General features: G+C 63.1%; 107 protein-coding genes, 7 tRNA genes, 1 other RNA gene and 8 pseudogenes (1 of these 123 cut by a window edge). 70 read left to right on the top strand and 53 right to left on the bottom strand.

The features are described 5' to 3' along the window. On the bottom strand, nt 1–127 hold the beginning of the coding sequence (locus ACM0PK_RS02790; RefSeq protein WP_019659509.1) for a YbaB/EbfC family nucleoid-associated protein. It extends 194 nt beyond the left edge of the window; 127 of the gene's 321 nt are visible here — the first part of the coding sequence; the start codon lies at nt 125–127; its stop codon lies beyond the left edge, outside the window. Nucleotides 128–133: 6 nt separating this feature from the next. Further along, on the bottom strand, nt 134–2,164 hold the full coding sequence (gene dnaX / locus ACM0PK_RS02785) for a DNA polymerase III subunit gamma/tau (protein ID WP_414607211.1): 2,031 nt from the start codon (nt 2,162–2,164) through the stop codon (nt 134–136). Between the two features lie 161 nt (nt 2,165–2,325). Here dnaX and ACM0PK_RS02780 point away from each other — a divergent pair. Continuing rightward, nucleotides 2,326–2,418: transfer RNA gene (locus tag ACM0PK_RS02780), tRNA-Ser, on the top strand. A 332-nt stretch (nt 2,419–2,750) separates the two neighbouring features. Here the strand turns inward: ACM0PK_RS02780 and ACM0PK_RS02775 are convergent. Continuing rightward, nucleotides 2,751–3,161, bottom strand: a complete 411-nt coding sequence (locus ACM0PK_RS02775; protein WP_414607212.1) for a DUF3592 domain-containing protein — start codon at nt 3,159–3,161, stop codon at nt 2,751–2,753. A gap of 127 nt (nt 3,162–3,288) precedes the next feature. Between ACM0PK_RS02775 and ACM0PK_RS02770 the strand changes: the two are divergent. Then, nucleotides 3,289–3,755: pseudogene (locus ACM0PK_RS02770) on the top strand (GNAT family N-acetyltransferase). Nucleotides 3,756–3,809: 54 nt separating this feature from the next. Here the strand turns inward: ACM0PK_RS02770 and ACM0PK_RS02765 are convergent. Continuing rightward, nucleotides 3,810–14,700, bottom strand: a pseudogene (locus ACM0PK_RS02765) (autotransporter-associated beta strand repeat-containing protein). A 358-nt stretch (nt 14,701–15,058) separates the two neighbouring features. Further along, entirely contained in the window at nt 15,059–15,376 is a 318-nt protein-coding gene (locus ACM0PK_RS02760) for a DMT family transporter (protein ID WP_414607213.1), read from the bottom strand. 300 nt (nt 15,377–15,676) lie between these two features. Here ACM0PK_RS02760 and ffs point away from each other — a divergent pair. Then, an RNA gene (gene ffs, locus ACM0PK_RS02755) (signal recognition particle sRNA small type) lies at nt 15,677–15,767 on the top strand. A 156-nt stretch (nt 15,768–15,923) separates the two neighbouring features. On the opposite strand, the gene ACM0PK_RS02750 is transcribed toward ffs, so the two are convergent. Beyond that, nucleotides 15,924–16,691: an MBL fold metallo-hydrolase gene (locus ACM0PK_RS02750; RefSeq protein ID WP_154350292.1), complete on the bottom strand. Its 768-nt coding sequence runs from the start codon at nt 16,689–16,691 to the stop codon at nt 15,924–15,926. Then, the gene (locus ACM0PK_RS02745; protein WP_134972602.1) at nt 16,691–17,440 is read right to left on the bottom strand and encodes a 3-deoxy-D-manno-octulosonic acid kinase; all 750 of its coding nucleotides are present in this window, start codon (nt 17,438–17,440) and stop codon (nt 16,691–16,693) included. Before ACM0PK_RS02745 ends, ACM0PK_RS02750 begins: the two co-directional genes overlap by 1 nt. Before the next feature lie 20 nt (nt 17,441–17,460). On the opposite strand from ACM0PK_RS02745, the gene ACM0PK_RS02740 reads away from it, so the two are divergent. Continuing rightward, nucleotides 17,461–18,507 carry a glycosyltransferase family 9 protein gene (locus ACM0PK_RS02740; RefSeq protein ID WP_061479958.1) on the top strand — a complete coding sequence of 349 codons (1,047 nt, stop codon included), beginning with the start codon at nt 17,461–17,463 and terminating at the stop codon, nt 18,505–18,507. An 18-nt stretch (nt 18,508–18,525) separates the two neighbouring features. Here ACM0PK_RS02740 and ACM0PK_RS02735 read toward each other — a convergent pair whose 3' ends face one another. Then, nucleotides 18,526–18,930, bottom strand: a complete 405-nt coding sequence (locus tag ACM0PK_RS02735) for a DUF6165 family protein (protein ID WP_414607214.1) — start codon at nt 18,928–18,930, stop codon at nt 18,526–18,528. 695 nt (nt 18,931–19,625) lie between these two features. Between ACM0PK_RS02735 and ACM0PK_RS02730 the strand changes: the two genes are divergently transcribed. After that, a complete protein-coding gene (locus ACM0PK_RS02730; RefSeq protein ID WP_049440220.1) occupies nt 19,626–20,828 on the top strand; it encodes a tyrosine-type recombinase/integrase in 1,203 nt (400 codons plus the stop codon). Between the two features lie 308 nt (nt 20,829–21,136). Beyond that, nucleotides 21,137–21,394, top strand: a pseudogene (locus tag ACM0PK_RS02725) (transposase); the annotation flags it as partial. A 9-nt stretch (nt 21,395–21,403) separates the two neighbouring features. Here ACM0PK_RS02725 and ACM0PK_RS02720 read toward each other — a convergent pair. Together ACM0PK_RS02720 and ACM0PK_RS02715 are read right to left on the bottom strand one after the other, a co-directional pair. Then, nucleotides 21,404–22,558, bottom strand: coding sequence for an IS30 family transposase (locus ACM0PK_RS02720; protein ID WP_414608120.1), 1,155 nt, complete (start codon nt 22,556–22,558; stop codon nt 21,404–21,406). A gap of 64 nt (nt 22,559–22,622) precedes the next feature. After that, nucleotides 22,623–22,835, bottom strand: a pseudogene (locus tag ACM0PK_RS02715) (transposase); the annotation flags it as partial. 24 nt (nt 22,836–22,859) lie between these two features. On the opposite strand from ACM0PK_RS02715, the gene ACM0PK_RS02710 reads away from it, so the two are divergent. Further along, on the top strand, nt 22,860–23,894 hold the full coding sequence (locus tag ACM0PK_RS02710; protein ID WP_049439379.1) for a site-specific integrase: 1,035 nt from the start codon (nt 22,860–22,862) through the stop codon (nt 23,892–23,894). A gap of 23 nt (nt 23,895–23,917) precedes the next feature. On the opposite strand, the gene ACM0PK_RS02705 is transcribed toward ACM0PK_RS02710, so the two are convergent. The 7 genes and pseudogenes from ACM0PK_RS02705 to ACM0PK_RS02675 all read right to left on the bottom strand — a co-directional run bounded on the left by ACM0PK_RS02705 (nt 23,918) and on the right by ACM0PK_RS02675 (nt 32,414). Then, nucleotides 23,918–24,478: a GTP-binding protein gene (locus ACM0PK_RS02705; RefSeq protein WP_049439368.1), complete on the bottom strand. Its 561-nt coding sequence runs from the start codon at nt 24,476–24,478 to the stop codon at nt 23,918–23,920. Further along, nucleotides 24,471–25,049, bottom strand: coding sequence for a hypothetical protein (locus ACM0PK_RS02700; RefSeq protein WP_153643736.1), 579 nt, complete (start codon nt 25,047–25,049; stop codon nt 24,471–24,473). Before ACM0PK_RS02700 ends, ACM0PK_RS02705 begins: the two co-directional genes overlap by 8 nt. Nucleotides 25,050–25,523: 474 nt before the next feature. Further along, on the bottom strand, nt 25,524–25,883 hold the full coding sequence (locus tag ACM0PK_RS02695) for a roadblock/LC7 domain-containing protein (protein ID WP_049439369.1): 360 nt from the start codon (nt 25,881–25,883) through the stop codon (nt 25,524–25,526). Between the two features lie 69 nt (nt 25,884–25,952). Continuing rightward, a complete protein-coding gene (locus ACM0PK_RS02690; RefSeq protein WP_080355721.1) occupies nt 25,953–26,393 on the bottom strand; it encodes a roadblock/LC7 domain-containing protein in 441 nt (146 codons plus the stop codon). A gap of 419 nt (nt 26,394–26,812) precedes the next feature. Then, nucleotides 26,813–28,888, bottom strand: a complete 2,076-nt coding sequence (locus ACM0PK_RS02685) for a putative bifunctional diguanylate cyclase/phosphodiesterase (protein WP_049439371.1) — start codon at nt 28,886–28,888, stop codon at nt 26,813–26,815. A 70-nt stretch (nt 28,889–28,958) separates the two neighbouring features. Then, nucleotides 28,959–30,848 (bottom strand): annotated as a pseudogene (locus ACM0PK_RS02680) (methyl-accepting chemotaxis protein); the annotation flags it as partial. 411 nt (nt 30,849–31,259) lie between these two features. After that, nucleotides 31,260–32,414 (bottom strand): IS30 family transposase, encoded by a 1,155-nt coding sequence (locus ACM0PK_RS02675; RefSeq protein WP_049439365.1) that lies wholly within the window; start codon nt 32,412–32,414, stop codon nt 31,260–31,262. Nucleotides 32,415–32,475: 61 nt separating this feature from the next. Between ACM0PK_RS02675 and ACM0PK_RS02670 the strand changes: the two are divergent. Next, a pseudogene (locus ACM0PK_RS02670) lies at nt 32,476–33,366 on the top strand (IS3 family transposase); the annotation flags it as partial. 61 nt (nt 33,367–33,427) lie between these two features. Beyond that, nucleotides 33,428–33,607 (top strand): hypothetical protein, encoded by a 180-nt coding sequence (locus ACM0PK_RS02665; RefSeq protein WP_152906951.1) that lies wholly within the window; start codon nt 33,428–33,430, stop codon nt 33,605–33,607. Nucleotides 33,608–33,750: 143 nt separating this feature from the next. Here ACM0PK_RS02665 and ACM0PK_RS02660 read toward each other — a convergent pair whose 3' ends face one another. Together ACM0PK_RS02660 and ACM0PK_RS02655 are read right to left on the bottom strand one after the other, a co-directional pair. Continuing rightward, nucleotides 33,751–34,338 carry a DUF488 domain-containing protein gene (locus ACM0PK_RS02660; protein ID WP_080355748.1) on the bottom strand — a complete coding sequence of 196 codons (588 nt, stop codon included), beginning with the start codon at nt 34,336–34,338 and terminating at the stop codon, nt 33,751–33,753. Next, nucleotides 34,335–34,574 carry a lipocalin family protein gene (locus ACM0PK_RS02655; protein WP_141650940.1) on the bottom strand — a complete coding sequence of 80 codons (240 nt, stop codon included), beginning with the start codon at nt 34,572–34,574 and terminating at the stop codon, nt 34,335–34,337. The genes ACM0PK_RS02660 and ACM0PK_RS02655 overlap by 4 nt, the downstream gene beginning before the upstream one ends. Between ACM0PK_RS02655 and ACM0PK_RS02650 the strand changes: the two genes are divergently transcribed. Together ACM0PK_RS02650 and ACM0PK_RS02645 are read left to right on the top strand one after the other, a co-directional pair. Then, nucleotides 34,525–34,998, top strand: coding sequence for a transposase (locus ACM0PK_RS02650; RefSeq protein ID WP_080355749.1), 474 nt, complete (start codon nt 34,525–34,527; stop codon nt 34,996–34,998). The genes ACM0PK_RS02655 and ACM0PK_RS02650 overlap by 50 nt on opposite strands. Beyond that, a complete protein-coding gene (locus ACM0PK_RS02645; RefSeq protein ID WP_141650939.1) occupies nt 34,995–35,192 on the top strand; it encodes a hypothetical protein in 198 nt (65 codons plus the stop codon). The genes ACM0PK_RS02650 and ACM0PK_RS02645 overlap by 4 nt, the downstream gene beginning before the upstream one ends. Nucleotides 35,193–35,255: 63 nt before the next feature. Here ACM0PK_RS02645 and ACM0PK_RS02640 read toward each other — a convergent pair whose 3' ends face one another. After that, nucleotides 35,256–37,031: an oleate hydratase gene (locus tag ACM0PK_RS02640; protein ID WP_004146476.1), complete on the bottom strand. Its 1,776-nt coding sequence runs from the start codon at nt 37,029–37,031 to the stop codon at nt 35,256–35,258. A gap of 489 nt (nt 37,032–37,520) precedes the next feature. Here ACM0PK_RS02640 and ACM0PK_RS02635 point away from each other — a divergent pair, with 489 nt between their 5' ends. The 3 genes from ACM0PK_RS02635 (at nt 37,521) to ACM0PK_RS02625 (ending at nt 40,107) form a co-directional block, all read left to right on the top strand. Further along, nucleotides 37,521–37,604, top strand: a complete 84-nt coding sequence (locus tag ACM0PK_RS02635) for a DUF4113 domain-containing protein (protein ID WP_111144187.1) — start codon at nt 37,521–37,523, stop codon at nt 37,602–37,604. A 62-nt stretch (nt 37,605–37,666) separates the two neighbouring features. Next, a complete protein-coding gene (locus tag ACM0PK_RS02630; RefSeq protein WP_152906952.1) occupies nt 37,667–39,127 on the top strand; it encodes a hypothetical protein in 1,461 nt (486 codons plus the stop codon). 254 nt (nt 39,128–39,381) lie between these two features. Beyond that, complete coding sequence (locus ACM0PK_RS02625; RefSeq protein WP_049440227.1) at nt 39,382–40,107, top strand: MobA/MobL family protein; 726 nt, start codon at nt 39,382–39,384, stop codon at nt 40,105–40,107. A gap of 126 nt (nt 40,108–40,233) precedes the next feature. On the opposite strand, the gene ACM0PK_RS02620 is transcribed toward ACM0PK_RS02625, so the two are convergent. From ACM0PK_RS02620 to ACM0PK_RS02550, 15 genes and pseudogenes are all read right to left on the bottom strand, one after another. Then, a complete protein-coding gene (locus ACM0PK_RS02620) occupies nt 40,234–41,688 on the bottom strand; it encodes a YfjI family protein (RefSeq protein WP_308304172.1) in 1,455 nt (484 codons plus the stop codon). Beyond that, nucleotides 41,688–42,032, bottom strand: coding sequence for a hypothetical protein (locus ACM0PK_RS02615; protein ID WP_049440231.1), 345 nt, complete (start codon nt 42,030–42,032; stop codon nt 41,688–41,690). The genes ACM0PK_RS02620 and ACM0PK_RS02615 overlap by 1 nt, the downstream gene beginning before the upstream one ends. Beyond that, entirely contained in the window at nt 42,032–42,337 is a 306-nt protein-coding gene (locus ACM0PK_RS02610) for a helix-turn-helix transcriptional regulator (protein WP_049440233.1), read from the bottom strand. Before ACM0PK_RS02610 ends, ACM0PK_RS02615 begins: the two co-directional genes overlap by 1 nt. Nucleotides 42,338–42,656: 319 nt before the next feature. After that, nucleotides 42,657–43,542, bottom strand: a pseudogene (locus ACM0PK_RS02605) (recombination directionality factor). Continuing rightward, the gene (locus ACM0PK_RS02600; RefSeq protein ID WP_049440237.1) at nt 43,536–44,525 is read right to left on the bottom strand and encodes a YqaJ viral recombinase family nuclease; all 990 of its coding nucleotides are present in this window, start codon (nt 44,523–44,525) and stop codon (nt 43,536–43,538) included. Before ACM0PK_RS02600 ends, ACM0PK_RS02605 begins: the two are co-directional and overlap by 7 nt. A gap of 122 nt (nt 44,526–44,647) precedes the next feature. Beyond that, complete coding sequence (locus ACM0PK_RS02595) at nt 44,648–45,157, bottom strand: JAB domain-containing protein (RefSeq protein WP_053092053.1); 510 nt, start codon at nt 45,155–45,157, stop codon at nt 44,648–44,650. Then, on the bottom strand, nt 45,157–46,113 hold the full coding sequence (locus ACM0PK_RS02590; RefSeq protein ID WP_242884160.1) for a DUF932 domain-containing protein: 957 nt from the start codon (nt 46,111–46,113) through the stop codon (nt 45,157–45,159). The genes ACM0PK_RS02595 and ACM0PK_RS02590 overlap by 1 nt, the downstream gene beginning before the upstream one ends. A 322-nt stretch (nt 46,114–46,435) precedes the next feature. Then, the gene (locus ACM0PK_RS02585; RefSeq protein ID WP_242884161.1) at nt 46,436–47,185 is read right to left on the bottom strand and encodes a M48 family metallopeptidase; all 750 of its coding nucleotides are present in this window, start codon (nt 47,183–47,185) and stop codon (nt 46,436–46,438) included. Between the two features lie 2 nt (nt 47,186–47,187). After that, a complete protein-coding gene (locus ACM0PK_RS02580) occupies nt 47,188–50,499 on the bottom strand; it encodes a type I restriction endonuclease subunit R (RefSeq protein ID WP_414607962.1) in 3,312 nt (1,103 codons plus the stop codon). Further along, the gene (locus ACM0PK_RS02575) at nt 50,496–51,731 is read right to left on the bottom strand and encodes a restriction endonuclease subunit S (RefSeq protein ID WP_049440243.1); all 1,236 of its coding nucleotides are present in this window, start codon (nt 51,729–51,731) and stop codon (nt 50,496–50,498) included. The genes ACM0PK_RS02580 and ACM0PK_RS02575 overlap by 4 nt, the downstream gene beginning before the upstream one ends. Next, nucleotides 51,721–52,878 (bottom strand): virulence RhuM family protein, encoded by a 1,158-nt coding sequence (locus ACM0PK_RS02570; protein WP_065428098.1) that lies wholly within the window; start codon nt 52,876–52,878, stop codon nt 51,721–51,723. Before ACM0PK_RS02570 ends, ACM0PK_RS02575 begins: the two co-directional genes overlap by 11 nt. Continuing rightward, nucleotides 52,871–54,397: a type I restriction-modification system subunit M gene (locus ACM0PK_RS02565; protein WP_049440247.1), complete on the bottom strand. Its 1,527-nt coding sequence runs from the start codon at nt 54,395–54,397 to the stop codon at nt 52,871–52,873. Before ACM0PK_RS02565 ends, ACM0PK_RS02570 begins: the two co-directional genes overlap by 8 nt. A 22-nt stretch (nt 54,398–54,419) precedes the next feature. Further along, nucleotides 54,420–55,025 (bottom strand): restriction endonuclease subunit S, encoded by a 606-nt coding sequence (locus ACM0PK_RS02560; RefSeq protein ID WP_065868136.1) that lies wholly within the window; start codon nt 55,023–55,025, stop codon nt 54,420–54,422. A gap of 116 nt (nt 55,026–55,141) precedes the next feature. Further along, a pseudogene (locus ACM0PK_RS02555) lies at nt 55,142–55,480 on the bottom strand (tyrosine-type recombinase/integrase); the annotation flags it as partial. Nucleotides 55,481–55,641: 161 nt separating this feature from the next. Beyond that, nucleotides 55,642–55,732: transfer RNA gene (locus ACM0PK_RS02550), tRNA-Ser, on the bottom strand. Between the two features lie 166 nt (nt 55,733–55,898). On the opposite strand from ACM0PK_RS02550, the gene ACM0PK_RS02545 reads away from it, so the two are divergent. Beyond that, nucleotides 55,899–56,603 carry a PP2C family protein-serine/threonine phosphatase gene (locus ACM0PK_RS02545; RefSeq protein ID WP_061479956.1) on the top strand — a complete coding sequence of 235 codons (705 nt, stop codon included), beginning with the start codon at nt 55,899–55,901 and terminating at the stop codon, nt 56,601–56,603. Nucleotides 56,604–56,672: 69 nt separating this feature from the next. Here the strand turns inward: ACM0PK_RS02545 and dnaQ are convergent, their stop codons facing one another. Genes dnaQ through ACM0PK_RS02530 form a run of 3 tightly spaced genes read right to left on the bottom strand, consistent with a single transcriptional unit; the run spans nt 56,673 to nt 58,518 of the window. Then, nucleotides 56,673–57,404 carry a DNA polymerase III subunit epsilon gene (dnaQ, locus tag ACM0PK_RS02540; RefSeq protein WP_049415209.1) on the bottom strand — a complete coding sequence of 244 codons (732 nt, stop codon included), beginning with the start codon at nt 57,402–57,404 and terminating at the stop codon, nt 56,673–56,675. Between the two features lie 4 nt (nt 57,405–57,408). After that, nucleotides 57,409–57,861: a ribonuclease HI gene (rnhA, locus tag ACM0PK_RS02535; protein ID WP_088496270.1), complete on the bottom strand. Its 453-nt coding sequence runs from the start codon at nt 57,859–57,861 to the stop codon at nt 57,409–57,411. 12 nt (nt 57,862–57,873) lie between these two features. Next, entirely contained in the window at nt 57,874–58,518 is a 645-nt protein-coding gene (locus ACM0PK_RS02530; protein WP_061479955.1) for a methyltransferase domain-containing protein, read from the bottom strand. Nucleotides 58,519–58,529: 11 nt separating this feature from the next. Between ACM0PK_RS02530 and gloB the strand changes: the two genes are divergently transcribed. Further along, nucleotides 58,530–59,294, top strand: coding sequence for a hydroxyacylglutathione hydrolase (gloB, locus tag ACM0PK_RS02525; protein ID WP_180869541.1), 765 nt, complete (start codon nt 58,530–58,532; stop codon nt 59,292–59,294). Then, entirely contained in the window at nt 59,291–60,493 is a 1,203-nt protein-coding gene (locus tag ACM0PK_RS02520; RefSeq protein ID WP_414607961.1) for a lytic transglycosylase domain-containing protein, read from the top strand. Before gloB ends, ACM0PK_RS02520 begins: the two co-directional genes overlap by 4 nt. A gap of 181 nt (nt 60,494–60,674) precedes the next feature. Here the strand turns inward: ACM0PK_RS02520 and ACM0PK_RS02515 are convergent, their stop codons facing one another. The 11 genes from ACM0PK_RS02515 to tig all read right to left on the bottom strand — a co-directional run bounded on the left by ACM0PK_RS02515 (nt 60,675) and on the right by tig (nt 70,008). Further along, complete coding sequence (locus ACM0PK_RS02515) at nt 60,675–62,630, bottom strand: peptidyl-prolyl cis-trans isomerase (RefSeq protein WP_111202296.1); 1,956 nt, start codon at nt 62,628–62,630, stop codon at nt 60,675–60,677. Between the two features lie 183 nt (nt 62,631–62,813). Beyond that, nucleotides 62,814–62,890, bottom strand: a tRNA-Asp gene (locus ACM0PK_RS02510). A 106-nt stretch (nt 62,891–62,996) separates the two neighbouring features. After that, nucleotides 62,997–63,073, bottom strand: a tRNA-Asp gene (locus ACM0PK_RS02505). Between the two features lie 86 nt (nt 63,074–63,159). After that, a tRNA-Asp gene (locus tag ACM0PK_RS02500) sits at nt 63,160–63,236 on the bottom strand. A gap of 82 nt (nt 63,237–63,318) precedes the next feature. Continuing rightward, nucleotides 63,319–63,395 (bottom strand) — tRNA-Asp (locus ACM0PK_RS02495). Nucleotides 63,396–63,421: 26 nt separating this feature from the next. After that, nucleotides 63,422–63,496: transfer RNA gene (locus ACM0PK_RS02490), tRNA-Val, on the bottom strand. Between the two features lie 11 nt (nt 63,497–63,507). Further along, nucleotides 63,508–63,780 carry a non-specific DNA-binding protein Hbs gene (gene hbs, locus ACM0PK_RS02485; protein WP_005408270.1) on the bottom strand — a complete coding sequence of 91 codons (273 nt, stop codon included), beginning with the start codon at nt 63,778–63,780 and terminating at the stop codon, nt 63,508–63,510. Between the two features lie 219 nt (nt 63,781–63,999). Then, nucleotides 64,000–66,450, bottom strand: coding sequence for an endopeptidase La (gene lon, locus ACM0PK_RS02480; RefSeq protein ID WP_414607771.1), 2,451 nt, complete (start codon nt 66,448–66,450; stop codon nt 64,000–64,002). A 143-nt stretch (nt 66,451–66,593) separates the two neighbouring features. Then, on the bottom strand, nt 66,594–67,883 hold the full coding sequence (clpX, locus tag ACM0PK_RS02475; RefSeq protein ID WP_004154600.1) for an ATP-dependent Clp protease ATP-binding subunit ClpX: 1,290 nt from the start codon (nt 67,881–67,883) through the stop codon (nt 66,594–66,596). A gap of 126 nt (nt 67,884–68,009) precedes the next feature. After that, the gene (gene clpP / locus ACM0PK_RS02470) at nt 68,010–68,636 is read right to left on the bottom strand and encodes an ATP-dependent Clp endopeptidase proteolytic subunit ClpP (protein ID WP_004146318.1); all 627 of its coding nucleotides are present in this window, start codon (nt 68,634–68,636) and stop codon (nt 68,010–68,012) included. A 76-nt stretch (nt 68,637–68,712) separates the two neighbouring features. Then, nucleotides 68,713–70,008: a trigger factor gene (gene tig, locus ACM0PK_RS02465; protein ID WP_005415468.1), complete on the bottom strand. Its 1,296-nt coding sequence runs from the start codon at nt 70,006–70,008 to the stop codon at nt 68,713–68,715. Nucleotides 70,009–70,570: 562 nt separating this feature from the next. Between tig and ACM0PK_RS02460 the strand changes: the two genes are divergently transcribed. The 21 genes from ACM0PK_RS02460 (at nt 70,571) to ACM0PK_RS02360 (ending at nt 82,791) form a co-directional block, all read left to right on the top strand. After that, nucleotides 70,571–73,006, top strand: coding sequence for a DNA-directed RNA polymerase (locus tag ACM0PK_RS02460; protein ID WP_005412423.1), 2,436 nt, complete (start codon nt 70,571–70,573; stop codon nt 73,004–73,006). A 44-nt stretch (nt 73,007–73,050) separates the two neighbouring features. Further along, entirely contained in the window at nt 73,051–73,194 is a 144-nt protein-coding gene (locus tag ACM0PK_RS02455) for a hypothetical protein (RefSeq protein ID WP_005412422.1), read from the top strand. After that, a complete protein-coding gene (locus ACM0PK_RS02450; protein WP_005412421.1) occupies nt 73,187–73,471 on the top strand; it encodes a hypothetical protein in 285 nt (94 codons plus the stop codon). The genes ACM0PK_RS02455 and ACM0PK_RS02450 overlap by 8 nt, the downstream gene beginning before the upstream one ends. Further along, nucleotides 73,471–73,629: a hypothetical protein gene (locus tag ACM0PK_RS02445; RefSeq protein WP_154267700.1), complete on the top strand. Its 159-nt coding sequence runs from the start codon at nt 73,471–73,473 to the stop codon at nt 73,627–73,629. Before ACM0PK_RS02450 ends, ACM0PK_RS02445 begins: the two co-directional genes overlap by 1 nt. Next, nucleotides 73,629–74,294: a hypothetical protein gene (locus ACM0PK_RS02440; protein WP_004154595.1), complete on the top strand. Its 666-nt coding sequence runs from the start codon at nt 73,629–73,631 to the stop codon at nt 74,292–74,294. The genes ACM0PK_RS02445 and ACM0PK_RS02440 overlap by 1 nt, the downstream gene beginning before the upstream one ends. Beyond that, nucleotides 74,278–74,715 carry a RusA family crossover junction endodeoxyribonuclease gene (locus ACM0PK_RS02435; protein ID WP_157178715.1) on the top strand — a complete coding sequence of 146 codons (438 nt, stop codon included), beginning with the start codon at nt 74,278–74,280 and terminating at the stop codon, nt 74,713–74,715. Before ACM0PK_RS02440 ends, ACM0PK_RS02435 begins: the two co-directional genes overlap by 17 nt. Then, nucleotides 74,716–75,078 (top strand): N-acetylmuramoyl-L-alanine amidase, encoded by a 363-nt coding sequence (locus ACM0PK_RS02430; protein WP_004154593.1) that lies wholly within the window; start codon nt 74,716–74,718, stop codon nt 75,076–75,078. It begins immediately after the preceding gene. An 11-nt stretch (nt 75,079–75,089) separates the two neighbouring features. Beyond that, nucleotides 75,090–75,476: a helix-turn-helix domain-containing protein gene (locus ACM0PK_RS02425; RefSeq protein ID WP_004154592.1), complete on the top strand. Its 387-nt coding sequence runs from the start codon at nt 75,090–75,092 to the stop codon at nt 75,474–75,476. Then, a complete protein-coding gene (locus ACM0PK_RS02420; protein ID WP_004154591.1) occupies nt 75,473–75,652 on the top strand; it encodes a hypothetical protein in 180 nt (59 codons plus the stop codon). The genes ACM0PK_RS02425 and ACM0PK_RS02420 overlap by 4 nt, the downstream gene beginning before the upstream one ends. Beyond that, the gene (locus ACM0PK_RS02415; RefSeq protein ID WP_004154589.1) at nt 75,639–77,270 is read left to right on the top strand and encodes a toprim domain-containing protein; all 1,632 of its coding nucleotides are present in this window, start codon (nt 75,639–75,641) and stop codon (nt 77,268–77,270) included. Before ACM0PK_RS02420 ends, ACM0PK_RS02415 begins: the two co-directional genes overlap by 14 nt. 165 nt (nt 77,271–77,435) lie before the next feature. Then, entirely contained in the window at nt 77,436–77,684 is a 249-nt protein-coding gene (locus tag ACM0PK_RS02410) for a hypothetical protein (protein WP_005412417.1), read from the top strand. A gap of 10 nt (nt 77,685–77,694) precedes the next feature. Continuing rightward, entirely contained in the window at nt 77,695–78,345 is a 651-nt protein-coding gene (locus tag ACM0PK_RS02405) for a Gabija anti-defense Gad2 family protein (RefSeq protein WP_005412416.1), read from the top strand. Between the two features lie 12 nt (nt 78,346–78,357). Beyond that, nucleotides 78,358–80,232 (top strand): DNA polymerase, encoded by a 1,875-nt coding sequence (locus tag ACM0PK_RS02400; RefSeq protein WP_414607770.1) that lies wholly within the window; start codon nt 78,358–78,360, stop codon nt 80,230–80,232. Continuing rightward, a complete protein-coding gene (locus tag ACM0PK_RS02395) occupies nt 80,214–80,552 on the top strand; it encodes a hypothetical protein (protein WP_050483582.1) in 339 nt (112 codons plus the stop codon). The genes ACM0PK_RS02400 and ACM0PK_RS02395 overlap by 19 nt, the downstream gene beginning before the upstream one ends. Further along, on the top strand, nt 80,549–80,914 hold the full coding sequence (locus ACM0PK_RS02390) for a hypothetical protein (RefSeq protein WP_005412414.1): 366 nt from the start codon (nt 80,549–80,551) through the stop codon (nt 80,912–80,914). Before ACM0PK_RS02395 ends, ACM0PK_RS02390 begins: the two co-directional genes overlap by 4 nt. 28 nt (nt 80,915–80,942) lie before the next feature. Then, nucleotides 80,943–81,068: a hypothetical protein gene (locus ACM0PK_RS02385; RefSeq protein ID WP_005412413.1), complete on the top strand. Its 126-nt coding sequence runs from the start codon at nt 80,943–80,945 to the stop codon at nt 81,066–81,068. Continuing rightward, nucleotides 81,065–81,313 (top strand): hypothetical protein, encoded by a 249-nt coding sequence (locus tag ACM0PK_RS02380; RefSeq protein ID WP_005412412.1) that lies wholly within the window; start codon nt 81,065–81,067, stop codon nt 81,311–81,313. The genes ACM0PK_RS02385 and ACM0PK_RS02380 overlap by 4 nt, the downstream gene beginning before the upstream one ends. Beyond that, nucleotides 81,310–81,621: a hypothetical protein gene (locus ACM0PK_RS02375; RefSeq protein WP_043033722.1), complete on the top strand. Its 312-nt coding sequence runs from the start codon at nt 81,310–81,312 to the stop codon at nt 81,619–81,621. The genes ACM0PK_RS02380 and ACM0PK_RS02375 overlap by 4 nt, the downstream gene beginning before the upstream one ends. Then, nucleotides 81,618–81,767 (top strand): hypothetical protein, encoded by a 150-nt coding sequence (locus ACM0PK_RS02370; protein ID WP_005412410.1) that lies wholly within the window; start codon nt 81,618–81,620, stop codon nt 81,765–81,767. The genes ACM0PK_RS02375 and ACM0PK_RS02370 overlap by 4 nt, the downstream gene beginning before the upstream one ends. Next, nucleotides 81,764–82,597 carry a hypothetical protein gene (locus ACM0PK_RS02365; RefSeq protein WP_004154583.1) on the top strand — a complete coding sequence of 278 codons (834 nt, stop codon included), beginning with the start codon at nt 81,764–81,766 and terminating at the stop codon, nt 82,595–82,597. The genes ACM0PK_RS02370 and ACM0PK_RS02365 overlap by 4 nt, the downstream gene beginning before the upstream one ends. Then, nucleotides 82,585–82,791 (top strand): hypothetical protein, encoded by a 207-nt coding sequence (locus ACM0PK_RS02360; protein ID WP_005412408.1) that lies wholly within the window; start codon nt 82,585–82,587, stop codon nt 82,789–82,791. Before ACM0PK_RS02365 ends, ACM0PK_RS02360 begins: the two co-directional genes overlap by 13 nt. 25 nt (nt 82,792–82,816) lie before the next feature. Here ACM0PK_RS02360 and ACM0PK_RS02355 read toward each other — a convergent pair whose 3' ends face one another. Next, nucleotides 82,817–83,125, bottom strand: a complete 309-nt coding sequence (locus tag ACM0PK_RS02355) for a hypothetical protein (RefSeq protein WP_032961816.1) — start codon at nt 83,123–83,125, stop codon at nt 82,817–82,819. Between the two features lie 68 nt (nt 83,126–83,193). Between ACM0PK_RS02355 and ACM0PK_RS02350 the strand changes: the two genes are divergently transcribed. The 23 genes from ACM0PK_RS02350 (at nt 83,194) to ACM0PK_RS02240 (ending at nt 106,257) form a co-directional block, all read left to right on the top strand. Continuing rightward, nucleotides 83,194–83,730, top strand: a complete 537-nt coding sequence (locus tag ACM0PK_RS02350) for a deoxynucleotide monophosphate kinase family protein (RefSeq protein ID WP_004154581.1) — start codon at nt 83,194–83,196, stop codon at nt 83,728–83,730. A 64-nt stretch (nt 83,731–83,794) separates the two neighbouring features. Beyond that, complete coding sequence (locus ACM0PK_RS02345; protein WP_005412407.1) at nt 83,795–83,974, top strand: hypothetical protein; 180 nt, start codon at nt 83,795–83,797, stop codon at nt 83,972–83,974. Between the two features lie 20 nt (nt 83,975–83,994). Further along, nucleotides 83,995–84,147: a hypothetical protein gene (locus tag ACM0PK_RS02340; protein WP_005412406.1), complete on the top strand. Its 153-nt coding sequence runs from the start codon at nt 83,995–83,997 to the stop codon at nt 84,145–84,147. Continuing rightward, on the top strand, nt 84,140–85,696 hold the full coding sequence (locus tag ACM0PK_RS02335) for a portal protein (protein WP_005412405.1): 1,557 nt from the start codon (nt 84,140–84,142) through the stop codon (nt 85,694–85,696). The genes ACM0PK_RS02340 and ACM0PK_RS02335 overlap by 8 nt, the downstream gene beginning before the upstream one ends. Nucleotides 85,697–85,712: 16 nt before the next feature. After that, nucleotides 85,713–85,856 carry a hypothetical protein gene (locus ACM0PK_RS02330; RefSeq protein WP_004154577.1) on the top strand — a complete coding sequence of 48 codons (144 nt, stop codon included), beginning with the start codon at nt 85,713–85,715 and terminating at the stop codon, nt 85,854–85,856. Continuing rightward, nucleotides 85,856–86,641 (top strand): capsid assembly protein, encoded by a 786-nt coding sequence (locus ACM0PK_RS02325; protein WP_005412404.1) that lies wholly within the window; start codon nt 85,856–85,858, stop codon nt 86,639–86,641. The genes ACM0PK_RS02330 and ACM0PK_RS02325 overlap by 1 nt, the downstream gene beginning before the upstream one ends. Nucleotides 86,642–86,667: 26 nt before the next feature. Next, nucleotides 86,668–87,621 carry a major capsid protein gene (locus ACM0PK_RS02320; RefSeq protein ID WP_005412403.1) on the top strand — a complete coding sequence of 318 codons (954 nt, stop codon included), beginning with the start codon at nt 86,668–86,670 and terminating at the stop codon, nt 87,619–87,621. A gap of 99 nt (nt 87,622–87,720) precedes the next feature. Further along, nucleotides 87,721–88,311, top strand: a complete 591-nt coding sequence (locus tag ACM0PK_RS02315) for a phage tail tubular protein A (protein WP_005412402.1) — start codon at nt 87,721–87,723, stop codon at nt 88,309–88,311. Next, nucleotides 88,311–90,443 (top strand): phage nozzle protein, encoded by a 2,133-nt coding sequence (locus ACM0PK_RS02310; RefSeq protein ID WP_414607769.1) that lies wholly within the window; start codon nt 88,311–88,313, stop codon nt 90,441–90,443. Before ACM0PK_RS02315 ends, ACM0PK_RS02310 begins: the two co-directional genes overlap by 1 nt. Beyond that, entirely contained in the window at nt 90,440–90,913 is a 474-nt protein-coding gene (locus ACM0PK_RS02305; protein ID WP_005412400.1) for a hypothetical protein, read from the top strand. Before ACM0PK_RS02310 ends, ACM0PK_RS02305 begins: the two co-directional genes overlap by 4 nt. A 32-nt stretch (nt 90,914–90,945) precedes the next feature. Next, a complete protein-coding gene (locus ACM0PK_RS02300; RefSeq protein WP_322540681.1) occupies nt 90,946–91,344 on the top strand; it encodes a virion core protein, T7 gp14 family in 399 nt (132 codons plus the stop codon). 3 nt (nt 91,345–91,347) lie between these two features. Further along, entirely contained in the window at nt 91,348–93,522 is a 2,175-nt protein-coding gene (locus ACM0PK_RS02295; protein ID WP_032961810.1) for a hypothetical protein, read from the top strand. A 69-nt stretch (nt 93,523–93,591) separates the two neighbouring features. Beyond that, a complete protein-coding gene (locus ACM0PK_RS02290; RefSeq protein WP_234500153.1) occupies nt 93,592–96,693 on the top strand; it encodes a hypothetical protein in 3,102 nt (1,033 codons plus the stop codon). Nucleotides 96,694–96,732: 39 nt separating this feature from the next. Beyond that, nucleotides 96,733–99,270 (top strand): phage tail fiber domain-containing protein, encoded by a 2,538-nt coding sequence (locus ACM0PK_RS02285; protein ID WP_005412396.1) that lies wholly within the window; start codon nt 96,733–96,735, stop codon nt 99,268–99,270. A gap of 25 nt (nt 99,271–99,295) precedes the next feature. After that, complete coding sequence (locus ACM0PK_RS02280) at nt 99,296–102,100, top strand: tail fiber domain-containing protein (RefSeq protein WP_049427184.1); 2,805 nt, start codon at nt 99,296–99,298, stop codon at nt 102,098–102,100. After that, a complete protein-coding gene (locus tag ACM0PK_RS02275; RefSeq protein ID WP_126411773.1) occupies nt 102,100–102,585 on the top strand; it encodes a hypothetical protein in 486 nt (161 codons plus the stop codon). Before ACM0PK_RS02280 ends, ACM0PK_RS02275 begins: the two co-directional genes overlap by 1 nt. A gap of 26 nt (nt 102,586–102,611) precedes the next feature. After that, nucleotides 102,612–102,881 (top strand): phage holin family protein, encoded by a 270-nt coding sequence (locus ACM0PK_RS02270; protein WP_005412393.1) that lies wholly within the window; start codon nt 102,612–102,614, stop codon nt 102,879–102,881. Beyond that, nucleotides 102,878–103,123, top strand: a complete 246-nt coding sequence (locus ACM0PK_RS02265) for a DNA packaging protein (protein WP_032961803.1) — start codon at nt 102,878–102,880, stop codon at nt 103,121–103,123. Before ACM0PK_RS02270 ends, ACM0PK_RS02265 begins: the two co-directional genes overlap by 4 nt. An 8-nt stretch (nt 103,124–103,131) precedes the next feature. After that, the gene (terL, locus tag ACM0PK_RS02260) at nt 103,132–104,796 is read left to right on the top strand and encodes a phage terminase large subunit (RefSeq protein WP_032961836.1); all 1,665 of its coding nucleotides are present in this window, start codon (nt 103,132–103,134) and stop codon (nt 104,794–104,796) included. Between the two features lie 8 nt (nt 104,797–104,804). Continuing rightward, nucleotides 104,805–104,996, top strand: a complete 192-nt coding sequence (locus tag ACM0PK_RS02255; RefSeq protein ID WP_005412390.1) for an LPXTG cell wall anchor domain-containing protein — start codon at nt 104,805–104,807, stop codon at nt 104,994–104,996. Continuing rightward, nucleotides 104,993–105,490, top strand: a complete 498-nt coding sequence (locus ACM0PK_RS02250; RefSeq protein WP_322540680.1) for a hypothetical protein — start codon at nt 104,993–104,995, stop codon at nt 105,488–105,490. Before ACM0PK_RS02255 ends, ACM0PK_RS02250 begins: the two co-directional genes overlap by 4 nt. A gap of 9 nt (nt 105,491–105,499) precedes the next feature. Then, nucleotides 105,500–105,808 (top strand): hypothetical protein, encoded by a 309-nt coding sequence (locus tag ACM0PK_RS02245; protein WP_005412388.1) that lies wholly within the window; start codon nt 105,500–105,502, stop codon nt 105,806–105,808. Next, a complete protein-coding gene (locus tag ACM0PK_RS02240) occupies nt 105,805–106,257 on the top strand; it encodes a hypothetical protein (RefSeq protein ID WP_005412387.1) in 453 nt (150 codons plus the stop codon). The genes ACM0PK_RS02245 and ACM0PK_RS02240 overlap by 4 nt, the downstream gene beginning before the upstream one ends. Nucleotides 106,258–106,278: 21 nt before the next feature. On the opposite strand, the gene ACM0PK_RS02235 is transcribed toward ACM0PK_RS02240, so the two are convergent. The 3 genes from ACM0PK_RS02235 to ACM0PK_RS02225 form a co-directional block, all read right to left on the bottom strand. Further along, nucleotides 106,279–106,665 (bottom strand): response regulator, encoded by a 387-nt coding sequence (locus tag ACM0PK_RS02235; protein ID WP_005409127.1) that lies wholly within the window; start codon nt 106,663–106,665, stop codon nt 106,279–106,281. Between the two features lie 103 nt (nt 106,666–106,768). Beyond that, complete coding sequence (locus ACM0PK_RS02230) at nt 106,769–107,101, bottom strand: hypothetical protein (protein WP_043033726.1); 333 nt, start codon at nt 107,099–107,101, stop codon at nt 106,769–106,771. A 215-nt stretch (nt 107,102–107,316) separates the two neighbouring features. After that, the gene (locus tag ACM0PK_RS02225) at nt 107,317–107,646 is read right to left on the bottom strand and encodes a hypothetical protein (RefSeq protein ID WP_032961796.1); all 330 of its coding nucleotides are present in this window, start codon (nt 107,644–107,646) and stop codon (nt 107,317–107,319) included. A 1,075-nt stretch (nt 107,647–108,721) separates the two neighbouring features. Between ACM0PK_RS02225 and ACM0PK_RS02220 the strand changes: the two genes are divergently transcribed. The 9 genes from ACM0PK_RS02220 to ACM0PK_RS02180 all read left to right on the top strand — a co-directional run bounded on the left by ACM0PK_RS02220 (nt 108,722) and on the right by ACM0PK_RS02180 (nt 112,104). Then, complete coding sequence (locus ACM0PK_RS02220; RefSeq protein WP_154267699.1) at nt 108,722–108,883, top strand: hypothetical protein; 162 nt, start codon at nt 108,722–108,724, stop codon at nt 108,881–108,883. 68 nt (nt 108,884–108,951) lie between these two features. Continuing rightward, entirely contained in the window at nt 108,952–109,122 is a 171-nt protein-coding gene (locus ACM0PK_RS02215; protein ID WP_004154558.1) for a hypothetical protein, read from the top strand. Nucleotides 109,123–109,186: 64 nt separating this feature from the next. Next, nucleotides 109,187–109,786, top strand: a complete 600-nt coding sequence (locus ACM0PK_RS02210; RefSeq protein ID WP_005412385.1) for a DNA polymerase III subunit beta family protein — start codon at nt 109,187–109,189, stop codon at nt 109,784–109,786. Nucleotides 109,787–109,838: 52 nt separating this feature from the next. Further along, a complete protein-coding gene (locus ACM0PK_RS02205; protein WP_005412384.1) occupies nt 109,839–110,162 on the top strand; it encodes a hypothetical protein in 324 nt (107 codons plus the stop codon). Continuing rightward, nucleotides 110,162–110,602, top strand: coding sequence for a hypothetical protein (locus ACM0PK_RS02200; protein ID WP_005412383.1), 441 nt, complete (start codon nt 110,162–110,164; stop codon nt 110,600–110,602). The genes ACM0PK_RS02205 and ACM0PK_RS02200 overlap by 1 nt, the downstream gene beginning before the upstream one ends. After that, entirely contained in the window at nt 110,599–110,781 is a 183-nt protein-coding gene (locus ACM0PK_RS02195; protein WP_032961794.1) for a hypothetical protein, read from the top strand. The genes ACM0PK_RS02200 and ACM0PK_RS02195 overlap by 4 nt, the downstream gene beginning before the upstream one ends. Next, the gene (locus ACM0PK_RS02190) at nt 110,778–111,038 is read left to right on the top strand and encodes a hypothetical protein (protein WP_032961791.1); all 261 of its coding nucleotides are present in this window, start codon (nt 110,778–110,780) and stop codon (nt 111,036–111,038) included. Before ACM0PK_RS02195 ends, ACM0PK_RS02190 begins: the two co-directional genes overlap by 4 nt. A 63-nt stretch (nt 111,039–111,101) precedes the next feature. Further along, nucleotides 111,102–111,722 carry an antirestriction protein ArdA gene (locus tag ACM0PK_RS02185; RefSeq protein ID WP_032961789.1) on the top strand — a complete coding sequence of 207 codons (621 nt, stop codon included), beginning with the start codon at nt 111,102–111,104 and terminating at the stop codon, nt 111,720–111,722. Nucleotides 111,723–111,963: 241 nt separating this feature from the next. Further along, nucleotides 111,964–112,104: a hypothetical protein gene (locus tag ACM0PK_RS02180; RefSeq protein ID WP_005412379.1), complete on the top strand. Its 141-nt coding sequence runs from the start codon at nt 111,964–111,966 to the stop codon at nt 112,102–112,104. The last annotated feature ends 379 nt before the right edge of the window (nt 112,105–112,483 follow it).

Below are 112,483 nucleotides of genomic sequence, written 5' to 3'. Positions count from 1 at the left end.
TCACGCTGACCATGCCGCCGCCGGCACTGCCGGTCACTTCGATCCTGGCGATTTCTTCCTGGGCCTTCTGCAGGTTTTCCTGCATCTTCTGGGCCTGCTGCATCAGTTGGGCGATATTGCCGCGCATAGTGTCTTACTCGTCAAAAGAACGGATGGAATCGGAAACAACCCGGGCACCGTGCTGTTGGATCAGCACCTGCACTTCCGGGTCGTCCATGAAAACGGCCTCTGCCACCCGCTGCCGCTCGCCACGCTGGCGGTCGGCACGCTGATGCAGGGTCTCGGCCGGAACGTGTTCGGTTTCCACGGTCTCGACCACGATCTTCGGCGCCTGGCCAAGGGCCTTCTCCAGCATCTCGCCCAGGGCAGCCAGCGCGCGCTCCGAGCGCAGGTACTCAAATCCGGGCGAAAGGCCCAGTTTCAAGGTCCCGTGCTGGCAGCTGATGAAGGCGGCGTTGGCAGCCAGCTGCCGCGAGGGGCCGCTGAGACCGCTGTTGGCGACCAGGTCCAGCCAGTCTTCGGCAGTGGCCAGCTCGCTGACACCTTCCTGCGGTGCGGCCTCACGCGCCGGAGCCGATTCGGCCGGCGCAATGGCAATACCTTCGGCGCGGAACGAACGCTCCGGCGGCGCAGGCTCGCCTGGATCCGCGGCGGGAGCCGGCGGTTCATGCCAGGGCGCGACCATGGCGGCATCCGGGCCGGCCATCTCGGCCGCCAGAGCCCCATCCCGCGCCTCGGCTTCGTCGGTGGCCCACGGCGGCAGGTCATCGCTTGCCTCTGCAGCGATGGCAGGCGCCAGCGCCTCGGCCTTCACCGGCGGCGGTGACACGGGCTCTTCCACCGGAACCGGCTCGGGTTCAGGCGTCGGATCCGGCTCCGGTTGCGGGGCCGGCTCGGGTTCGGGTTCAGGTTCGCGCGGTGCAGCCGCCGGAGCGGCCACCTGCGCCGCCACGGCCGGGCTGGCCGAAGCGACGGCAGCAGCCGGCGTCGCTTCATGGCTTCCGGCATGGGCGCCACCACCGGCAGCGTTGCCACCCGGCGTGCCTCCCACCGCACCGTCGACGGCCTTCGGCACCGGCGGTACCGCTGCGGCCGGGCGGAACGCCAGCATGCGCAGCACCGCCATTTCAAAGCCGGCGCGCGGGCTCGGCGCCAACGGCAGGTCGCGTCGACCATTCAGGGCCATCTGGTACCAGAGCTGCACCACTTCCGGGCGCAGGCGCTCGGCGAATGATGCGACATCCAGGCCTTCCGCGACGGCGGCACCCGGCACCAGCTGCTGCACCTGGATGCGGTGCAGGCCTTCGGCGAGCGCTTCCAGCACGCCACTCCAGTCCGGCGAGAATTCGGCCAACGCGGCCACCACCTGCAGCAGGCGCGAGCCATCGCCCTCGGCCAGCGCATCGAGCATCGCCGCCACCTGGGTGCGATCCACAGTGCCCAGCATGGTGCGCACCACATCCTCGCGCAGCGCGCCGCCGGCATAGGCGATCGCCTGGTCCAGCAGTGACAGGCCGTCACGCAGGCTGCCGTCAGCGGCCTTGGCCAACTGCACCATGGCGCTGCCGTCGGCCTCGATCTCTTCCGCCGCCAGGATGCGGGTCATCTGGCCCTGGATCTGGTCTTCGTCCAGGCGCTTGAGATTGAACTGCAGGCAGCGGCTGAGCACGGTGACCGGCAGCTTCTGCGGGTCGGTGGTGGCCAGCAGGAACTTCACGTGCTCCGGCGGCTCTTCCAGCGTCTTCAGCAGTGCGTTGAACGCCGCCTTGGACAGCATGTGCACTTCGTCGATCAGGTAGACCTTGTACTTGCCGCGCGAGGGCATGTACTGCGCGTTCTCGATCACCTCGCGCACGTCGTCCACGCCGGTGTTGGACGCAGCGTCGATTTCCAGCAGGTCGATGTAGCGACCGGCGTCGATGTCCAGGCAGGCGGCGCACTGGCCGCACGGGTCGGCGCTGGTGCCCTGCTCGCAGTTGAGCGACTTGGCGAAGATGCGCGCGATGGTGGTCTTGCCCACGCCACGGGTACCGGTGAACAGGAACGCGTGGTGGACCCGGCCGCTGTCCAGCGCATTGCTGAGCGCACGGACCACATGCTCCTGGCCCACCAGCTCGGCAAAACGCTTCGGACGCCACTTGCGGGCAAGGACGAGATAGGACATCAGGCCACCGTTTTCCATCGGAAGTTCCATTGTGCCATGCCTGTCCAGCCCCTTCGCCAACATCGACCCCGTATGTGTTGCCTGGCCGGGGTGCTTGTGTCCGGCCGCGCCGCCCGCTAGAATCTGCGCCCCTGCTGAGGCGTTTGCCGATGGCAGGATCCGGAGAGGTGTCCGAGTGGTTGAAGGAGCACGCCTGGAAAGTGTGTAAGCGTCTAAACCGCGCTTCGGGGGTTCGAATCCCCCTCTCTCCGCCAGACAAACGCAAAGGGCCGCCCACAGGGTGGCCCTTTGCGTTTGTCTGGCGGATGGGATGGGTGGTGAGAAGCCCCGCCGGGGTTCGACGGTTCTGCAGGAGCAGAACCGGACAGCCGCAGGCTGGTCCCGGGGCGCAACGCGCATCGGGATCGGGTGCAGGGATGCACCCGACAATCCCCCTCTCTCCGCCAGATAAATGAAGAAGCCGCCCAGTGGGCGGCTTTTTTATTTGGCTGGCGGGAATCGCCGCAGCTACTACCGGACTGAACAGGTCTTGCCGTCGTGGCCGGTCCAACGGCCCGCCCGCCGACGGCGCGCAATCCGCCGCAGGTCATCTGCGCCGGAGCGGTCTCCGCACGCAGGCGCCGACGAACGCCAGCCCCAGCAGCACCCACACGACCGTCATTCCCCACAGCGCACCGAACGTATCCAGGACCGGCTCCAGCCGCGGTTGCGCCGGGTCGTAAAGCACGCGTACCGGCTGCCCAGGCTCATAGCCGAAGATCATGCCGCCCTGCGGGTACGAGACGCGTTGGCCGGTCGCGGTGGTGAACGCGACCTGCGGATGCGATCCGCCGGCGTTCAGGCGCTCAACCTGGCCATCAACGGCCTGCGCGACCTCCAGGAACTCAAGACGATGTGTCACCTCGAAGGCGGCCACGGCAAGGATCAACAGACCCACCACGCCAAACAGCAGACCGCGCATCAACTGGGCAGTCCGGAAAAAAGAAGGGTCGGGCATCGCTGGGCAGCTCCGTTGCAGGCGGGAAGACGAATGGGGCCGGCGGATCCTGCCGCGCGGTCACTCCCGTTGCCCGACAGCATAACCCAGAGGCCACCCAGCCCCCTCCGCACGCTATGGTGGCTGCATGAGCCTTCGTGTCTACCAACCCGCCGACGCACGCGCCTGCCTGTCGATCTTCGACAGCAACGTACCCACCTACTTCGCGCCCGAAGAGCGCAGCGACTTCGAACGCTTCCTGCGCGAGCAGGCCACGGGCTGTGCATTCCAGGTGATCGAGCGCGATGGAAACGTCGTCGCCTGTGGTGGCCTCTCGCGCCGTGGCGACGGCAGCGCCGGCTTCTGCTGGGGCATGGGGGGGGGCGCGCGGGCCCCCCCCCCCCCCCCCCCCCCCCCCGCCAAGGGCTGGGCCGCACACTGGCACTCGCGCGCCTGCGCCAGGCCGAAGCGGATCCCTCGATCAAGCGCATCGCGCTCAGCACCAGCCAGCACACCCAGGGCTTCTATGCCGGCCTGGGTTTCCAGGTGGCGCGCATCGTGCCCGATGGGCATGGCGCCGGGATCGACGCCGTTGAAATGGAGCGGGAGCTCTAGCGCTCCCGCCCCTGCCATCCGCGCAGGGCGTGGTTCTACCGCCCGCCTGCTCCCTCAGAACCCGACGCGCAGGTTGATCTGCCCGCCGACATCGCGGCGGCCATCGCCATGCTGGCCCTGCACGAACATCGACAGCTGGCTGTTGCGGCCGAGGCCGACCGCCACACCCACCTGGCTGACCAGGGCATTGCGTGCCATCACCGCGCTGTAGACATCGAAGGCGTCGCCGCCCACCGCGAAGCGGTTGCGGCTGGCCACATCGGTGTCACCCGAGGCATGCTGCCAGCCCAGGCCGACCGTGAGCTGCGCCGGGAAGCGCTCGCCGCTGCCCACGTCCCAGCGCCCACGCACGCCCACGGTGCTGACATTGAGCGTGTCCTTGCCGCCTTCCAGCACCAGTGCCGCGCTGCCGCCCTGCTCCACCGCACGATCGCTGTCGACCCAGTGCTTGGTGAACTGCACATAGGGCTGCAGCTGGGTCCTGCCGTGGGTCCATGTCCAGCTGCCTTCCACCTGGGCGATGGTCACATCGGAATCCTGGCGGCTGTACAGGGTCTGGCCCAACAACGGCACTTCACGCGTGGTGCGCGTCCGGTAGTCACCGCGCGACACGCTGCCGCCAACCGCGAAGCCGTTGTTCCACTGTCCCTGTGCATACAGGCCGAACGTGTGGCCACGCAGGCGGGCCCGCGAGCTGCGATCATACAGCCGCGTATCCAGCCGTTCGTTGCCGGCCGCTGCACCCAGCACCACATGCTCGCCCAGCTGCCAGTCGACACCGGCCATCAGCGCATTGCGATTGGCGCGGATCTCGTCGCCATTGCCGTCGCCATCCTGCCTGAACACCTTGCCGCTGCCGGCCAACCAGGCCGAAGCGCGCTCGCCACGCACGGTCGGCAACTCGCTGCCGAGTCGCTGGCGGATGCCTTCTTCCAGGTAGTTGTCGTACAGCAGCACCGCGCGGCTGGCCGCGTGCACTTCACCAGAGAGCTGGTCGAACGCGCTGCGCGCAGTGCCGGCGTCATAGATCAGCACCGTGTTGTACAGGCCCAGCGCCGCGCCACTCTGCGGCAGGCTGTCCAGCGCCGCGGCGGTGTTGTACTGGTTGCGCGTGTTGGCCACGGTGGTGAACGCTGCGGTCTGCGCCACGTCGATCTGCAGGTTGGCCGTGTTGGCGGTGTAGACCGGGGTGATGGTCAGGAAGGCCGACGGCGAGGTTGCCGAGGCGACCTGCCCACTCACGCCACCGCCCGCATTGACCACCGTGTACTGCTGGCCCTGCTGGTAGCTGGTGCTCGGCGAAATGGCATTCACCCGCACGGTGCTGCCGCCCACATTCGCGCTGCCGCCGACCTGCACCGTGTCGCTGCCGGTGGCGCCCAGGTCGATGCCCAGCGTGCTGCCCGGTGACAGGTTCAGATTGCCGCCCACCGTGATCGTGCCGGTGCCGTTGCCTGCACCACCGCCATTGCCCGGCCCATTGCCCGGCGACAGCACGCCGCCGCTGGACACCGTCACGCCACCGCCGGTACCCCCGATGGTGCCGGTGCCGGACAGGTTCGTGCCGCTGCCGATGGTCCACTGTCCGCCGATGTTGCCGGTGACATTCAGGCCGCCGCCGGTGACCTGGCCGGTGCCGCTGAAGCCACCACTGTTGCCGCCCAGATTCAGCGTGCCCGGGCCGGCCTGCACGATGCTGCCACCGCCGGTGATGCTGCCGCCAAGCGTGGTGGTGCCACCGGTATTGATGACCAGGCCACCGTTGTTGGTGATGTTGCCGGTGATCGCGCCGCTGGCTCCACCATTGCCGACCTGCACGGTGCCGCCGGCATTGATGGTGGTACCCCCGGTGTAGGTGTTGTTGCCGGTCAGCGTGAGGGTGCCGGTGCCGGCCTGGGTCAGGCCGCCACTGCCGCTGATGGTGCCGCCCACCGTGGTGTTGCCGCCGACGTTGAACACGAGGCTGCCGTCGTTGGCAACGTTGCCGGTGATCGCACCGCTGGCGCCACCATCGCCGACCTGCAGCGTGCCGCCGGTGTTGATGGTGGTGCCGCCGGTATAGGTGTTGTTGCCGGCCAGGATCACGGTACCGGTGCCCGCCTGGGTCAGGCCACCGCTGCCGCTGATGGCGCCGCCGACGGTGGTGTTGCCGCCCACGTTGAACACCAGGCTGCCGTTGTTGGTGACGCTGCCGCCGATCGCACCGGTGGCGCCGCCATTACCCACCTGCAGCGTGCCACCCGTGTTGATGGTGGTCGGGCCGGTATAGGTGTTGTTGCCGGTCAGGGTCAGCGTACCGCTGCCGGCCTGGGTCAGGCCGCCACTGCCGCTGATGGTGCCGCCCAGCGTGGTGTTGCCGGCCACGTTGGACAGCAGCGTGCCGTTGTTGGTGACATCACCGACGATTGAGCCCGTTGCCCCGCCATTGCCCAGCTGCAGCGTACTGCCGGCGTTGATGGTCGTGCCGCCGGTATAGGTGTTGGTCCCGGTCAGCAGCAGCGTACCGCTGCCCGCCTGGGTCAGGCCGCCGCTGCCACTGATGGTGCCGCCCAGCGCGGTGTTGCCGGCCACGTTGGAAATCAACGCGCCATTGTTGGTGATGTCGCCAGCGATGGCGCCGGTCGCGCCGCCGTTGCCCACCTGCAGCGTGCCGCCGGTATTGATGGTGGTCCCGCCGGTGTAGGTATTGTTGCCCACCAGGGTCAGCACACCGCTGCCGGCCTGGGTCAGGCCACCACTGCCGCTGATCGCACCGCCGACCGTGGTGTTGCCCGCAACGTCGAACACCAGGCTGCCGTTGTTGGCAACGTTGCCGGTGATCGCGCCGGTCGCACCGCCATTGCCCACCTGCAACGTGCCACCGGCATTGATGGTGGTGCCGCCGGTATAGGTGTTGTTGCCGGTCAGGGTCAGCGTGCCGCTGCCGGCCTGGGTCAGGCCGCCACTGCCGCTGATGGTGCCACCGAGCGTGGTGTTGCCGGCCACGTTGGATACCAGCGCGCCGTTGTTGGTGATGTCGCCGACGATCGCGCCGGTCGCACCGCCGTTGCCGATCTGCAATGTGCCACCGGCATTGATGGTGGTACCGCCGGTGTAGGTGTTGTTGCCGGTCAGCACCAGCGTGCCGCTGCCGGCCTGGGTCAGGCTGCCACTGCCGCCGACTACACCGCCCACGGTTGCCGTGGTGCCGAGGTTGTAGACCAGGCTGCCGTTGTTGGTGATGTCGCCCAGCACCGAACCGGTGCTGCCGCCGTTGCCGATCTGCAGCGTACTGCCACCGTTGATGCTGGTGCCTCCGGTATAGGTGTTGTCGCCGCTCAGGGTCAGCGTGCCGGTACCGCTCTGCACCAGGCCGCCGGTACCACTGAGCACGCCGGCGAAGGTCGTGCTGCCGTTGTTGCCGCCGGTAGTCAGGGTTGCACCGCCCAGCACCACGCTGGAACCGGTCACGCCAGCGAGGCCTCCGATGCTCTGGCTGCCACCGGCACTGATATCCAGCGTACCGGCACCGGCCAGGTTGACCGTGCTGGCACCGGACAGGCTGCCACCGGCCGCCACCGCCAGCGTGCCACTGTTGATGGTGGTGGCACCGGTATAGGTACTCGCACCGCCGAGGGTGACCGTCGCCGCGCCATCCTTCAGCAGGCCGCCAGCGCCGCTGATCGGGCCGTTCAAGGTCAGTGCGTTGCTGCCGCCCAGAGTCAGCGTGCCGCTGGCCAGCTGCACGGTGTTGGCCAGCGTCAGCGCGCTGGTGCCATCCAGGCTGGCGTTGCCGCCTACGGTCAGCGCACCGGTTCCCAGCGAACCGTCGTTGCCCAGTAGCAGGCCACCGGCATTGAGGGTCACGCCGCCCGTGAAGACGTTGACGCCAGTCAAGCCCTGGATGCCTGCGCCGTTATTTACCAGCCCCCCTGCACCTCCGATGGTGCCGGCGAACGTGGTATTGCCCACGCCATTGAGGGTCAGCATGCTGCCACCCAACGCCACTGAAGAGCCTGCCACGCCTGCCAGCGAACCGATCGCCTGCGCGCCCCCCGCACTGATGTCGAAGGTGGTACCGGCGTTGGCCAGGTTCACCGCACCCGTCGCAGCGAGGCTGCCACCGGCGCCGATCGCCAGCGTGCCGGCGTTGATGGTGGTGCCACCGGTGAAGGTGTTGGTGCCGGTCAACGTCTGGGTACCGGAGCCTTCCTTGATCAGCCCACCGGAGCCGGCCACCGAGCCACTGAACGTGCCATTGGTGGCGTCTCCGATCGTCAGCGTGTTGGCGCCCAGATTCACCGTGCCGTTGCCGATCAGGGTACCGAACTGCTGCGTGCCGCTGCCTGCCGACAGATCGAAGGTCGCCCCCGAGGCCAGGTTGACGATGCCACTGGCGTACAGGCTCGCGCCCGCACCCAGTGCCAGCGTACCAGCGTTGATGTTGGTGCCGCCGGTATAGGTGTTGGTGCCATTCAAGGTCAGCGTCGCGGCACCCTCCTTGGTCAGGCTGCCGGTACCACTCAGGTTGCCGTTGAGGGTGAGGTTGTTGCTGCCCAGGACGGTCAACGCATTGCTGAGGATGAAGTTGTTGCCGAGGATGACCGCAGTGTTCGAATCGAGCGTCGCAGCGCCTCCGACCGTCACCGTACCGGTGCCCAGCGCAGCATTGTTGCCGACCACCAGGCCACCGGCGTTGAGCGCCACGCCACCGCTGAAAGTGTTGGCGCCATTGAGCGTCTGCACGCCCGCACCGTTCTTGATCAGGCCGCCACTGCCGCCGATCACACCGCTGAAGGTGCTGTCCACGGTGCCGCCCAGGGTCAGTGTGCTGCCGCCCAGCGCCACCGTGCTGCCTGCAACGCCGGCCAGCGAACCGATGGCCTGGTTACCCGCGGAGATGTCGAGCGTGCCCGCACCGGCCAGGTTCACCGCACCGGTTGCGGCGAGGCTGCCACCGGCACCGATTGCCAGTGTGCCGCTGTTGATGGTGGTCCCCCCGGTGTAGGTGTTGGCACCGCTCAGGGTTACGGTGGCCGCACCGTCCTTGATCAGTCCGCCCGTGCCGGAAATCACGCCCCCCAGCGTCAGCGCCTGGCTACCGAGCAGATCGAGGCTGGCACCCGCTGCCAGCCCGATGTTGTTGGCAAGGCTGACGCCGGTCGTTGCATCCAGCGTTGCGTTGCTTCCGACCGTCAACGCGCCGCTGCCGAGCGCAGCGCTGTTGCCGACCACCAGGCCACCGCCATTCAGTGCAACGCCACCACTGAACAGATTGGCGCCACCCAGCGTGAGGATGCCGGCGCCATTCTTGACCAGGCCACCGGTGCCGGAAATCGCGCCATCGAAGAGGCTGTTGCCCACACCACCGAGTATCAGCGTCTGTGCCCCCAGGCTCACCGTCGAGCCGGCCACGCCGTTCAACGATCCGATGGTCTGGTTGGCACCTGCGGTGGAGATGTCGAAGCCGGTGCCCGCAGCGCTCAGCGTCACCGCGCCGGTCGCGGCCAGGCTGCCGCCCGGACCAATCGCCAGCGTGCCAGCGTTGATGAAGGTGCCGCCGGTGTAGGTGTTGGCACCGGTCAGCGTTTCGATGCCCGCGCCCACCTTGGTCAGGCCACCGGTGCCTGCGATCGAGCCACTGAAGGTGCCATTGGTGGCGCCGCCGACCTCGATCGAGTTGGCACCGAGGTTCACCGTACCATTGCCGACCAGGGTGCCGAACTGCTGCGTGCCGCTGCCGGCAGACAGATCCAGCGTGGCACCCGTGGCGAGGTTCACGGTACCGCTCGCCGCCAGGCTGGCACCGGCCCCCAGCGCCAGCGTGCCGGCGTTGATGTTGGTGCCACCGCTATAGGTGTTGGCGCCGTTCAAGGTCAGCGTCGCGCTGCCATTCTTGGTGAGGCTGCCGGCCCCGGACAGGACGCCGTTGAGCGTCAGTGCATTGGTCCCGAGCACGGTCAGCCCGGCGTTGAGCGCGATGTTGTTGGCCAGCGTTGCCAGGCCGGTGGTATCCAGCGTGGCGGCACCACCAACAGTCAATGCGCCAGTGCCCAACGCTGCATCATTGCCAAGCACCAGTCCGCCCGCGTTGAGCGTTACGCCGCCGCCAAACGTGTTGGCACCGGACAGCGTCTGTACGCCCGCGCCTGCCTTGATCAGACCGCCGCCGCCACTGATCACGCCATCGAACGCGGCGTTGCCGGCCGTACCGAAGGTGAGCGAATTGCCGCCCAGCGCCAGGGTGCTGCCACCCGCACCGTTGAGCGCGCCGATGGTCTGGCTGCTGCCGGCACCGGAAATATCAAAGCCAGCGCCTGCACCCAACGTGACATCACCCGCTGCAGCAAGGCTGCCGCCCGCGCCCAGCGCCAGCGTGCCGGCATTGATGGTGGTACCGCCGCTGTAGGTGTTGGCACCGGACAGCGTCAGCGTGGTGGCACCATTCTTGACCAGGCTGCCATTGCCGCCGACCACGCCCGACAGCGTCAGCGCATTGCTGCCCGGCAACGTCAGTACGACGCCCGAGCCCAGCGTGACCGCATTGCCGAGTGTCACTGCCGCGCCCGTGTCCAGCGTGGTGCTGGCATTCACCGCCAGCGCGCCGGTACCGAGCGCATCATTCGCACCGACCACCAGGCCACCGCCGTTCAAGGTCAGGCCGCCACTGAAGGTATTGGTGTTGTTGAGGGTCAGCAGGCCCGCACCGTTCTTGATCAGGCTGCCATCGCCGGCCACCACACCACCGAGGGTGAGATCGTTGCTGCCACCCAGCGTCAGCTGCGTACCGGCACCGAAGTTCACTGCGTTGGCCAGGTTCAGCGCCACGGTGCTGTCCAGCGTGGTCGTGCCACCAATGCCCAGTGCACCGGTACCGAGTGCGCTGGCGTTGTCGAGAATCAGGCCACCGTCGTTGAGTGCAAGGCCACCACTGAAAGTATTGGCACCGGACAGCGTCTGTACGCCCGCGCCTGCCTTGATCAGACCGCCGGTACCATCGATCACGCCGGCAAAGCTGCCACTGCTGGCGCCGCCAAAGGTCAACGACTGCGCGCCCAGCACCAGCTGGCTGCCTGCCACGCCGTTCAGCGCGCCGATGGTCTGCGCCGCACCGGCTGCGAAGATGTCCAGCGTCGCACCGGCACCCGCAAGATCCACCGCGCCGGCCGCGGCAAGACTGCCGCCCGCCCCCCAGCGCCAGCGTGCCGGCGTTGATGGTGGTGCCACCGGTGTAGAGGTTGGCGCCGGACAGAGTGAGACGGGCCGCGCCGTCCTTGATCAGCCCACCGGCACCGAATACCGGACCGGTGAGCGTCAGGTCATTGCCGCCCAGCACGGAGAGATTCGCACCGGCGGCCAGGCCGATGAGGTTGCCTACGGTGAGTGCAGACGTTGCATCCAGCGAAGCGTTACCGCCCACGTCCAGCTGGCCGGTACCCAGTGCCTGCGCATTGCCCAGCTGCAGCAGGCCCGCGTTGAGGCCGACACCCCCGCTGAAGGTGTTGGTTCCATTCAACGCCAGCGTGGCCGTACCATTCTTGACCAGGCTGCCAGTGCCACTGATGAGACCGCCCAGTGACACGTCCTGGCTGCCCAGCAGATCCAGCGCCGCGCCTGCCCCGAGGTTGACGTTGTTGGCGAGGTTCAGCGCTGCTGAACTGTCCAGCGTGGCAGTGGCGCCCACCGACAGTGCACCGGTGCCCAGTGCGCCGGCGTTCCCCAGGAACACGCCGCCGCCGTTGACGGTGAGCCCACCACCGAAGCTGTTGGCGCCGTTGAGGGTCAACGTGCTGGCACCGTTCTTCACCAGCCTGCCGGTACCGGACACCACGCCACCCAGCGTGATCGCCTGCGAGCCCGGCAACGACAGCGCCGCACCCGCGCCCAGGTCAACATTGTTGGTCAGGCTCAACGGGGCGCTGCCATCGAGCGTGACGTTGCCGCCGATGCCCAGTACTCCAGTACCGAGCGCGCCGCTGTTGCCCAGCAGCAGGCTGCCGGCGTTTGCGTTCAGTCCACCGCTGAAAGTGTTGGTGCCGTTCAAGGTCAGTGTCGACGCGCCATTCTTGACCAGGCTGCCGGTGCCAGTGATGTTGCCGCCCAGGGTCAGGTCCTGGCTGCCCGGCAGGGTCAGGGCCGCGCCGAGGTTGATCGCATTGCCCAGGTTCAGCGCCGCAGTGGCGTCCAGCGAGCCGTTGCCACTGACCGTCAGCGCACCGCTTCCCAGCGCACCGGCGTTGCCCAGCACCAGGCCACCGGCCGCAAGATTCACCCCACCGCTGAAGGTATTGGCACCGGTCAGCGTCTGCACGCCGGTACCCTGCTTGATCAGCCCACCGGTGCCGCCGATCACGCCGGCGAAGGTCTGGTTGGTGGCATCACCGAAGGTGAGCGTGCTGCTGCCCAGCGCCAGGGTGCTGCCCGCCACACCGGACAATGCACCGATGGTCTGGTTGCCACCCAGCGCGATATCCAGTGCGCTGCCAGCGCCGGCCAGGCTGACCGCGCCGGTCGCCGCCAAGCGCCCACCACTGCCCAATGCCACCGTTCCGGCATTCACCGCCAGCCCACCGGTGAACGTGTTCGCGCCGCCCAACGTCAGCGTGGCAGCGCCGGTCTTGACCAGGCTGCCGCTGCCGCCAATGACCCCCCCCAGCGTCAACGCGTTCGAGCCCAGCACATTGAGCGAACCACCGGCGCCCAGTGTGATGCCATTCCCCACGGTGAGCCCGGTGCTGGCGTCGAGCGATACCGCGCCGCCGACGTTCAGTGCGCCGGTTCCCAGTGCACCGCCGTTGCCCAGCACCAGGCTGCCGGCGTTGAGCGCCAGACCGCCGCCGAATGTATTGGCGCCGTTGAGGGTCAGTGACGATGCACCATCCTTGATCAGGCCACCCGCGCCGCTGATCACCCCGTTGAACGTCAGCGCCTGCCCGCCAAGCAGATTCAGGCTGGCACCCGATGCGAGGCTGACCGCATTGGTCAGCGCAAGCGCCGTGGTGCCGTCGAAGGTGGTGTTGCCGCCGACAGAGAGCGTACCGCTGCCCAGCGCGGCGGCATTGCCCAGCAACAAGCCACCGGCGTTGAGCGCAACACCGCCCGTGAGGCTGTTGACGCCCGACAGGGTCTGCACACCGGTGCCGACCTTGATCAGGCCGCCGGTGCCTGCGGCGAACGTGCCGCTGTAGCTGGTATTGCCCAGCCCGCCCAGGGTCAGGGTGTGGCTGCCGAGGTTGACCGAACCGCCGAGGCCGGCCAGCGAGCCGATGGTCTGGTCGGCCGCCGCCGAAAGATCCAGGCTGGTGCCAACGTCCAGCGAGATCGCACCGGTGGGCGACAGGCTGCCGCCTGCGCCCAGCGCCAACGCGCCCCCGGCCAGGTTGAAGCTGCCGCTCAGCGAATTGGCACCGTTCAAGGTCAGCATGCCCGCACCGTTCTTGGTCACGTTGCCGGCACCGGATATCGAGCCACTCAATGTCAGCGCATTGCTGCCCAGCAGGTTCAGCGAGCCCCCGCCATTGACCACCAGGTTGTTGCCCAGGGTGAAGCCTGCCGTCGTATCCAGCGAGGCGCTGCCACCGACGGTCAGGTTGCCGCTGCCGAGTGCACCGGCATTGCCCAGCAGCAGGCCGCCGGCATTGAGGTTGACGCCCCCGGAGAACAGGTTTGCGCCGCCGAGAGTAACAATGCCGGTGTTGTTGACCGTCAGCCCACCAGCGCCTGAAAGCACGCCATTCAAGCCGAACGCATTGGTCCCGGCCAGGGATAGATTGCCGCCGAGGTTGAACGCATTGGCCAGATTCAGACCGGCCGTGGAGGATGCGATGGCACCGCCGTTGGCCGTGAACAGCCCGGTGCCGAATGAACCGGCATTGTTGAAATTGACCAGGCCATCATTGAGCGTCGTCGGGCCGGATGCGCCCCATGCGCCCTGCAGGTTCCAGGTACCGCTGTTGACGGTGAGCTTCTGGAAGTTGAGGTACTGGTTCCAGCCGAGTGTGGTCACCGCTCCGCCGGTGCCTGACCCGGGACCGGCGGAACTGTTCTGCAGCACCAGCGCGTTGTTGCCCGCACCGCTGCCGGTACCCGCGTCGACCGTTCCCGCTGCCGCAACCTTCACCCCGGTAACACCCGTAATCACGCCGGCAAGGGCGGTGCCACCGCCGGCCACAACGCTGGAACCCGACACTGCGGTGAAGGTATTGCCGCCGGTTGAATCACCCAGATGAACGCTACCGTTGACCGCCCCCGCATTGAGGAACGTATTACCGCCAGAAGCGCCCAGGCCGACACGCCCGTCGATGGTGCCGGTGTTGGTCACATTGGCTGCCGCACCACCGTAGGTCACCACCGTGGTCGCGTCGGAAACGCTGCCCACACCGATCAAGGACGTGCTGATCAGGCCGGCATTGTTGATGGTGGTGGTGCCGTTGACGTTCTGTGCCACCAGCGCCTGTCCACCGAAGCCCAGCAGCGTTGCGATGTTGACGACGCCCTTGATCTGTCCACTGGCGTTGTTGTTGACGACGATCGCGCTGTTGTTGGCAGAACCATTGCCGATGACCAGGCCGGGCGAGGCAAGGACGATCGAGCTCGGATCAATCGTGCCATTGTTGTTGACCGTCACGTTGTCGCCGGTCAGCGTTGCTGCGTTGCCTCCGCCTACGAACGGCGGCGTACGCAGCAACGCACCCGCGGCGATGTTCAGCGTGAGGCCGCTGGTCGCGTTGGAGTAGTTGTTGATGTTGGTGGTGCTGTCGCAGTTTACGGTCGTGGTGCCCGTACACGCCGCGAATGCCGATCCGCTGGCCAGTGTGGCGGCCAATGCCGCCGCCAGCTGGTGCGCCCGCAATCGCGGCACCCGCCCTGCGCCGACCGCGCTTCCGCCGGGATTCCGGCTGACCTCCGAAGCAACCTGCATTACCCCAAGGGCGCGATTGAAAACCAGACGGTAAATGCGGTTCATCGGCAAATCTCCATGAAAAGACCGGATGGCACAGCTGGCAGGTTTTTCGAGACAATGCGGTCCACCCCTGCTCCCGATACGGGAACAAGGCCTGAAGGCATTAACTCCTGAAAATCTTCACATCTTCACGTGATCGCACCCCGGGACAGGTACGTCAGCGTGTCCCTCAAGGCGAAAACTCCCCGATTTCGCCCGACGAATGGCGGCACTGTGCGACCGGCGGTGCCTGCGGCATGTGAATCACGCGCGCCATTTTCATGACGCACGTCAAATAAAAGGGGCCGGCAGAATGGTTTTGCCGAAAATGCGTATCGCTGCATGTGGCGGAGAATCCATTCCCCGCCATGAGTAAATAAATTCAGCTGCTGGAGAGTTTCATCAGCACCAGGCCGGAAACAATCAGCACCGCTGCACCGATCCGCATCGGGCTGACCTGCTCACCCAGGAACACGATGCCGACCACGAACGCGCCGACCGCGCCGATGCCGGTCCAGATCGTATAGGCGGTGCCCAGCGGCAGGCGGCGCATGGCCACCGCCAGCAGCCAGAAGCTGGCGATCATGCCGATGATGGTGACCACGGTGGGGGTGAGACGGGTGAAGCCTTCGGACTGCTTCATGGACACGGCCCAGACGATTTCCAGCAGTCCGGCAAACAATAGATAGATCCAGGCCATGACGGCCCCTCCTCTTGGTAGGGCCAGGCCGTCCTGGTCTTTGATTCCCGATGTGGGGAGGTCGTTCCTCCTGGCCGGCATTCTAGCAACGGGGGCCACGCCCGGCCGCCGTGGCCAGGAACGGGTTACAGCCAGTTCAGTGCGTGACGCTGGCGTCGATGGCCCGGCCTGCGCTAGAATGAGGGTCTGCCATCGGTCAGCCGATGTGCGGTCCGGCTGTGGTCTCCGGCGCATCGCGCGCTGCTTCCCCTGATCCGTGAACTGGCCGCCCACCGGGCGGCCAACGTCTCTATGGTGGCCCCGTCGGCCCCTCGCGACGCTAGGTCGAAAACCCCGCCAGGGCCGGAAGGCAGCAACGGTATCGATCGACGCGGGCGCCGAGGCCAGCCGGCGGGGCCACCGCCTTTTCCGGCGACGCCCTCGCCTCTGGTAGATGCCAACCCTGGTTGGCGCCCTTTGCCGGGCATGGCCCCGCGCTACTACAGCGCGCGCTCCAGCGCCTCCAGTTCGGCGGCCCGCGCCGCATCGGCGGGCTGGCCGGTCCTGCTCACGGCGGATCCTGCACCAGTACGTGCGGCGCGGTCGGGTCGGCCAGAGGCACGCACTGCCCCGGCTGCGCCACGCGGTGCCCGCGCGCGGCCAGCGCCTGGCCATCGGCCACGCTGGCGTAGTGGTAGAGCATCATCCGCGCCTGCAGTTCAGTGCTGTACTCACGCTCCAGGTCGTCCACGCCCGTGTGTGACGGGTTGCCGTGCAGGCCGCAGTCATGGGCGATCAGTTCGTTGTCGTCGGCGTAGCGCGCCAGCATCTCCGGAATCGGCCGGGTATCGCCGCTCCAGGTCAGCGCGCCCTGCAGGCGCAGGCCATAGGCCGTCTCCGGCCAGTGATGGCGCACCGGAAACACCTCCAGGCGCACCCCCTCATGCCAGAACGCCTCGCCCACCACGATCAGGTGGAAGGCATCCCAGAAATTCGCACCGCCCTCGGCCAGCACGTTGGGATAGTCAGCAATGCGCTTGTGCAGCAGCGGCACCACCGTGGCAGGCACGTACAGTCGCACCTTGCCGCGCCGGTTCGCATTGAAGAAAGTGTCCACGAACAGGCGCTCGAAGCCGGCCACATGGTCCAGGTGCACATGGGTGACGAACAGCGCCTGCGGCATGTGCCCGTAGTGCGCCTTGAACGCGGTGAGGCCTTCACCGCCGCAATCGATGGTCAGCCACGGGCGACCACCGCGCTCGATCACCGACATCGGCGATCCCAGCTCGACCGCCGACGCGTTGCCGACGCCGAGGAAACGCAACGACCAGTCCATCAGGTGCCCCGGTTCCAGGCCATGTCATAGGCACGGCGCAGCCGTGCGTAGTCCTTCTGCACATCTTCCACGCTGCGCTCGCCGCGCAGCTTGACCAGCGAGCGCAGCAACCGCTTGAGGTTGCGTTCGCGCCAGCCGGTGGCCGGAATGCGGATCACCCCACGGTCGAAATCGATCAGCCAGCCATGGCCACTGCCATCGAACAGGATGTTGTGCGCGTTGAGGTCGGCATGGTCCAGGCCGGCACGGTGGAAACGGGCGATCAGCCGCCCGGTCTCCTCCCAGGGCGCGCCCCGGCCCGCAACCAGTGCGCGGTCGGCCAGCGAGCGCACACCCTCGATCCGTTCCATCAGGATCGCGGCCCGGTAGCGCAGGCCCTCGCGCATGTAGAACGCGGCGATCGGCCGTGGCACCGGCAACTTCTTCTCGCGCAGCGCGCGCATCAAGCGGAATTCGGCGAAGCTGCGGGTCCGGTCCGAGCCGCGCCAGAGGTACTGGTCGAGGCTGATCCGGGCCGCCATGCCGCCGCGCAGGTAGTGGCGCAGCACGCTGGCACCGAACGGCGCATCGACGAACCAGGCGCTGCCGCGGCCGCCCTCGCCCACCGGGCGGGCCTTGCTGCCCCAGTGCTGGGGCGAGAACAGGCCAATATCGGCTTGCCGCAGCCGCTCGCGGTCGAACAGAATGGCCCCGATGCCGCGACCCTCGCGGCATGGCGTCAGCGCTTCATTGGCGTCGAATGCGACCATTTCATTGAGTCTAACAACACATGGCATCAGCGTCCTCCTCCTTGTGCCTCCTGCGCTTGTCCGCACTTGGCGATGTCACCCACGTGGTGCCCCTGGTGCGCACCCTGCAGGCTGCGCGCCCGGACACGCCGATCCACTGGATCATCGACAAGGTTGGCCACAAGCTGCTTGACGGCCTGCCCGGCGTCACCTTCCATGCCTACGACAAGAAGAGCGGCATGGCCGGGGTCAAGGAACTGCGCAGGCAACTGCCACCGGGGCGCTTTGAAGCGCTGTTGCAGATGCAGGTCGCGTTCCGCGCCAACCTGCTGTCGGCCTTCATTCCGGCCGAGCGCCGCATCGGATACGACCGCAGCCGCTCCAAGGACCTGCACGGGCTCTTCATCAACGAGCGTATTCCCGATCGCCCCGGCATCCACGTGCTGGATGCCATCGGCAGCTTCTGCGAGCCGCTGGGCCTGCGCCAGACCGAAGTCAGCTGGGATCTGGCCGTGCCGCCGTCCGCCTTCGAGTGGGCCGCCGCGCAGTGGCAGGACGATGGCCGCCCGGTGCTGATGATCTCGCCCTGCTCCAGCCACGTGCGCCGCAACTGGTACGCCGACCGCTACGCCGCGGTGGCCAACCATGCCGTCCAGCGCGGTTGGCGGGTGGTGCTGTGCGGTGGCCGCAGCGAACTGGAGCGCCACATGGCCGATGCGATCCAAGCGCAGCTGCAGACGCCGGCACTGGACCTGGTCGGCAAGGACACGCTCAAGCAGCTGCCCGCCCTGCTGGCCCGCGCCAACCTGGTGATGACCCCGGACTCGGGCCCGATGCACATCGCCAACGCAATGGGCACCAAGGTGCTGGGACTGCATGCGGCCAGCAACCCGAACCGCAGTGGCCCGTACTCGGACCGCCGCTACTGCGTGGACCGCTACGACGACGCAGCGCGCAAGTACCTGGCCAAGCAGGCCACCGATCTGAAGTGGGGCACCAAGATCGAGTTCGACGATGTAATGGAACTGATTACCGTCGAAGACGGTATCGCCGCCTTCGAACGCTACGTCGCCGACCATCTGGGGTGAGCGGCGGACTGCCCGGGATCACGTGCGCTGCGCGTAATCCTGATAGGACTTCTCTTCCACGTACGCCGAACCCAGCGCCAGGTTGATCGCCTTCTTGATGCGCGCGCGCTCGTCGTTGCGCAGGTAGACACTGCGCGCCAGGTCGATGAAGCCCTGGTCGAACGCCTGCGCCTTCTCCTTCAGGCGGATGTCGTCCTCGATGTCCCACAGCTGCTCGTTGACCGCCTTCAGCTCGGCACGCAGCTTGGCGATGTCCTTCACCGCAGCCGGGTGTGCCATCCAGGTCTGCTCCAGCGCCGACAGCTCCCTGCGCACATTGGCCAGCTTGCCCTCGTCGCTGATGCGCTCGAACTTGATCTGCAGGATCGAGATCTTGTCCAGCAGCTCGCCGAAGGACACGGGGACGAGGATTTCAGCGGTCATCGGGGAAAGCTCCAGCAAGTGATGTGTGCAGTTTAACCCGCGACTGGCGATGGGACAGTTCAGGTAGAGCCACGCCGCGCGTGGATGGTCCAGCCCTGCAGCAACTGCATCCACCCATGGCGTGGATTTACTGATGCATCTGCTGGAACAAGCCCCTCTGTTGAGGGGCTGCCCCTACAGGGGCGGGGAGAGGCCGGCAAAGGGAGGGGCCCGAACGTTGCACGGCAACGTTTGGGGAGACGCGCAAAGCGCGTCGCGTCCCGCGCCAGATCAGGACGTGGTCACTACAGCGCAACTCGCGCTGTCCATCCACGCATGACGTGGATCTACGGATGCATCTGGAGAAACAAGCCCCTCTGTTGAGGGGCTGCCCCGACAGGGGCGGGGAGAGGCCGGCAAAGGGAGGGGCCCGAACGTTGCACGGCAACGTTTGGGGCGACGCGCAAAGCGCGTCGCGTCCCGCGCCAGATAAAGAAAAAGGGCCGCCTTTCGGCAGCCCTTTTTCTTTATCTGGCGGAGAGGGGGTCTGCCTAGTATTCGTCCAGCCCGGTCCGTAACGATCCAAAGGCCAATAATTTAAGTCTTTCTTTTCAATATCTTACAACACTTTCAAATCCAGACATGTCCAAGAGCATCCATCACCAGCCCTCTCAAAATGGCATACTGGATGGCATACCGGAAGCAACTGAAAATCCATGCCACTTCTCACCGATGTCAAAGCTCGAAGCATCCTTCCCGGGAGTCGCGCAGTACCTCATGGAGCCGTCACAGGCCTGAGCCTCCTCCCCTCATCGACCCTGAAGGGCCAAGGAAAATGGGTATTTCGATACGTCAGCCCCACGACGGGGAAACGCAGGAACGCTGGGTTGGGCGGCTATCCACAAATCACTATTGCCGCAGCAGGGAAGCTGGCTCGAGAGATGCGGGACCTGATCACGACGGGACAGGACCCCTTAACAGTGAAAGCTCTGGAAGCCACCAAGCTCCAGATACCGACCTTTCAGGAGGCTGCCACACAGGTCCACACCGAGATGAAGCCTGGCTGGAGGAATGAGAAACATGCCCAGCAGTGGATCAACACACTGGTCGAGTATGTCTTCCCGAAAATTGGGAACCTGCCGATCGACCAGCTACAGCCTCGGCACATCGCCGAAGTTCTACGCCCCATCTGGCTTGAAAAGGCTGAAACTGCCTCACGCGTTAAACAGCGTATTCATGCCGTAATGGCTTGGGGCTGGGCGCACGGATTCAACCAAGCCAACCCCGTGGATGTGGTCAACCACTTGCTCCCTCAGCAACCCAGCAAGACGATCCGCCAAGAACACCAGCCCGCAATGCATTGGCAGCACGTCCCCACATTTGTCGGAGCGGAGTTGGCAACCACACGTGAATTCGACGTGACCCGGCGCGCGTTGCTTTTTCTGATCCTGACGGGCGCCCGCTCCGGCGAGGTCCGAGCCATGACTTGGAGTGAGGTGAATCTACGTAACGGGCTATGGATAGTTCCAGCAGACCGAATGAAAGCTAGACAAGTTCACAGGGTCCCACTTTCCAAGCAGGCAGTGGCCTTGCTCCAACAGCAAGTCGGCCATGACGAAGAACTCGTATTCCCATCCATTCAAGCCCGAAAGGTACTGTCAGATATGACGCTGACTGCCTTATTACGTAGACTCTCGGCGCCCAGCGATTCAGAGGGCCGAGTAGCCACAGCACATGGATTTCGCTCTAGCTTTCGCGACTGGTGCAGCGAAAAAGGATATGCTAGGGACTTGGCTGAGCGCGCCCTAGCTCACACCGTTAAAAATCAGGTTGAGGCGGCATATCATCGAACCGACTTACTGGATCAGCGCCGACCAATGATGCAGGCGTGGGCTGACTACATTCAGCCAGAGCAATAACACTGAACAAATTATAAATGCACTGACGCGGGCCCCGCCCGTTTCCAAGGCAGTAATAAGCCCGCATATAGTCTCAGACCACAGCAATCAGCGCGCTTGCAGCACCACGTAGGCGTGCAGCTTTAGGGGCACCGTACCCAGACCGGGGCCTGTCGTAGATTTTGTGTAAAAGGGTCACCGACAGCAAACTGCCATCTTCAATCGCGTAGGCTTTTGCAGACACTCTTCAGCCGTTTAGTTCGTACTGGACCGGCCAGCCTTTCGTAGACACTCGGACGCCATAATTGATGGCAATGACCGAGGTGTTTATGGGCAACAGCAAGCAGTACACGGATGAGTTCCGCGCAGAGGCGGTGAAGCAGGTAATCGAGCGCGGCTTTACAGTCGTGGACGTAGCCTCCCGGATCGGGATTCCCAAGCACACACTGTACGGCTGGGTGCAGGCGGCCAAGAAGACGGTGCGTGCACCGGGCACTATCGCCGTGCTGAGCGATTCGGCTGAGATTCGCCGGCTCAAGGCCGAGCTGCGGCGGGTGACCGAGGAGCGCGACATCCTAAAAAAAGCCGCGGTGAGTTCAACCCGTCGACGCAACGGCTTGGCTCAGCTTAGCGGCTGGCGTCTGGAAGCCCAAGGTCTTACGAGGTCTTTCGTTGAGACGTCTGGCGATCTTGTTCAAGAATGCCTGCGAATGGCGGGATAGATCCGTGCCGTCGGGGAAGTACTGCCGCAGAAGGCCATTGGTGTTTTCGTTCGAACCGCGCTGCCAAGGGCTTTGCGGATCGAAGAAGTAGACCTGCGTGTCGGTCGCCACGGTGAAGTTCTTGTGGCTGGCCATCTCACCGCCTCGATCCCACGTCAGCGATTTTCGCAGCGCGGTTGGCAGTGTTTTCACTTGCCGGCTCAGCGCCGAGACGACGCTGCTGGTGTCCTTACCCTTCACTTTCACCAGCATCACGAAGCGCGAGTGCCGTTCCACAAGCGTCGCGATGTGGGAATTGTTGCTGCCCGTGATCAGATCACCCTCCCAATGCCCTGGCACGGCGCGATCTTCGACTTCCGCCGGACGCTCCCGAATCGATACCGCGTCGATGATCCCGCCGCGAGGCATCGCGGTGGCCAGCTTTGAGTGGCGCATACGGCGACGCGTGCGCAGGTGCGCCAGGAGTTCCTTCTTGAGCAGGCCGCGCGCCTGGATGAACAAGCTCCGGTAGATCGTTTCGTGCGACACCTGCAGTGCCTGGTTGAGCGGGAACCTCAGCTTAAGCCAGCCGGCGATCTGTTCCGGCGACCACTGCTGGCCCAGCTTGCAAGCCACCAACCAGCGCAGACGAGGGTTATCGGCCAACCGGCAAGACTGTGGCCTCCGGGCTGCCTCCCAAGCGGCCTCATCGGCATGTGCGGCCCGATATCGGTCACGGCCACCATGCCGTGCCACTTCCCGGCTAATCGTCGAGGTAGGCCGCCCTAGGCTGAGCGCAATCTGGCGAAACGACTGGCCAGAAGCTAGGCATCGAGATATCTCTTCGCGATCCATTAAGCTCAGCGACCGGGCGGATCGGCGACGTTCCCTCGGCGCGATCCCGCCTTGCGCGGCCAGAACCCCGAAAATCGAACCCGGATTCTTGTCAAAGAAGCGGGCAATGTCGCTGAGCGACTGGCCGCCCTTCCATCGTCGCCATAGATCTCGCTTCTGGGCTCGAGACATGCCGGGCCGCCCCATCCTTGCCATATCGTTCGCTCCTATCAGTGCAACTGTTGATCATGTTGCATTGACGGGTTGAACTCACCGCGGCTTTTTTTAGGATGTCGCGCTCCTCGGTCACCCGCCTCAGCTCAGCCTTGAGCCGCTTGGCATCGGACACGCTCATGCCGCCGAACTTGCTGCGCCACAGGTAGTACGAGGCTTCGCTGAAGCCATGTCGGCGGCATAAGTCCTTGACCGCCATGCCGGCGTCGGCTTCACGCAGGAAACCGATGATCTGTTCTTCGGAAAAGCGTTTCTTCACGTCCAATCTCCTGGTCAGGTGGGATTGGACTCCAATTCGCCGTGCTACTCAAAACCGGGGGGACGTCGGGTCCAGGCCGCCGCCGCCTCGGCCAACACCACCCGCAGCTATGCCAGTGCCCTGCGCTACTGGGCTGGCTGGTTCCAGGGACGCTACGGGGAGTCGTTGGCACTGCCGGTGCCGGAGGCGGCGGTGATCCAGTTCATCGTCGACCATCTGCCCCGCCGCACTCACACTGGTCAGGCCTGGGAACTGCCAGCGGAGCTGGATGCGCTGCTGGTGACCAGTGGCCTCAAGAAACGTCCGGGACCGTGGTCGCTGGCTACCGTGGTGCACCGCGTCGCCGTGCTATCCACGGCGCACCGGTTGCGTCAGGTCGTCTCCAACCCAGCCGAATCCCCCGCCGTGCGCCACCTTTTGGCTCGTAGCCGGCGCGCGGCGGTCAAACAAGGCGTGCGGCCTCGCAAGAAGACCGCACTGTCCCGCGCCGAGCTCGAGGCCCTGCTCGCGACCTGCGACCAGTCGCTGGAAGGCCTACGCGATCGTGCCCTGCTCTGCTTTGGCTTTGCTTCCGGCGGGCGCCGGCGCAGCGAGATCGCTGCCGCCGACTTGGCTGATCTCAGGGCGCTGCCTGAGGGTGGTTACGTCTACTGGTTGGGCCACAGTAAGACGCAGCAGGCCGGCCCGACCGCCGGCTCGAGCCCGGACAAGCCTGTGCTGGGGGCGGCCGCGCAGGCACTGTCTGCCTGGTTGCATGCCGCGGCCTTTACCGAGGGGCCGATCTTCCGCCGCCTCTGGGGCCCGCGCGTGGGGCCAGGGCTCAGCGACAAGGCCGTGGCGACGATCATTCAGCGGCGTGCACGCATGGCCGGGCTGGAGGGAGATTTCGGCGGCCATAGTCTGCGCTCGGGGTTCGTCACCGAAGGCGCTCGCCAAGGCATTGCCCTGCCCGCTCTGATGGCCATGACTGAACACCGGGCCGTGTCCAGTGTGATCGGGTACTACCAAGCCGGCGAGGCAAGCCAGAATCCCGCCGCCCGGCTATTAGATGTTCTATAGCCTTTGCATCTCTACCCGCACAGTCAGACTGTATGCCCTTGGCTTAACTGCGATCCCGCATGTTGGTAAGAAAGTAGGGTCTTGATCAAAAACTCGACCTGAGTCGTAACGCGCGCATCGACTTTCATCACCGGCATTCGGAACCCACCGGCGTTAAGTGCGTCACGGAATGTAGTGAGTTGGAAGCTTGGCGCCAAATCACTTTTCGTCACGCCCACAACGAAACTCGCCTCCGGGGCGAGCACGCCGAAATCCTTCAACAGCTCTGATGTGCTGTCAACGGCATCACCTTGACATGCATTAACCAGAACGATGATTCCGATTGCACCCGTACAAACCATTGGCCACATAAAATTCAGATACTTCTGACCAGGAACTCCGTAGACATGCAGGAGTTCGCCATCGTCCAAGTCCACGCTGCTGTAGTCCAACGCCACCGTGGTCAAAGACTTCTCTTCTGTGGCATCGATACTTAACGGCATGTCAGTGCTGACCGGTTCAATGTCCGATATCGCACGGATGGCCGTGGTCTTGCCTGCTCCCATGCCGCCAACAAAGACGAGTTTGTTGCCGTAGTTATCCATGAGCTTTCCCAAAAAGTTTCAGACCAAAACGCTTTGCCATTCGCAACAAAGTTTCGGCGTGGCGCGAGGCAACGGCGCGCACACTTGCTCCCGGATCAGATAGAGATGCTTCCAAGCCGCTTAGGCGAACGAGCGCCATGATCCTCTGCACTTCGTCAACGCTCTCGTTCGCCACCGAAGCCAGAGAACCGGCGCGCCAAGATTGGCCATCGAGGTAAGCGAGCGCCAAGGCCCATGAGGCCGGCGTGGCGCCGACGTCCAGGTCTGGCCACGTCCGCAAGCGAAGCTCATCAGTGACGAGAGGCAGGTCTTCGTTTGAAAGATAAGGCAATAGGCGCCACCACAAGGTCTCTGTCTCGTAGCTGCGCGTGACATCAGGCAGGTAGACGGACTTCCATTCGTCTTCTGTTAGTTCCCTCACACGCCAATCGGACTTTACGGCACACCCTAGGAGCTCATTCAACGGCATCCGTCGCAGCATATGCACTTGTCCATTGCGGGTATCGCTGACCAGTCGAAAAAGGCCAAGTTCTAGTAGCGTGCGCTTCTCTCTACGGCGATCAAGACGCATGTGCTCCAGCATAGGCTGAACAAGTGGCACATCCCATGCCGATGGCTGACTCATCGCCCTGGATGGACTGCTCTTAAGACTGGACTTCAGTACATCCACGAACTCTCGAACTGTCGCCAGCCTCGGTAGAGCCTGCATGGTGCCAGAGGCAACCGGCGCCCCATGCAAGCGAATTGAAGGCACGTTGTCCTGCCTTGCGGATTGGATCGCATGGCGGCCAGCATGGCTTGTCTCGTCTGCTACCAACAGTGCGGCGGGCTCTGCACCCCACTCAACTAGGCGTACGGTGAGGCGCTCGGCCGCGAGCAACGAACACGCCAACTTAAGGCGTGTGGCTGGCAATAACTCCAAACCGGCCATCGCGACGGTGAAATCGTAAGATGTGGGGGAGAACATGGACTTGAAGGTGATGAGGGGTGCCGATCAAGGCGTTGCGCACCACCGGCCGCAAGTTCAGCCGGTGGTGCCTCGGAATCAGCTGAAATCCAGCTTTTTCTCGAAGCTTTTCAGCTCGTGACGCGCCATGGCCAGGTTTGCCCGCGCACGGTCAAGCACCACGTAGAGGAACAATGTCGGATTGCTCTCCAGCGGGCGAATAATGTGGTACTGCTTGCTCAGCGAGATCAGGATATCTTCGATGGTATCGTCCAGTGCCAACTGCTCGGCAACACGACGCTTGCTGCGCACAACATCGCTGTTACCAGCAGCTGCTACTTCCAGATTCAGGTTGCCACCGCCGAGCGTGGCCATCGCCATCCCGCTATCGCTGTCAACAAGGGCAACGCCCACAAAGCCTGTGATCTGGCCGAGACCGTCAAGGTTCAACTTCGACATCTTCTTCTTTCCTTAGGGTTGGTGAATCGACCTCCCTGATGCAGGGAGGAACATGTGAGTGCATCGGGACTACTTCGGCATCAGAGCCGAAATTCGAGTAGCGCATTCGCGAGCGGCAAACAGGAGCACCGCCACATTGATATCGAATGTGCCTAGTGCAGCTAATGTCATAGGCTTGGCGTGATCCATTCGAATCAGCACCATGTTTCCTTGACGTGTCGCGATGGTTGCGTAGTCTGCCGCAGCCAAACCAAGCTCTTTGACTACCGTCTCTCCCAAGGTAAGGAAAGAGTTGGTCATTGCAGCTAGCCGTCGTGGATCACTGCCGTGCTCATCAAGCGCAGCCAAAGCACGCCCGTCTGCAGTGGTTAGCAGCAGCATTGAAACGCCGGGAGTCCGCTGCTTCGCGCGCCGAAACTCCTGCAGCAAAACTTCCTTGTCGACTTGCGGGACTTCATGGCTTTTGTCTCCCATGACGCTAAGAACCTTCTCAATGGTGGCTGTATGCAAGGCGTACTCTCCTGTACGGATCCTGTTGAGCAGGAACCATGCCAAGTAGTGGGTTGTGATAAATGGCACTGCTAGCGGCGCAATCAGTGATACGCGGCGCGCGAGAATGACGCTGTGCGTCACAAATGTTAGTGAAATTCACATTTCACGACAACCACCGTCACATTCATAAATGGTGGAGCGCCTTCCCGTAGGACAAACCAAAGCGGTTGCCAAGCCTCACAAACCATAGCGGAGGCCGAGAGAACTGGAGGGGGTGGGCGCTCTTTACTAGCGAGCGTCTAGTTCTGGACTGGCCATCTTGGCCACATACGCCAATTGGTACCAAATTGGCATCTACCGCTAGAGGTCAGTCAGCGAAGAGGTCAGAGCCGGCAGCTATGAACCTCTCACTGAAGTGCTAAGGGCACTGATACCACTCAGCCCTTTGAGCGAACGTTTGCAAACAGATGCGTTAGTTGATTCGGCTCTAGGGGGCGCGACAATAAGTAACCTTGATACACATCGCAGCCCAGCTGTTTGAGATGTTCGCGCTGCCCTTGGGTTTCTACACCCTCTGCAACAACACGTAGATTCAGCGCTCGCCCCAACGCAACTATTGAGGCAACGATGGCAGCATCTTCAGAGTTCGATTCCAGATCGGTGATGAAGGCGCGATCGATTTTTAGCTCTGTTGCAGGCAATCGCTTCAGATACAGGAGGCTTGAATAGCCGGTACCGAAATCATCGATAGCAATCTGTACACCCATTGCCGTAAGTTCGTCCAAGACCCTCAAAGTTGCGTCGGCATCGCGCATGGCCGTCGTCTCTGTAATCTCGAGCGTAAGCAAACCAGGGCCAAGATTATTGCTTTCTAATGCCATCCTTACCGTATCGATAAGGGCGGCTGAAGAGAACTGAAGCGGCGATAGATTGATCGCCACACTCGGAACCTGGTATCCATCGTTCTTCCATTCCCTTGTTTGCCGACAAGCCTCATTCAGGACCCAGTCGCCCAGTGCCAGAATCAACCCGCTGCGCTCCGCGACTGGAATAAATTCACTTGGCTGCAAGAGACCATGCTCTGGATGACACCAACGGACAAGTGCTTCCAAGCCAACCAACGAGCAATCTGGGCCGGCGAATTTTGGCTGGTAATGTAGAACAAGTTCTTTACGATCTATGGCCCTTCGTAGGTCGCTCAAAAGCTCAAGCTGTTGATGAGCGCTGACGTTCATGGAAGGCGAATAGAACGTATATCCGTTCCTGCCATTGTTCTTAGTGTGGTACATCGCTGCGTCGGCATGTGCCACTAGCTCTCGCTCAGTGGCTCCGTCGGAAGGATACATAGCCACGCCAATGCTAGCTGTGACATGCACTTCAGCAGACTCGATACTAATAGAGAGGGCTACTGTGTCGATTATCCTCTGAGCTACAACAGCAGCATCCTGAGAATCACTGGTGGGCACGATCAAGACGAACTCATCGCCGCCCATGCGCGAAAAAGTGTCTTGGCTTCGAAGCAATTCGCGGATCCGTTCAGCGACGCTCAGGAGAAGGGCATCGCCGGCTTGGTGACCATAGGCGTCGTTTATGCTCTTGAATCCGTCCAAATCAAGAAACATGACAGCAAACTGTTCGCGTTTTCGCTGTGCCTTCTCAATAGACTGTTTAAGTCGATCCTGAAGGAGAACGCGATTGGGAAGCCTTGTCAGCGGATCATGTAGAGCGGCCTGCACGAGTTGATCGTGTGCACGCGCCAACGACCTGGAAAGATGGCGCGTTCTTAGATGCATTTGGCGATCCAGCACCGATACGATCAATGCAACTCCCATAATCGCGACCGTAGTGACAACTACCAAGACTGCCAGCCAATGTGCTGGCACACCACCATCACGCGCTGCACCGCACCAGCTGCCCGGCAAGAACCGCGCAGCAGCCATGCCAGTGTAGTGCATGCCTACGATCGCAAGCCCCATGATCACGGCCGCAACAAAGCGCCAACGGTATTGTCCGCGCGCACCTGCTCTAAGACGAAAGGCAATCCATAGCGCGGTGCCTGACGCTGCGATTGCGATCAAAATGGACAAGACGAACCAAGTGGGGTCGTACTCTATTCCGGGCTGCATCTGAAGCGCAGCCGTGCCCAGGTAGTGCATCATCGCGATGCCGAGCCCCATAAGGATCGCGCCAAGCATCAGCCTGCTAACCGGGAGCTTGGGCCTGGAGACCAGCCAGAGCGCGAAAACCGACGCGCCGATCGCGGCAATCATCGAATAAAGTGTAATGGCAAGGTCGTAACCGAGCGGTATCGGTAAGTCGAACGCCAACATCCCGACGAAATGCATCGACCAAATGCCTAGGCCCATCGCAAGGGAGCCGCCGATCAACCACCAGCGCGACGCGACGCCCTTAGTTGCAGCCACCCGGCCTGCCATGTCCAATGCAGTGTAGGAAGCGAGAATTGCTACAAGAAGCGAAAGTAGAACCAGAATATCATTGTAAGTTCCAGACATAGCGTATCCATACAGTCCAGCGGCATTAGTTCTTAGCGAAGATCAGCGATCTAACTCAGTTACTAAATTTCTAGGCAGCAGAAGAAGCGATGTTAGAAGAGTCACTGTTCGATGCCCCTCCACTGCTCGCGACCATACTGAAAAGCGCCTCAGCCTGCGCCTCTAATGCCCGGGCAGAGCAAGAAATCCCATCGATCAGACGCGTGTCCTGTTGAACGCGCTTGTTGATTGCTTGCAATGCTTGGTTGGCGCTCTGAACGCCTTCACTCTGCTGCTGACTCGCGCCCGCAATCTGTTCGACGGTTGCCGTTACTTTGAGAACAGCGCCGAGAACTTCTTGCATGACATTGCCGGCTTGCATGATCAAGCGCGTTCCATCAGTCACTTGATCTCTAGCGCTTCCAATCAGGTCGCGTATTTCCTTAGCAGAAACGCTGCAGCGTTGCGCCAGGCTTCTGACTTCCTGCGCCACCACGGCAAATCCTCGCCCTTGCTCTCCTGCGCGAGCCGCTTCCACGGCTGCATTTAACGCAAGAATATTGGTTTGGAACGAGATGCCGTCAATGACTCCGATTATTTGCGCCATGCGCTCGTTGGCTGCCCTAATCTCTTCTGAAGTCGTAACGACTTCCGAGATCACTGCGACTCCACGCTTAGCGGCATCCGCAGAGCTCTTGGCTACCTGGCGGGCATCGTCAGCATGTTGGGAGTTGGCGCGCACATTGTGGGCTAATCCTTCAATCGACTCTGAAGTCTGGCGGACAAACTCAGATTGAGACATAGAGCGTCCTGCCAGATCATGGTTGCTAGCAGCGATGCCACGAGCAGCGGTACGCACGTTCTGTGCGATATCCGTGGCTTGAATCACCAGTTGACGCATTTCGTGGGCGGAGCGGACTTGCTCTGTCACGTCCGTTGCATACTTAACTACCTTAAATGGATGTCCGGAAGCGTCAAAAATCGGATTGTAGGAAGCTTGGATCCATATTTCCTGACCGAGCTTTCCGAGGCGCCTGTACCGACCAACATCGTATTCACCACGCCCTAGCTTTCCCCAGAAATTTCGATATTCTTCCGAGCGCCCATAGTCTGCATCCACAAAAATGCTGTGATGCTTTCCGCGAACCTCGTCTAGCCGATAGCCCATCGCAGCCAAGAAGTTCTCGTTGGCATCGAGTATCAGTCCGCTCATCGAGAATTCGATGACTGACATGACTTTTCCGATTGCCTTTATGCGCCCCTCTGCATCCGCAGAGATCGTCACCTGTTCTGTAATGTCGGTAGCGTACTTAATCACCTTGTACGGCAAGCCTGAAGAATCTAGTACAGGATTGTACGAAGCCTGTATCCAGACATCCCGATTCCCTTTTGCCACTCGTTTGTAGCGACCGGCATCAAACCTTCCTTGACTGAGTTTCCGCCAGAATTCAGCGTACCCCTCAGAATTCTTGGTGTTGAGATCGACAAAGATGCTGTGATGCCTGCCCTGGATCTCATCCAATCGATAACCCATCGTATTTAGAAAATTCTGATTGGCGCTCAGGATAGTCCCCTCCAGCGAGAACTCAATTGAAGCCATAACTTTGTCGATAGCATCAATGCGCCCTTCGTACTCACTCGTTCGATGCATCTGATCGGTGATGTCAGTCGCGTACTTGACGACTTTGTATGGCTTTCCAGCTTTGTCCAGAAGCGGGTTATATGAAGCGTTTAACCACACTTCTCGTCCGCCTTTTCCAACGCGGCGAAAACGACGAGCTTCGAAGTTCCCGGCTCGGAGACTGTCCCAGAATGTCCGGTAGTCGCCATCGATACGTTCTGATGGCGGCACAAACATGCTGTGATGCTGTCCTTTGAGCTCATCAAGACTGTAGCCCATGATGTTCAAGAAGTTCTGGTTGGCGTGCAGGACTCTGCCCTCCAGATCAAACTCGATGACGGCCATCACGCGATTGACGGCAGTAATTTGAGAACGCTCATCCTGGCACCCGACAAGAAAACGGCTTCGGGCCCGTGCCTGCTTTAAGAATGAGCGCATCTCGCAATCCTGTAGAATTTTTATCGATATTCCTCCCCTTAGCGGCCCCGCTTGGCTGAACTTTAAGGGTCCGATCCGACAGCAAGTGACCGAAAGTTATCGCGAGGGCCTTTTCTGCCCAACGGGCGCAGCTGCGGATGGACCCAAGCCGTCGTAGAGAGGGTCGGCCTCGGCAATGAACTGCCATCGCCCACTACTGGTATCGCCGCTCTCTAGTGCAAAGATTGGCTTGCCGCGCACACGCGCACCCTATGGCAATACCGTAAGGATGGCGCATGTACCCTATGTTGCATACTAAGATATTCTTAGTTTTCAAGCAACCATCCGGTGAGTTCAACCCGTCGACGCAACGGCTTGGCTCAGCTTAGCGGCTGGCGTCTGGAAGCCCAAGGTCTTACGAGGTCTTTCGTTGAGACGTCTGGCGATCTTGTTCAAGAATGCCTGCGAATGGCGGGATAGATCCGTGCCGTCGGGGAAGTACTGCCGCAGAAGGCCATTGGTGTTTTCGTTCGAACCGCGCTGCCAAGGGCTTTGCGGATCGCAGAAGTAGACCTGCGTGTCGGTCGCCACGGTGAAGTTCTTGTGGCTGGCCATCTCACCGCCTCGATCCCACGTCAGCGATTTTCGCAGCGCGGTTGGCAGTGTTTTCACTTGCCGGCTCAGCGCCGAGACGACGCTGCTGGTGTCCTTACCCTTCACTTTCACCAGCATCACGAAGCGCGAGTGCCGTTCCACAAGCGTCGCGATGTGGGAATTGTTGCTGCCCGTGATCAGATCACCCTCCCAATGCCCTGGCACGGCGCGATCTTCGACTTCCGCCGGACGCTCCCGAATCGATACCGCGTCGATGATCCCGCCGCGAGGCATCGCGGTGGCCAGCTTTGAGTGGCGCATACGGCGACGCGTGCGCAGGTGCGCCAGGAGTTCCTTCTTGAGCAGGCCGCGCGCCTGGATGAACAAGCTCCGGTAGATCGTTTCGTGCGACACCTGCAGTGCCTGGTTGAGCGGGAACCTCAGCTTAAGCCAGCCGGCGATCTGTTCCGGCGACCACTGCTGGCCCAGCTTGCAAGCCACCAACCAGCGCAGACGAGGGTTATCGGCCAACCGGCAAGACTGTGGCCTCCGGGCTGCCTCCCAAGCGGCCTCATCGGCATGTGCGGCCCGATATCGGTCACGGCCACCATGCCGTGCCACTTCCCGGCTAATCGTCGAGGTAGGCCGCCCTAGGCTGAGCGCAATCTGGCGAAACGACTGGCCAGAAGCTAGGCATCGAGATATCTCTTCGCGGTCCATTAAGCTCAGCGACCGGGCGGATCGGCGACGTTCCCTCGGCGCGATCCCGCCTTGCGCGGCCAGAACCCCGAAAATCGAACCCGGATTCTTGTCAAAGAAGCGGGCAATGTCGCTGAGCGACTGGCCGCCCTTCCATCGTCGCCATAGATCTCGCTTCTGGGCTCGAGACATGCCGGGCCGCCCCATCCTTGCCATATCGTTCGCTCCTATCAGTGCAACTGTTGATCATGTTGCATTGACGGGTTGAACTCACCACCGCGTACTTTGCCAAGGGGTAAGGGCGAAGTACGCGTTCATGCACGCGCACGACCGGGAGTTCCGTCTGGTAGCGATGTGCCGGGTGTTGGGTGTGCAACGCAGCGGCTACTACGCCTGGCTGCACCATGGCGCCAGCGCTCGCGAGCGCGAGGACCAGCGCCTGCTAGGACTGATCAAGCATCACTGGCTGGCCAGCGGGACCGTGTATGGCTATCGCAAGATCACCCTGGATCTGCGCGAGGCCGGCGAGCACTGCAGCCGGCACCGTGTCCTGCGTTTGATGAAGGCCGAGGGCCTGCGTGCGCAGGTCGGGTATGGCCGCAAGCCGCGCCATCGCGGTGGCCCCGTGGGCTTGGTAACCAATGTGCTCAACCGGGACTTCGCGCCGCCCGCTCCGAACAAGGTCTGGGTCACGGACATCACCTACATCCGCACTTACGAGGGCTGGCTGTTCCTGGCAACGGTGATGGATTTGTACTCGCGCCAGATCGTCGGCTGGGCCACGGCGCCGACGATGACCAGTGACCTGGTGTTGCGGGCGTTGGTGGCAGCGGCGTGGCGCCGCAAGCCTGGGCCTGGGGTGATGGTCCACTCCGACCAGCGCTGCCAGTTCACAAGCAGCGATTGGCAGTCGTTCCTGAAGGCACACCGGATGGTGCCGAGCATGAGTCGTCGCGGGAACTGCCATGACAACGCCGTGGCCGAGAGCTTCTTCAGCGTATTGAAGAAGGAGCGGACCAAGCGAAGGATCTATCCGACACGGGCCACTGCTGCATCGGACGTGTTCGACTACATCGAGATGTTCTACAACCCCATCCGCCGACATGGTTCCGCTGGCGGACTGTCACCGGTAGAGTTTGAGAGGCGCTACGCGCAGAGCGGCGACTGAGTGTCTACGGAACTCTGGCCGGTCCACGATGAAACCGTGCCTCACAGAAACCGAGTTGGAAATGATCCAGAGTGCCTACAAGCTCTATGGGGCAAGTGACGGTTTCTGGATTACTTTCAATATCATCACAGAAGCGGTTACTCAAAGAAGCGATTGTTCCGGGAAGGAAGTGACAGACATGGTCAAGAGTGCGTTCAAAGAGTGGGCTCGAACGGACAGCGCGTTCGATGAAGCGTTTTGAATAGCAGTAGAGAAAAAGAGCCCGGCGTACCGGGCCCACGGTTCTACTCCCCAGTAGAGGCCCCGGATCATGACGACCGCCCTCAATTCAGTCAAGCATTTCTGCGAAGTCCAAGCGGAGACAGGCGGGCTTACTCTGAAGGCCTAAAGCAAACTGCGCTGCAACGGGGGATATATAAGGCCCTCGCCTAGCGCTTGGGCCATTGGATTGAGGTGGTGCGGTTCAGCCGCTCGTTTGGTCTGGATATGCAGGACTTGATGACCGCGGTATACCAAGAGATCCGAAATCAATCGCCGATGGCAGCGCCACCACAACAGTTCTGCACACATCAGCGCCGTGCGCCCTTGCGCAGCTGCAGCCAAGGCTTGCTCAAGCCCGTCCGCAAACTCTGTGCTGGCCATGTGATCCGCATACCCCTGGAATGACGAATTTCTCCACCCGCCGTTCGGCGACCCCGGCAGCACTGATCGCCGCCCTCCTAATTGAGAAATCCACTCGTAGCCAACGCCGTCCCGAGGCAACTGCTCGCTCATCGCGTCGCTACCGAACCAAGGAAACTTTCGAGAGCCAGGGAACCGCCTGACGTCAACCACGGTGGTGATCTCGTGGACTCGTAGGACTTCCCGAAAATCCTCCCAAGTGCGGGTGGAATGGCCTACCGTCCACAGCCGTGGGGACTCATCGCGAGGAGCCAGCTTAGCGCTGCCGCCGGCAGGACCCGTAGCATTCATAGGGGTCCTTCACACCCCGAATGAATCGGCCACACGAGGTTTTCTGTGTCAAAGCCCTGGCACTCAGCTATCCGCAGCCACTTGCGTGCTTCCGATGGCTCCATCACCGGACTTCGATGCAGAAGCACTAGACCTTGTCGTCGCGGCTCGCCAATTAAAACCGTTCGGTAATCAACGTCAACCTTCATCACGAACACCCTGCCGGAGAGAAAAGGCAGCCGCTGGGCGCTGCTCAAGGACTCCGAGCGCTGGAGCTACAAGCAACTGTGCACCATGCACTGGCTGCAGCGCAGCGGCCTGAAGACGGCGCGCGCCTGGCACTTGAAACAGGCACTGCGACGCCTGTACGCAGCGGGGCTGTCGCCGGAAGAAGCCGACCACCAGCTGGACCGTTGGATCAGCTGGGCACTCCGCAGCCGCCTGCCGCCGTTCAAGCGTCTTGGCGCGACCCTGCGCGAGCACAAGGCCGGGATCATCGAGCACTTCCGGAGTGGCCTCACCAACGCCAGCGTGGAGACGATGAACGCCCAGATCCAGGCGGCCAAGGCGCGGGCGAAGGGCTATGCCACCCACGAGAACCTGATCGCGATCGCCTACCTGTTGTGCGCCAAGCTCAAGCACTTGCCGCGCAATCCATGGTTGGCGCCGGCGGCGGCATGATCAGGTCAGTTCCACAGGGATCGCGACAGAGCCTGTTCTTCGCGCCAGGGCACGAACCCGCGCAAGGCCACGAGTACCAATTCAACCTCGACAGCGACGAAGGCCGGCAGACGCTGGCAGCAATGCTGGCCTTCCTGCAGGCCCACGTGCCGTCGCCACTGGCCTCGCCCACGGGGGCATCAAGCAGCGGGTAGCCATCGCCTCGCCCACCCGCCTGCATGAGGGTGCGCCGGCCTGGACCCCGGACGCCGCCACACTCAGACCAGCTTCGCCTCCCGCAGGAGATCCTCCAGATAGGTGCCCCGGGTCTTGGCGATGGCCGCACTGCTGGCGATGCGCGCAAGCCAAGGCAGCTTCACCTCGTCCAGCGGCTTGCGATCGTTGAGGTAGTACAGCGCGCTGAGCAGCACGCGCACGTCGAACATCGACGCAAAGACCTCGGGCACGCCGCGATCCACCCCCAGCAACGTGTACACAGCTTCCATCGCCGTACGCACCGAGTATTCGGTGGTGAACACCGTGTCGTGCTCGGTCTCGGCGAAATTGCCGATGAACGCCAGGTTCTGCGAGCCCTCCGGCACCACCAGCGGCCGGTCGCCGGCCGCGCGCGGCATGAAATAGGACGTGATGTAGGGCATGTTGCACGGCACGGTGCTGGCCGCGTTGTGCGCCAGCTCATCGATCTGGTCCACCGGCACGCCGATGTGGTACAGCCATTCGGCACACAGCTCCGCGCCGGTGCACTCGCGGATCGTCTTCGGCACGTAGTCGCCGGGCTTGTCGGAAAACAGCCCATACAGCCAGACCACCAGTTCCTTCTGCGGATCCTGTTCGGCGAAGTGGGGCTGCCGGCTCATGCTGAAACCGTACAGCCAGCTTGAATCCTGGATGCTGCAGGGGCCACCGGTGACGATCACGCCCGATCGCGGGTCGCGGCCCGTGATCCGTTCGAGATACGGCACGATGCGATCGTCGGTCAGCGTGACCGTCGCGGAGACCGTCCAGTTCGCCTCCGGAATGTTCTCGCAGAACTTCTCCGGACGGCCGAAGGCGGGGTCACGCTCGGCCATTCGCTTCCACAGCGACCATGCGCCGCCGCGGTCGGTCACGATGGACGCCGGCGTATCGTTGTCACCGAACGTGGAGCTTTCGGTGATCGAACCGTTGGTGACCAGCACCAGGTCCTTCGGACCCACGGCGATCTTCTCGGCGACGCCGTCGCTGGTGAGCCGGATCGCGGTCGCGAACTTGCCATTGCCGCTCGCGGTGACCAGCACGTCGTCGACCTGCGTGTTGTAGCGGAAGGTGACGCCCTGTCCTTCCAGATAGGCCACCAGCGGACGGATCAGCGACTCGTACTGGTTGTAGTGGGTGAAGCGCAGCGAAGTCAGGTCCGACAGGGTCGAAATGTGATGGACGAAACGCAGGATGTAGCGCCGCATCTCCACCGCGCTGGCCCATGGCTCGAACGCGAACATGGTGGCCCAGTACAGCCAGAAGTTCGAAGCGAAGAATTCCTCGCCGAACACTTCGTCGATGCGCTTGTCGTCCAGCTCGCTTTCGCGGGTCAGCGCCAGCGCGATCAGTTCCTCCACCGCTCCTGGAGTGAGCGTGAGGTCGGGCATCCGTTCGATCGGCTCGCCGCGGTTGTGGATCGCGCGGCAGGGGTTGCGGGACGGGTCGGTCTTGTGCAGCCAGTACATCTCGTCGAGTACCGAGGCATCGGGCGTATCGAGCGAGGGGATCGAGCGGAACAGGTCCCACAGTGTCTCGAAGTGCGCTTCCATCTCGCGACCGCCGCGGATGATGAATCCCTTGTGCCGGTCGAGGATGCCGTCCATGCTGCCGCCGGGCAGCGCAAGCTCCTCGAAGATCGTGATCGCACTGCCGGGCATCCGCGCGTCGCGGATCAGGAACACCGCACCCGCCAGCGAGGCCAGGCCGGAACCGACGAAGTAGGCACGGCGGCCCTCCACGCCTTCGGGCTTGGGGGGGCGCGAGAACGCCTCGAAGTTTCCACTGCTCCTGTACATGTCGATCTCCATGGTTGAGGGGTCGATCGCGGCCCCAGCCAGCGATCAGGGAGAACATTCGCAAAGCATCTGATAAGAATGGATGAAGAATCGAACCGACAGACGCGCCGCGCGAATGACGGGTTCGCAGTGCAGGGGCGATCGTGGTGGCGAGGGGGCGCGTCGTGGCCGCCGCCCTGTCGCCCGGCAACGGGGCACACCGCGGGTTCCCGGCCGGCAGCGATCCGGTCATACAGAGCTGGCCCCGTCTGTTTGAACAGCCAAGCCGTATCCGATAAGTGGATCGCCTGCCGGTCAAGCTGCCTTCGGCAAAGGCAGCGGTTGTATGTACTCTCTTTGTACCAGAGTGTCAGGCCCGGTGAGAAAGCAGAGCGGGCCATGGCCGTGCTAGACCAGATCAACGCGAAATTCGGCAGAGGCACCGCAGGAATGGGCACCGTCGGCTAGCGGGTTGGTGCCACCAGACCTGGCGAGCAGTCCAAAGTATCTATCAACGCTCAATGGCGGCCCATATTGCATTCGCTGTCTCCCAGCTATACAACGAAGTGGAGCGACCTTCTGCCGGCGTGCTGACAAATACCGGCGAAACAGCAACCATTAAACACTAAATACAACCAAAAGGATGGCGGTTGAAAATGTCAGGCAGCAACATCGAACCAGGGAAGTGCAAGCCGCGCTTCGACTTTGAAAGACATAAAAAATCAAGCCAATCAGAGACCGGAAGCATCAAAGAGCTTTTGGAAGAGCTAAACCGCACGCCCCCACATAAGCCAAAAGGCAGCCAAAAATCCAATCCAGCCATATACAGAGAGGAAATAACTAAAGAGAATTTAGAGGGGGCGATCAATTTCATCAAATCAAACTTTAATATAGAAATATCATCGATAAATTCAAAACTACCAATCACCACCATCAAAACAATCAAGCTACTCTATCTCAGCAACAGATCATTTAAGGGACAACTTTTCGAAAGAATCTCCCTCCCAGGGCCATCCCAAGCCACTTTTGAACACTGGATAGAACGTAATACACCAAGGAACGAAAAGACCATTCGAGCGGCATCTCAACTCATGTCTACACTTGAGCTTGAGATAAACGATGAAAGACTTAAACACATCCACATCAACAAATCAACACCATCAAAACTAATTGAAATATATGCAAAAAAAATAATGGAATTCATCGCCCCGATCTACGAAATATTCAAAGACGACGGGGAATACAGAGACTGGTATATAACAACCACAATAAGATTTGCATCAAGTGAAATAGAGTCATATAGGCCATCACCACTTCCAGCCAACACAGAAGCCGGCCCCATACACGAAAGGTTATACATCTATTTACTAACACTTCCCTTTCTGCACTTCGTTGGCGAGTACCAGCGGATTGTCGAATCAGAAAACGAAGAGCTGAGCAAATACAAGATAGAGCCACTCTTCACTCACGCCCTCTCCTCACCGTCGGAGGGCGATGCCCTATTGCGTCCTGTCACATCACTCGCAGCTATTCACTCCTTCCTGCAAACCAATGCAAATGAGCTGGCACGCTTGGTTCACCAAGCCACTGGTTATGAGTTGAGATCCAGCGAGATCACAAACATAGCCGACGAAACGCAGAAGGTTCTGCATGCCTATGTCTTCCACGAATGGCACAGAACAGATCATGACGTCGTCAACATTTCAATGGCCGACTGCGTTGCAGCCCTTTTAGCCATAACGATACAAAAGAAGATCAAAACGAAGTACACGCCCTACTGGAAAGGACAGAGCTCAAGCGAGAAAACTGTATTTCGCCTACTGAGTCACCTGGACACCTCAAGAGACATCGAAGAGCTATATGAAGAGGACTACATCCCGCAAGGCGCGATGCTCACCCTCTATCATCGATATTGCATCGCCTACGCATTACTTTTCGGCCGCAGCAACCGAATGGAAGCGTTTATGAGATTCCAGATCGTATATCTGAAGCACATGACCATAGCTCACTCTCATTTCGATCTTGAAGCAGGCAACGAATACGAGACAAATATCAACATGTTTTGCGAATACCTTATTCAATACATCGAAGATCAAGCCACTTCGCGCGCAATGTAATTTTTAACTTACATCACCCTTATACATATGTAGAAACTCACTTACATCCTTCGAAGCAACAACACGAAGAATGAAAGGAATCCAAGGGAATAGGAATCAAATAGAACTGACGATAGATTACAGGCAGGGTGTGGTACGCGCACTTACCCTTTCTATCTAATCAAAACACTCTTCGATCATGAGTATCTACCTGTGGCCGACAAGAACCACTCTTGTCGGCTTTTTATTCTCCTTAGAGAAAGGGTGATACAGCAATGGCAAGCTTCCATTACAGCATCAAAAGCGGCAAGAAAGGTAGTGCACGCAGGCACGCCAACTATATCGATCGTAAAGGATCTCATAGTGACAAGGAGGACCTTATCCAAACAGGACATGGGAACATGCCCGAATGGGCAGGAGATGATCCGAAACGGTTCTGGAGCGTTGCTGACAAGCATGAGCGTGCCAACGGAGCAGTGTACCGAGAACATGAAATCACTCTTCCGAGTGAGCTCAGTACTGAACAGCAGGTCGAACTTGCCGACCGGCTTGCAAAGAATCTCGCAGGGATCAAACCCTACCAATACGCGCTTCATGCTCCTGAAGGAAAACTCGGTGGCGATCCGAACCCGCACATCCATCTGATGTGCTCGGACAGACTGCCTGATGGCATCCCACGTACACCTGAACAGACCTTCGCCCGCTACAACGCCAAGAGTCCTTCCGCAGGCGGTTGCCGCAAGGATAGTGGCGGAAAGAGCCCAATGGAGTTGAAGCAGCAGGTGACGGCACAGCGAAAGCTTGTAGCGGACACCCAGAATCAGTTCCTTGCTGAGAACGGATACTCCGCCCGTGTAGACCACCGCAGCTTGCGCGACCAGGGCATTGCCAGGTCACCGGAGCGCCACCTCGGCCAACGTTTCGTCAAGGAGATGGCAGATGCAGAGAAGTCACAGTATGCTCAATGCCGTAAAGAAGCGCAGGTAGCTTCAGTCACTTAAAATCGGACAGAGGCCAGTACCTCACCCAGCGATTCTGCGACAAAGTCGCAGAATCGCAATGACACCTGCTGACCACGTTAGAAAAGCCCCGGCCTATCGCCGGGGCTCACTTGGTATAAAGACCGCTTACAGCGCCCTCCGGTCAAAGTAGTGATTCATCAAGCGCAGATACGTCCTCTTGTCCCGGTACCCACTGCAGATCTGAATTGCTCCCTGGCCTTCAAGAACCGAGATGGCTGCATTCAGCCTTGCTCGGTTACGTACAGGTCCACAGCGCAAAACCTGGTTCTTGGGAACGCACGTATCCGAATAAATCCCTCTCCACCACTTTGCATGCATATACCGATCCAGAGCTTGAGCATCGGCCTGATCCTGCGATACCACGAACGCAGGTGAGAACAGATGCTTGTACTCATCAACATGCCACCGAACGATCTCGAAGGCACGATTGATCGTATCGAGGGTGATGTCACCTCCTTCTCCACTGAAGTACTGCATCGATGCAGCGAGTCGTGCCACGATCTCCATGATCTTTGCCGCGAAGTCATTGATATCGCTCAAGTACTCCCCGTCGCGCAGCAAAGACTCAGTTTCTGATGCCAACTCTACCCAGCGTGCCCTGGCATCGATGGAGAAGGACACCACTTCACGAACAACGGCGCCCGAGGCTGAAAGCTCCTTGTACTTCAACAACAGCTCCGCGACCCGCTCATGGAATGCCGGCAAATGCTCCCACACCGGTTCCACGTCCTCGATTCGCCGATAGCCCATCATGGAGCGAGGCCACGCGACCAAATAGCGTGCCCAGTGCCCACTCCCCTTTGCGACAGAGCCTCGCCTATTGAGGAACTGCTTGAGCGGTTCGTACTGGGTCATGATGCTCACAGACACGCGCGGATTCATCGCAATCAGATGCTCGTTCTCCGCTCGATCCAACGGCATCATTCCTGGTGAATCCCAGAGACGATTGAGCAAGCCCACATTCGCCATTGCCTCGCTCTTGAACAGCATGTGACCTTCATCAGTCGTGATGGCGATGGACTCACCATCACCCTGAACGGCCTCCATAATGGCCTTGGCCGTGATGTCCTGCCGCAGGAAGCAGCGCAAGCGAGGCTGCAGAGGTTTCTTTTCTGCGTACTCCTTCAGCTGTGACTCGAGTGCTTCCGCAGACTTACCTGCTGCAACTGCTTTACTGATCGCGCTCCTCAACCCCTTCATCTTGGCCGTCCAGAGTCCGTACTCGATCTCATAAGCCTCAGTCTGCTGCTTGAACGCAGTCATCGCCTTCGTATCTGCATTGCGGAAAGGCGCCTGCAGCAGCTCGAACACCGTCGACTTGCGCTCACCAGACTCAGCAACAAGCATCAAATTCTGTGTTACAGGCCGGGTCTGCCCGGTTGGCAACTTGACATCAATCAGCCCCTGGCAAGCCATCGAGATGGCATTGATGAGACCCATGCCAACCATGGCATCAGGAACCTGCACGTTGCGGAAGAGCTCAAGACCAGCCTCACGCGCAATGTGATGGAAGCTTTCCAGGGGATATTTGGGGGCATAACGCTGCCAATGGGTAGTCATCATGCATCCTCCTCTGCCGCGCCAAACGCGGTCTGCTCTTCAGCCTCGACCAACAGATGGCCACAGCTCTGGCACCGAGCAGCATCGCCCTCCGCATGGCGACGAGCACGCTCCTCATTGAGCAGCTTTCGGAACTGAATCAGGTTCAGCTCATGCTTGTACGCAGCATTGAACTGATCTACCAGGATCTTCTTGCGCATCTTCTTTGCGATGTGCTGTTCCAGGATCGGATAGGCCTGCCTGAAGTCCTGCTCCAGCCTGCCCTTCCCCTTGGTCGACTGTTCACTCAAAGCGTGCGTGAGCGCGTCAAGCGGCGAAGAGTGGATTGCAAAATTAGCCATCATCACTTCTCCTCCTTCGCACGACGGAACTTCACTGCACGGCCTTCAGCCCATGCCATGGCTTCATGCGTCCAGTAGAACTTCGGAGACAGTTCACTGTCATAGAGCGGAATGCCCTTCGGGAAGTCCGGATCGGACTTCATCAGCTCGTATGCCTTGCTCCTGCTGACGCGGAGCAGCGTGATCAGCTCCTTCAAGCGGAGCGTCGGGCTATCCGGCCACCCTGCTTTCCAGCCAGTGTTGTTCTCCTCAGCCAAAGGCATGCTTTTGTCTACGCCCTGGCGCAGACTGGACGTCATGTGCTTCATTTGTTGATTCCTTCGTTGTGTTGGACGTTTCAGGAAGGAATCCGGCCGGTTTCCTATCGAAGGGGATTGGCCTCCGACGTGATCAGTGTCGATATGCTGCTGTTGCGGGTACAGGGAAAAAAAATCCAGGTTTTTTCCATGCACGCTCACAACCGAGAAATTCAAATAAAAATCAATCGCTTACATGCCAGGGAGCTTTCGCTCCCTGGCATATCTCGTCATCTGCGCACACAAATTGGTCCGTTCCATCATCTGTCCGCGCAGGACCTGAACTGCCTCTTGCCCGTACCTGATACAAGTCCGAACAGGTACTGCTCACCTACGACGCTAACCGTGACGCTTGCGCTTCCAGTCTGTCCTTGAGACTTCCCTTCGCTGGAGCCTGTGCAACCTCGCCATGCCCTGTCGGATAGAACTCCTCGACCACAGCTCACGTCTTCGTCCAGGTCCTCGAAGGCCCCGTTAGCGAAGCCCTGTCTCGCTGCCTCATCCAGTGCAGCTTGGTCGATCTCCGCCGCAGCTCTTGCGGCGTGTCGGTCCACCGCCTCTGCGACAGCCTGCTCCAGTGTCAGACCACTCCGAACCACCAGATCGACGTAGTAGATCGCTGATCGGTAACTCATCGTGGTGGACTTACCTCGTAGCTTCAGCTCCAAGGGCAGGCAGGACAGCCGACCACCTGACACCGCACTGAGGTAGTGCAGTCGCGCTGCGAGTGTCCGGATGGTGTTGTAGGAGGTGGTACGCAGGACAAAGCTGCCCATCGCATCACCTTCCCCGTCCCCAATGACCACATTCAAGCGGGCATAGGCTTTGCAGCCCCCACTGGCAAACTGGCACGCATCCGGACCAGGACAAGGCAACGTCTCCATGCCTTCAGGGCCAGCTCGCCGGCAGGTGTCTCCATTGCCTACACACAGCGGTCTTCCGTTCTCGCGATTGAACAGCGAGTAGTCAGCCCGGAGGTTCAGGGTTGGATCGTCGAAGAGCAGGCGCACCGGGATGGATCGCAGCTTGTTACCCTCCGATGCCTTACGCAGCTCTTCATCCAGCGGGTGCAGCACCCAGCCCTCACGGTTCTGTACCTGGCTAGTGAGGGTGAACTGATCGTCCTTTTCTGGCAGCCGCTTGCCATTGCGCTCTACTACCCGGCCGATTGAAATACGCCCAATCACGGGCGGCGTTATGGCCAGTCCCTTCAGCATGATGTGACCTCTTTGATCGTGGTGTTGATTCGGAATCGCCGCGACCCCGGACGGACTACCGTGTAGGCCGCGGCGATCTCCGGGTGCTCGGCTGCGAGCCGCTTGGTATCCAGTGACGTGCCATCCTTGCTACGGCGGTAGATCACCTCTCCCAACGAGCCAAACCTGGCAACGGATGCATCGCCCATGGCTTGCTGCAGCGTTTGTTTCAGCAGCTCTGCCTGCTGTTCTTGCTCTGCTACTGCCTCGTTGAGAGACACCAGGTTAGAGAACGTCTCGACCAGCACCTCGTCCTGGCTGAAGTCGACAACCGTGTCTTTGCCCGGATACAGGCTCCGAAGCGCTCTGGCCGCCGACTCCGAACCATCAGCTGGTGGCTCGATGTCGTTGATAACGTGATCCCAGAACCGGGCTTCCAGTACCACCAAGCGACTGATGACCTCTTCGTCTCGTTCAATGCGGTGGATCTGCAGAGCCTGACCGCACAACAGCACCGCCACATCTGCTGCCTGCTTCCCCGTCACTGCCAACTGGTGCTGTACCTGCAGTTGTACGTACTCAGGCACCCCGTCCTTCCAGAGCCGGGAGCCGAATTCCCCTGCCGTCTTACACTCGAGAATCTGGACCTCTGGCGAACCGACCACCTCACGATCGAGATTGGCCAGCATGTGCGGGAAGGTCGGGTGCTGCAGAACGGCATTGACCCGGCGTACCCGGTTGCCCGTGCGCTCCTGGTAAGCCGTGGCCACCATGGGTTCGAGCAGGGTTCCCCAGTAGCGGGGATCGTCTTGTCCAGGGGGGATCTCTTCCATCGGCTTGCGCCCCGTCTTCTCCTGCCACAGCTCCAGCTGGCTCTTGTAGGGGTTCAACCCGACGGCGGTGGCGGCATCCGAACTACCGATGCCGCCATTGCGGACCTCCAGCCACTGCTGGCGATCCAGTGAACGCGTATCAACCAAACGCAACGCGGTGTGCTTGCTCATTGGCAATCTCCGGAATAGAAAAGGCCGCCTTGATGGGCGGCCTTGGTCAGGTCTTTCATTTCAAGCTATCGATGTGGGCAAGATGGATGGGCAAACCGACAGCACTGCTCGCTGCAGGTCTGTCAGACCATGCCTTGAGAGGCCATCGAAACCACCTCATGGCTGGTGACAACGAAATGGTCCAACAACCTCACGTCCACGGTGTCCAAGGCAGCCTTCAGCCGCGCCGTGACTGCCCGATCTGACGCAGAGGGCTGCAGGCTACCGCTTGGATGGTTGTGAGCCATGAGTACCGCCGATGCATTGTGGGCAAGTGCCCTCTGAACCACGATCCGAGGATGGACCTCGGCTGCATCAATCGTCCCTGAGAAAAGCCGCTCAACTGCGATGAGCTGGAACTGCGTGTTGAGAAAGGCAACCTCGAAATGCTCGCGGTCTTCGCCTCCCAGACGTAGCCGGAAGAACAATGCACCCTGGGTTGCTCCTCCCAGCACCTCCCCTGGCAACGATGCCCGTTTCTGCAGGATCTGCAGCGCCCTCGCAATCGTCCTGTCCTCACGTACCCGGATCCTGCTCTCCTCCTCATTGGATCCGGCCCCTAATGTGGTCATGTGATAGGCCTGCGCTTCCATCAGGCCACCAACTTCATCACTTCATCCCACGCGCGCTGCTTGAGCTGAGCTCCAGCACCGAACCACGCCGCATCACGGCGGTGATCATCGCTACGAGCTCGTCGGTGGTGGTCAACGTACTCCGTGACGCTGTTGAGTACGCCCCAGGCCGTTGCACGGCTGGAAGGCAACAACGCGCCACGACCGCCGCCCTCAAACAGGGCACGGACACTGGCCAGCGCCTGTTCGTTGACGACTTCAGCGGTGGTGCCCTGGCCTTGGTAGGTAAGCACCCGTCGCAACAGACCATCGACCGTATCGGGGTCAACTGGACGGTCACAGAGGGCTTTCATGCGAGACACGAAGTTGTCCCAGGTCGAGACGGTGATCCCCAACTGGCGCTTCACAGCATCCGGATCGAACTGACTACGATGCGGGACCTTGATGGCTCCGCTGCTGTCTCCCAGAGCGATCTGCAGGGTGTTGTTGCACACCACGCGCACCGAGGTGAACTGCGCCGTCGTGGCCAACGTACCGTCACAGGCGGTGGCCAACAAAAGATAGCCGTCCACCCTGTCACGCCCCTTGAGCGACGTGCTCTGGCCTGTCCGTGCCATGGCCCAGAACTTCTTGCCGCCCTTGAGCACACCCGCCGTCTCCAGCTCAAAGCCACTGTGCTGCGTCAGATTACGGTAGAACTCCAGGATCTCGCCCGGTTGGACCACCTTGAACCGCTTGGACACAACTGCCAGCGGCTCCCTGGTATCGGAGCGATAGAGCACCTTCTGCTCCGGGAAGGAATGGATGGCACCGATGGCATTGCTACCCGTAATGAAGCGGACCTCGGAGTCCTCGATCTGCCAATCCATGCCTGCCTGACGCTTCCAGACCTCAATGGGCTGGTGCTGTTCAAGCTTATTGCCCAGACCATGCCACGGCTTAGCACCCGCATAAGCCATCGCTTCAACCAGATGCATCGTATTTTCCTCGCTTCTTATGGCACAAACGCACAAGGCCCGGACGATGCCGGGCCTTGTGCGTATGCCAATGCAGTATCAATTAAAGGGTTCGATGTCTTCACTGCCCGAAGACAGAGCACACCGAGCAACCGCAGCGATGATGGAGGCTGCGACAACCAAAACACAGTACAGACAATCGGATCTTTCTTTCATACAGCCATACCCAAGGAAGATGCTTCATTGCGGAGCATCGACACGCGAAGCCAGTAACCACCGGCATCAACTGGGTAATATGTGTTTGAAATTATTTTGAATAACTGAAACCCCAGCTACCATCACACTAGATTCGAAATACTTCCTCAGCCATATTGTCGAGCTTCTCCTTGACAGCTCTCCAGTTAGGCATGTGTCGATCAAGTGTCCGATAGAACTTTGGACTGTGATTGTGGTGAAGAAGGTGACACAACTCGTGAAGCAGCACGTAGTCGATGCACTCACGTGGGGCCTTCACCAGCAACGGGTTCAGTGTGATGCGGCCCAAGGGTGAGCAACTTCCCCATTGCACAGTCATGAACTGCAGACGTGTTGATGGAAGCTGCTTGATCCACCGGAGGGGAGCTGAAACTACCGCAAGCCGGTCAGCAAACACCTCCCGCGCTCGCTGGCGATACCAGACATCCAATGCTTTTTTGATCGTGGCTGGTGCTTGCTCTGGTGTCGTCACGACGATGAAAGCACCCCGCATCCTAGCTTGGGCCTTTGAGCCTGCGTCGATAACAACCTTCAGGCGATAACGCCGGCCCAGGTAGTGCAATGATTCACCACTCACGTACTCTCTAGGCAGCACATGGGCCATTCGCACCTTGGCAGCACTGACATGCTGACTGATCCAACACGCACGTTTTTTCACCGCAGCCAAAACCTCTGCCAATGGTGCCGTATCGGAGGCATCCACCAGCACGCGTGCGTCCGGCTCCACATGAATGGCGACACGCGTCACTGACCGTGATGGCTGACGGCGCAGATGAAACGCAATGACTTCATCGCCATAAGCGATGCGGTGCTGGGATAGTTGTTCACACATCGGCATGCTCAAGACCTCATCAAACCGATACGCGTGATCTGGATCACTTGCTCGACCACCAACTTGGCGTTGTCCAAGCCCAGCGGGCCAAACAACAGGGGCAACAGACCCTTGCGAATGGCAGCCTCAATGTTCTGCGGGTTGAGTGAGTTCTCTGCCACTGCGTCGCGCACCACGGTGTCCATGGCAATCGCTTTTTGCACCAGCTTGTCCTTCAAATCCCCATTCAACCCTGCAAAGGTCTCGTCCCCCAGCACGAGACGCATTGCGCCAAAGTAGGCCTTGGCATTTGGCTTGTCTGCCAAAGCATCCGGCAGATCCGGGGCGGAACGGGCGTCCAGCTTTTCTTCAAAGGACTTGAACAGGGCGTACTGCTTCAAAGGATGGTCGAACATGGCCTCCGCTTCAGCGATGGCCTGACGCAGCAGCTCGCCAAACACTTTCTGTGCATAGGGGTCGGCCGCCAGCTCCTGCTCGATGGTTTTACGCAGCCGGGTACGGATCATGTCCGTCTCGTTGCGCGTTTTCTCTTCCGACCAGTCCTTCGGGTCTTCCGCCTGCCCCAATTGGTGCACCAGATAGACGCCATCAGGGTCTCGCACTTCCGTTCCGATGACCTGTTTGTCCACCAGCTTTCGGATTTGCTCTTCAAAGACGCTGTAATCCACCGTCTCCATCGCATCACGACGAGCGGTCTGGCGTAGCTCGGTGAAGAAGCGGAGATCAGCCTTGTACCGGGCGATCTGCGCTTCAGAAAAGCTCTTGTCCTCGAAGAAGCTGCGGGATGAAAGCGCTGTCTGCAAGCACAGGCCAAATGCTGTCAGTGCCACATAGAAGTCGTCTCGCAGCTTCTGCCGCTCGTCATACTCCTCGCCATCGCTACCCTTCACAAATTTCGGTGCCAGTACCTGCCGGTACTGCTCGCTGTCGAGCTTGTTGGTTACCGACTTGAAGAACGACCACAGCGCATCGTGCAAAGCAGGCAGGCGCTTGTACTCCGTGTTGAACTGTCGGTACAGGCCCTCCAGGTCGCTGATGTCAAAGCCGCCTTGGGTGCGAGCTTCCAAGTCCTGGTAGGAGCGGATGGCAGTGTCGAGTTCCTTCAAGATCCCTCGATAGTCCACCAATACGCCGTAACGCTTGGCGTCATGCAGGCGGTTGACGCGGGCCACGGCCTGAATCAGGTTGTGTCCTTTCAGGGGCTTGTCGATGTACAGCACCGTGTTGCGGGGCTCATCAAAGCCCGTCAGCAGCTTGTCTACAACGATCAGCAAGTCAGGAGCACCGTCCGCACCAAAGTCACTGACCACCTGCTTCTCATAGGTCTCGGCATCGTTGCCGCAGGTGGCCATGGCTTGCTTCCACCACTTTTGCACCTCGGGCAGCGTGTCCTCGTCCACATCGGAATTGCCTTCACGCGTGTCCGGGGCGGAGATAACCACCGCACTGGTCACCAAGCCGGTGTCGTCCAGCGCCTTCTTGTAACGAATGGCGTCGAGCTTGCTGTCGGTGGCAACCTGTCCCTTCAGGCCAAGACCCAGCTTTTTGATGTTCTCGTTGAAGTGGGTGGCGATGTCCCAGGCAATCAACTCAATGCGGTTGGCTGCACCGTAGATGGCCCCCTTCTTGGCGAACTTCTTTTTCAGGTCGGTGCGCTGGGCATCGCTGAGGTTGCTGGTGATCTTCTCGAACCAACGGTTCACCGCCTCTTCGTTGATGTCCAACTCGGGCACACGCTCTTCATATAGCAGCGGGGCCACGGTTTCGTCTTCCACCGCGCGCTGCATGGTGTAGGCATGCACGATGGGGCCGAATTTGTTGGCCGTCTTCTCGTCCTTGAGCAACGGGGTGCCGGTGAAGGCGATGTAGGCGGCCTTGGGCAGTGCCTTCTTCATGCGCTCATGCGTTTCGCCGCCGTGGCTGCGGTGGCCTTCGTCCACCAGCACAATCATGTCGGCCGAGTCGTTGCGGCACTCCGGCAGCTTGGATGCCATGTTGAACTTGTGCACCAGCGTGAAGGTGATGCGCTCGGTGCCTTTGCCGATGCGCTGGGCCAGGTCACGACCAGACAGAGTACGGCTCCTTTCGCCCTCCTTCTGCGTGGCGATGCTGGAGCCAAAGGCGCCACCGGTCATGAAGTTGCGGGCGAGCTGCGTTTCCAGGTCAATGCGGTCGGTCACCACCACCACACGGCATTCCTTCAAGGCATCCACCAACAGCAGCGCCTTGGTCAGGAACACCATGGTGAAGCTCTTGCCCGAGCCTGTGGTGTGCCACACCACGCCGCCCTCGCGGCCACCACCTTGTGATTCGGGCTTTATCTGGCTGATGCGCGCCAGCAGCGCACGGATGCCGAAGAACTGCTGGTAGCGAGCCACGATCTTGCCCACCTTGCGGTCGAACAGCACATAACCGCGCAGGAATTCGAGCAGCCGTGCCGGGGTCAACAAGCTCACCAGCAAGCGGTCCTGCTCGGTAGCCTGCATGGCGGCGCTCCACAGCGTGTCGAAGTACGCCGCCAGCGCGGCAGGTTTGCCGTCGAACAGCTCCGCACGCACATCCGGCTTGAGGGCCTTGTTCTTGAGCGCCTGCATGTGGGCCTCGTCAAACTCCTCTTCCCGCCACTTGGCCCAGAATTTGGCCGCCGTGTGGGTGGTGCCGTAGCGCCCCTCGGTCTGGCTGATGGACAGCAGCAGCTGTGCATAGGCAAACAGGTTGGGAATCTCATCAGGCCGCTGGTTGCGCACGTGTTGGCTGATGCCCTCCGTCACCATCGCCTTGGCGGGGTGGCTGCCGCCGCCCGACTCCGGCCGCTTGGCCTCGATCACCACCAGCGGGATGCCGTTCACATACGCCACCACATCGGGCGTTCGGTGGTGCGTGCCCTGCGCGGCCAGCACCTCCAGCTCTTCGGTCACATCCCAAAGGTTGGCCGTGGCGTCAGTCCAATCGATGACCGCTATGGTCGGCTGGTGCTTTTTGCCATCGGGCATGAACTCCGTCACCGTGATGCCCAACGCCAGCTTGCCGTACAGCCGCTCGTTGGCGGGCATCAGCCCTTCGGCCAGGCTGAGTGCCGACAACTCCCGCACGATCTGGTCGATGCCGCTGGGTGACAGCGGATACCACTGGCCCTTGTATTCGTAGCGCCGGGTTTGCAGCACCTCGATCAGCCGGGGCTTGAACAGCACCTCGCGCGTGCTGCCGCGCAGAGTCAGCGCCTGCGCCGTGGTCAGAAAGTTCCAGCCCAGGTTGCACAGCAGGTGCAGCGCGGGCAGGTGGGCGCTGTACTGCTCTCGGGAGTTGGGCGTGGTGTTCATGCCTGCGCCTCGGTTTCGGCTTCGGGCAGCTTGACGCGGCGTTTGCCAGTCAGGAGCTGGGACATCAGGGCGGATTTTTCTTGTCGCAAGGCCTGCACTTGAGCCTGCAGCCGCGCCTCCTCAGCCCTGGCGACATTGATGACCTCGGCAATGCGCCGCTGCTCTGGCGCGGTGGGAATGTGGAGCTGCAGTTTGAAGAAGTCTGTCACGCTCACGTTCAGCAGGCCGTGGTTTCGCGCACCTTCTTGTGCGACGCCTTCAATCTCCTGATTCAGCAGGCCCGCTTCAAAGTAATGACGGAAGAAGTCGAAGTCGGCGTCCACGTCGTCGCGCAATTTGAAGCAGAGGTACAGGCTCGACACAACACCCGCGTCATAGTCCAGAAGTGGCTTGATGGCCCCCATCGGGTAGCCTGTCGAATAGCTCTTGTTGTAAGCGAAGTCATACCGATACAGCAGCGTGTAGCCACTGAGGTTGGCACTGGCGACGGACTTGTTGAAGTAGTCGCGTTGACTGATGAGCCCATGCTCCGCCGAGATCGTCAACACATTGGTGTTCTGCGTGCAGTTTTTGCGCGTAACCCTTTCAAAGACGGCATCGAAATCTACGTAACGCCACTTACCCGTGAACCCAGGAAAACGGCGGCGGCCTGACAACATCGACACCATCAGGTCACGGGTGCACCGCTGGCTGTTCGCCAGCAGCCGCTCCGCAGTGGAAATGGCTTGATCCCAGGTGATGAGGACTTGGGCGATTCGACGCTGCTCACGGCACGGGGGCAACGTGATTTTCAACTTCTTAAAGTAAGGAAGGCCAATCGTCTTGATGGTCGATCCCACAGCGACACGCTCGAACTGCGGCTTCTGTAGCTGCAGCCAATAATAGAGATACCAGTTGTGTAATGCGGTAGATTTTGAGCAATCCCAAGCGATGAAGTGCTGACTGACGGCCATGTCTTCCGCAGTCACGCCACTCTTCCCAACACCCGCATCACGCGACAAAACTACCGTCCCCGACGGATGAACAACCGCGGATGAGTTTTTCACTCCTGCAAGAGAAATCTCTTTATCTGTTTCAGTGACCACCCCTTTATCTAGGCGACCAGAATCAGCCAACGAAATCCACTTGATTCCGCCATTCCAGTAATCAGGATGATTTTTGTTCGGGGTGTGACCACTGCCTCGCTTTGCCACCTGGTCAATCAAGACCGACTTCCATCCCTTAGGCAGCATCTCCCCCTCCTTTCTTCTTGGTCAGTCGCTTTGCCACTTGATCCAATGCTTCCATGGCGCTGTCGTCCTTCGAGACCGAGGCCAGCATGCGCGCCGCATAGCCCTCGCCTGCTGCCTCCAACGCAGCCCTCCGCTGCGCCGCGAACTGCTCATACTCGCTCTGCGCGTGCGCCACGGCCTGCTTATGCGACGCCTTGCCCGCACCCACCAGCACCTGGCGGTCGTTGAAGCTGAGGAAGGCGTCGAGCTTCTCGGTCCAGTCCTTCAGGAAGACTTCCTTGCGGCGTGTGGCCTGGTCTTCGGCAAAGTCCAGCCACATGGTGACGATGCGGTTCAGCTCGGTGATCTCCTGCTCGGTCAGGTAGTTCTTGGCCACGCCCACGTCAGCTTTCTGCACCTGGCCCTTGCGGGTGGTGGTCAGGCCCATGTTGGGCTGGGTGTGATCGGCGCGGGTGCGGATGATCTCGGCGGCGGTCTGGCCCGATACGGCGTAGTGCAGCTTGTTCTGGATAACGCGGAAAAAGGCGGTGGTCTCGGGCAGCGTGGGTGCGTAATCAGCCGCCAGGGCAAAGATTTCGCGCACCCTCAGGTACATGCGGCGCTCGCTGGCGCGGATGTCACGGATGCGCTCCAGCAACTCGCCGAAGCGGTCGGGCAGCACCGACTCACCCACAGGCGGGTTCTTCAGGCGCACGTCGTCGAGCACGAAGCCCTTGAGGAGGTATTCGCTCAAGTTGGCCGTGGCCCATTGGCGGAACTGAGTGCCGCGTGCCGAGCGCGCCCGGTAGCCCACGGCCAAGATGACCTCCAGGCTATAGAAGCGCACATTGCGGCGGACGAGCCGGCCACCCTCCTGGCGAACTTGTAAGCTGGACTTACAAGTTGCCTCGGGGTCTGCCTCCCCCTCGGCGTAAATGGCTTTCACATGCTGGGTGACGTTCTGTGGCGTGGTCTGGAACAGCGTGGCAATTTCTGCCTGGCTGAGCCAAAGCGAGCCGCCATCGGCCCGCATTTCAACACGGGTGAGGCCGTCGTCAGTGGTGTAGAGAACGAATTCGCCCTGGCTTTCGGCGCTGGCTGATGCCTGCAACTCCACCGATGCAGCCATCGCCTTGGTCGGCTTGCTGGATTTTGACGCTTTACTCATAGCCCAGCTCCTTCAGGTAGACGGCCATCTGAGCTTCCAGGCTGGCCAGCTCGGCCTTGAGCTGCTCGCGCTCCTTGCGCACGGCCACCAGGTCGATTTCGGCTTCTTCCTCAAAGGTGTCCACATAGCGCGGGATGTTGAGGTTGAAGTCGTTCTCGGCAATCTCGGCAGGCGTGGCGAGGTAGGCGTACTTGTCCACGCTTTGCCGTGTGGCGACGGTATCCAGGATGCGCTGCAGGTCAGCTTCGCGCAGCAGGTTCTGGTTCTTGCCGGCCTCGAAGTCACGGCTAGCGTCGATGAACAACACCTTGTCGTCGGCCTTGTTCTTGCGGAACACCAGCACCGCGGCGGGGATGCCGGTGCCGTAGAACAGTTTTTCGGGCAGGCCAATCACCACGTCGAGCAGGTTCTCTTCGATCAACTTCTGGCGAATGCGCCCCTCGGCAGCGCCACGGAACAGCACGCCATGCGGAACAACCACCGCCATCCGGCCGGTGCCTGGCTTCATGGTCTCGATCATGTGCAGGATGAAGGCGTAATCACCCTTGGTACGTGGCGGCACGCCCCGCCGGAAGCGGCTGAACTTGTCGGCATCGGCACCCTCATGCCCCCACTTTTCAAGGCTGAACGGCGGGTTGGCCACCACGATGTCGAAGTGTTTGAGGGCAGCGTCTCCATCCAGCAGCTTGGGGTTGCGGATGGTGTCACCCCATTCGATGCGGTGGTTGTCCTCGCCATGCAGGAACATGTTCATCTTGGCCAGCGCCCAGGTGCTGCCGATGGCTTCCTGCCCATAGAGCGCGTACTTGCGAGAGCCGGTGTTCTCACGAATCAGGCGGCCGCACTTCATCAACAGCGACCCGGAACCGCAGGTGGGGTCACAGATTTCGTCTCCCTCTTGCGGCGCCATCAGGCGAGCCATGAGAGCGGAGACTTCGGGCGGGGTGTAGAACTCGCCCGCCTTTTTGCCGCTGGTGGAGGCAAAGTTCTTGATGAGGAATTCGTAGGCATTGCCGATCACATCGAGCTGGCCGACACGGCTGGGGCGCAAGTCCAGCTCGGGCTTGGCGAAGTCTTCCAGCAGGTGGCGCAGGATGTCGTTCTTCTGCTGCTCGTCGCCCAGCTTGTTTGAGTTGAAGCTGATGTCCTGGAACACATCGCGCAGCTTGGTGATGTTGGCCTCTTCGATGGCGTGCAGCGCCTTGTCGATGCGCTCGCCGTTGCCGGGGCTGTGCCGTAGGGCGTGCAAGGCATAGAAGCTGGCACTGGCGGGCAGCACGAAACGCTCGTTTTTGAGCATTTCCTTAATCAGCTCAGGATGATCACCGTACTGCTTCTTGTAGGCGTCGTAGTGGTCCTGCCAGACATCCGACACGTACTTGAGGAACAGCATGGTCAGGACGAAGTCCTTGTAGATGCTCGGGTCCACGGTGCCGCGGAAGGTGTCGCAGGCGGCCCAGACGGCGGCGTTGATCTCGTCCTGGCTTACAGAGACGATTTTGGTGTTTGTACTGTTCATGATGTTTGAGCTCCTGCGTTGTTCAGTGACCGGCCTGCGCAGCATGCGCAAGACTCTCTGCGAGCGCTTGAAGTTGCTGCTCGCGGTTTTGAATGAGTTGATTGAGCGTGTGGCGCTCCTGACGGGCAAGGTCAGCCAGGGCAACGATGCGTTGCTGGTCCGCCAGCGAGGGCACGCACAGCGTGAGCGATTCCAGTACGGGGCGGCGGATACTCAACTGGCTGCTGCCTTCAGCGGCTTGCTGAAGCTGACGCTGAAATGGCGGTTGGTTTATTTGCCACGCCAGGAAAGCAGGCAGCAATAGACCTTGGGAGGCCACTCGGAGCAGAAAGAAGTGAGGGCTGCACACAGCAGGGCTCGGCGGCTCATCAATGCATACGGCATAGAACCGAGCACCTTTAGCGACGAACAGTATGTCCCCAGCCTTGAGCCAGTCAGGTGGTTTGCGGCCTGCAAGCGTGGTGCGCGTGACGTCAGACCATTTGACCCCATGGTCAAGGTCAACATCCCTCATCTGCACCGCCAGAACTTCACCATCGGCCGACTCCTCAATGGAGCCGCGAAAGGGGTAGCCCGCTTGAATGGAGACCAACTCTCCAACCATGAAATTTTCTGCATCAATGTTCATGATGCAAACTCTCGCACGACATCAACGCCAATGCAAGCTTTTTTGCATCAACTCGATTGATGCGATCGCCCCCACCCCCTCCTGCCGCTACTCAAGTGAGTAGCGGCAGGAGGGGGTCAGGCGCGCTTAGCGCAGAGCTGGGTAGCTCTGGGCTGTTTTTCACGCAAGCGGTCCAGGTAATCAGCCCATGCCTGCATCATCTTCCGACGCTCTGGCAAGTGCTCTGCACGGTTGTATGCCGCTTTGATGGGATTCCTCTCGGAGTGTGCCAACTGCCGCTCGATGGCATCAGAGGTCCAGCCCATCTCATGCAGCAGGGTGGAAGCCATACTTCGGAAGCCATGACCGGTCATATCGTCCGTGCCATAGCCAAGGCGCCGAAGCGCGGCGTTCACCGTGTTCTCGCTCATCGGATCACGGCCACTCCGTATCGACGGGAACACATAGCAGCCCCTGCCTGCAGCCCGACCAGCAAAGCCGATGCGCGCCACTTGCAGGCGCCACGATGTCCAGAATGGTCCAGCAGCAGCCAATCTTCCGTGGCATACCAGATGGCATACCAGCCAAGCCGAAAATGAAAAAAGCCCTTGAAATTCAAGGGCTTAGTTCAATTATCTGGCGGAGAGGGGGGGATTCGAACCCCCGAGGCGCTATAAACGCCTGCCTGATTTCGAGTCAGGTACATTCAACCACTCTGCCACCTCTCCGGGTGGTCCCCGGCGGACCGGGGACGCGCATCATACGAGGAAGCGAGGCCGGCGACAAGTCATTCCGGTCAACCAAGTGAAAATTTCCTGAGTGCATGCCTTGCCGGATGCCTGCAGCCCCCCCGATGATGCCTGTCTCCCCAGCAATACCCTGCCCCCGCACACCATGATCGAATTCGGACACCTCACCCACCCCGGCCTGCGCCGCGAGCTCAACGAAGACACCTACTACGGTGACAGCGAGCTGGCCCTGTGGCTGGTGGCCGATGGCATGGGCGGCCACGCCTGCGGCGAAGTGGCCAGCGCGCTGGCCCGCGAAACCATCGTGCGCGAGATCCGCCGTGGTGCGCCGCTGGTCCACGCCATCCGCACCGCCGACGAAGAGATCATCCGCGCCTCGCGCAGGCGCAACGACACCCTGCCGATGGGCACCACCGTGGTCGCAGCACGCGTGCAGGGCAATCGCTACGAAGTGGCATGGGTCGGCGACAGCCGTGCGTATCTGTGGCGCGATGGTCAGCTGGCGCAGCTCAGCCAGGACCACAGCGTGGTGCAGGAGCTGGTCGCGCAGGGCAACCTGACGGCCGAGCAGGCACGCGCGCATCCGCATCGCAACGTGGTCACCCAGGCGCTGGGCGTGACCGATCCTGCACATCTGAACGTGGCCACCACCAGCGGTGAGCTGCGCCCAGGCATGCAACTGCTGCTGTGCAGTGACGGCCTGACCGAGGAAGTGGACGACCGCAGCATCGCCCGCACCCTCGCCTTCGACGATGCCAGCGCGCAGGAATGCGTGGACACGCTGGTCGCCGCCGCGCTCGACGGCGGTGGCCGCGACAACATCAGCGTGATTCTGGTGCGCTGCCATTAAGCGGCAGATCCACGCCATGCGTGGATACGGTACTGCCGGCCAGCGGCCGGCAGTACCCCATGCCAGGCATTACGCGCTGGCGGGCTCTTCCACCTTCGGGCCATCCCACAAGGCGTAGCCGGCCTTCTTGCGCAGTCGTTCCAGACGCGCGCTGTGCGCTTCCAGCTCAGACGGGGTGGCCACCACGCGTGGGCGCGGCAGCAGTTTGCTGGTATCGAAGGCCTGCAGCGCGGCACCGGCGCCACCGCCGTCATCGTCGCCCAGGCCGAAGCCGATCTCTTCCTGGCCCGAGGTCAGCGCGATATAGACGTCACCCAGGATCTGCGCGTCGAGCAGGCCGCCATGCAGCGCACGGTGCGAATTGTCCACGCCCAGGCGCTTGCACAGCGCATCCAGCGAATTGCGCTGGCCCGGGAAGCGCTCGCGCGCCATAACCAGGGTATCGATCACCGTGCAGCGATCGGTGATCTTTCCATACTGCGGGCCCAGCAACGACAGCTCGTTGTCGAGGAAGCCCAGGTCGAACGCCGCGTTGTGGATGATCAGCTCGGCGCCATCGATGAAGGCCAGGAATTCATCGGCGATCTGCGCGAAATCCGGCTTGTCAGCCAGGAACTCCAGGGTCAGGCCGGTGACTTCCTGCGCGCCCTGTTCGAACTCGCAGTCCGGCTTGATGTACTGGTGGTAGTTGTTGCCGGTCGGGCGGCGCTTGAACAGCTCCACGCAGCCGATTTCGACGATGCGATTGCCCTTCTTCCACTCCAGGCCGGTGGTTTCGGTATCGAGGATGATCTGACGCATGGGCTCAGTTTACCGGGCTGGCGTCGCGGATCCGGATGGCCGCGTTGCGGGCCAGGGTATCCACCCGCTCATTGTCCGGATCGCCGGAGTGGCCCTTCACCCAGCGCCAGTCGATCTGGTGCCGCAGCGTGGCCGCATGCAGGCGCTCCCACAGCTCGCGGTTCTTCACCGGGTCACCGCCGGCGGTCTTCCAGTTCTTGCGGATCCAGCCGGGCATCCATTGGGTCAGCCCCTGCCGCACATACTGCGAATCGGTGTAGAGCACGATGTTGCACGGCTCGGTCAGCGTTTCCAGGCCGGAAATGGCCGCCATCAGCTCCATCCGGTTGTTGGTGGTGTGCGCTTCGCCGCCGCTCAGTTCACGCTCGTGGCCCTTGTAGCGCAGCAGTGCAGCCCAGCCGCCGGGGCCGGGATTGCCAAGGCAGGAACCGTCGGTGTGGATTTCAATGGTTTTCAATACAACTCCAGATCAGGTAGCAACGGTGCCGTGCCAACGCACCGGCAACGGTTTCGGCCCGGGCAGGGCCAGCGTTCGCTTTTCAGCATGGAACAGGCAGGCTGCGCGCAGTGGCGACCAACCGCCCGCGCGACGGCTGCCGGCGCCGCGCCAGAGCGGGCCGAGAAAACGCATATCGTCGCACTCCAGCCCGTGGCGGCCGAGCAGCAGGCGGATCCGCTGCGGCGTGCGCACCACCAGCCCGTGCTGGCGCCAGTGCGTGCGGTAAGGGCTGAACGGGTTGAGGCTGCTCAGCCACAGGTGGCCACCCGGCATCAGCACGCGCTCGCACTCATCGAGCAACCGATCAGCGTCGGCTGCGGTGACATGCTGCAGCACGACCGCATTGACGCTTTCATTGGCCAGCGGCAGCGGCAACGCACAGCGGGTGTCGCCGGCATAGCCGTGCCCCTGCCGGTACAGGCGCAGGCCGCGCCCGCCAAGCTGCGCATCGTCCAGCCATGCGGCACTCGGCGCGATCCATAGCCAGGGCTGCACCGGCAGCAACGACAGCTGCGGCAGCAGCAGTTGCCGCTCCAGAACGCGCAGGGCTTCCGCCGGTTCGCTGTCGAACCACGGGGTCTGGCTCGCTTGACGGGTGCTCTGCAGCGCGGGCATGGTCCAATTCTATGCGACTGACTGCCCTGCCCGCATTTGCGGACAACTACATCTGGACCTTGATCGACGACGACGGCGCCGCCGTGGTCGTCGATCCCGGCGATGCCGCGCCGGTGCTTGCGCTCGCCGATCAGGGCCTGCGCGTGGACACGATCCTGCTCACCCATCATCACGATGACCACATCGGTGGCGTGCCCGTGCTGCAGGCACGCTTTCCCGGAGTCCGGGTGATCGCACCCGTCGAGGAGCGCATCCCCACGGCAACCGAACGGGTCGGCGAAGGTGAACGCGTTCAGGCACTGGGCCGGGCGTTCCACGTACTATCCGTGCCCGGGCATACCCGCAGCCACATCGCGTTTCACACTGCTGAACATCTTTTCAGCGGAGATTCGTTGTTCAGCCTGGGCTGTGGACGCCTGTTCGAAGGTACGCCGTCCCAGCTGCTGGCATCGATGCGCAAGCTGGGTACCTTGCCCGCGCAACTGCTGCTTTGTTGCGCTCATGAGTACACCGTGTCAAATGCCGTCTTCGCGCGGCATGTCGACCCCGCCAACGCTGCCTTGCGGCAGCGCCAAGAGGAGGCTTTGGCCATGCGCCGCGATGACCGTTCCACCCTGCCGGTAACCCTGGCCAACGAATTCGACTGCAATCCGTTCCTGCGTGTGCACACGGCGCCGATCCGCGCGTCGGTGTCGGCACACCTGGGCCGTGACGTCGTTGACGACGTCGACGTGATGGCCGGTCTCCGGCACTGGAAAGACGGCTTCCGCGCATGATGCGCCGAAGTCTGCCGCTGGCCCTGGGCCTGGTCCTGGGGCTGGCCGGAACCGCCGGCGCCCAGTCGCTGGGCGCTGGCATCGGCCAGAACCTGACCGCCGCCGCGGCCCTGCCGCTGGATCCGGCCACGTTGCCGGCCGCGTCGGTCCGCAACGGCCAGGAGATCTTCTCCAGCTTCCGCGATGGCCTGGCCGAGCCCACCTGCAATGCCGAGGCCACCAGCCCGCGCTGGCAGAAGCAGTTCGCGCACGCCCCGTCACGCCTGGCCAACCAGGATGACGATGCACTGGTACTGTTCGGCTACGTGGTCGAAGAACTGCGCAAGGCCAACCTGCCCACCGAGTTCGCACTGATTCCCTTCGTGGAAAGCGGCTACCGGCCCAATGCCCGCAACGGCAGCGGCCCAACCGGCCTGTGGCAGTTCATCGCCACCACCGCGCGCAATCACCGCGTGCCCATGGCCAACGGCTACGACGGCCGCCTGTCGGCGGTCGATTCCACCCAGGCCGCAGTGCGCTACCTGAAGACCCTGCACGGCATGTTCGGCGGTGACTGGCGCCTGGCCACCATGGCCTACAACGCCGGCGAGTACCGCGTGCTGCAATCCATGCGAAAGGCCGGCATGAACGCGCAGAACGCCAAGCCCTCGGCGCTGCCCGGCCTCTCGCCGGTCACCCATGCCTACGTCGAGAAGCTGCATGCCCTGGCCTGCGTGCTGGAAGACGTGGAAGACCAGCCAGGGGTCATGGCCTCGCTGGACCGCACCGTGCCCGTACTGAAGGACCACACCCTGCCCGCCGGCACCAGCGTCCAGCAGTGGGCCGCACAGCGCGCCCTGGACCCGGCCAGGATCGTCCGTCTCAACCCCGCCCTGGCGGGCGGCGGGCGCGTCTCGTCCGGCACCACCCGCGTGCTGGCGCCGGTCTCGGCCGCCAGCGCGACCGTGGCGGACACCGCCACCGCACTGGTGGCCAGTAGCGTACCTGTTGCCGCCGCCTCGCCAGCGCCGCAGGTCGCCAAGACCGTGGCCGCGATCGCCGATCGTCCGCGCAGTCGTCGCCACACAGTGCGGGATGGTGAATCGGCCTGGACCATCGCCCGCCGCTATGGCATGCCGGTCAAGGCGCTACTGTCGCTGAACGGCCTGAGCGGCAGCAGCGTGCTGAAGCCGGGCGCCGTGCTGCGCGTCGAAGACTGACGCGCAGGCCAGGCCCTCCTGTAGAGCCGAGCCCCTGCTCGGCTTTTTTCTTGCCTGCGACTTGTCGGGGTTCATGGCCAGCCGAGCATGGGCTCGGCTCTACAATTCAATTTCCAGCAGCGCCCGCACAAAAAAAAGGCCCGGCAATGCCGGGCCTTCTTCGATCTGCTCGCCGCGAGGCTTACAGGTTCGCTTCGGTGGTCTGGATCATGAACTTCTTGCGCATCGCTTCGATGTAGGCCTTGGCTGCGGCCATGCCGTCGATCTGGCTCAGCTGTTCCTTCAGCTGCTTCTGCTGCTCTGCAGTCACTTCCTTGATGTCGCCCGGATTGACCTTGTTCACCGCGAACAGCAGCGCGTGGCCATTGACGTCGACCTTGCCATAGCTCGGCTTGCCTTCAGCCGGCACCGGCGCACTGAAGATCGCGCGGTTGATTTCCGGGGTCGGCACCGGCTGGCTGCGCGGCAGGCCCGGCATCGGGCTCAGCTGCAGCTTCTCGCTGGCGGCCAGCGACTGCAGGGTGGCGCCCGCCTTCAGCTTGGCCAGGATGGCATCGGCCGCCTTGTCGCTGGCCTGGCGCTGGCGATCAGCACGGATCGCAGCGATCACCTGGTCACGGGCCTTGTCCAGCGGCAGGGCCTGTTCCGGGGTGTGTGCAGCCACACGGATGACCACGCTGTGGTTGGTCGCGCCGCCCAGGGCGATCGGGTCACTGGCGGTACCGTCCTGCACCAGCACGTCGGAGAAGGCGGCACGCAGCACGGCCGGGTCAGCGGCGATGCCGCTGGCGGTCGCGCGGGTGATCGGGCCCAGGGTCTGCAGCGGCAGGTTCACTTCCTTGGCGGCGGCCGCCAGGTCGCTCGGGCTCTTGTTGATGGCATCGACCAGGCGACCGGCCAGTTCGTTGAAGCCGCGCTCGCCGTCGGCCTTCAGCTGCTCGGCAGCCAGCGTGTCACGCACTTCCTCGAACGACTTGCCCTGGCCACCGCGCACAGCGGCCACCTTGATGATGTGGTAACCGAACTCGGTCTTGACCGGGCCGATCACGTCACCGGCCTTGGCCGCAAACAGCGCGTCCTCGAACGGCTTGACCATCGCACCGCGCTCAACCCAACCCAGGTCACCGCCCTGGTCCTTGGAGCCCGGATCTTCCGAATTGGCCTTGGCCAGCGCAGCGAAGTCGGCACCGGCCGCCTTGGCTTCGGCAGCGATCCTGTTCGCCTTGGCTTCGGCGCCGTCACCGGTGATCAGGATGTGCGAGGCCTGGCGCTGCTCCGGCGAGGTGAACTTTGCCTTTTCCTCTTCATAGCGCTTGCGCAGGGTCGCTTCATCGGCCGGGGTCGGTGCCGGCAGGTTCGCACCGTTGATCTCGACGTACTCCAGCGACACGCTCTCGGCCTGGCGGAAATCCTTGCCGTGGCTGTCGTACCACTTCTTGATCTGATCGTCGGTGACCGGCGCGGTATCGGCAGGTACGGGCGGCAACGCGGCCAGCTCGACGTCGCGGGTTTCGCCCAGCAGCTTCAACAGGCGCTCGGTCTCGGCCTGGGTGACGAAGCCGGAGCTCTGCAGGCCCGATGGGATCACCGACTGCTGCAGGCTCTCACGCACCAGTTCCTGGAACTGGGTCGGGGTACGCGGCGGATTGCCACCGGCCAATGCCAGGCGGTAGTTGTTCTCGTTGAACTTGCCGTTCGAATCGAGGAACGCCGGCATGGTCGCGATGTACTCGCGCACCGCGCCGTCGCCGATCACCACGCCCGCCTGTTCACCGACCAGGCGCACGACCTGTTCGTCGATCAGCTGATCGAGCACGGCCATCTTGTTCTCGGTGCTCTCGAACGCGCGCGGGTCGAAGTTGTCGCCCTGCTGCTGGCGCTCACGCATGCGCTCCTGCTCGAAACGCGTGCGGAAATCCTGCGAGCTGATCTCATGGTGCTGCCACAGCATGCGCACCGGCCACCACGACGGCGCCGAACGCCACCAGGTAGGCGGTGCGGAAACCTTGGCCACGTTCTGTGCGCCAACGCCACCGAGGTAGCTGTTGTCGATCACGAACAGGAACGGAATCATCAGCAGCCCCAGGATCACGGTGACGATCCAGCCTGAGGTCTTGTCGCGGAGTTTCTGCAGCATGGTGAGGAATCACAAGGCCTGATTGGCGAGCCCGGCAGTGTAACCCGCTTCGCCGCAGGGACCAAAAGCAGCACCGACGCGGCCTGCGCCCACTTGCGCAGGCAGGCACCATCAGTGCATCGGCCAACTCCACATCCTGGCGCAAAGAAAAAGCCCCCGGCTTGCGCCGAGGGCTTTTAGAGTTGGCGGAGCGGACGGGACTCGAACCCGCGACCTCCGGCGTGACAGGCCAGCATTCTAACCAGCTGAACTACCGCTCCGCGCTTGAACTTTGCAGGCGCCCAGTATATCCGAAAACTCTCTGGAAGCCCAGCCCGATGAACACTTTTTTCAAAGTTTTTTCACAGGGACTTAAGAAGTCTGCAATGGCGGAGCGGACGGGACTCGAACCCGCGACCTCCGGCGTGACAGGCCAGCATTCTAACCAGCTGAACTACCGCTCCGTTCTTGCAAAGACTTTTTCGCCTTCCTCCGAACCTCTCGGTGAGAAGACAAGGCCCCCAGCCTTGAACCGGGGGCCTGGATGTAATGGCGGAGCGGACGGGACTCGAACCCGCGACCTCCGGCGTGACAGGCCAGCATTCTAACCAGCTGAACTACCGCTCCGCGTTGTTACCTTTTTGCTTTTAGCCGGCCTGGACCGGGGAGAAAACAAAGCCTCCAGCTTTTGGCCGGAGGCCTCGTTGAATGGCGGAGCGGACGGGACTCGAACCCGCGACCTCCGGCGTGACAGGCCAGCATTCTAACCAGCTGAACTACCGCTCCACACTCAAACTTTTACCGCGGTGCTGTGGTGGGTGCTGAGGGTTTCGAACCCCCGACCCTCTCCGTGTAAAGGAGACGCTCTACCGCTGAGCTAAGCACCCCAGCGAGCCGCTTAGTTTACAGCATCCTTCAGGGCCTTGCCAGCCTTGAACGACGGATTCTTCGAAGCAGCGATCTTGATGGTGTCGCCGGTCTTCGGGTTGCGGCCGGTGCGGGCAGCACGGTCGCGGACCTGGAAGGTACCGAAGCCAACCAGGGTGACCGCATCGCCGTCCTTCAGCGCCTTGGTGATGGCAGCAACGACGGCATCGACAGCGCGGCTGGACTCTGCCTTGGTCAGGTCGGCAGCTTCAGCAACGGCATCGATCAATTCGGTCTTGTTCATTCTCTACAACTCCTTTGGCGGTGGGTTCCGCTTATTCGACAGGGAAGCAACCGCACGCCATCTGCATGCGGCCGCCATGTGGAAACGGTTCGCCGAATCCAGCGATCACCAGACTGCGACCACTCATTCGCGAGTGCTGCTTTTATACCAGTGGCCCTACCCCCACGCAAGCTGGAAAGCCAGCAACGACGCGGGTTTCGGGCCATTGGACAGCGCGCGTCAATGCTTGACGCGCGCGTTTCCACTCGGTTTGGCCTTGCTGCGCACCGTGACACGCTGCGCACTCTTGCGCGCCTTCTTCGGTGCCAACGGACGCTCCAGCGCCAGGTCCAGGACTTCTTCGATGTACTTCACCGGCACGATCTTCAGATCGCGGGTGACGTTGGCCGGGATGTCGGCCAGGTCCTTGCGGTTCTCTTCCGGAATGATGACCGTGCGGATGCCGCCACGCAGTGCGGCCAGCAGCTTCTCCTTCAGGCCACCGATGGCAGTGACGCGACCACGCAGGGTGATCTCGCCGGTCATCGCCACGTCGGCGCGCACCGGCACCTTGGTCAGCATCGACACCAGCGAGGTGACCATCGCCGCGCCGGCACTCGGGCCATCCTTCGGCGTGGCGCCATCGGGCACGTGCAGGTGCACGTCGTGCTTCTGCAGGAAGTCGCTGTCGATGCCAAAGCCCACGGCGCGCGAACGCACCACCGACAGCGCGGCCGACGCCGATTCCTTCATCACGTTGCCGAGCTGGCCGGTCAGGATCAGCTGGCCCTTGCCCGGCACCAGGGTCGATTCGATCTGCAGCAGGTCGCCACCGACTTCGGTCCAGGCCAGGCCGGTGACCAGGCCGATTTCATTCTCTTCCTCGGCACGGCCGAAGTCGAAGCGACGCACGCCCAGGTACCTGTCCAGGTTCTTGCTGGACACATTGACCAGCGCCTTGGGCTTCTTCGCACCCTTCTTCGCCTTCACCGGCTGCGGGCCGGCCAGCGCGATCTCCTTCACCACCTTGCGGCAGATCTTGGCGATCTCGCGTTCCAGGTTGCGCACGCCCGATTCGCGCGTGTAGTAGCGCACGATGTCCTGGATGGCGTCACTGCCGATTTCCAGCTCTTCCGGCTGCAGGCCGTTGGCCTTGACCTGCTTCGGCACCAGGTAGCGGGTCGCGATGTTGAGCTTCTCGTCCTCGGTGTAGCCGGGGATGCGGATCACTTCCATGCGGTCCAGCAGCGGGCCGGGAATGTTGAGCGAGTTCGAGGTGGCCACGAACATCACTTCGGACAGGTCCAGGTCCACTTCCAGGTAGTGGTCGTTGAATGCGTTGTTCTGCTCCGGATCGAGCACTTCCAGCAGCGCCGAAGACGGATCGCCACGGAAGTCCATCGACATCTTGTCGATCTCGTCGAGCACGAACAGCGGGTTCTTGCTGCCGACCTTGTTGAGGTTCTGCACGATGCGGCCCGGCATGGAACCGACGTAGGTACGGCGGTGGCCACGGATTTCGGCCTCGTCGCGCACGCCGCCCAGCGACATGCGCACGAACTTGCGGTTGGTGGCCTTGGCAATCGACTGGCCCAGCGAGGTCTTGCCCACGCCCGGCGGCCCGACCAGGCACAGGATCGGGCCCTTCATCTGCTTCACGCGCGACTGCACCGCCAGGTATTCAAGAATGCGCTCCTTGACCTTCTCCAGGCCGTAGTGGTCGGCATCGAGCGTATCCTGCGCGACCTTCAGGTCCTTGCGCACCTTGCTGCGCTTCTTCCACGGCACGCCCAGCAGCCACTCCAGGTAGTTGCGCACGATGGCGGCTTCGGCCGACATCGGCGACATCTGCTTGAGCTTGTTCACTTCATTGCGCGCCTTGGCTTCAACCGCCTTCGGCATGCCGGCCTCGGCAATCTTGCGGGCCAGTTCTTCCAGCTCGCCCGGCGCGTCGTCCAGGTCACCCAGTTCCTTCTGGATGGCCTTCATCTGTTCGTTGAGGTAGTACTCGCGCTGGCTCTTCTCCATCTGCGACTTCACGCGGCCGCGGATGCGCTTCTCCATCTGCTGCACGTCGATCTCGCCGTCGACCAGCCCGACCAGCATCTCCAGGCGGTCACCGACGGCCAGCGTTTCCAGCAGGCGCTGCTTGTCGGCCAGGCGCACGCTGATGTGCGCAGCGATGGTGTCGGCCAGGCGCGCCGGCTCATCGATGCCCGACAGCGTCTGCAGCAGCTCCGGCGGCAGCTTGCGGTTGGTCTTCACGTACTGCTCGAACAGCGACATCAGCGAGCGGGCAATCGCCTCGACCTCGCGCGCCTCGCGCTCGTCGGTGGCGTCGATCTCCACGGCCTGGCCATGCAGCGAGCCGTCGCGCTCGTCGACGTGGGTGACCTGCACGCGCGACAGGCCTTCAACCAGCACCTTGATGGTGCCGTCGGGCAGCTTCAGCAGCTGCAGCACCTGCGCCAGCGTGCCAACCTGGTAGAGGTCGGCCGCATGCGGGTCGTCGGTCTCGGCCGACTTCTGCGCCAGCAGCAGGATGCGCTTGTCCGCCTCCATTGCCTGTTCGAGCGCGTGCATGGACTTGTCACGGCCGACGAACAGCGGGATGACCATGTGCGGGAACACCACTACGTCGCGCAGCGGCAGGACCGGCAGGTCGAGGGTTTCACTTGGGGAACGGGCCATGGGGGCTCCAGGGAAGGGGGAAAACCGCCTCCGGGAGGGCATCTTCCGGAGACAAAAAAAGCCGATGGCCCCGTTATGGGGTCATCGGCTTTCAGATGCAAGGCATTCCTTTAAAATCCTTTCCAATCAACAACCTGGAAGGATCACTCGGCGCCTGCGGCCTTCTGTTCAGGGGCGGCCGGGGTCTGGTAGATCAGGTACGGCTCGGACTTGTGCTCGATCACCGATTCGTCCACGACCACCTTGCTGACGTTCTCCTGCGACGGCAGGTCATACATGGTGTCCAGCAGGACCGATTCGACGATGGTGCGCAGGCCACGGGCGCCGGTCTTGCGCTTGAGCGCCTTCCTGGCGATGGCCGACAACGCGTCCGGACGGAACTCCAGCTCCACGTTTTCCATCTCGAACAGCTTCTTGAACTGCTTGGTGATGGCGTTCTTCGGCTCGGTCAGGATCTTGATCAGGGCCGGCTCGTCCAGCTCCTCCAGGGTCGCGACCACCGGCAGGCGGCCGACGAACTCGGGAATCAGGCCGAACTTGATCAGGTCTTCCGGCTCGACTTCCGCCAGCACCTTGCCCACTTCCTGCTTGCGCTCGCTGCTCTTCACCTTGGCACCGAAGCCGATGCTGCCGACGTCGGTGGAACGCGCCTGGATCACCTTGTCCAGCCCGGCGAACGCGCCGCCGCAGATGAACAGGATGTTCTTGGTGTCCACCTGCAGGAATTCCTGCTGCGGGTGCTTGCGGCCGCCCTGCGGCGGAACGCTGGCCACGGTACCTTCGATCAGCTTCAGCAGGGCCTGCTGCACGCCTTCGCCGGACACATCGCGGGTAATCGACGGGTTCTCGCTCTTGCGCGAGATCTTGTCGATTTCATCGATGTAGACGATGCCCTGCTGCGCCTTCTCGACGTCGTAGTCGCACTTCTGCAGCAGCTTCTGGATGATGTTCTCCACGTCCTCGCCCACGTAACCCGCTTCGGTCAGCGTGGTGGCGTCGGCCATGGTGAACGGCACGTTGAGCAGGCGGGCCAGGGTCTCGGCCAGCAGCGTCTTGCCCGAACCGGTCGGGCCGACCAGCAGGATGTTCGACTTCGCCAGTTCGACGTCGTCGTTCTTCTGCCGGCTCTCGATGCGCTTGTAGTGGTTGTACACGGCCACTGCCAGCGTGCGCTTGGCACGGTTCTGGCCGATCACGTACTGGTCGAGGACCTCGAGGATCTCGCGCGGCTTGGGCAGCGAACTGCGCGCCGACTGCGCCTTTTCCTCAAGTTCCTCACGGATGATGTCGTTGCACAGCTCCACGCACTCATCGCAGATGAACACGCTCGGACCCGCAATCAGCTTGCGCACTTCATGCTGGCTCTTGCCGCAGAAAGAGCAGTAGAGGATCTTGCCGGTGTCCGTGGAACGACCTTGGCGGTCTTCGCTCATGCTTCGCTTACCCAGTTACCCCACCCGCTGAACGGGGGTTCGATTCGAGAATAGCACAGGGCCGAGGGGACACCAGTCCCACCCGACCCTGCAGGAACGAGGCCTCCCTGGCCCCGTGAAGGCCGGTCAACCGGCCTGGATCGACTCATCCGGACGACGCTCCAGGACCTGGTCGACCAGACCGTAGGCCTGCGCCTCGAAGGCGCTCTTGAAGTTGTCGCGCTCGGTGTCACGGGCGATCGTCTCCAGCGACTGGCCGGTGTGCTTGGCCAGCACCTCGTTCAGGCGCGAACGCAGGGTCAGGATCTCGCGCGCGTGGATGTCGATGTCGGTGGCCTGGCCCTGGTAGCCACCCAGCGGCTGATGGATCATCACACGCGAGTTCGGCAGCGCATAGCGCTTGCCGGCTTCGCCCGCGGCCAGCAGCAGGGCGCCCATCGAGGCGGCCTGGCCGATGCAGGTGGTGCTCACATTCGGCTTGATGTACTGCATGGTGTCGTAGATCGCCATGCCGGCGGTGACCACGCCACCCGGCGAGTTGATGTAGATGTTAATGTCCTTTTCCGGGTTTTCCGATTCCAGGAACAGCAACTGCGCCACCACCACGTTGGCCATGTGATCGTCGATCGGGCCCACGAGGAAGATCAGGCGCTCCTTCAACAGGCGCGAATAGATGTCGTAGGCACGCTCGCCGCGGCTGGTCTGCTCGACCACCATCGGAACCAGGTTCAGGGCTTTGGTTCGGTTGTCCATTACGTGAGGTACCTATCTTGGGGGGCAACAACCCCGCGCCGGCAAAGGCGCGGGGCATCCGGTGATCCGCCCGGGCTTACTGGCGGATCGCGTCCTGGAACGACAGCTTCTCTTCGGTGTGCTGGGCACGCTCGGCGATCCAGTCGATCACCTGCTCTTCCATCACACGGTTCTGCAGGCCAGACATCAACTGGGGGTCGTTGCGGTACATCTCAATGACCTGCTCCGGCTCTTCGTAGGTCGAAGCGATCAGACGCATCGTTTCATTCAGGCGCTTGGCTTCCAGGCGCAGGTCGTTGATGCGGGCCACTTCACCGACCAGCAGGCCGACCAGCACGCGCTTGGCGGCAGCGTCCTTGAAGCCTTCGTGGGCATCGGCCGGGATCTCGCCGACGTTCTGGCCGTTACGGCGCAGCTGCTCGACCTGCTGGGCCAGCATGGCGCGGGCTTCGTTTTCGACCAGGCGCGGCGGCATTTCGACCGAGGAGTAGGCCGCGATCAGCTGCTCGCCCACTTCGCGGCGCAGGCGGTTCATCAACGCACCCTTCAGCTCGCGCTCCAGGTTGGCGCGGATGTCGCTGCGGAACTGCTCTACATCGCCGCCCTTCACGCCGAAGCTCTTGATGAAGGCTTCGTCGACCGCCGGCACGACCGGCTCGGAGACCTCGGTGACCTTGACGGTGACCTGCACGGTCTTGCCGGCCAGCACCGGCACGCGCCAGTCAGCCGGGAACTCGACGTCCAGGGTCTTCTCTTCGCCCTTGGCCAGGCCGACCAGGCCCTTCTCGATGGTGTCGAACATCATGCCCTGGCCGAGCACGATCGAACCCTTCTCGGTGCCCTCGGCCGGCAGGCGCTCTTCGCCGGCCTGCGACCAGGTTTCCACCGCGACCAGGTCACCGTCCTGCGCGCCACGGCTGACCGGGGCCCAGGTACGGCGCTGGTTCTGCAGGTTCTCGATCATCTGGTCGATGTCGGCGTCGGTGATCTCGGCGGTATGGCGCACGACGGTCAGCTTGCTGACGTCGATGTCGCCGAAGTCCGGCACCACTTCCACGGTGGCCACGAAGGAGAACTCACCCTCGTCGCCCTTGTCGATGCGCGGGCTGCCGACGATGCGCAGGTCGTGCTCGCGCACGGCCGCATCGAAGGTTTCGCGCAGCAGGCCGTCCAGCGCCTCGCCACGGACCTGCGCGCCGAAGCGCTGCTCGATCACCTTGGCCGGCACCTTGCCCGGACGGAAGCCCTTGATGCGGGTGGTACGGGCGATTTCGCCGAGGCGACCGACGATGTGGCTCTGCAGACGCTCTTCCGGCAGCGAGAAGCTCAGGCGGCGTTCCAGGTTGCCGGTGGATTCGATCGAAGCTTGCATGTTGACTCCTGCCACCGGTGGCCCAGGCCCCCGGCTCGATGATTGGGATGAAACGGTTGTAAGGACACGACGTCTGGGACGCGCCTGCTTGCCGCAGCCCTTTAGTTTCGCCCAATTCGGCTTGCACTGCCAGCGCGTGCCGGTCAAGGGGGCGCAGATGGCCCGATCAGGGCGGGGACAGGCCGGCACTGGTGCGAAAGGGGGGACTCGAACCCCCACGCCTTGCGGCACTGGAACCTAAATCCCGAAGCCCCTGCCGATTAGTGCTGACCACTCAACTACTTACAGCGTTCCAGTCTATCAGGTGACGCTTCGGGTGACATATAGGTGACGCCGGGTGCCGCGACAGGTGACACCAGGTGACGCCGAATAAAGTGGTCATCTTCGGCGGACCTCCTCCTAGGACAACCATTCAGAACTACTCATTGCTGTTCACCACCGAGGACTACTACAGTTCCACATAGGTCCACCCAGGACCAACAACCGAACCACTCAGGACCGTACCGGGCAGCCCCCGGTGCGGTCCTCCCGTTTTGACTTTTGCATCCCCCGAGGGCAAACGATGACGACTTGGCAAGAGAACGACCTGCACGCCGCCCAGCTCGAACTGGAGAAGGAAAGCACCAGCCTGGGCATTGCCCGCTACGAGAAGATCAGGGAGCAGCGCCAGGAGGCCGAGACCGGCCCCGGCCGCAAGCTGGTCATGGAGAGCATCGACGCCACCGCCGCCGCGATCATGGCGTTCGTGGCCGAAGCCGACACCGGCAAGCCGGGCAAGCGCCACGCCGCCCTCAAATTCATCCGCCACCTGAACCCCCACGCCCTCGCCTATCTGACCAGCTTCACCTGCGTCAACGCGCTGGTCGCCGATCACCGCAAGGCGGTGTCCGTGGCGATCACCCTGGGCCACGAGGTCGCCAACGAGATCAACTTCTCCCTGCTCCGCGAGAAGCACCCCGGCCTGTACCGGGTCGTCCAGGAGCAGCTCAAGAAGTCCACCTCGGCCCGGCACTCCACCGCCGTCATGCGGCACGTCATCGCCGACGCCGAGTTCGCCCCCGAGGACGACAAGCGCCTCTACCTGTCCGACAAGGACGCGCTGCTGGTGGGCATGAAGCTCATCGAGCTGTTCGTCGAGGCGACCGGGCTGGTCGAGCTGGTCACCGTCGCCGAGCGCGGCAAGCGCCACCTGCTCATCGCCGGGAATCAGAAGGTGCTCGACTGGCTGACCAAGGCCCACGACAGCGCCGCCCTGTACCAGCCGGTGCTGATGCCGATGGTCGTCCCGCCCCGTCCGTGGACCACGCCCCGCGACGGCGGCTACCTGACCGACATCGGCGGCCGGGCTGACCTCGTGCGTACCCGCAACCGCGCCTACAAGCGCGAGCTGGCGCTGGTCGATATGCCCAACGTCTACCAGGCCCTCAACGCCATCCAGGCAACCGCCTGGAAGGTGAACGTGCCCGTCCTAGAGGTCATGCGCGAGCTGTGGAACGCAGGCGGCGGTGTCGCCGGGCTGCCGGAGCGTGAACTGATGGACCTGCCGAGCCGCCCTGCCCTGCTGGAGACCGACCCGGACTACTTCAAGGAGCACCACGCCGACGAGTTCAAGGAATGGAAGCGCGACCGCGCCAAGGTCTACGAGGCCAACGCGCGCAGCGTGTCCACCCGCCTCGCCGCCGCGCAGAAGATCGCCTTGGCGGAGAAGTTCGCCGAGTACCCCGCGATCTACTTCCCTCACAACCTCGACTTCCGCGGCCGGTGCTACCCCCTGCCCCCGACGCTGACCCCGCAGGGTGATGATGCGGCCAAGGGCCTGCTGACGTTCGCCCAAGGCGTGCCGCTCGGCGAGGACGGTGCCTACTGGCTCGCCATCCACGTCGCCAACTGCTTCGGCGTGGACAAGGTGTCGTTCGAGGAGCGCGTGGCCTGGGTGCGCGAGCACGAGGAGCAGATTCTCGACAGCGCCCTCGATCCGCTGGACGGCCAACGCTTCTGGATGGACGCCGACAGCCCGTTCTGCGCGCTGGCAGCGTGCTTCGAGTGGCTCGGCTACAGCCTCAACGGCCGCGATCACGTCTCCCATCTGCCCATCGCACTCGACGGCTCCTGTAACGGCCTCCAGAACTTCTCGGCCATGCTCCGCGACTCCGTGGGCGGTGCAGCCACCAACCTGATCCCGCAGCCGAAGCCCGCCGACATCTATTCGCGCGTGAAAGACGTGGCCCAGGAGAAGCTGCGCGCCCGTGCCGAGAGCGGCGACCCGCTGGCGATCAAGCTGGACGGCCAGCTCACCCGCGACATCGTGAAGCAGCCGGTGATGACGCTGCCCTACGGCGTCACGAAGTCGGGCATGCGCGCCCAGGTGCTCTCCAAGTTCAAGAAGCTGGGCATGGAGGACGATTGGGAGACCGCCGAGTACCTGGCGACCCTGCTGTGGGAGTGCATCGGCGAGGTCGTGATCGCAGCCCGCGCGGCGATGGACTGGCTGCGTGACGCCTCCAAGGTCGCCTCGTCGGCCGACCTGCCGGTGAGCTGGACGACCCCCGCTGGCTTCCCGGTCCTCCAGGAGTACCGCGAGGAGGAAGGCGTCCGCATCCGGCCGCACGTCGGAGGCCGCGAGGTGAATTTAGTGGTCAACATCGGCGGTACTAAGCTCGACCGTCGCAGGCAGACCCTCGGGATCAGTCCGAACTTCGTCCACTCCTGCGACGCCAGCCACATGATGCTGACCACCTGCCTCGCGGCAGAGAACGGCATCGAGTCGTTCGCCATGATCCACGACTCCTACGGTACGCACGCGGGCCAGGCAGCAATCCTCGCCGCCGCACTCCGGCAGGCGTTCGTCGATCAATACAGCGGCGACGTACTGGCCGACTTCCGACAGCAACTCGTCGAGCAGCTCCCGCCAGAAGCGGCAGAGAAACTCCCACCCCTCCCGCCGCATGGCGACCTGGACCTCAGCCTGGTGCTGGAGTCGCGCTATTTCTTTGCCTAGTCCATCCCCCTTTGGCAATTGATACCCCAAGCGAGAACATCAACATGAGCATCAACTACCAGCACGCACTGAACACCTACGTTGCCCAGGACCACTTCGGTGTGGTCCTCGGCATCTACAACCCGGCCGAACACGGCACGGTCGAGGAGTTCAAGCACCGCATGACGGAGCTGCACGCAGGTGCGTGATCGCGTCATCGACGGACTGCACTCACGTTCTGCCGAGAGCGCCGCACGCGGCGCTTTCGTAGTGATCGACAGCGTGCAGTCCCTCGGCCACCCGGCCGATCAGGTGATCGGCTTGGCGTGCGCCTTCAAGAACTTCTGCGAAGTGCTCGGCCTCGATCCGATGGAAGTGCTGCGGGTCGTCTCGCGCATGGAGCAGGACTGCCGCTACCGGCAGGTCAACACCCTCAACGCCGTGCGCCGCTACGCGGAGCGCGAGCTGAAACCGCACTACCCGTGATGCGTGACCCGATCACCGACGCCTTCATCGACGAGGCGCTCATCGGCTTCGACATCGACGAAGCCTTCGGCATTTCCGCCGACACCCCGTTGACCGCCGCCGCTGACCTGTGGCGCGCGGGCATCTATCTCCCGACCAACTACGAGACCGACAACTGATGGCAACCAAGAAGCGCGAACGATTCGTCTCCCCCAAGGGCACCGCCGTGTGGCCGCGCCTGAACGAACCGGACACCAAGTTCAAGCCGGAAGGCGAATACACCGTGAGCCTGGCGTTCGACCCGAACGACAAGGACTTCAAGGCGCTGGCGAAGAAGCTGGAAACCCGGCGCGACGAGCTGTTCCAGGAGTTCCTGAGCGAGAACCCGAAGAAGAAGAAGGGTGCCGAAGTGGCCCCGGTGTTCACCGAAGAAACCGACGAGAACGGCGATGACACCGGCCGCGTGCTGGTGAAGTTCAAGATGAAGGCCAGCGGCGTCAGCAAGCGCACCGGCAAGAAGTTCACCATGCGCCCGGACATCTTCGACGCCCGCGGCAAGAAGATCGACAACCCGCCGCAGATCGGCGGCGGCAGCGAACTCAAGGTCTCCTACGAGATCGGCGGCTCGTTCGTCGAATCGGCCAAGAAGTTCTACCTGACCTGCTACATGGTCGCCGTCCAGGTGATCGAGCTGGTCGAGTTCGGCCAGCGCAACGCCAAGGACTACGGCTTCGGCGAGGAGGACGGCTACGAGGCCGCCGACAGCGCGCCGTTCAGCGACAGCGATGACGACTCGGACGACGACAGCGACTCCGACGACGAGGGCGATGACGGCGACTACTGATCCGCTGTCGGTCATCGTGAACACCGCGAGGGGGGCCAAGCATTTGGCCTCCCTCACGTTCCCGTTTGACCCGGTGCCCGCCTCGCGCCCGAAGGTTTCGCGCTGGGGCGTCTACTACGGCAAGACCTACAAGACCTGGAAGGAAGCCGCAGAGAAGCATCTGCCAGCCGGTGATCTGGACCTGTCGCCGACCGATCCGGTTTTAGTGGTCATCATCGCGGTATGCAAACGCGCCAAGACCTCGAAGGCCGCGTTTCCCAAGGGCGACGTGGACAACCTCGCCAAGGGGCCGATGGACGTTGTGACCAAAGCCACCGGCTATTGGGCCGACGACAAGCAAGTCATGTGGCTGCTCTCCGGTAAGCGCTGGGCGCAGCCGGACGAAGAACCACGCACCGAAGTCCACCTCTACAAACTCTAAGTGCGCCTCAAACCTCTGGAATCGGTAGAGGCGCTGTTCGTCCTCGCCAGCATGACCCGCCCCGAGCAGGTCACGACCGGCGAAGAACTCGCACGCCTGCACCGCTCGCAGGGCTACTCGAAGATCGCCGTCCACTTCGTCATCGAACGTGACGGCTCGATCTACGACGGTCGCCCGCTGAATCAGCCCGGCGCTCTCGCCGGTAAGCACAACCAATCCGCATACCAAGTCTGCCTCCTGGGCGGCGTCAACGACGCCATGCAGCCCGAGGACAACTTCACCGAAGCCCAACACGCCGCGCTGCGACGCCTGCTCGCCGCCTACGGCAAGCCCGTCGTGTGGGCACCTGACTTCCCTCGATAGGAGAACCCAACGTGAAACCGCTGCCCCCGCAAACCCAGGTCGTCCTGGATCACCTGCGTCGCCACTCGCACCTGACCTCGTGGCAGGCCGAAGGCGTCTACCGCATCCGCCGCCTCGCCTCGCGCGTCGATGAGCTGCGCGCTGCTGGCTTCGAGATCGAAACGCAGACCTGCGAGGACGCCTCGGGGCAGCGGTACACGCGCTATCGCCTGTCGCGCCGTCAGCGCCGCAGCAAGGCTCCGCTCCTGGAAGCGCGCCGCGCTCCGAAGCAGTACCGCGTCGATGCGCTGCTCCAGCTGTATCGCAACTACTGCACCGACGAGCTGGGCCTCGACGCCAACGATGCGACCGAAGAAGTCGCCGCATTCACCAAGTTCCTGCTGGAGAAGAACGCATGACCAACACCGCTACCACCGTCATTCCGTCCGCGATGCGCCTGGCTTTCGAGCGCGCATGGGCGCGCGCCGACAAGCCGTTCCGCGGCCTGGGCCGCACCGTCAAGGGTGCGCTGAATCGTCGCCTCGGCATTTCCTACCGCAAGCGCATGTGGTCCGTGGAGCGTGCAAAGCGCTGACTCCGAATACCTCCACAAAGAGCCGTGCCCGAACTGCGGCAGCAAGGACAACCTTGCGCGCTACAGCGACGGGCACGGCTACTGCTTCGGCTGCGGTCACTACGAGCCAGCCGAAGGCGAGGAGGTCTCTCAACCCACCAGCAGGAAAACCATGAGCGACTTTGCGAAGGGTGAACCGCAAGCCCTGGCGAAGCGCGGTATCACTGAGGAAGCATGCCGTAAGTACGGCTACTGGATCGGCAAGGACAAGCACGGCAAGACCGTGCAGATCGCCAACTACAAGCGCGATGGCGGCATCGTCGCGCAGAAGCTCCGCTACCCCGACAAGAAGTTCTCATTCATCGGCGACTCGAAGGCGTGCGGGCTGTTCGGCCAGCACCTCTACGAACCGGGGCGACGCCTCGTCATCACCGAAGGCGAGATCGACGCGCTCTCCGTGGCGCAGGCACTCGGCCTCCGCTGGCCGGTGGTGTCCGTTCCGAACGGAGCGCAAGGCGCGGCCAAGTCCATCAAGCGCGAGCTGGAGTGGGTCAACGGCTTCGACGAGGTTGTGCTCATGTTCGACATGGACGAACCGGGCCAAGCCGCCGCGCAGGAAGTGGCGCTGCTGCTGACTCCCGGCAAGGCCAAGATCGCACAGCTCCCGGCGAAAGACCCGAACGAGCTGCTCCAGCGTGGCGATGCCGAGGCGATCACCCGCGCCATCTACGAAGCGCAGACCAAGCGCCCCGATGGAGTGGTGACGTTCGGCTCCCTCAAGGAGAAGGCACTCAAGCCGGTCTCGATGGGCATGCCTTGGCACGACCCGCGCCTCACCGCGCTGACCTACGGCAAGCGGTACGGCGAGGTCTACACCTTCGGCGCGGGCACCGGCATCGGCAAGACCGACTGGCTGATGGAGGAAGCAGCCTTCATCGCGCAGGAAACCGGCGACCGCGTTGGCCTGTTCTTCCTGGAGCAGCAGCCGGTCGAGACGGCGAAGCGCATGGCAGGCAAGGTTGCTGGCCGCCGCTTCCACGTCCCCGATGGGAGCTGGACGCAGGAGGAGCTGGAAGCCGCGTTCGAGATTCTCGACAAGGGCCAGGTGTTCATCTACGACCACTTCGGCTCGTCCGAGTGGGACGTGATCGAAGCCAAGATGGCCCACATGGTCGTCGCCGAGGGCGTCAAGCACATCGTCCTCGACAACCTCACGTCGTTTGCAGCCGGTGCCGAGGACGAGCGGAAGATGCTGGAGGACACGATGGCGAAGATCGCGCAGTTCGCGCAGCGCCACCTCATCTGCATCTACCTGGTCTCGCACCTCGCCACGCCGGAAGGCAAGCCACACGAGGAAGGCGGGCGCGTGATGCTCCGCCACTTCAAGGGCAGCCGCGCGATTGGCTTCTGGACGCACTTCGCGTTCGGCCTGGAGCGCAACACGCAGGCCGAGAACGAGGCCGAGCGCAACTGCACGACCTTCCGCGTCCTAAAGGATCGCTTCACCGGCCAGTCGAACGGCCAGGTTCTCTACTACAGCTACGACCACGCATCCGGCCGCCTGCTCAATGCAGATGCTCCGGGCGAATACGGCGACTTCGCCGACGAGTCATCCGATGTATCCACCTCCGACTACTGACGGCCGCTCGGTCGTCGGCTTCATCCCAGCTGATGCGCCGCTCTCCTTCGCTGAGAGCCTCGTTCTCCCCTACCAACTCCCGCGCTCCGACCAAGCCTGCCGTGTCATGTACGGCAAGCCTGGGCGGCGCGTGGTCATCCACATCAAAGCCGAGGAACTACCCCAATGAAAGAGATCGTCGCCATCGCAATCGACCTGCTGACCGCTCCGTTCCGCAAGGACACCGTGACCGACGTGGTGAAGGTGCTGGAGGGCCAGGTGGACAAGCTGTTCAAGATCAGCGCCGACCGCATCGCCACCGCATCGACGCTGCGCGACAAGGCCGATGTCCTGCACTCGCAGGCCGACGAGCACGAGGAAGAAGCCGAGCGCGCCCTGCGCGTCGCCGAGCGCTTCACCAACCTGATCCGCTAAGGGACCAACCATGACTGCCGAGCAACACGCTCGGTCCCTGTTCGACGTGTTGCCGGCCGAAGTCCGCCACCTGGTGATCCTGGGTGGCGGAAGCCTGCGCGCGTTCTACGACGGGACCGAAATCAAGGACATCGACTGCTTCTTCGTGTCACTGGCGAGCTACACCTACGTGGCCGCGTACCTGAGCGGCCGTAACGACTGGACCAGCGAGGCCGCTCCGAACGGCATCCGCAACTTCCGCTCGCCCGAGGGTCACCTCGTGAGCCTGATCGGCTTCGAGTTCGGTACGCCGCACGAGCACTGCGCCCGGTTCGATCTGCGGTGCTGCGCCCACGTCGCCATCTACGAACCCAGCACCGACGAGGTGGTGGTCGTATCCCTCGAAGGCGCGGTTGCCGACGCATCGGAGAAGCTGCTGTTCGTGCTGAACAACAACGGCACCGAGCGCACCATCCGCCGCATCACGCACTACGTCGAGGATTACGGCTACACGCTGCATCCCGACCAGCCCGAGCAGGACGAACTGTTCGAGGACGACGACTTCCCCGGCCACGCGCCGCAGGGCGTCCACACGCCGCCGAAGGCCCCCGAGCCGGAGTACATCCTCCGCGCCCGCCGCCGCGTCCGCGCAATCCCCGTAACCAACCACGGCTACCCGTAAGGAGGACCGCCGTTGATCCTCGTATTCGACTGCGAGACCAATGGCCTCCTCGACGAACTTGACACGATCCACTGCATTTCCCTCCAAGAGGTAGATGAGACCGGCGCACCGCGCGGTCCCATCCTGTCCGCCAACGATCACGGCACGGGCGAAATGACAGTCCGTCAGGCCGTCGAGAGGCTCAAGAAGGCCAAGCGCGTTGTCGGCCACAACATCGCCGGATTCGACATTCCGGCTATCGCCAAGGTGTTCCCGGACTTCAAGGTCCAGGCGTACTTCGACACGTTGCTGATGTCCACGCTGGTCTACCCGGACCTCAAGGACCGCGACTTCAAGGCCCGCAAGAAGCAGGGAGCGAACCCGGTGTTGCCGGGCAAGCTGATCGGCCGCCACGCCCTCGAAGCGTGGGGCTACCGCCTCGGTCGCTGGAAAGGCGACTACGCGGCGCAGATGGCCGCACGCGGCCTCGATCCCTGGGCACAGTGGTCTCAGGAAATGGACGACTACTGCGACCAGGACGTTGCGGTCACGCAAGCGCTGTTCGCGTTGCTGATGAGCAAGGGCCTCCCTACCGAGGCCATCGAGCTGGAGCAGGCCGTCGCGCCGATCCTCTCGCGTCAGCAGCGCTACGGCTACCTGTTCGATCAGGAGAAGGCGCGTGAGCTGGAGTGCATCCTCGTGTCCCGGCGCACTGCGCTGGAGGCCGAGCTGCGCAAGGTCATTCCGCCGTGGAAGGTGGTGAAGCGCAAGTTCGTACCGAAGCGCGACGACAAGCGCCGCGGTTACGTCAAGGGCGTGGAGGTCACGACCTACAAGGACGTGGTGTTCAACCCGGCAAGCCGCCAGCACATTGCTGACCGCTTGACTGCAATGTACGGCTGGCAGCCCCAGGAGTTCACCGAGAAGGGCCAGCCGAAGATCGACGAAGAAGTCCTGGGCGCGCTCAAGTTCCCGATCATCCCGCTCCTGCTGGAGCACTTCATCGTCAACAAGCGCCTCGGCCAGCTCGCCGAAGGCGACGAGGCGTGGCTCAAGGCCATCAAGAAGGACGGCCGCATCCACGGCAGCGTGAATCAGAACGCAGCGGGGACCGGCCGCATGACGCACTCGAAGCCGAACATCGCTCAGGTGCCGAAGGTCCAGCACTCGAAGGAGAAGGGAATCCTCAAGGGCCAGGAAGGCGGCTACGGATTCGAGTGCCGCTCGTTGTTCTGCGTCCCAACAGGGAAGCTCCAGGTCGGCGCGGACGCCTCGGGATTGGAGCTGCGCTGCCTGGCGCACTTCATGGCAAAGCACGACGGCGGCGAGTACGCCAAGGTCATCCTCGAAGGCGACATCCACTCCGTCAACCAATCGGCGGCAGGACTGCCAACCCGCGACAACGCCAAGACCTTCATCTACGCCTTCCTCTATGGGGCAGGCGACGCGAAGCTCGGCTCCATCGTTGGCAAGGGTCGCCAGGCCGGGGCGAAGCTCCGCTCGAAGTTCCTGGCCGGGCTGCCTGCGCTGGAGAAGCTGGTACGCGGGGTCAAGAAGCGCGCGGCCGAGAAGGGATACCTGATCGGTCTCGACGGCCGGAAGCTGCACATCCGCAGCGACCACGCCGCGCTCAATACCCTGCTCCAGTCGGCCGGTGCGCTGGTGATGAAGAAAGCCCTGGTGATCCTCGACGCCGACCTGCAAGCCGCAGGGTTGGTGCCGGGCGTCCACTACGAGTTCCTCGCCAACGTCCATGACGAGTGGCAAATCGAAGTGGACGAGGACAAGGCCGAGTTCGTGGGCAAGACCGCCCAGGCTGCCATCCGCAAGGCTGGCGATTACTTCGGCTTCCGCTGTCCGCTCGATGGCGAGTTCAAGATCGGAAGGAATTGGGCCGAGACGCACTGACCCGCGGCAAGCGGGACATTGCACTCGCCCTGGTGCGCCAAGCGAAACGCCGGGCAGCTAGGAAGGGACTGCCGTTCGACCTCACGTCGGACGACATCGTGGTCCCCGACTTCTGCCCGGCACTGGGCATCCCGCTGTACCGCGCTGTCGGGCGCAAGGCCCAAGGCCCCAACTCACCCACGCTCGACCGCATCGAACCTGACCTCGGCTACGTCCGGGGCAACGTGCGCGTGATCTCCGCACGCGCGAATCAGATCAAGTCCGACGCGACTCCCTCGGAGCTTCTGCGAGTCGCCTGTTACGTCCAAGAGAACCGATGAACCCAACCAACATCCTGCGCGCCCTCGCGGCGCTGCTGGTCGTTGCCGCGCTCGCGGCAGGCGGCTTCGCAGCCTGGAAGTACACCGCAATGGCCCAGCGCGTGACGGAGCTGGAGGAGTCGGCAAAGGAACTGGCCGACCTCAAGCAGACCGTCGAGACCCTCAACCGCGAAGCCGTGCGCCGCTCTGCCTTCGATGCAGCGCTGCGGAACGCCCGCGCCACCACCAACCGCTCTGTGGAGATTGCAGCAAATGCTGACCCGGAAACTGGCGATTACCTGTCTCGCCGCATTCCTGACGAGCTGCGCCGCGCACACCTCGAAAGTCGTGCCGGAGCAGTTCCTCCAGCCGACCGTCATTGAGGGCACGCACTCCTCACTCGACGCCGTGATGGCTGACCCGACCACCACCACCTACGACCTCTACCGCTTCGGCGGCAACGCCGAGGACGGCCTCCAGCGTTGCAACGCCGACAAGGCGAGCGCCCTGGAAGTCCTCAAGGAATCGAACCGATGAACGAGAACCGGCTTCGCGTGCATTTCATTGGCGGCCCCGCTGACGGCGATGTCCGCGTGATCGATCCGTGTACCACCTACCGCGTGGCTGTGCTCGAACACCAGCCCGAGGTTCATGCCTACAACGCCAAGTGCCCGTGCTGCACCGAGCGCATGCTGCGCCCCGTGGAGTGGAGCACCGCGACCTACTTCATCCGCCGCGTTAGCGAGAAGTGCTGGGTCGCCGTACACGAGAGCATGGTATGAAGCGCGCTCTCCTGATCCTGGCGCTGTGTGCTGGCCTCGCTGCGTGCGATATGAAGCCCTGGCCGCCGAGTGCGGACTATGGCTCGTGCCTGAAAGGGCACAGCGAGAACTCCTACATCATCATGTGGCAGTCGATGTGTACGGGGAACTCCTGCACGCAGATTCCGTACACCATCCCGACCACCGACTTCGTGTGCGACGAGCACGAGTACCCGCTCGGCGACGGCCCGGAGTACCAGGCCGGAATGAAGCGCTACGCCGCCGAGCTACAGGCGTGGTATGAGCGCCACCCGGAGAAGCGGCCATGACTTCCTACGTCACCTATCGGCCACCGCAGGCGGCCGGTTCCTGGGTCATTGGCGGCAACTTCTTCGTGCAGGTCCGGGAGCGTCCGAACTGGCTGCACCGCTGGTTCGCGCTGGCGTTCCTGGGATGGCAGTGGGTGGACGCATGAACAAGCGCGGCCCCCTGCTACTGATCGACGCCGATGTGCTGCGCTACCAGCTCGCGTTCTCGAACACCGCGAACATCGACTGGAACGGCGACGGCAACAAGGTCGAAGCGATCCAGCCCGAGCGCGCGAAGGCGAAGCTGGAGGACTACATCGACGAGATCGTCGAGAAGTTCGGCGCGCGTGATTACCTGCTGGCCCTGTCCTGCAAGAAGCACAACTTCCGCAAGGACATCGACCCAACCTACAAGCTCAACCGTGCCAGCAAGGACAAGCCTGCCCTGTGGTACGTGCTCGACGAGTTCGTCTACGACGAGTTCGGCGACAAGATCGTGGAGATCGAGAACCTGGAAGGTGACGACGTGCTGGGGCTGCTGGCCTCGCACCCGAATCCGAAGCGCGCGCCAGGCAGCCGCATCGTCGTGTCCATCGACAAGGACATGCAGACGATCCCCGGCATCCGTCTCTACAACCCCAACCGTCCCGACGTGGGCGTCCGGCCGATCTCGGCTCACGACGCTGACCTGTTCTGGATGAAGCAGGTGCTCACGGGCGACCAGGTGGATAACTACCCCGGCTTCCCCGGCATCGGCCACAAGGGCGCGGACGAGCTGCTCATGCCCATCCACGAGGCGTACCGCGATGCGTCCGTCGAGGAGCACCTCGGCGCGCTGTGGAACACCGTCGTCACCACCTACACCACCCGCATCCCCCGCGGCGGCACCGAGCCGCTGTCGAAGCACGATGCGATCCGCCAAGCACGCCTCGCGCGAATCCTGCGCTACGGCGACTACAACCCCAAGACCAAGGAAGTGAAGCTGTGGAAACCCTGATCCTGTTCATCACCATCGTCGCCGTGCTGGCCGTGCTGTTCGCCTTCGTCGCCTACGGCGCTGCCTGGCTGTGGTGGCGCAGCCTCAACACCCTCGAACGCACCCTGTACCGCTCGGCTGGCAGCGTCAAGCTGTGGCCGGCCGCTGTCGGCGTTGCTGGCGCGGCTTGGCTGATCGCCCGGTGTTTCGCCTGACGACAACCAAGCCACCTGATCCTGCTTACCGCAACTCGTCCACGTAGAACTGCTTCCAGTGTGCAATCTCTGACGGATTCCGACTTACGGGTTCTCGGCTATTGAAAACCCAAAGCTGGATCGCCTTCGGCGTAGTCAACGTTTCATACGTGCAGCTGAACTCAGTGAGCTTATCTGTGATGAGCTGCTTGGCCGCATCGTAGCGCTCTCGCTGAATTCCTTGTGCTTGCCCTGATGCCACGAGCGCATCCATCGCCTCCTGTAGGCCATAGAGCTTCTGTGCAAGCTCAGAGATTTCCGCTCCGTTTGTGTTACTCGGCGTAGAACTCGCCATACCTGTCTCCTTCCATAACGAACACGAATTGTACCCGGCTAAGGCCGGGTTTCTCTTTTGGAGTCCCCATGAAGATCATCGGAATCACCGGCCGCGCCCGCAGCGGCAAAGACACCCTGGCCGAGTTCCTGGTCAGCGACCACGGCTTCGTGAAGCTGTCCTTCGCGGCCCCGATCCGCGCCTTCGTGGCGGACATCACCGGCCTGCCGGTGTCCGCGATGGAGGACGGCCCGCTCAAGGAGGAGCCGCTCGACTGGCTCAACGGGCAGACCCCGCGCCGCCTGATGCAGACCGTGGGCACCGAGTGGGGCCGTGAAATGATCGACCGCGACCTGTGGGTCAAGGTGGTCGCGCAGAAGATCCGTCAGGCCCGCCGCGACGGCGCTGCTGGCGTCGTGGTGTCGGACGTTCGCTTCGACAACGAGGCGCAGTTCATCCGTGAGTGGGGCGGCCAGGTGGTCCAGGTGCTCCGCGACAGCGCGGCCCCGGTCTCGGCGCATGCCTCCGAGGCAGGCGTCCACGGCGACCTGATCGACACCGTGATCGACAACAACGGCCCGATCCACCGCCTGCGGATGGTCGCGGAATCGCTGGCCCGACTCTAAGGGTTTAGTGGTCATCATCGGGGGAAACGACAGTTTCCCCACCTATTCATAACCCAGGAGTTCTATGCAAATCCCTCTGCACTCCTACGACCTGATCGACCTCCTGGACGAACTGCACCCCGAAGTGATCTACGACCCCGCCAAGCCGAAGGAGGAGTTCCTGCTCCGGCAGGGCGAGCGCCGCCTGATCCTCCGGCTAAAGGCGCTGCGGAAGGTCGAGCAGATGGAGCACCGCGCCCGCTAATCATGTGCAGCAAGCCCAACATGCCGGACCAGCAGGAGAAAGACCCGATCCTGCTGACCCGCCAGGACACCCAGCCGACCGGCCACGCGGCCGATCAGCGGCGTAAGTCCAAGGTCCGACTGGACCTGAACAACGCAACGCAGTACCAAGGACTGACCATTCCGAATGGCTGACGCCAAGCAGACCTCGGCCGAGAAGCAGACGGCCGCGAAGCGCTACGGCGATCTCAAGTCCAACCGCAAAGAAGCCGAGACGCGCGCCAAGCGCTGCGCCAAGGTTACCCTGCCCCGCCTGTGGGTGGACGAGGGCGCGAAATCGCGTACCCCCGGTTCCGCCTACATCGACACCGGCCCGAAGTGCGTCAACGCCCTGGCCTCGAAGATCGTGCTGGCCTGGCTCCCGCCGAACGCCTCGGTGTTCAAGCTCGCGCCTGACCAGGCAGTCGCCGAGAACATCGCCGAGCAGGCTGGCGTGGAGACCTCCGAACTGGAGGCCGCGCTGGTGGACGTGGAGCGGGTCATCGTCAACGACCTGGAGACCAGCGGCGTCCGCCCGGTCCTCAGCGAGGCGGCCAAGCACGCCATCGTCCTCGGCAATTTCCTGCTCTACGACCCCGACGAGGGCAAGCCTAAGCTGTATCCGCTGACCTCCTACGTGACCGACCGCGACGGCCTGGGCAACGTGCTGGAGATCATCACGCTCGACAAGATCGCCCCGGCCATGCTGCCGGACTCGATCCGCGCGGCGGTGATGCAGAAGCTCGCCCAGGAACGCGACGAAAAGACCAAGAACGACGACGTGAACCTCTACACCTGGGTGCGTCGCTCGGAAGATGGCAAGGAGTGGGAAGTGGTCCAGGAGGTCGAGGGCGTCGAAGTCCCCGAGACCGTGGGCACCTACCCCATCGACGCCTGCCCGTGGATTCCCCTGTGCGCGCCGCCGTCCCTCGTGGACGACTACGGCGAGGGCTTGGTCTACGACTACGTGGGCGCGTTCGAGTCGCTGGAGGCGCTGCGCAAGGCGATCCGTAAGGGTGCCGCCGCGCTGGCGAAGATCATCATGTTCCTCAAGCCGACCTCGACGATCCGCGAGCGCCAGCTCACCGAGGCCGAGTCCGGCGCGGTGCTGCGTGGCGAGGCCAGCGACGTGACCACGCTCCAGCTCCAGAAAGCCTACGACCTGAACTTCGTGCGTCAGGAGGCCGAAGGGCTGGCGAACTCGCTGGAGCTGATCTTCGGCGTGAAGTCCGCCGTGCAGCGCCCCGGCGAGCGCGTGACCGCCTACGAAATCCGGGTGCTCACCCAGGAACTCGACGACGCCCTCAGCGGCTTCATGGCGATGTCGGGCGAGCAGCTCTTGCTGCCGCTGATCCGCCGCCGCCTGCACAAGCTCCAGAAGCAGGGTCGCCTGCCCGAGCTGCCGCAGGAACTCATCAAGCCGCGCATCACCGTTGGCATCGCCGCCCTCGGCCGCGGCCACGACCTGAACAAGCTGATCGAGTTCGGTCAGGCAGTGGATGCGCTTGTCGGCGCAGAGGAGAAGGCGCGCCGCCTCAACAGTGGCGAGGCGATCTCCCGACTGGCCGCCGCTTCCGACATTTCCACCAAGGGCCTGATCCGCTCCGACGACGAGCTTGCTGCCGAGCAGCAGGACGCCTCGGCGCAGGAGGCGATGGTCCGTGCCGCTCCGAATATCGCCTCAGCGATGACCCAAACCCCGTAACCCCGAGAAGGACGCAATGTCGAACGAAACCACCGAGAAGCCCGCCAAGCCGACCAAGGAAGCCCCGAAGGCTCCGAGCGTCGAGCGTAAGGGCAAGGCCGAGATCACCCGCAAGACGAACGGCCTGGTCATCGTCAACTACAAGCCCGAGGACAAGTAATGTCGCAGCCGGGCAAGTCCGAAGTGACCGTCAGCCTTGACGGCATCAACGGCCAGCCGACCCCAGGTCAGCAGCCGCCGCAGAACTCCCAGGACACCCAGCAGCCCGCACCGGGCGCGCAGGGTGGCACCGATGGCGAGCGCCTGTTCGGCGGCAAGTACAAGACCGTGGAGGAGCTGGAAGCCGCCTACGCACAACTGAGCACGCCAGCCGACGACAAGGGTGGCAAGGGCGGCCCCGCGACCATCGACGACGCCACCGCGGATGACGCGCGTGACGCCTTGGCGCGGGCTGGCCTGAACCTGGACGACTTCGCCACCGAGTTCAACTCGAACGGCTCGCTGTCCGAGGAGAGCTACAAGAAGCTCCAGGACGCGGGCTATCCGAAGGAGCTGGTGGACGTGTACGTCGATGGCCTGCGCGCTCGCGTGCAGACCTACGAGAACGCCGTCTACTCGCCCGCAGGTGGCAAGGCCGGTTACGACGGCCTGGTCCAGTGGGCTAAGACCAACCTGAGCGCCGAGCAGAAGCGGGCGTTCAACGAAGCGGTGCAGTCCGGCGACGCCGGCCGCGCAGCGCTGGCAGTCCAGGGCCTCGTCGCCCTCCGTGGCGGCAACGGCCGCCTTCTGAATGGCAAGACCGCATCGAACGCCGATGCAGGCCCCAAGCCGTTCCAGTCGCAGGCGCAGGTCGTCGAAGCGATGCGCGATGTGCGCTACCACCGTGATCCGGCTTACCGCGCGGAAGTCTCCGCCCGCCTGGCCGTGTCGCCGCTGTTCAAGTAATCCACTCAACCTCAAGCAAGGACTAAATGTCGGACGCAATCCCCTCCCGCCTGGGTCAAGCCCAGGCCAACGGCGACGCCTGGGCGCTGTTCAAGCAGAACTACACTGCTGAAACCATCACCAGCTTCGTCGAGAACTACAAGCTGGACGGCCGCGTGTCGGTGCGCAACATCGAGAGCGGCAAGTCCGCCTCGTTCCCGAACGTCGGCACCATCGGCTCCGAGTACCATGTGCCGGGCACCGAGATCAAGGGCCTGGTGGTCGAGCACAACGAGACCATCATCACCCTCGATCCGATGCTGATCTCGCACGCCTTCATCGCCAACATCGACGAGGCGATGAACCACTACGACGTGCGTTCCGAGTACACCCGTCAGCAGGGTGCGGAGCTGGCGCTCAAGCGCATGCAGAACGAGCTGCGCTGCGCGATCCTGGCCGCTCGTACCACCGAAGGCAAGGTCGAAGGCCAGCCGGGTGGTGCCATCATCAAGGCCGCCACGATGGCCTCCGATCCGACCGTGCTGGCCGATGCGTTCCGCAACGCCCGCATGCTGTTCGACGAGAAGCTGCTGCCGGACAACCCGCAGGAGTTCACTGGCGCACTGGCCCCGGCTCAGTGGTATCTGCTGACCGAGAACAAGGACTTGATCGACCGCGACATCAACGCGGAATCGAACGGCTCCTACGGCCAGGCGATCATTTCCTCGGTCGCCCGCATCCCGCTGGTGAAGATCAACGCGATGCCGCGTGTCGATGAGTCGGCCCTGGCCTCGATCCCGGCCAAGTACCGCGGCAACTTCGCGGACACCGTGGGCGTGATCTTCCACCGCTCGGCGGTCGGCACCCTCAAGCTGCTGGACCTGTCCCTGGAGGACGTGTACCAGGGCGAGAAGCAGGGCACCCTGATGCTGGCGAAGTACGCGCTGGGTCACGGCATCCTGGCTCCGCGCGGTGCCATCGAGCTGTCGAAGGCCCCGTAAGCAATACCGCGCCGTTGGGCAAATCCCGCGGCGCTTCAATCTCTCTCCATCTACGGGGGACATCCACATGGGTGTCCCCCGTTTTTTTGCCCCGAATCCATGAACCTCGAACTCACTCCGACCACGGAACTCGAAGCCGTCAATGTGCTGCTCGGTGCTATCGGCGAAGCGCCGATCAGCGACCTCGAAGCGCTCGGCAACCTGTACGCCTCGCAGGCGCGCGACACCCTCCGCGCGGTGAGCCGCGAGGTCCAAACCGCTGGCTGGTGGTTCAACACCAGCGAGTCGTTCACCTTCACGCTCAACGCGGAAGGCAAGGTGCTGCCGCCGCAGTCGATCCTCAAGCTCGTCCCCGCACGCGGAAGCGAGCCGCTGGTGATCCGAGGCACGCGCCTCATCAACCCGCTCACCCTCGCCGACACGTTCTCGTCGGCCCCCACCGCCGACTTCGTGACCTGGTTCCTCGCCTACGAGGAGCTGCCCGAGTCGGCCCGCCGCTACATCGCCGTGCGCGCTGCGCGTCTGTTCCAGACGAGCGTGCTGGGTAGCGACCAGCTCTACGTGTTCACCGAGAAGCACGAGGAGGAGGCATACCTCATCTTCGCGCAGGAGCACGCCGACTTCACCTACGCCCGCGGCCACAACTTCCTCAGTGGCTCGACGGACGTGTCTGATATTTGGGACCGCTGATGCCGCTAATCACGGGGGACTATCCCTCGTTCCTGGGAGGCGAGTCGCAGCAGGACGATACCGTCCGCTCGCCGAACCAGCTCACCAAGGCGATCAACGCCTGGCTGCATGCCGCAATGGGCGCTGGCAAGCGCCCGCCCGCCGAGTTCGTTGCTGGCCTTGGCGTCACCCTCGATCACGACTGTGCCTTCCACTCCATCGTCCGCGATGAGAACGAGCGCTACATCGTCGCCGTGGGTCACCGCAGCATCCGCGTGTTCGACCACGAGACCGGCAAGGAATACACCGTCAACGCCACGGGCGACGCGCTCAACTACCTGGACACCCAGGGACAGCGTGCGTGGTCGTGCTTCGCGCTGGCGACGTTCTCCGACACCACCTTCATCGTCAACCGGCTGGTAGACGTGAAGCAGAGCGATGAGCTGTCGCCCGGTTCGCTGTACGGATCGGCGCAAACGATGTCCGACCTGCCGAAGCCCGGCGACAAAGGCTCGGCCGTTGTGCCGACCGGCGCGATCTACAACATCATCGGCTCGTCCGAATCGCAATTCGACGACTACTACGTCCAGAAGCAGTCCTCCTCGGTCTACCTGGAGGTCGCCCGGCCGGGCATCAAGCACCGCTTCGATGCCAAGACGATGCCGCACATCCTCAAGCGCATCCCCGATCCAGTGCATGCGGACGGCTTTTGGTTCTCCTTCGGTGGACCGGAGTGGACCGCGCGCCTCGCGGGTGACGAGCAAAGCAACCCGTTCCCGTCCATCGACGGCCAGCGCATGCGCGAGGTGTTCAAGCACCGGGACCGCCTAGGCTTCCTGGCCGGGGAGAACGTGCTGATGTCCGAGGTCTCCGATCCGTTCAACCTCTGGCGCACTTCGGTGACCCAGGTGCTCGACGCCGACCCCATCGACGTGAGCGTCAGCGGGTCTAACGGCGTCACCACGCTCTACCACGCAGTCCCGTTCCAGTCGGCCCTGTTCCTTGCCGCTGCGGGCGGCCAGTTCCTCCTGACCGCCGAGCCGTACCTGGCCGCCAAGAACGTCAAGAGCGATCCGGTCAACAGCTACAGCAGCTCGCCGTACATCCGGCCGAAGCTGATGGGCGAGTCGCTGTACTTCACCGAGGACAGCGGCGCATACGCCAGCGTGCGCGAATACTTCATCGACGACCTGTCGGTGACCGGCGACGCCGCCGACGTGACGGCGCATGTGCCCAAGCTGATGCCGGGCCGCATGCGAGCGATGGCGAGCGCAAGTGGTGCCGACTGCGTGTTCTTCGCTCCTGACGAGCCGACCGACGCGCAGCTCTACGTCTACTTCGTCCGCTGGATCGGCGACGAGAAGCAGCAGTCCGCATGGACGCGCTGGTCAATCTCCGGCGTCGGTCGCATCGTCCACATGCACGCCATCAACGACGTGCTGTACGCCGTCGCGGAAGCCCCAGGCGGCGGCTGCGAGCTGCTCAAGTTCCGCATGGTGCTCAACCAGCACGACACGGATGCCACGGGCGACTACAACTTCCTGCTCGACCGCATGCTGGTGGTGCAGCCCACCTATCAGCAGTTCGGCAACGAGACCTGGATCGACCTGCCCTACATCGTGCCCGATGGCATGACGGTCACCGTCCTCAAGACGGACGACTGGCAAGACCCCGGCGCGTACCTGGACATCACCAAGGCGCGCTGGGACAACGCCCGCACCCGCCTTGCGCTCCCCGGTAACCACACCGAGGGCCGCGTGGTCGTCGGCATGGACTACGAGCACCGCCTCACCCTGACCAAGCCCATCGTTCGCGGTGGGCAGAACCAGGCCGTGCTGGTGGGCCGCACGCAGGTGCGTGACATCGAGGTCGCCTACAAGGATGGCGCGTACTTCGAGCTGGAGGTCGAGCAGCACGGCAATGGCCGCGTCGAGACCTACGTGGCGTCGCACTCCGGTGCGTACACCGCGCGCGTCCTCAACGACTCGGTGTTCCGCACCAGCGCCCCGACGTTCCACTCCGGCTCTCGCCGGTTCCCCGTGCTGGGCGACGCCAACAGCGTCCGCATGCACCTCGTCAACCGCCTGCCGTTCCAGTGCTGGTTCCAGTCAGCACAGTGGCGCGGCATGTTCGTCTCCCGCAGCCGAGTATGACCCTGACCTATCGAAGCCCCACCGCCAGCGACATCCTCCACGTCGCCGAGAACATGCGGCAGGAGGACATCCTGGAGGTGGCGGCTTCGCATGGTCACACCCCGCTCCAGGCGCTCGCATTTGCAGTGACCGCGAGCGACCGCAGTTTCGCCGCGATGCACGACGGTTCCCCCGTGTGCATCTTCGGCTTCAGCCAGCACGCCGAGGGTATCGCCTCGGTTTGGCTGCTGGGCACCGACGCCCTGGTGGCTCCCACGTTCTGCCGCACGTTCCTCCGAGAAGCTCGGCGGATCAGCGACGAGTGGTCGGCCACCTTCGGCACCATCTTCAACTTCGTCGATGTCCACGCCGTCACCACGCGGCGATGGCTCGGCTGGCTTGGCTTCCGCGAGAGCGGCGTCGAGTCCGCCTACGGCTTCGCCAAGACACCCTTCGTCCGAGTAACCAAGACCCCATGTGCAACCCCGTAGCAGTCCAGGTCGGTATCGCCGCAGTCAGCGCGATGGCGACCATGTACGGCCAGGATCAGAACAACAAGGCCATCGAGGAAGCCGCGGAGCGTCAGCAGGAGCAGATCAACGACCAGGCCGCCGAGCGCACCCAACAGCGCATGGAGGAGGCCCGCGCACTGCGATCCGCGATGCGCGCCTCCGCAGCAGAAGCGGCAGTGTCCGGCAACTCGGTCGAGCTGCTGGCGAACGACATCATGGCCCAGGCTGGCCGTGACGTGGCCCTCATCGAGAAGAACCGCAGGAACGGAGTCGTCGAAAGCGGCTCCGAAGCACGCGCTCGTATCCGCACCGGCAATTCCGAGGCGCTGGGCGGCGTGATGCAGTCAGGCGCGAATGCCTACAGCAACATCCAAACCTACAAGCGCTATTCCATTCCCGGAGACGAGTAACCCGTGGCTCGCACGAAACCCCAAGAGATCATCCGCCGCGCGCAGGTGCCGCAGCGTCTCGCCGAGCGCCCCGTTCTGGCGGTGCAGGCTGACCAAGCGTCCTCCGCTGGTGCCGGTGTCCTCTCTCGCACCGCCGCTGCGGTGCTGACGCGCGTCTCGGATTCCGTCAACTCGCAGATGATCTCAAACAGCCGCGAGCAGTACAGCGCCGCGGCGACCCAACGTATGCAGGAGGACGCCGAGGGTACGCCCCGGCAGGCCGAGGACTTCGTTGCCCAGCAGTCGGAGTCATGGCGTCGCGGCTACCTCAAGGCAGACGGCATCATCCGCGTCCGCGACTGGCAGATCGAAGCGGCCAAAGAGATCGCCAAGGCCGAACCCGGCACCGACATCGAGCCGCTCATCAAGGAGCGGATGGCTGCGCTGACGCAGAACCCCGAGTTCCAAGACCCGCAGGTCCGCAAGGCCCTGATGCCGGTCGCCATGCGCGCCGCGCAGCAGGTCCGCCAGCAGTGGCAGGCCGACTCGATGCGGGAAATGCTGGTCCGGCAGAAGGAGTCGCTGACCGCGATCATCCGCGACGGCATCAAGGGCGGCACGTTCCTCACTTCCGAGGGCATGAACGGCCTGTACGCGATGCTGGACCAGGAGGAGTACGCCTATCTCAACAAGCGCGACGTGGACGAACTCTACGTCGAGGCCGCCAAGGAGGAGCTGGCCGCAGGCAACCGCGATCCTCAGTCGATCCTGGCGTTCCTGGAGCAGGACCGCGGCGACGGCCAGCCCGGCTTGATGAACACCGAGCACGGCGACGAGCTGCGCGCGGCGGCTGCCGCTGGTGCCCGCGTGATCGCACACCGCGAGGACGAGGCACGCAAGCAGGCGATGGCCGAGGCAGAGTGGACGCTCCAGGGCCTCGCGGATCGCGGCCAGCTCACCCACAAGACCATCGACACCTGGGCCAGTAAATTCGGCCTGAGCGGTGGCGACCTCCAGTCCTTCAAGCGATACTGGAACAACCAGCAGGAGCAGACGCTTCGCCGCTGGGAGCAGGAAGCGAAGGAGCGCGCCCGAGAGGAGCGCATCCGCAAGCTGGTAGCCGGGGGCAATCCCTACGAGATCAGCGACGCCGACCTCAAGAAGCAGGCCGGTAAGGAGTGGGAGGAAACCCCGCAGGCCGCACGCGGCCAGGTGCTCCAGAAGTGGGCACGGCAGGGCATCGTCATCCCCCAGCTCGAACGCATCCTCAAGCGCGCTGACCCGGCGTTCCAGGAGAACTTCCAGAACGCCGCGACGCTGTACGAACAGCTCCGCAAGGTCTCGCCCAAGTACGCCGATACGGTCGCTGGCGGCGAGGCTGCCGCAATGCTGGACCAGTACCTCTACGACACCCGGCGCAGCGGTCAGTCTCACCAGGAGGCCGCTCGCGTCCTGACGCAACCGAAGCGGGAAGTCGAGGAGGCCCGCTCGGTCATCAACGACACCTGGAAGTCCGGCATCAAGGACTACCTGGAGATCGACGGCAAGCCGCGTGACCCGCGTGAGCTGCACCGCATCCGCCAGGAAGCCGAGCGCATCGCCTCGCGTGGCGGAGTGTCCGGCGAAGCTGCCATCCGTGCAGCGGTCGGTCAGATCGACGCCCAGCGCACGACCGTCAACGGCCGCCGCGTGCCAAACATCGGCATGCCGCAGGGTGCCGAGCCAGCGGTAGACGAGCTGATCCAGACGGTCGCGCGCAAGCTCGGCCGCGACCCGGATGAGCTGTCGGCCCTGCCCAATCCCCGCAATCCGGGGCAGTGGCAGATCGTCGGCCCCGACAACTGGCTGATCCCTGACCCGGACACCGGCCGCGCCATCGGTTTCGACCCGCGTGCCATCGCGGCACAGCACCAGCGCTGGAAGGGAGACCTTGCGGAATCCCAGGCGCGTCGTCGGGTCGAGCAGCGCACCACCTGGGCGGACCAGTCCCGGAACATCCGCGACCTGCGCTCGCAGTCGGCGACCACGGAAGTCCCTGCGGCCATCGCCAAGCGCGACGCCAGCGCCGCCGAGGCTCCCGCCTTCGAGCTGCCCAAGTTCGACCTCACCAAGCCGCTGGTTCCCAACGCGGGCACCAAGCAAACCACCACCACCCCGGCAGTCCCCGAGGACTTCCTGGAGTACCTGACGAGGAAGTAAGACCGCATGTTTGAATCCCTACCCGGCGCAGACGAGAACATCGTCAAGCCGGCAACCCAGCAGCCCATCGTGCAAGCCGTGCGCGAGCGCAAGGAGCAGCGAGAGGCCGCGGAGCGCCGGAAGGATCAGACGACCGTATGGGACGGATGGGGCGCTGCCCAGGCAAAGGGCGGCATCGGCTTCATCGACCGCTTCATCACCGAGCTGGGCTACGAGCCGCAGCAGGGCTATCGCATTCCCGCAGACGCGCGCAAGCGCTGGGAGTCGATGGGCCTGCGCCCGGAGCAGTGGGAGCTGTTCGGCCGGGCCACGTCCGACGAGCACCTCTCCTATCTGGAATCCGTGGCCTTTATGAATCAGATGGCGGACGACGACCTGGCGCAGTTCGGCCTGGGCGGACAGATCGCCCTCGGCTTCACCGACCCGGTGGCAACCGGCCTCGATCTCGCCACGGGCGGCCTGGGGTACGCAGCCAAGGCCGGACGCCTCGCCAACGCGGTGCGTTCCGGTCTACAGGCTGCGGGCACCTCCGCGCTGATGTCGGCCGCAACCTCCACCTACGACCCCGAGCAGACGCTCGCGGATGGCGTGCAGAGCGCCGCCCTGTCGTTCGCGTTCGGTGGTGCCCTCGGCGCTCGCCGGGGTGCCCTGTTCGACGGCGAGGTGAAGCCTGACGTGGTGAAGCGGCTGGCCGGTGACGACTCGCTGTCCGCCGCCCGCGTGGCAGGCACCGCCGCCAACGACCTCACGCCAGGCGTCCTCCCGCTGCGCAACGAGAGCGCATTCGAGCAGGAGTTCACCGACAAGGCGCTGGTCAACGCGCACATCACGCCCCACTTCGCCACCGTCCGCCGCGACCTTGCTGCCCGCATGGGTAGCGCCAAGTCGCCGCTGGTGCGCGAGGCGGGCCGCCTGCTGTTCCGCGATGGCGTCGGCTACACCGATCGCTCCGTCGCGGTCCAGGAGTCCACCAGCGAGTTCGCCAAGCGCCACCTGGCCGTCATGGAGACGGAATGGCGGAGCGGAGTGAACGCCGCATGGGACGCCTACAAGCAACGGACAGGCACCCATTGGTGGAACTTCTCCGAGCGCGCAAAGTTCAACGAGGAGGTCGGCCGTGCCGTGCGCGGTGCGCCTGACGTATCACCGGAAGCCGCCAAGGCGGCCGGCAGCGTCGCCAAGGCGATGCGCGATGCGCTCAAGCTGGCGCAGGACAGCAACCTCGACGGCTTCGCCAACGTGGCGCAGAACGGCAGCTACCTGCCGCGCTACTGGAGTGGCAAGGGCTTCAAGCGCCTGTTCGGCGAGATGCAGCTTCACCAGGACGACGTGATCGAGCAGCTCATCAAGCCCGCCATGCGTCGCGCCTGGGAGGCCACCACCGACGAAGGCGACGAGATCGACGACGAGCTGCTCGGGGCGGTTGCACGCTCCTACCTCAAGCGCGCCCAAGCGAACTTCGAGGGCGACGGGATGGACCTGCTGGTCCGCCCGCTGGACAGCGATTCGGTCGAGGAGATCGGCAACATGCTGACCGAGGCGGGCGTCTCGCCCGTGCGGTCGCAAGAGCTACTGTCCAAGCTGGAGCGCAAGACCTACGAGTCGGGCAAGCTCGACCGCGCGAAGAAGCGCATCGACCTCGACGAGACCTACTCCACCACCATCCGCAACGAGGCTGGCGAGGACGTGCAGGTCTCGATGGCCGACCTGTTCGACAACGACGTGGACTCGGTGATGACCCGCTACATGCGCGAGATCACCGGCTGGTCGGCGCTGTCGTCGAAGGCTGGCATCAAGAACCGCGCACAGCTCGACCGCTTCGTGTCGAAGCTCAAGAGCGACGCCCGCAAGTCCGGCGACGACGTGAAGGACATCGAGCGCCTGATCGACATCGGCCTCAAGTCCACCTTCGGCCGCAGCACCGAACTCGATCCCGCCAGCCGAGGCGCACGCTACGCGCGGTTCCTGCGCAACTGGAACTTCGCCCGCGTGATGAACCAGGTCGGCTTCTCGCTGTTCGCCGAGCTTGGCCCGACCATCGCGCATGCCGGTCTCCGCAACTTCTGGAACTCCGTGGGTGCCGCCCGCGACTTCCTGGTGCGCGGCGCTGACGGCAAGCTGTCCTCGCAGGAGGCGCGCGTCATGGAGCGGCTGTTCGCACCCGGCACCGACTGGCTGCGCAACCCGCCGTTCCTGCGCCTGGACGAGGATGCGCTAGTGCCGCAGACGTTCAACGTCAAGCACGGCGAGAAGATCGACAACGCGATGAACATGGCGACGCACGTCACCTCGGTCGCATCCGGCATGGCCCCGATCAACACGATGCTCCAACGCATCGCCGGTCGCGCCACGCTGCTGCGGCTGCTGGACATGGCGAACGCCAAGAAGCTGTCGGACGCCGAAGTGGCCCGCCTGCGCACCTGGGGCCTCGACGAGAAGGCCCAGGCCGACGTGTTCGGCTACCTCAAAGGCAAGCGGCAGATCGAGCAGATCGACCCGGACAAGCTGCCGTTCCAGACGCGCGAGCGCATGGCGGCCTTCCTGTTCCGCGTGACGCGACACCAGGTTCTCGAAGGTGACGCCTCGGACAGCATCGAGCTGATGCACTCCACCACCGGCCGCATCGTCACGCAGTTCCGCAGCTTCATGGTCAACAGCTACACCCGCCACTTCCTGAACTCCGTCCACCACTACGACGACTGGCGCACCTACGCGATGGTCGTGCTGTCCACTTCGGCAGCAGGCATGGGCTGGGCGGCTCGCACGTACATCAACACTGCGGGCAACCCCGAACAGCGGAAGAAGCAGCTGACGCAGGAGAACTTCTACAAGAACGCTGTCGCGCAATCGAGCTGGTCGAACGTGATCCCCGCGGTCACCGACGCCGTGTGGGCGGACGCCTTGGGTAACGACCCGGTGTTCGCCAACAACCGCTCGACCGGCCTGGAGAACGGCGTGATGGGCATCCCGTCCATCGACCTGTTCAACAAGGTCTACGGCAGCACGCGGATGATCGGTTCGGCCATCCGCGACGATGAGGAGATCACCGAGAAGCAGATGCGCGACTTCTGGAAGATTTGGTGGTTCAACAACATGACGGGCGTCCGCAACATCGCGGATCAAGCCCTACAGCAGTTCCCTGACCGCAAGGACGGGACTGATCGACCGTAACCAGGAGGCCCTTCGGGGCCTCCACCTTTTTGAGGACGCATGATCGAACTATCGCGCGGCCTTTCCTTCGTGCTCTACACCTACGAGGGAGGCCCTACGCGGTTCACCGTGCCGTTCCCGTACATCGCCCGCGAACACATCCGGGCGTTCGTCGGTGAACCGGACGCGGCCCGCGCTGTCTCCGTGTCGTGGGTGGACGCCAGCACCATCGAGATTCCGTCGCAGGATGGCGTGCTCGACGCACCCTACACTGTGACCATCCGGCGATTCACGCCGATTGACGCCCTCCTGGTCAACTACAAGGAAGGCGCAAACCTCCCGGCGCGCGACTTGTCCAAGTCGTTCCGCCAACTGCTGTACGCACACCAGGAACTCGCCGAGTTCGGTGGTGGCAGCGGCCTCCCCGGTGGCGGCCCCGGTAACCCCGGTGGCGACCCGGACCTCAACGCAATCATCGAGCAGCTCCTCCGCTCGCCAGCACTGCAAGACCTGCTGACCCGCATCGACCTTATCGACGTGAACGCCGAGGCGATCCTGGAGGAAATCATGCGCTCGCACGAGTTCTTCGACGTGCAGCGCGACTATGGCGACAAGATCAGCACGGCCACCCACGAGATCGGACTGCTGACCGAAGGCAACAAGGTCATCGCGCAGCAGATCATCGACCTGTTCGCGCGGGTGGACTACGGCGAGCAAAGTAGCCAGGCACGATTCCTGGAGGTCAATCGCGCCATCGCTGACGAGCGCTCCGCGCGCGTCGAGGCGATCACCGAGCTGCAAGGCCAGGTGGTCGAGAACGGCAAGACGATCTCCGCAGCGCTCAACCAGCGCATCGACGAGGTGGAGAGCACCACCGAAGCGGCGCGTGCGGCCACCGAGCAGCGGCTCGGCGCAGAGATCGAGGACAGCGCGGCGCAGGTCCGCACCGCGGTCATGGCCGAGGTTGACGCAACCAAGGCCCGCGTGTCCGACGTTGAGACGGCAGTAGTCCGCCACGGCGAGAACATCGCTGGCCTGGCCGAGACCACCGAAGCCCTGACGGACGCCGAGGGTGCCAACACGGCATTCCGACAGCAGATGGCGGCCAGCTACGGCGCGAACGTGCCGCAGGGGATTGCCAATGAGATCGACGGCCAGGTGTCGGCGGTTTCGGCCGCCTTCGAGCAGCGCATCGACACCGAAGCGTCCGCGCGCGAAGCCCTGGCTTCCCAGGTATCCACGCTGGAGACCAGCACCGCGCCGACGATCTTCTCGGACGCGCAGCCCTCCCCGCCCGCTGGCGGCTTCAAGGTTCCGACCTTTTGGGTCAAGACCGTGCAGACCGGCGCGTACCTGACGCAGATTTGGGATGGCACCGGCTGGCGCAAGGCCGACCTGGATGTCACCTCTCCGACCGGCGCGCTGGTGCAGCAGCTCAACACCACCAAGATCACCGCCGAGCAGGCACAGGCCATCGCGGCCACGCAGGTCCAGGCGTTCAAGGACGGCGACTTCGCCACCATCCGGCAGGAGTTCAACGTGGTCGCCGGGCAGCACTCCGGCATGTACGGTCAGTGGCAGGCCAACTACTCGGTCAAGATCAACGCGGGCACCATCAACGGCGTCCCCGTGGTCGCCGGTATCGCCCTCTCCGCCAACCCGCAGACCGGCAGCGACTTCATCGTCACCGCGGATCGCTTCGCCTTCGTCCACCCGCAGTACACCTCGGGCGGCACCTTGGCGAGCATCAAGTATCCGTTCGTGATCGGCACTGTCGGCGGCCAGTCCACCGTGGGCATCCAGGGTGCGCTGGTGGTGGACGGGACGATCACTGCGGACAAGATCAGGGTGAACTCCCTGGCCGCGCTCACGGCAAACGCAGGCACGATCAACGGCGGCACGTTCAAGACCCACACCCTCGACGGCAACGGCAACATCGTCAACGCTGCCGAGTTCCGCGTGGAAATCTCCAACCTCGGCGACTGGCCCCTGTGGGTCGGCTCCGGCGCGAAGAACGCCAACAACGCGGTGTTCTACGTGGACCGCAACGGCGGCGCGTTCTTCCGAGGCCGCGTCAATGCTCCCAACATCGTTGGGCAGTTCCAGTCGGCGACCGGCGTGTGGTGGACCGGGGCAACGAGCCTCTGCTACCAGGCGGGCAACAACTTCATCCCGCTCGGCGATTGGGTGGCGATCCACGAGTTCTGGCTCGGCGCTCCGGTGCTGGCTGGCGAGGGTCATACGCCCTCCGTGTCGGTGACCGTCACCGCGAACACGCGCGTCTACGGGCTGCACGTCATCTTGGAGGAGCTGCGCGACTCTGTGTGGGTCGTCATCGCCTCGCACGAGCCGCCGATGTACCGCGCGTTGATTCAGCAGATGGGCGGCGACGGCAACACCTTCACCGCGTCCAACTTCTACACCTACGAGCAGTCGGTGACGCTCTCGGCGTCCGGCGCATGGACAGGCGGTGCCCGCGCATTCCGCGTGCGGTGCCGCGCATCCAGCCCGCCTCCGCAGGTCCACGGCTACGACGCCCCGGCCTACCCGAACTACCTCATCACGTCGATTGGCGGCTTCGCCTTCGGCATCCGATAACCCTCAGAGAGAACCCAAGCACCGCATGAGCACTACCCCCGGCTACGTCTCCAACGCCGAGCTGGCCTCGCGCCTCTCGACGCTGGTAGACCGCTGGAACCGGCGCGAGAATCAGATGATCGCGCTGCTGACTCAGGAGGAAGGCACCGTCGTCGTGACGGACGGCCTGGGCAACAACCACACCCTCCTCTCGTTCCCGCAGCTCCAGAAGGACGTGGCCGGGCTGACCGACGAGCTGACCGGCTCGGTCGTGCAGGTGCGCGACCTGGTGTCCGTGGCAACCGGCATGGCGAACGCCGCGCAGGCGTCCGCAGATGACGCCTCTGGCTTCGCCGACGCTGCCGAAGCATCCGCCGTGCGCGCTGCGGAATCCGCCGCGAGCATCGACGACGACGTGCAGGCCACCGCCGACGCGGCGACCTTCGCTGCTGCCAAGGCGGCCGAGGCTTCCGACAGCGCGACCGAGGCGGCAAGCTCCGCAGTGGACGCCGCCGCTTCGGCGACGGCCTCGGCCACCTCGGCGCTGGCTTCGGCTGGCTCCGCAAGCCAGGCGGGCACGTCGGCCACCGCAGCGGGTCAGGCGCGTTCCGACGCGCAAGCAGCGGCGACTGCTGCCGCCACGTCACGGGATCAGGCGCAGACCATCCTGGGCTATGCGACCGACGCGGCCGACCGCGCGGAAGCTGACGCCACCGCTGCCGCAGCATCGGCTGCCGCAGCCGCCGACAGCGCGACCGCCGCAGCGACCTCGGTCACTCAGGCGACCACCCAGGCCAACCGGGCGGAAGCCCAGGCGTCCGCCGCGGCGACCAAGGCTGGCGAGGCTGCTGGCTCGGCGACCACCGCAGCCGGTCATGCCTCCGCTGCGTCCGGCTCGGCGTCTGCCGCCTCGATCTCGGCGCAGACCGCATCGTCGGCCAAGGCCGCTGCCGAGGCTGCCCGCGACAAGGCTGGCCTGTACGCGAACGCGCCGCAGGGCACCGAGGTCTCGCCGGGCGAGTTCTCGGCGAAGCATTGGGCCGCCCAGGCGCAGGCTGCCGTCACTGGCTCGCTGGTCTACATGGGATCGTGGGATGCCGGCACTGGTGCGTTCCCGGCCAACCCGGTGAAGGGTCACTTCTACAAGGTGGTCGGCGAAGGCACTGTGGGCGACATCCACTGGCGAGTCGGCGACCAGGCGCTCTACGGCGCTACCTGGGAGAAGATCGACAACACCGATCAGGTCACCAGCGTCGCCGGTAAGCAGGGCGACGTGACCCTCGTGGCTGGCGACATCGGCGGCCTGGGCGCGCTGGCGACCCGCGACGACGTGGACTTCAACACCCACGTCACCGGGAAGCCGACGACCTACCCGCCGAGCACCCACACGCACACCAAGGCGCAGGTCGGCCTCGACAAGGTGGACAATACCGCCGACCTCGACAAGCCGATCAGCACCGCGACGCAGACGGCGCTCGACGGCAAGGCGGCGGCGACGCACACGCACACCATCGCCAACGTGACCGGCCTCCAGTCCGCGCTCGACGGCAAAGCGGCGGCGTCCCACTCGCACACCATCGCAAACGTAACCGGGCTGCAAGCGGCGCTCGACGGGAAGTCGGCAATCGGCCACACGCATACCGCCGCCGAGATCGCCAACGTCGTCAACGTGACCGACGATCAGTCCATCGGTGGCGTCAAGACGTTCGCCTCCGGGCAGATTCGTGTGCAGGGATTTGGCGGCGAGGCCACGTCCGGCGTCATGTACCTGGGGTCGCTGGATCGCTATGTGTACGTGCCGCCAGCTGCGAACTCGCTGGAGTTCCGATTCGGCGATGGCACGGGTGGCGTCGCGTCCCTCAACGCTGGCGGCACCGTCTGGACCTCGGCGAACTTCAACCCGGCAGGAAAGGCCGACGCCGGTCACACGCACACCATCGCAAACGTCAGCGGCCTCCAGTCCGCACTGGACGGCAAGGCGAGCCTGGGTGGCGCAACCTTCACCGGGCAGGTCACTCTGGCCTATGGCGCGCCGCTGCGGTTGACCGGCATGGGTGCAGCGGGAACCGCGTACATCCACGGAACGAACGGCGCTGGCGATGACGTTTGCTCGATCACCCGCGTGAACACGAACAGCTGGTACAACCTGTACTGGAACGGTGCTGCGAACATTGCGGGCCGCCTGACGGTCGGCGATCAGATTTACCTCAACGCTGGCTGGTTCCGCTCCCAGCAGTCCGGCACCGGCTGGTACTCGGAAGCGCACGGCGGCGGCATCTGGATGCAGGACAGCACCTGGGTTCGCACCTACGGCGGCAAGGGATTCCTTATCGCTGGCCCAGGCGGTAGCGGTGGCGACCTCCGTTTGGAGAGCTACTCGCCAACCATCACCTGTTACGACTCCGACAACGGGACCACGCACTGGCTCCATTGCAACGACAACAACCACGGCTTCCTCGCCAGCAACGCCTTCTCGTGGTGCGCCTACCGCGACGGCAGCAACAATTGGGTCGCCACGGGCAACATCGTCGCCTATGCGTCCGATGCGCGTCTAAAGAAGAACATCGTGGACGCCTCGGCCTCCAAGGTGGCCGACTTCTTCGACCGCTTCCGTGTACGCGAGTTCGATTGGGATGCCAAGGCAATCGCCGAGCTGAATCCCACGTTCCACCCGAGCGCGGATCACGAGGTCGGCGGCATCGCGCAGGAGGCCGAGGAGGTCTACTCGTTGATGGTCGCCACGCACGCAAACGGCATCAAGACGATCCAGTGGGAGAAGGCTATTCCCTTCCTTATCGCTGAGGTGCAGGCGCTGCGTAAGCGCGTCGCGGACCTTGGGGGAGGTGCCTGATGGCCCTCCCCGGCTCCGGCCCTATCTCCTGGGAAATGATCCGCGCCGAGTTTGGCGGCGGCTACCCGATCTACGCGGACCAGTATTACCGAGGACGTGGATTGGTGCCCGACGTTCCGGCCAACTACGGCGTCCCCACGAGCGGCCCGATCTACGCCTCGCAGTTCTACAACGCGGTCAAGGCGACGCCGTTCCAAGCATCGCTGTCGCCGAGCTACCTGATGGGTAACTGGCCTCAGTCCACCAACGGCACGGTCAGCGAGTCGTTCAGCGTTTATTGCTCGGGCGGCACCGGCAACTACTCCGTGGTCTCCCGCTCCGTCACAGGCGGCGCGTCGATCTCCGGCAGCGGCCTCGGTGGCACTGTGACCGCCTCTGGGCGGAACACCTCCCGCATGGGGCAGTTCACAGTCGTCGTCACCGATGGCGTCACGCAGATCACCCTGACCGGCAACTACGAGTACAGCTTCGGTCGTCCGCTCTAACGCATCCACCACCTACAAGAGACCTAATGCACGATGAAGTGAAGCTGGTCGGCGCTCTCGCGGGCGTCGGCCTCATCGTGGGCATCGCAAAGATGCTCACGTCGAACGATCCGATCACCTGGAAGCAGGCGCTCGGCCGCGCAATCCTCTCTGGCGCTACCGGCCTTGCCGCTGGTGCCATCGTCATTTTCATCCCCGGCGTCTCCTTCGTCGCCCAGGTCGCGCTCGCGTGCATCCTGGCGTCGCTCGGCACGTCCGCGCTGGAGACCGTACTGAACCGCGTCGTCAACAAGTGACCGCCCCCAAGGATGCCTTGGAGCGACTGCACGCCGCAGTCGCTGACAAGCTCGCCGACACCATCGACTCGATGGAGTCGGACGCGAAGGGCCTGGCCTCGATCCTCAACGTGGCCCGGCAGTTTCTCAAGGACAACGGCATCGACGTTGCGGCCACGCCGCCCGGCTCACCGCTGGGCAAGCTGGCCGACAAGGTGTCCGAGTTCCCGTTCGATCCCGCTGAGGATGGGCGGCTGAACTGATGGAGGGCATGACGAGCCTCCACGTTCGTCACCCTTTCGAGGACTTCCGCAACTTCGCCTGGTACGTCTGGAAGGAGCTGGGGCTACCAAGCCCCACTCCGATCCAGTACGACATCTGCGAGTTCCTGAAAACCGGCCCGCGCCGTCGCGTCATCATGGCGTACCGCGGCGTCGGCAAGTCCTGGGTGACGGCCGCCTACGTCTGCTGGCTCCTCTGGAAAGACCCCCAGCACAAGATCATGGTGGTCTCGGCATCGAAGGAACGCGCCGATGCGTTCTCGGTGTTCGTCAAGCGCCTGATCGAAACCCTGCCTGAGCTGCAACACCTGCGCCCGCGTCCCGACCAGCGCAACTCGAACCTGGCGTTCGATGTCGGTCCCGCGCAGCCCGATCAGTCGCCCTCGGTGAAGTCGGTCGGCATCAACGGCCAGCTCACCGGCTCCCGCGCCGACACCATCATCGCGGACGACATCGAAGTCCCAAAGAACTCCATGACCGTCGTGCAGCGCGAGAAGCTCGCCGAGCTGGTCAAGGAGTTCGACGCGGTGCTCAAGCCTGGCGGCGAGATCATCTACCTCGGCACTCCGCAGACCGAGGAGTCGCTCTACAACAAGCTGCCCGAGCGCGGCTACGTCATCCGCATCTGGCCTGCGCGCTACCCGAAGGACACCAAGCACCGTCAGGTGTACGGCGACCGCCTCGCGCCGATGATCGCCGATGCGTTCGACGCGAACCCCAAGCTCGCCTGGAAGAACTGCGAGAGCGTCCGCTTCTCCGATGAGGACTTGATGGAGCGCGAGGCGTCCTACGGACGCTCCGGCTTCATGCTCCAGTTCATGCTCGATGCGTCGCTGTCCGACGCCGAGAAGTACCCGCTCAAGCTGTCCGACCTGATCGTGATGGACGTGGACCGCGAGGTCGCTCCGATCCGCGTGGTCTACAGCAGCGGCCCGGAGTACATCGTCAGCGACATCCCGTCCGTGGGCTTCACTGGCGACCGCCTGTACCGGCCCATGTACCTCGCCTCGGAAATGGAGGAGTTCACCGGCAAGGTACTCGCCATCGACCCCTCGGGCCGAGGTGGCGACGAAACCGGCTACGCGGTCGTCGGCATGCTTCGCGGCATGCTCTACGCGCGCCGCGCTGGTGCGACCAAGGGCGGCTACGACGACGACACGCTGGAGACCCTGGCGCACATCGCGCGCGCCGAGAAGGTCTCCGCAGTCCTCATTGAGGCGAACTTCGGTGACGGCATGTTCGCCAAGATGCTCTCCGGCGTCCTGGCGCGCGTGTACCCGTGCTCCATCGAGGAGGTGAAGCACTACGGCACCTCGAAGGAGAACCGAATCATCGACGTGCTGGAGCCGGTGCTGAACCAGCACCGCCTGGTGGTCGATGCCTCGATCATCCGCGCCGATCAGAAGTCCGAACAGAAGTACCAGCTGTGCTACCAGCTGACGCGCATCACGCGCGACCGCGGCGCACTGCGCCACGACGACCGCCTCGAAGCGCTGGCGATGGCCGTGAAGTATTGGGCCGACCAGCTCTCCCGAGACGTGTCCAAGGAGGAGCAGCGCTACCTGGAGGAGCTGCTCGACCGCGAGTACGCCTCCTTCATCCAGTCCGTGACCGGCCGCATGCCGTCACCCGACAACTACCTCGACATCCTGTAGGAGACCCAATGTCCAACACGCTCGCTGCGTGGCTGATGGCGCTCGCCGCCGCTGGCCTGCTGTACCTGTTCCTGCGCCGCAAGAACGACGACGACAACGACGGCCCGAGCGCACCCGCGCCGGTAACGCCGTGCGACTGCAACCACGCTCCCTGCTGCCACACCCAGGGCGGCCAGTCGAACCCCTACGCGCCGGTATGACCGACGCAAAGCTGCCGAGCCTCGTGGAGGTCAGGGACAACCTGATCCCCGCGGCGGCCCGGCTGCTCCCCGGCGTGGCCTTCACTCCCGAAGCGAAGGTCATGCTGCTCGCCATTGGTCTCCAGGAATCTCGCTTCGAGCACCGCAGGCAGATCAAAGGCCCCGCACGCGGCTTCTGGCAGTTCGAGGCGGGCGGCGGCACCGCAGGTGTACTCCGTCACCCGGCGACCTCCGCACGCGCCTCACAGCTCGTCTCCGCGCGTCTGGAGCGTCCCTCGACCGCTGCGGTCAACGAGGCGCTCGCCTCCGACGACGTGCTCGCCTGTGCGTTCGCTCGCCTGCTGCTGTTCACCGATCCGCGTCCGCTGCCCGCCCTGGGTAACCCCCAGGCCGCATGGGACTACTACGTCCGCAACTGGCGGCCGGGCAAGCCGCACCGTGACACCTGGGACGCGCTCTACACGAAGGCCCTGGCAACCATCCGCAACACCTAACCGGAACCCATGAACTTCAAGACCATCTACAACCGCGCCAGCGAGCGCCTGGTGCGCGCCTACGAGCGCGCTAAGGGGTACGTAGCGCTACGCATTGCCCTCGCCTCGCAGTGGCTCCTGGAGCGCCTGCGCGAGACCTCCCGTCGCACCTACACCGGCTGGCTGTTCGTCGTCGTGTTCCTGGCGCTGCCCTACGTCGTCCTCGGCGGCCTGTGGGAGCACCTGCGGAATGCCGCGGAGCGCCTGTGGGATGACGTGAACGACATCGAGTGGGCTGCGTTCACCCCGAGCTACTGGCGGGAGCACATCAAGCAGTGACCACGCTGGCCTTTGACGGCCGGCTCGTTGCTATCGACTCGCAGGTCACCGCTGGTGATCTGCGGTACGAGGAGGAGAAGTTCTACCGCACCACCGACACCACCGGGCGCGACCTGGTGGTGTTCGGCGCGGGCACCACTTCCCACATCCAGCGAGCCGTGCGCGAGCTGTCGGAGGGATTCGACGAACTGACCAAGGGCGAGTACACGATCCTCGTGGTCGGCCTGCGGGACAACCCGGTGGCCTTCTACCACGACGGTCTCCCTCTCGACCTCCGGCGCGACTTCCTCGTCGCCGGTAGTGGTGGTGCGATTGCCCTGGCCGCCATGAAGGCAGGCCACAACGCGACCGAAGCAGTCCTCATGGCCTGCTCGACGGACCTCTACAGCGGTCCTCCGGTGCAGACCTACGACACGGTTACAAAGCGTTTCCTAAAACGCCGGACCTGAACTACTGGCGCATGGACGCGCCTAAACAGGAATGCCGATTTGGCGAGTCCTATCAAGGGCGCTCATGAGTTCTTTGATGCGGTACGGCTTCGGGAGAAAGGTCGCCCACTGGTGAGCGTCAGGGAGCTGCGGGTTCGGCACCCCGGACGCGAACATGTAGGGAATTCGGTGCGACAGCAGGTAATCGGCGACGGACATTGATGCTCCGTCCTGCGTCTGGATGTCTAAGATCGCCGCGTGAAATGCTTTCGCCTCTATGCGGTCGAATGCATCGGCAGCGGAGGCGACCACATCGACCTCGTAACCCTGCATCGCCAGGATTTCCTTCAACATCCCTGACAGGTCAGGATCATCTTCCATGACCAACAACGAGCCGAGCCGACCCTGGCTGTATGCATCCGTAGCCATCGCGCGTTCTCCCACGCCTACGTTCCCCAAACGGTTCGTACCGTACACGACGGCCAGTTAAAAGACAGTAAACGACTCTACCTGAAAGTGAACAGTTCAGCTATCACGCCAATTCTTCATCCTTGAACCACCACATTACAGCCAAGACGACAAACCAAACGATCAGCGGGACGCCAATCGTGAATTCCACGAGTAGGCCTCTCATGTGCTCGTGCTGCGCGGCCTCAGTCAGTGCAGAATCCAGAATTGGCACCGCATCGGCCACCACGCTGTACGAGGTCGTGTCATCGTTTATGACCTCGCGGGTACGTTCGACCAGCTCCCGTGCTGCTCGAAGCTTCGCGTGCTGATATGCGGCGGGCACTCCAGCACAGACCAGCGAGAGGACAGTGACCAGCGCCGCCAAGCGAATGAGGAGGGTATTGAGCGATGCCATAGATGCTCGTTGTAATGTCTATGCCAACCGCTAAGTTTATTCGACCACGGAGCACTGGGAGGGCTTGACAAGGGTGCTATCATAGTAAGACCTAAGTATTACTCTAGCAGGACTATAGAGTTCTATTCATTGGTATTCACCATCAAGTAGAGCTACAGTTCTCCTATGCACTCCTGGGGTGTTCCTCTGTCCTCCTTGGGTGCCACTGCGGCGGACTAGACCTCCGTCCCATCCTTGATGACCCATAGCACCACGCCCGCACCAATCCAAGCGAGCGCCGGGATGCCCAAAGCGAGCTGGAGAAACAGGTTGCGGGAATTGCGGTTGCTGATGAGGTCATTCGTCGCGGCGTCAAACGTCCGCACCGCCTCATCAACCAACACCTGCGGCGAGGCGTCGTTCTCGATGATCTGCTCGTTCCAGGAACGCAACTCCTCAGCGCTCCTTACGCCGGTCTGAAAGTACGCGGCAGGGAGTCCTGCGAGCACTAAGGCCAGGACGGTGATCGCGGTAGCGGTTCTTATCGTGTATCGGCGGGCGTACATAACGTCTCCTCGAAGTGACAGAGGTGGTCGAAAGGTTTGCGGCAAATTTCCGAAGGAGTATCCAACTACTTGGAACGGCGCGATCACCCCCCGTAGGGGGTCGCCCCCTGTAGCGTAAGGCACGATGCGCCCCCTTCGCGTCACCTGCGGCGTCACCACCTCGGCTAACCTACTGATTCCAAAGGTGAACCACCGGATTAGGTATCCAGTGCCTAGGCAATCCCATGCGATACCTGGGCAACCTGCGGACATCCGCGCTCAAACGTTCGCGCCCCTGTCTGTCCCTATCTGTCTTTTTGCCCTGACCGCCACGCGCCCACCTCGGCACCACCTCGGCACACCTGCCGACCACCTCGGCACACCCTGCCCGGCCTATGCCCACCTGCCGCCCACCACGGCCAGCCAATGCGCCACCACGGCCCACGCAAGGCCCGCCACGGGCACCCCTACCGCCCCGCCTATAGAAGCTCCCCACGCGCGCGCTAGGCGCTCCCTGCGACCATCCAAAATCGTTGCCATCGGGGTATTGACAGCCATGCGGGGATTGATCTAATCTATACCCGTCGCCAGCAACACGGCGGCAGCGGAAAAGGCGGCGACAGACGTGCGACCGATGGATCGACAGCACCTAGAGCTTATCCCGCCAGCACTGAGGACTAGCCCCAAAGGCCCCTAAGCGCACCGCAGGTAACGTCCGGCTCAACCATCCCCCTACCGGGAGTGATTGACAAACCGGGAGCAAAAGGGCATAATGCCCACCATCGAACAACGGCCGCAGGGTGCGGTCGGGACAGTAGGAAAGGGGCAGGCAGGAGCGCCGCCCACGGCAGAACGCGGGGAGCTGGGAACACTAGCCGCGCCGGGAAGTGTAAGGGCCGATGAAGGCCGCCACGGATACCGGGTCACCGCCAGAAAGAGCGGGGCCATCTGTACGGGATTCCTAGGCGAGCTGGAGGCGCTCCCGGAAGCTGGCGACGGTCAGATTCCATGCCTTACGAGCATGAGTCTGACCGCCAAAGCGCCCCTACCGTTGTGATGGGGCGTTTTGGTGGTCCGATTCACTGGAGAGCAACCCATGACGATGATCCCGTTTGATATGACCGCCCGCGACTACTACGTGGCCGGTTGCATCCGCCGCGGCATCCGCGAGCACCGCGCCCGACTCAACGAGCGGGAGCGCCAGGCACACAAGAACCGCACCCAAGTTGCGCCTTGTCCATCCCCCGTTGTCATCTGATCCCCTTTCGTCAACCCGGTTTTCCACACCCCGCCGACGTGTGACGGCGGGTCTTTTTTGGAGCTACCATGAGCACCAATGGACCACTGGAGGACTTGCAAGTGCGCAAGCTCACCGCTGAGATTCGCAAGATCAACCGCGAGAGCGACAAGCTGATGATGGAGACCCGGTGGTATCCGCTGGTGGTCGCCACGGCCTTTGTGGCTGGCATCGTCACGCTGACCAAGCTGTTCCTCTAACAGCGCCCTACCCCAATCCCCCGAAGCCGCCGCAAGGCGGCTTTTTTGTTGCCCGGAGAAAGCTATGAACAAAATTCCTTCCGCCCTGATCGCCGCCGCTCTGCATGTGGCCCCCAAGAATGACGTTCGCTTCTACTTGAATGGCGTGCTGATTGAGTCGCACGCCGATGGTGCGATCATCGTTGCTACAGACGGCCACCGCATGCTTGTGGTGCGTACCAGCCTGCCGTGGGACATTGGCAAGATCATCGTGCCGCGCAATGCGTGCGAGCTGGTCGCCAAGATGAAGGGCGATGTCTATTTCAGCGCCGTGGGCGATGCCAGCCGGTTCAAGGCGGAGCGCGGAGGCCAGGCCATTGAGTTTGCTGCCGTTGATGGAACCTACCCGGACTGGCGTGCTGCGGTGTCCAAGCCGAACGAACTCAAGCTGTCCGGATTCGCGCCTGCCGTCCTCGAAGGCGTAGTGAAGGCGGCCGGTGTAATTTGCAAGGCATTCGGCGGCAAGGCCACTTCACTGATTCCGGTGACTGGCGGCGACGTGGCGGCCATGTTCGGTATTGGCGGCATCACCGATCCGAGCATCAGGTGCGCGTCTTTGATCGTCATGCCAATGCGCGACTCGTCATACCCGGAAGCCCTGTGCAGCGACGCGCTCCGCGCTTAACCCGAACCCATCAGCCGCCGCAAGGCGGCTTTTTTGTTGCCCGGAGAAAGCCATGAACCTCGACAACTACGCCCCCGAGAGCGCGAAGCGCATAGCCGTGGCGCTGGTGGATGCCGCCCTCGCCGCTGGTTACTCGCTCGGCGTCTACGACGGCGAAGAAACCACGGTGCGGCACAGCCGCGACCGGCAAGAAGTGTTGGAGGCCCTCGCCTCTACCGACCACGATCACCTGCGGTTCTACCGCCCGGACGCAACAAAGGCGGGGTTTGTGCTCCTGATTTGGGAGAACGGGGACGACGCCGCGAGCGACTGGAGCGACAACGACGAGACCAACGCGCTGGTGATGCCGGTGCTGCGCGGGCTGGGGGTGCTGTGATGGAACTGCGCACCTACGGAACCCGCAACGTGTTCCTGGCACAGCCGGGGCGCTATCACGAACAACTGGCGGCGACCGCGATGACGCCGCAGCAAGCCGAGGAGTTCGCCACCGTGGTCAACCGCGCAATCAGGGATACCGACTTCGACCCCATCGACCTCGCGCAGCTGGCGAGCGGGTGGACGTGGCCCGAGCCGATGAGCACCGCGCCGCTGGGCATTGAGGACTCCGAATTTCTTGTCGAGGTGGCGCGCATGCTGCACCGCCTCTGGCAGGAGGTCGGCGAGCAGTGGAGCGGCGTTTGGGCCTACGACATCGCCGACCCGCTGGGCGGGTGGCTGTCGAGGAACGGCATCAACCACGAGACCGCCGATGGCGTGGCCCGCGCCGAGCAGCAGGCCCGCGCATGGATCGCCGAGGGCATGGGAGCCGCGCGATGAGCTACCGCGAGGAGGACATCTTGTTCGAGACCGAAAAGGCATGGGTGCTGCGCAAGGGGCCGAACCATTTTGAGGTCTACAAAATCGGCCTCACCCACTCGACACGCCACGGCATTTTTCACAACATCCCCGGCGCACTGGATCGCGCCATCGAACACGCAAAGGGCCTGTCGCAATGAGCAATGACAACGAGCTGGCTGTACCTGCCGGTGACAAGCTGGTCACCCTGGGCGACCGATCGGTCTCCTACGGTCCCCGCCAAGAGTTCGACGGGAGCGTCGAGCCTTGCGCACCGATGGCCGCGCAGTTTTGGGGCGTCTACCGCTGGGCCGGTAAGGACCGCTGGTGGTGGATTGCCGACGTGGCCGACGAGGACACCGCCCGCGCAGTGGCCGCCGCCTACCTGCTGAACGTCAAGCCCGATTGGGCGCACTGACCGATAACCACCCCTGATCCCGAGGCCCGCCTAGTGCGGGCCTTCGCATTTCTGGAGCACACCATGCAAATCTACGTTGCCTGCCTTGCCTCATATAACGCTGGCGTCCTGCACGGCGAGTGGATCGACTTGGAGGGACGCGACGCCGACGACGTGCGCGATGAGATTGCCCGCATCCTGCGCGAGTCGCCGCACCCGAACGTGACCGTTGATTGCCCGGATTGCGGCGGTACTGGAACCACATACGTCCCCCGAGTATTCGGCGGGGCGGAATGCACGGCGTGTGGCGGAAGCGGCAAGGTCGCCAGCGCCGAGGAGTGGGCCGTCCACGACTACGACGACGTGTTCGGGGATACCTGGGGCGAGCACCCCGACCTGGACAAGCTGTGCGCATTGCAAGAGCGGCTGGACGAGTTGCACAACGACACCGAACGCGCTGCCTACACGGCCTTCTGCGACCACGAGGGCCTCGACGATGTGACCGTGGAGCAGTTCCACGAAGCCTACGTGGGCCAGTTCGATAGCTGGGCCGACTTTGCCGAGAACTATGTGGACGAATCGGGGCTTCTCCACGGCGTGCCCGACGCCCTCTCCCGCTACTTCGACTACGAGAGCTATGGCCGCGACATTCGGCTCAACGGTGACGCGTTTGAGGTGAGCGGCTTCTACTTCTGGAGCCGCTAACGCCGCTTCCGCAAGACCCTGCGCCAATACAGGTATGTGCGATGCGCCGGCACCGAGCTAGTCCACACCCATACGACTAGGTGAAGGGCCGTAATGGCGACTTCTACGCGGGGGTCAATCATCGAACGGTCCTTGGGGTCGGGAGTGGCGATCACGCCCTTCATCCCTAATCATAAGGCCAATCTCGATATTTGGCACTCATTGTTCCATTTGTAGCACTTGCATAACAGGAGACTTACATATGCGTAACGCAGATTTCACCGCAAACTCGACCCTGGTGATCGTCAACGTGGCCCTCCGCGTCCACCAGTTCGGCCCGTTCTTGGTATTCGAGCGGGAGGTTTTGGTCCTGCATGAACGGACCTACGAGGTGCCCGAATGATTCGGACCATCAATTTCGACCATAACGAGAAGCGCGGCGCTCTCCGCGCGATGCTCGGCCTACTCAACGAGCGCGTCCAGTTCTCGGTCGTCCCCGAGGACTGTGGCTGGCGGGTGTCGTATCCGGTCCCACCCGCGGCCCCAACGGAGACCCCGCGGCCATGACTTCACTGCACCAGTCGGGATCAATCTCTCCCGTGGTACTTGATTCCTACGGACGCGCCATCATTGTGGCCTGTAGTCTGCCCGACGGCAGCGTCATGCTGTCGGGCTGCGCATCCGCAGTGGACCGACCAGAGTTCCATAGACACTCAGTCGCCGCTCTGCGCGTAGCGCTTTTCGAACTCTACCGGTGACATGCCGCCAGCGGAACCATGCCG

The sequence above is a fragment of the Stenotrophomonas sp. FR010 genome, assembly GCF_047520755.2.
Taxonomy (GTDB): Bacteria; Pseudomonadota; Gammaproteobacteria; order Xanthomonadales; family Xanthomonadaceae; genus Stenotrophomonas; species Stenotrophomonas sepilia.
The sequence above is the reverse complement of the archived record's forward strand: the minus strand, read 5'-3'. Positions and strand labels throughout refer to the sequence as shown.

Bases quoted from the DNA above. Each gene is read 5' to 3' on its own strand.
- ACM0PK_RS02625 (WP_049440227.1), top strand. From the start codon at position 39,382: ATGGCAAGCTTCCATTACAGCATCAAAAGCGGCAAGAAAGGTAGTGCA.
- ACM0PK_RS02575 (WP_049440243.1), bottom strand. From the start codon at position 51,731: ATGCTGCCTAAGGGATGGAAGTCGGTCTTGATTGACCAGGTGGCAAAG.
- ACM0PK_RS02350 (WP_004154581.1), top strand. From the start codon at position 83,194: ATGAAGATCATCGGAATCACCGGCCGCGCCCGCAGCGGCAAAGACACC.
- ACM0PK_RS02210 (WP_005412385.1), top strand. From the start codon at position 109,187: ATGAACAAAATTCCTTCCGCCCTGATCGCCGCCGCTCTGCATGTGGCC.
- ACM0PK_RS02315 (WP_005412402.1), top strand. From the start codon at position 87,721: ATGAACCTCGAACTCACTCCGACCACGGAACTCGAAGCCGTCAATGTG.
- hbs (WP_005408270.1), bottom strand. From the start codon at position 63,780: ATGAACAAGACCGAATTGATCGATGCCGTTGCTGAAGCTGCCGACCTG.
- ACM0PK_RS02440 (WP_004154595.1), top strand. From the start codon at position 73,629: ATGGCAACCAAGAAGCGCGAACGATTCGTCTCCCCCAAGGGCACCGCC.
- terL (WP_032961836.1), top strand. From the start codon at position 103,132: ATGACGAGCCTCCACGTTCGTCACCCTTTCGAGGACTTCCGCAACTTC.
- ACM0PK_RS02380 (WP_005412412.1), top strand. From the start codon at position 81,065: ATGAACGAGAACCGGCTTCGCGTGCATTTCATTGGCGGCCCCGCTGAC.
- ACM0PK_RS02570 (WP_065428098.1), bottom strand. From the start codon at position 52,878: ATGAGTAAAGCGTCAAAATCCAGCAAGCCGACCAAGGCGATGGCTGCA.
- tig (WP_005415468.1), bottom strand. From the start codon at position 70,008: ATGCAAGCTTCGATCGAATCCACCGGCAACCTGGAACGCCGCCTGAGC.
- ACM0PK_RS02445 (WP_154267700.1), top strand. From the start codon at position 73,471: ATGCGTGACCCGATCACCGACGCCTTCATCGACGAGGCGCTCATCGGC.
- ACM0PK_RS02310 (WP_414607769.1), top strand. From the start codon at position 88,311: ATGCCGCTAATCACGGGGGACTATCCCTCGTTCCTGGGAGGCGAGTCG.
- clpP (WP_004146318.1), bottom strand. From the start codon at position 68,636: ATGGACAACCGAACCAAAGCCCTGAACCTGGTTCCGATGGTGGTCGAG.
- ACM0PK_RS02410 (WP_005412417.1), top strand. From the start codon at position 77,436: ATGAAAGAGATCGTCGCCATCGCAATCGACCTGCTGACCGCTCCGTTC.
- ACM0PK_RS02215 (WP_004154558.1), top strand. From the start codon at position 108,952: ATGAGCACCAATGGACCACTGGAGGACTTGCAAGTGCGCAAGCTCACC.
- ACM0PK_RS02335 (WP_005412405.1), top strand. From the start codon at position 84,140: ATGGCTGACGCCAAGCAGACCTCGGCCGAGAAGCAGACGGCCGCGAAG.
- ACM0PK_RS02615 (WP_049440231.1), bottom strand. From the start codon at position 42,032: ATGATGGCTAATTTTGCAATCCACTCTTCGCCGCTTGACGCGCTCACG.
- ACM0PK_RS02675 (WP_049439365.1), bottom strand. From the start codon at position 32,414: ATGGCAAGGATGGGGCGGCCCGGCATGTCTCGAGCCCAGAAGCGAGAT.
- ACM0PK_RS02180 (WP_005412379.1), top strand. From the start codon at position 111,964: ATGCGTAACGCAGATTTCACCGCAAACTCGACCCTGGTGATCGTCAAC.
- ACM0PK_RS02245 (WP_005412388.1), top strand. From the start codon at position 105,500: ATGAACTTCAAGACCATCTACAACCGCGCCAGCGAGCGCCTGGTGCGC.
- ACM0PK_RS02200 (WP_005412383.1), top strand. From the start codon at position 110,162: ATGGAACTGCGCACCTACGGAACCCGCAACGTGTTCCTGGCACAGCCG.
- ACM0PK_RS02775 (WP_414607212.1), bottom strand. From the start codon at position 3,161: ATGCCCGACCCTTCTTTTTTCCGGACTGCCCAGTTGATGCGCGGTCTG.
- ACM0PK_RS02455 (WP_005412422.1), top strand. From the start codon at position 73,051: ATGAGCATCAACTACCAGCACGCACTGAACACCTACGTTGCCCAGGAC.
- ACM0PK_RS02320 (WP_005412403.1), top strand. From the start codon at position 86,668: ATGTCGGACGCAATCCCCTCCCGCCTGGGTCAAGCCCAGGCCAACGGC.
- ACM0PK_RS02705 (WP_049439368.1), bottom strand. From the start codon at position 24,478: ATGGATAACTACGGCAACAAACTCGTCTTTGTTGGCGGCATGGGAGCA.
- ACM0PK_RS02695 (WP_049439369.1), bottom strand. From the start codon at position 25,883: ATGTCGAAGTTGAACCTTGACGGTCTCGGCCAGATCACAGGCTTTGTG.
- ACM0PK_RS02275 (WP_126411773.1), top strand. From the start codon at position 102,100: ATGGCCCTCCCCGGCTCCGGCCCTATCTCCTGGGAAATGATCCGCGCC.
- ACM0PK_RS02620 (WP_308304172.1), bottom strand. From the start codon at position 41,688: ATGACTACCCATTGGCAGCGTTATGCCCCCAAATATCCCCTGGAAAGC.
- ACM0PK_RS02590 (WP_242884160.1), bottom strand. From the start codon at position 46,113: ATGCATCTGGTTGAAGCGATGGCTTATGCGGGTGCTAAGCCGTGGCAT.
- ACM0PK_RS02750 (WP_154350292.1), bottom strand. From the start codon at position 16,691: ATGGACTGGTCGTTGCGTTTCCTCGGCGTCGGCAACGCGTCGGCGGTC.
- ACM0PK_RS02610 (WP_049440233.1), bottom strand. From the start codon at position 42,337: ATGAAGCACATGACGTCCAGTCTGCGCCAGGGCGTAGACAAAAGCATG.
- ACM0PK_RS02660 (WP_080355748.1), bottom strand. From the start codon at position 34,338: ATGAATGCTACGGGTCCTGCCGGCGGCAGCGCTAAGCTGGCTCCTCGC.
- ACM0PK_RS02255 (WP_005412390.1), top strand. From the start codon at position 104,805: ATGTCCAACACGCTCGCTGCGTGGCTGATGGCGCTCGCCGCCGCTGGC.
- ACM0PK_RS02460 (WP_005412423.1), top strand. From the start codon at position 70,571: ATGACGACTTGGCAAGAGAACGACCTGCACGCCGCCCAGCTCGAACTG.
- ACM0PK_RS02300 (WP_322540681.1), top strand. From the start codon at position 90,946: ATGGCGACCATGTACGGCCAGGATCAGAACAACAAGGCCATCGAGGAA.
- gloB (WP_180869541.1), top strand. From the start codon at position 58,530: ATGCGACTGACTGCCCTGCCCGCATTTGCGGACAACTACATCTGGACC.
- ACM0PK_RS02185 (WP_032961789.1), top strand. From the start codon at position 111,102: ATGCAAATCTACGTTGCCTGCCTTGCCTCATATAACGCTGGCGTCCTG.
- ACM0PK_RS02560 (WP_065868136.1), bottom strand. From the start codon at position 55,025: ATGAACATTGATGCAGAAAATTTCATGGTTGGAGAGTTGGTCTCCATT.
- ACM0PK_RS02405 (WP_005412416.1), top strand. From the start codon at position 77,695: ATGACTGCCGAGCAACACGCTCGGTCCCTGTTCGACGTGTTGCCGGCC.
- ACM0PK_RS02720 (WP_414608120.1), bottom strand. From the start codon at position 22,558: ATGGCAAGGATGGGGCGGCCCGGCATGTCTCGAGCCCAGAAGCGAGAT.
- ACM0PK_RS02205 (WP_005412384.1), top strand. From the start codon at position 109,839: ATGAACCTCGACAACTACGCCCCCGAGAGCGCGAAGCGCATAGCCGTG.
- ACM0PK_RS02420 (WP_004154591.1), top strand. From the start codon at position 75,473: ATGACCAACACCGCTACCACCGTCATTCCGTCCGCGATGCGCCTGGCT.
- ACM0PK_RS02515 (WP_111202296.1), bottom strand. From the start codon at position 62,630: ATGCTGCAGAAACTCCGCGACAAGACCTCAGGCTGGATCGTCACCGTG.
- dnaQ (WP_049415209.1), bottom strand. From the start codon at position 57,404: ATGCGTCAGATCATCCTCGATACCGAAACCACCGGCCTGGAGTGGAAG.
- ACM0PK_RS02375 (WP_043033722.1), top strand. From the start codon at position 81,310: ATGAAGCGCGCTCTCCTGATCCTGGCGCTGTGTGCTGGCCTCGCTGCG.
- ACM0PK_RS02250 (WP_322540680.1), top strand. From the start codon at position 104,993: ATGACCGACGCAAAGCTGCCGAGCCTCGTGGAGGTCAGGGACAACCTG.
- ACM0PK_RS02645 (WP_141650939.1), top strand. From the start codon at position 34,995: ATGATCAGGTCAGTTCCACAGGGATCGCGACAGAGCCTGTTCTTCGCG.
- ACM0PK_RS02700 (WP_153643736.1), bottom strand. From the start codon at position 25,049: ATGCGTCTTGATCGCCGTAGAGAGAAGCGCACGCTACTAGAACTTGGC.
- ACM0PK_RS02365 (WP_004154583.1), top strand. From the start codon at position 81,764: ATGAACAAGCGCGGCCCCCTGCTACTGATCGACGCCGATGTGCTGCGC.
- ACM0PK_RS02740 (WP_061479958.1), top strand. From the start codon at position 17,461: ATGGCATCAGCGTCCTCCTCCTTGTGCCTCCTGCGCTTGTCCGCACTT.
- ACM0PK_RS02355 (WP_032961816.1), bottom strand. From the start codon at position 83,125: ATGGCGAGTTCTACGCCGAGTAACACAAACGGAGCGGAAATCTCTGAG.
- ACM0PK_RS02370 (WP_005412410.1), top strand. From the start codon at position 81,618: ATGACTTCCTACGTCACCTATCGGCCACCGCAGGCGGCCGGTTCCTGG.
- ACM0PK_RS02630 (WP_152906952.1), top strand. From the start codon at position 37,667: ATGTCAGGCAGCAACATCGAACCAGGGAAGTGCAAGCCGCGCTTCGAC.
- ACM0PK_RS02235 (WP_005409127.1), bottom strand. From the start codon at position 106,665: ATGGCTACGGATGCATACAGCCAGGGTCGGCTCGGCTCGTTGTTGGTC.
- ACM0PK_RS02230 (WP_043033726.1), bottom strand. From the start codon at position 107,101: ATGGCATCGCTCAATACCCTCCTCATTCGCTTGGCGGCGCTGGTCACT.
- lon (WP_414607771.1), bottom strand. From the start codon at position 66,450: ATGGCCCGTTCCCCAAGTGAAACCCTCGACCTGCCGGTCCTGCCGCTG.
- ACM0PK_RS02285 (WP_005412396.1), top strand. From the start codon at position 96,733: ATGATCGAACTATCGCGCGGCCTTTCCTTCGTGCTCTACACCTACGAG.
- ACM0PK_RS02530 (WP_061479955.1), bottom strand. From the start codon at position 58,518: ATGCCCGCGCTGCAGAGCACCCGTCAAGCGAGCCAGACCCCGTGGTTC.
- ACM0PK_RS02760 (WP_414607213.1), bottom strand. From the start codon at position 15,376: ATGGCCTGGATCTATCTATTGTTTGCCGGACTGCTGGAAATCGTCTGG.
- ACM0PK_RS02270 (WP_005412393.1), top strand. From the start codon at position 102,612: ATGCACGATGAAGTGAAGCTGGTCGGCGCTCTCGCGGGCGTCGGCCTC.
- ACM0PK_RS02545 (WP_061479956.1), top strand. From the start codon at position 55,899: ATGATCGAATTCGGACACCTCACCCACCCCGGCCTGCGCCGCGAGCTC.
- ACM0PK_RS02640 (WP_004146476.1), bottom strand. From the start codon at position 37,031: ATGTACAGGAGCAGTGGAAACTTCGAGGCGTTCTCGCGCCCCCCCAAG.
- ACM0PK_RS02685 (WP_049439371.1), bottom strand. From the start codon at position 28,888: ATGTCTGGAACTTACAATGATATTCTGGTTCTACTTTCGCTTCTTGTA.
- ACM0PK_RS02330 (WP_004154577.1), top strand. From the start codon at position 85,713: ATGTCGAACGAAACCACCGAGAAGCCCGCCAAGCCGACCAAGGAAGCC.
- ACM0PK_RS02665 (WP_152906951.1), top strand. From the start codon at position 33,428: ATGATCCAGAGTGCCTACAAGCTCTATGGGGCAAGTGACGGTTTCTGG.
- ACM0PK_RS02600 (WP_049440237.1), bottom strand. From the start codon at position 44,525: ATGAGCAAGCACACCGCGTTGCGTTTGGTTGATACGCGTTCACTGGAT.
- ACM0PK_RS02745 (WP_134972602.1), bottom strand. From the start codon at position 17,440: ATGGTCGCATTCGACGCCAATGAAGCGCTGACGCCATGCCGCGAGGGT.
- ACM0PK_RS02195 (WP_032961794.1), top strand. From the start codon at position 110,599: ATGAGCTACCGCGAGGAGGACATCTTGTTCGAGACCGAAAAGGCATGG.
- ACM0PK_RS02580 (WP_414607962.1), bottom strand. From the start codon at position 50,499: ATGAACACCACGCCCAACTCCCGAGAGCAGTACAGCGCCCACCTGCCC.
- ACM0PK_RS02190 (WP_032961791.1), top strand. From the start codon at position 110,778: ATGAGCAATGACAACGAGCTGGCTGTACCTGCCGGTGACAAGCTGGTC.
- ACM0PK_RS02565 (WP_049440247.1), bottom strand. From the start codon at position 54,397: ATGAACAGTACAAACACCAAAATCGTCTCTGTAAGCCAGGACGAGATC.
- ACM0PK_RS02325 (WP_005412404.1), top strand. From the start codon at position 85,856: ATGTCGCAGCCGGGCAAGTCCGAAGTGACCGTCAGCCTTGACGGCATC.
- ACM0PK_RS02390 (WP_005412414.1), top strand. From the start codon at position 80,549: ATGAACCCAACCAACATCCTGCGCGCCCTCGCGGCGCTGCTGGTCGTT.
- ACM0PK_RS02435 (WP_157178715.1), top strand. From the start codon at position 74,278: ATGACGGCGACTACTGATCCGCTGTCGGTCATCGTGAACACCGCGAGG.
- ACM0PK_RS02595 (WP_053092053.1), bottom strand. From the start codon at position 45,157: ATGGAAGCGCAGGCCTATCACATGACCACATTAGGGGCCGGATCCAAT.
- ACM0PK_RS02340 (WP_005412406.1), top strand. From the start codon at position 83,995: ATGCCGGACCAGCAGGAGAAAGACCCGATCCTGCTGACCCGCCAGGAC.
- ACM0PK_RS02520 (WP_414607961.1), top strand. From the start codon at position 59,291: ATGATGCGCCGAAGTCTGCCGCTGGCCCTGGGCCTGGTCCTGGGGCTG.
- ACM0PK_RS02730 (WP_049440220.1), top strand. From the start codon at position 19,626: ATGCCACTTCTCACCGATGTCAAAGCTCGAAGCATCCTTCCCGGGAGT.
- ACM0PK_RS02225 (WP_032961796.1), bottom strand. From the start codon at position 107,646: ATGTACGCCCGCCGATACACGATAAGAACCGCTACCGCGATCACCGTC.
- ACM0PK_RS02280 (WP_049427184.1), top strand. From the start codon at position 99,296: ATGAGCACTACCCCCGGCTACGTCTCCAACGCCGAGCTGGCCTCGCGC.
- dnaX (WP_414607211.1), bottom strand. From the start codon at position 2,164: ATGTCCTATCTCGTCCTTGCCCGCAAGTGGCGTCCGAAGCGTTTTGCC.
- ACM0PK_RS02735 (WP_414607214.1), bottom strand. From the start codon at position 18,930: ATGACCGCTGAAATCCTCGTCCCCGTGTCCTTCGGCGAGCTGCTGGAC.
- ACM0PK_RS02385 (WP_005412413.1), top strand. From the start codon at position 80,943: ATGGCTGACCCGACCACCACCACCTACGACCTCTACCGCTTCGGCGGC.
- ACM0PK_RS02585 (WP_242884161.1), bottom strand. From the start codon at position 47,185: ATGCCGATGTGTGAACAACTATCCCAGCACCGCATCGCTTATGGCGAT.
- ACM0PK_RS02345 (WP_005412407.1), top strand. From the start codon at position 83,795: ATGCAAATCCCTCTGCACTCCTACGACCTGATCGACCTCCTGGACGAA.
- ACM0PK_RS02220 (WP_154267699.1), top strand. From the start codon at position 108,722: ATGACGATGATCCCGTTTGATATGACCGCCCGCGACTACTACGTGGCC.
- clpX (WP_004154600.1), bottom strand. From the start codon at position 67,883: ATGAGCGAAGACCGCCAAGGTCGTTCCACGGACACCGGCAAGATCCTC.
- ACM0PK_RS02305 (WP_005412400.1), top strand. From the start codon at position 90,440: ATGACCCTGACCTATCGAAGCCCCACCGCCAGCGACATCCTCCACGTC.